96 protein-coding genes, 3 pseudogenes and 1 other annotated feature (2 of these 100 cut by a window edge) are annotated in these 115,343 nt (G+C 57.6%); of the genes and pseudogenes, 52 read left to right on the top strand and 47 right to left on the bottom strand.

What is annotated here, in order from left to right; all coding sequences use genetic code 11:
* The 5 genes and pseudogenes from ldtD to cmoM all read right to left on the bottom strand — a co-directional run.
* Positions 1–1,348: pseudogene (gene ldtD, locus FO014_RS01920) on the bottom strand (L,D-transpeptidase) (its annotated part extends 320 nt beyond the left edge of the window); the annotation flags it as partial.
* Positions 1,349–1,683: 335 nt separating this feature from the next.
* Complete coding sequence (gene mukB / locus FO014_RS01925) at positions 1,684–6,138, bottom strand: chromosome partition protein MukB (RefSeq protein WP_160027401.1); 4,455 nt, start codon at positions 6,136–6,138, stop codon at positions 1,684–1,686.
* Positions 6,135–6,863, bottom strand: coding sequence for a chromosome partition protein MukE (mukE, locus tag FO014_RS01930; RefSeq protein ID WP_105230532.1), 729 nt, complete (start codon positions 6,861–6,863; stop codon positions 6,135–6,137). Before mukE ends, mukB begins: the two co-directional genes overlap by 4 nt.
* Positions 6,844–8,166 carry a chromosome partition protein MukF gene (mukF, locus tag FO014_RS01935; protein ID WP_105230531.1) on the bottom strand — a complete coding sequence of 441 codons (1,323 nt, stop codon included), beginning with the start codon at positions 8,164–8,166 and terminating at the stop codon, positions 6,844–6,846. Before mukF ends, mukE begins: the two co-directional genes overlap by 20 nt.
* A complete protein-coding gene (cmoM, locus tag FO014_RS01940) occupies positions 8,163–8,948 on the bottom strand; it encodes a tRNA uridine 5-oxyacetic acid(34) methyltransferase CmoM (RefSeq protein ID WP_015671771.1) in 786 nt (261 codons plus the stop codon). The genes mukF and cmoM overlap by 4 nt, the downstream gene beginning before the upstream one ends.
* Before the next feature lie 151 nt (positions 8,949–9,099).
* Here cmoM and elyC point away from each other — a divergent pair, with 151 nt between their 5' ends.
* From elyC to FO014_RS01955, 3 genes are all read left to right on the top strand, one after another.
* Positions 9,100–9,870 (top strand): envelope biogenesis factor ElyC, encoded by a 771-nt coding sequence (gene elyC, locus FO014_RS01945; RefSeq protein ID WP_160027403.1) that lies wholly within the window; start codon positions 9,100–9,102, stop codon positions 9,868–9,870.
* Between the two features lie 101 nt (positions 9,871–9,971).
* Positions 9,972–11,003, top strand: a complete 1,032-nt coding sequence (locus FO014_RS01950) for a hypothetical protein (RefSeq protein WP_160027405.1) — start codon at positions 9,972–9,974, stop codon at positions 11,001–11,003.
* 4 nt (positions 11,004–11,007) lie between these two features.
* The gene (locus tag FO014_RS01955) at positions 11,008–11,424 is read left to right on the top strand and encodes a hypothetical protein (RefSeq protein ID WP_160027407.1); all 417 of its coding nucleotides are present in this window, start codon (positions 11,008–11,010) and stop codon (positions 11,422–11,424) included.
* Between the two features lie 157 nt (positions 11,425–11,581).
* Here FO014_RS01955 and kdsB read toward each other — a convergent pair whose 3' ends face one another.
* The 5 genes from kdsB to cspE form a co-directional block, all read right to left on the bottom strand.
* Positions 11,582–12,331: a 3-deoxy-manno-octulosonate cytidylyltransferase gene (gene kdsB, locus FO014_RS01960; protein WP_160027409.1), complete on the bottom strand. Its 750-nt coding sequence runs from the start codon at positions 12,329–12,331 to the stop codon at positions 11,582–11,584.
* Positions 12,328–12,510, bottom strand: coding sequence for a Trm112 family protein (locus tag FO014_RS01965; RefSeq protein WP_105230528.1), 183 nt, complete (start codon positions 12,508–12,510; stop codon positions 12,328–12,330). Before FO014_RS01965 ends, kdsB begins: the two co-directional genes overlap by 4 nt.
* 305 nt (positions 12,511–12,815) lie before the next feature.
* Positions 12,816–14,042: a winged helix-turn-helix domain-containing protein gene (locus tag FO014_RS01970; protein WP_160027411.1), complete on the bottom strand. Its 1,227-nt coding sequence runs from the start codon at positions 14,040–14,042 to the stop codon at positions 12,816–12,818.
* A gap of 224 nt (positions 14,043–14,266) precedes the next feature.
* Entirely contained in the window at positions 14,267–14,488 is a 222-nt protein-coding gene (locus FO014_RS01975) for a cold-shock protein (RefSeq protein WP_160027413.1), read from the bottom strand.
* A gap of 220 nt (positions 14,489–14,708) precedes the next feature.
* Complete coding sequence (gene cspE / locus FO014_RS01980) at positions 14,709–14,918, bottom strand: transcription antiterminator/RNA stability regulator CspE (RefSeq protein WP_015671765.1); 210 nt, start codon at positions 14,916–14,918, stop codon at positions 14,709–14,711.
* A gap of 541 nt (positions 14,919–15,459) precedes the next feature.
* Between cspE and hglS the strand changes: the two genes are divergently transcribed.
* Complete coding sequence (gene hglS, locus FO014_RS01985; protein ID WP_160027415.1) at positions 15,460–16,866, top strand: 2-oxoadipate dioxygenase/decarboxylase HglS; 1,407 nt, start codon at positions 15,460–15,462, stop codon at positions 16,864–16,866.
* Position 16,867: 1 nt separating this feature from the next.
* Here hglS and lpxK read toward each other — a convergent pair whose 3' ends face one another.
* From lpxK to FO014_RS02035, 10 genes are all read right to left on the bottom strand, one after another.
* Positions 16,868–17,848, bottom strand: a complete 981-nt coding sequence (lpxK, locus tag FO014_RS01990) for a tetraacyldisaccharide 4'-kinase (RefSeq protein ID WP_160027417.1) — start codon at positions 17,846–17,848, stop codon at positions 16,868–16,870.
* Entirely contained in the window at positions 17,848–19,596 is a 1,749-nt protein-coding gene (gene msbA, locus FO014_RS01995) for a lipid A ABC transporter ATP-binding protein/permease MsbA (protein WP_160027419.1), read from the bottom strand. Before msbA ends, lpxK begins: the two co-directional genes overlap by 1 nt.
* Positions 19,597–19,631: 35 nt before the next feature.
* Complete coding sequence (locus tag FO014_RS02000; RefSeq protein WP_246168061.1) at positions 19,632–21,854, bottom strand: ComEC family protein; 2,223 nt, start codon at positions 21,852–21,854, stop codon at positions 19,632–19,634.
* Positions 21,855–22,175: 321 nt separating this feature from the next.
* On the bottom strand, positions 22,176–22,460 hold the full coding sequence (gene ihfB / locus FO014_RS02005) for an integration host factor subunit beta (RefSeq protein WP_015671760.1): 285 nt from the start codon (positions 22,458–22,460) through the stop codon (positions 22,176–22,178).
* A gap of 63 nt (positions 22,461–22,523) precedes the next feature.
* On the bottom strand, positions 22,524–24,197 hold the full coding sequence (rpsA, locus tag FO014_RS02010) for a 30S ribosomal protein S1 (RefSeq protein ID WP_041411759.1): 1,674 nt from the start codon (positions 24,195–24,197) through the stop codon (positions 22,524–22,526).
* A gap of 193 nt (positions 24,198–24,390) precedes the next feature.
* Positions 24,391–25,080 (bottom strand): (d)CMP kinase, encoded by a 690-nt coding sequence (gene cmk / locus FO014_RS02015; protein ID WP_105230522.1) that lies wholly within the window; start codon positions 25,078–25,080, stop codon positions 24,391–24,393.
* Between the two features lie 265 nt (positions 25,081–25,345).
* Positions 25,346–26,632, bottom strand: coding sequence for a 3-phosphoshikimate 1-carboxyvinyltransferase (gene aroA / locus FO014_RS02020; RefSeq protein WP_160027421.1), 1,287 nt, complete (start codon positions 26,630–26,632; stop codon positions 25,346–25,348).
* Positions 26,633–26,741: 109 nt separating this feature from the next.
* Positions 26,742–27,827, bottom strand: a complete 1,086-nt coding sequence (serC, locus tag FO014_RS02025; protein ID WP_160027423.1) for a 3-phosphoserine/phosphohydroxythreonine transaminase — start codon at positions 27,825–27,827, stop codon at positions 26,742–26,744.
* Positions 27,828–28,169: 342 nt separating this feature from the next.
* Complete coding sequence (gene ansB / locus FO014_RS02030; protein WP_160027425.1) at positions 28,170–29,216, bottom strand: L-asparaginase 2; 1,047 nt, start codon at positions 29,214–29,216, stop codon at positions 28,170–28,172.
* A gap of 240 nt (positions 29,217–29,456) precedes the next feature.
* On the bottom strand, positions 29,457–31,874 hold the full coding sequence (locus FO014_RS02035) for a membrane-bound PQQ-dependent dehydrogenase, glucose/quinate/shikimate family (RefSeq protein WP_197951694.1): 2,418 nt from the start codon (positions 31,872–31,874) through the stop codon (positions 29,457–29,459).
* A gap of 549 nt (positions 31,875–32,423) precedes the next feature.
* Between FO014_RS02035 and ycaO the strand changes: the two genes are divergently transcribed.
* From ycaO to pflA, 4 genes are all read left to right on the top strand, one after another.
* Positions 32,424–34,187: a 30S ribosomal protein S12 methylthiotransferase accessory factor YcaO gene (gene ycaO, locus FO014_RS02040; protein ID WP_160027427.1), complete on the top strand. Its 1,764-nt coding sequence runs from the start codon at positions 32,424–32,426 to the stop codon at positions 34,185–34,187.
* Between the two features lie 422 nt (positions 34,188–34,609).
* Positions 34,610–35,467 carry a formate transporter FocA gene (gene focA / locus FO014_RS02045; protein ID WP_160027429.1) on the top strand — a complete coding sequence of 286 codons (858 nt, stop codon included), beginning with the start codon at positions 34,610–34,612 and terminating at the stop codon, positions 35,465–35,467.
* Between the two features lie 51 nt (positions 35,468–35,518).
* Positions 35,519–37,801: a formate C-acetyltransferase gene (gene pflB / locus FO014_RS02050; RefSeq protein ID WP_160027431.1), complete on the top strand. Its 2,283-nt coding sequence runs from the start codon at positions 35,519–35,521 to the stop codon at positions 37,799–37,801.
* 285 nt (positions 37,802–38,086) lie between these two features.
* Complete coding sequence (gene pflA / locus FO014_RS02055) at positions 38,087–38,827, top strand: pyruvate formate lyase 1-activating protein (RefSeq protein ID WP_105230515.1); 741 nt, start codon at positions 38,087–38,089, stop codon at positions 38,825–38,827.
* A 51-nt stretch (positions 38,828–38,878) separates the two neighbouring features.
* Here the strand turns inward: pflA and FO014_RS02060 are convergent, their stop codons facing one another.
* From FO014_RS02060 to lrp, 7 genes are all read right to left on the bottom strand, one after another.
* Positions 38,879–40,030: an MFS transporter gene (locus FO014_RS02060; RefSeq protein WP_160027433.1), complete on the bottom strand. Its 1,152-nt coding sequence runs from the start codon at positions 40,028–40,030 to the stop codon at positions 38,879–38,881.
* A 294-nt stretch (positions 40,031–40,324) separates the two neighbouring features.
* Positions 40,325–40,741 carry an NUDIX hydrolase gene (locus FO014_RS02065; RefSeq protein ID WP_111737403.1) on the bottom strand — a complete coding sequence of 139 codons (417 nt, stop codon included), beginning with the start codon at positions 40,739–40,741 and terminating at the stop codon, positions 40,325–40,327.
* Between the two features lie 276 nt (positions 40,742–41,017).
* On the bottom strand, positions 41,018–42,310 hold the full coding sequence (gene serS, locus FO014_RS02070) for a serine--tRNA ligase (RefSeq protein WP_105230512.1): 1,293 nt from the start codon (positions 42,308–42,310) through the stop codon (positions 41,018–41,020).
* 109 nt (positions 42,311–42,419) lie between these two features.
* Positions 42,420–43,706 (bottom strand): replication-associated recombination protein A, encoded by a 1,287-nt coding sequence (locus tag FO014_RS02075; RefSeq protein WP_158684859.1) that lies wholly within the window; start codon positions 43,704–43,706, stop codon positions 42,420–42,422.
* A gap of 67 nt (positions 43,707–43,773) precedes the next feature.
* Positions 43,774–44,385, bottom strand: a complete 612-nt coding sequence (lolA, locus tag FO014_RS02080; RefSeq protein ID WP_015671745.1) for an outer membrane lipoprotein periplasmic chaperone LolA — start codon at positions 44,383–44,385, stop codon at positions 43,774–43,776.
* Positions 44,386–44,570: 185 nt separating this feature from the next.
* Complete coding sequence (locus tag FO014_RS02085) at positions 44,571–48,209, bottom strand: DNA translocase FtsK 4TM domain-containing protein (RefSeq protein WP_160027435.1); 3,639 nt, start codon at positions 48,207–48,209, stop codon at positions 44,571–44,573.
* Between the two features lie 120 nt (positions 48,210–48,329).
* Positions 48,330–48,824: a leucine-responsive transcriptional regulator Lrp gene (gene lrp, locus FO014_RS02090; RefSeq protein WP_004928318.1), complete on the bottom strand. Its 495-nt coding sequence runs from the start codon at positions 48,822–48,824 to the stop codon at positions 48,330–48,332.
* Between the two features lie 660 nt (positions 48,825–49,484).
* Here lrp and trxB point away from each other — a divergent pair.
* The 5 genes and pseudogenes from trxB (at position 49,485) to infA (ending at position 55,219) form a co-directional block, all read left to right on the top strand.
* On the top strand, positions 49,485–50,456 hold the full coding sequence (gene trxB / locus FO014_RS02095) for a thioredoxin-disulfide reductase (protein WP_105230509.1): 972 nt from the start codon (positions 49,485–49,487) through the stop codon (positions 50,454–50,456).
* Between the two features lie 187 nt (positions 50,457–50,643).
* Positions 50,644–52,410 (top strand): heme ABC transporter permease/ATP-binding protein CydD, encoded by a 1,767-nt coding sequence (gene cydD / locus FO014_RS02100; protein ID WP_160027437.1) that lies wholly within the window; start codon positions 50,644–50,646, stop codon positions 52,408–52,410.
* A 2-nt stretch (positions 52,411–52,412) separates the two neighbouring features.
* A pseudogene (cydC, locus tag FO014_RS02105) lies at positions 52,413–54,150 on the top strand (heme ABC transporter ATP-binding protein/permease CydC).
* Between the two features lie 19 nt (positions 54,151–54,169).
* On the top strand, positions 54,170–54,874 hold the full coding sequence (gene aat / locus FO014_RS02110) for a leucyl/phenylalanyl-tRNA--protein transferase (RefSeq protein ID WP_160027441.1): 705 nt from the start codon (positions 54,170–54,172) through the stop codon (positions 54,872–54,874).
* Positions 54,875–55,000: 126 nt separating this feature from the next.
* Positions 55,001–55,219, top strand: coding sequence for a translation initiation factor IF-1 (gene infA / locus FO014_RS02115; protein ID WP_002211347.1), 219 nt, complete (start codon positions 55,001–55,003; stop codon positions 55,217–55,219).
* 213 nt (positions 55,220–55,432) lie between these two features.
* Here the strand turns inward: infA and clpA are convergent, their stop codons facing one another.
* Positions 55,433–57,712, bottom strand: coding sequence for an ATP-dependent Clp protease ATP-binding subunit ClpA (gene clpA / locus FO014_RS02120; protein WP_105230505.1), 2,280 nt, complete (start codon positions 57,710–57,712; stop codon positions 55,433–55,435).
* 27 nt (positions 57,713–57,739) lie between these two features.
* Positions 57,740–58,060, bottom strand: coding sequence for an ATP-dependent Clp protease adapter ClpS (gene clpS / locus FO014_RS02125; RefSeq protein WP_105230504.1), 321 nt, complete (start codon positions 58,058–58,060; stop codon positions 57,740–57,742).
* A 335-nt stretch (positions 58,061–58,395) separates the two neighbouring features.
* Here clpS and cspD point away from each other — a divergent pair, with 335 nt between their 5' ends.
* Positions 58,396–58,617, top strand: a complete 222-nt coding sequence (cspD, locus tag FO014_RS02130; RefSeq protein ID WP_015671737.1) for a cold shock-like protein CspD — start codon at positions 58,396–58,398, stop codon at positions 58,615–58,617.
* A 77-nt stretch (positions 58,618–58,694) separates the two neighbouring features.
* Here the strand turns inward: cspD and macB are convergent, their stop codons facing one another.
* The 3 genes from macB to FO014_RS02145 form a co-directional block, all read right to left on the bottom strand.
* The gene (gene macB / locus FO014_RS02135) at positions 58,695–60,641 is read right to left on the bottom strand and encodes a macrolide ABC transporter ATP-binding protein/permease MacB (protein WP_105230503.1); all 1,947 of its coding nucleotides are present in this window, start codon (positions 60,639–60,641) and stop codon (positions 58,695–58,697) included.
* Entirely contained in the window at positions 60,641–61,753 is a 1,113-nt protein-coding gene (macA, locus tag FO014_RS02140) for a macrolide transporter subunit MacA (RefSeq protein ID WP_160027443.1), read from the bottom strand. Before macA ends, macB begins: the two co-directional genes overlap by 1 nt.
* Positions 61,754–61,974: 221 nt before the next feature.
* Complete coding sequence (locus FO014_RS02145) at positions 61,975–63,963, bottom strand: tail fiber/spike domain-containing protein (RefSeq protein WP_238404524.1); 1,989 nt, start codon at positions 63,961–63,963, stop codon at positions 61,975–61,977.
* Positions 63,964–63,986: 23 nt separating this feature from the next.
* Here FO014_RS02145 and FO014_RS02150 point away from each other — a divergent pair, with 23 nt between their 5' ends.
* On the top strand, positions 63,987–64,937 hold the full coding sequence (locus FO014_RS02150; protein WP_160027445.1) for a VirK/YbjX family protein: 951 nt from the start codon (positions 63,987–63,989) through the stop codon (positions 64,935–64,937).
* A 21-nt stretch (positions 64,938–64,958) separates the two neighbouring features.
* On the opposite strand, the gene FO014_RS02155 is transcribed toward FO014_RS02150, so the two are convergent.
* Positions 64,959–66,617, bottom strand: a complete 1,659-nt coding sequence (locus FO014_RS02155; RefSeq protein WP_111737409.1) for an ATP-dependent endonuclease — start codon at positions 66,615–66,617, stop codon at positions 64,959–64,961.
* Positions 66,618–66,804: 187 nt separating this feature from the next.
* Between FO014_RS02155 and FO014_RS02160 the strand changes: the two genes are divergently transcribed.
* The 5 genes from FO014_RS02160 to ltaE all read left to right on the top strand — a co-directional run bounded on the left by FO014_RS02160 (position 66,805) and on the right by ltaE (position 73,516).
* Positions 66,805–67,701 (top strand): LysO family transporter, encoded by an 897-nt coding sequence (locus tag FO014_RS02160; protein WP_160027447.1) that lies wholly within the window; start codon positions 66,805–66,807, stop codon positions 67,699–67,701.
* 162 nt (positions 67,702–67,863) lie between these two features.
* Positions 67,864–69,513, top strand: coding sequence for a hydroxylamine reductase (hcp, locus tag FO014_RS02165; protein ID WP_160027449.1), 1,650 nt, complete (start codon positions 67,864–67,866; stop codon positions 69,511–69,513).
* Between the two features lie 54 nt (positions 69,514–69,567).
* Positions 69,568–70,572, top strand: coding sequence for an NADH oxidoreductase (gene hcr / locus FO014_RS02170; RefSeq protein ID WP_160027451.1), 1,005 nt, complete (start codon positions 69,568–69,570; stop codon positions 70,570–70,572).
* Between the two features lie 148 nt (positions 70,573–70,720).
* Positions 70,721–72,442 carry a ubiquinone-dependent pyruvate dehydrogenase gene (gene poxB / locus FO014_RS02175; protein ID WP_160027453.1) on the top strand — a complete coding sequence of 574 codons (1,722 nt, stop codon included), beginning with the start codon at positions 70,721–70,723 and terminating at the stop codon, positions 72,440–72,442.
* A gap of 57 nt (positions 72,443–72,499) precedes the next feature.
* Positions 72,500–73,516 (top strand): low-specificity L-threonine aldolase, encoded by a 1,017-nt coding sequence (gene ltaE, locus FO014_RS02180; RefSeq protein ID WP_160027455.1) that lies wholly within the window; start codon positions 72,500–72,502, stop codon positions 73,514–73,516.
* A gap of 20 nt (positions 73,517–73,536) precedes the next feature.
* On the opposite strand, the gene FO014_RS02185 is transcribed toward ltaE, so the two are convergent.
* The gene (locus FO014_RS02185; RefSeq protein WP_160027457.1) at positions 73,537–73,881 is read right to left on the bottom strand and encodes a DUF1294 domain-containing protein; all 345 of its coding nucleotides are present in this window, start codon (positions 73,879–73,881) and stop codon (positions 73,537–73,539) included.
* A gap of 166 nt (positions 73,882–74,047) precedes the next feature.
* Here FO014_RS02185 and FO014_RS02190 point away from each other — a divergent pair, with 166 nt between their 5' ends.
* Together FO014_RS02190 and FO014_RS02195 are read left to right on the top strand one after the other, a co-directional pair.
* Positions 74,048–75,487 (top strand): DUF2867 domain-containing protein, encoded by a 1,440-nt coding sequence (locus FO014_RS02190; protein ID WP_160027459.1) that lies wholly within the window; start codon positions 74,048–74,050, stop codon positions 75,485–75,487.
* 155 nt (positions 75,488–75,642) lie between these two features.
* On the top strand, positions 75,643–76,653 hold the full coding sequence (locus tag FO014_RS02195) for an NAD-dependent epimerase/dehydratase family protein (protein WP_160027461.1): 1,011 nt from the start codon (positions 75,643–75,645) through the stop codon (positions 76,651–76,653).
* Here FO014_RS02195 and FO014_RS02200 read toward each other — a convergent pair.
* Together FO014_RS02200 and FO014_RS02205 are read right to left on the bottom strand one after the other, a co-directional pair.
* The gene (locus tag FO014_RS02200; RefSeq protein WP_160027463.1) at positions 76,648–77,478 is read right to left on the bottom strand and encodes an N-acetylmuramoyl-L-alanine amidase; all 831 of its coding nucleotides are present in this window, start codon (positions 77,476–77,478) and stop codon (positions 76,648–76,650) included. The two genes, FO014_RS02195 and FO014_RS02200, sit on opposite strands and share 6 nt — an antisense overlap.
* A gap of 53 nt (positions 77,479–77,531) precedes the next feature.
* Complete coding sequence (locus FO014_RS02205) at positions 77,532–77,855, bottom strand: heavy metal-binding domain-containing protein (RefSeq protein WP_105230491.1); 324 nt, start codon at positions 77,853–77,855, stop codon at positions 77,532–77,534.
* Between the two features lie 250 nt (positions 77,856–78,105).
* Here FO014_RS02205 and FO014_RS02210 point away from each other — a divergent pair, with 250 nt between their 5' ends.
* The 6 genes from FO014_RS02210 (at position 78,106) to FO014_RS02235 (ending at position 82,736) form a co-directional block, all read left to right on the top strand.
* Positions 78,106–78,654 (top strand): lipoprotein, encoded by a 549-nt coding sequence (locus tag FO014_RS02210; RefSeq protein WP_105230490.1) that lies wholly within the window; start codon positions 78,106–78,108, stop codon positions 78,652–78,654.
* Between the two features lie 256 nt (positions 78,655–78,910).
* Positions 78,911–79,639 carry an arginine ABC transporter ATP-binding protein ArtP gene (gene artP / locus FO014_RS02215; protein WP_160031330.1) on the top strand — a complete coding sequence of 243 codons (729 nt, stop codon included), beginning with the start codon at positions 78,911–78,913 and terminating at the stop codon, positions 79,637–79,639.
* A gap of 36 nt (positions 79,640–79,675) precedes the next feature.
* Positions 79,676–80,407 carry an arginine ABC transporter substrate-binding protein gene (artJ, locus tag FO014_RS02220; RefSeq protein WP_105230489.1) on the top strand — a complete coding sequence of 244 codons (732 nt, stop codon included), beginning with the start codon at positions 79,676–79,678 and terminating at the stop codon, positions 80,405–80,407.
* A 9-nt stretch (positions 80,408–80,416) separates the two neighbouring features.
* Positions 80,417–81,133, top strand: coding sequence for an arginine ABC transporter permease ArtQ (artQ, locus tag FO014_RS02225; protein WP_160027465.1), 717 nt, complete (start codon positions 80,417–80,419; stop codon positions 81,131–81,133).
* Positions 81,133–81,801: an arginine ABC transporter permease ArtM gene (gene artM, locus FO014_RS02230; RefSeq protein WP_105230487.1), complete on the top strand. Its 669-nt coding sequence runs from the start codon at positions 81,133–81,135 to the stop codon at positions 81,799–81,801. Before artQ ends, artM begins: the two co-directional genes overlap by 1 nt.
* Before the next feature lie 200 nt (positions 81,802–82,001).
* Entirely contained in the window at positions 82,002–82,736 is a 735-nt protein-coding gene (locus tag FO014_RS02235; protein ID WP_111737414.1) for an arginine ABC transporter substrate-binding protein, read from the top strand.
* A 40-nt stretch (positions 82,737–82,776) separates the two neighbouring features.
* Here FO014_RS02235 and rlmC read toward each other — a convergent pair whose 3' ends face one another.
* The 5 genes from rlmC to FO014_RS02260 form a co-directional block, all read right to left on the bottom strand.
* Positions 82,777–83,907 carry a 23S rRNA (uracil(747)-C(5))-methyltransferase RlmC gene (gene rlmC / locus FO014_RS02240; protein WP_160027467.1) on the bottom strand — a complete coding sequence of 377 codons (1,131 nt, stop codon included), beginning with the start codon at positions 83,905–83,907 and terminating at the stop codon, positions 82,777–82,779.
* A 97-nt stretch (positions 83,908–84,004) separates the two neighbouring features.
* A complete protein-coding gene (locus FO014_RS02245; protein ID WP_160027469.1) occupies positions 84,005–84,484 on the bottom strand; it encodes a YbjO family protein in 480 nt (159 codons plus the stop codon).
* A gap of 219 nt (positions 84,485–84,703) precedes the next feature.
* Positions 84,704–85,189 (bottom strand): type III secretion system chaperone family protein, encoded by a 486-nt coding sequence (locus FO014_RS02250; RefSeq protein ID WP_111737417.1) that lies wholly within the window; start codon positions 85,187–85,189, stop codon positions 84,704–84,706.
* Positions 85,190–85,332: 143 nt separating this feature from the next.
* Positions 85,333–86,250 carry a 30S ribosomal protein S6--L-glutamate ligase gene (gene rimK / locus FO014_RS02255; protein WP_160027471.1) on the bottom strand — a complete coding sequence of 306 codons (918 nt, stop codon included), beginning with the start codon at positions 86,248–86,250 and terminating at the stop codon, positions 85,333–85,335.
* Positions 86,251–86,282: 32 nt separating this feature from the next.
* Positions 86,283–86,582 carry a YbjC family protein gene (locus FO014_RS02260; RefSeq protein ID WP_105230481.1) on the bottom strand — a complete coding sequence of 100 codons (300 nt, stop codon included), beginning with the start codon at positions 86,580–86,582 and terminating at the stop codon, positions 86,283–86,285.
* Positions 86,583–86,812: 230 nt separating this feature from the next.
* Here FO014_RS02260 and FO014_RS02265 point away from each other — a divergent pair, with 230 nt between their 5' ends.
* Entirely contained in the window at positions 86,813–87,076 is a 264-nt protein-coding gene (locus FO014_RS02265) for a GrxA family glutaredoxin (protein ID WP_105230480.1), read from the top strand.
* A gap of 27 nt (positions 87,077–87,103) precedes the next feature.
* Here FO014_RS02265 and FO014_RS02270 read toward each other — a convergent pair whose 3' ends face one another.
* Positions 87,104–87,493 (bottom strand): inner membrane protein YbjM, encoded by a 390-nt coding sequence (locus tag FO014_RS02270; protein WP_105230479.1) that lies wholly within the window; start codon positions 87,491–87,493, stop codon positions 87,104–87,106.
* Between the two features lie 167 nt (positions 87,494–87,660).
* On the opposite strand from FO014_RS02270, the gene FO014_RS24155 reads away from it, so the two are divergent.
* A complete protein-coding gene (locus FO014_RS24155; RefSeq protein ID WP_255414271.1) occupies positions 87,661–87,789 on the top strand; it encodes a hypothetical protein in 129 nt (42 codons plus the stop codon).
* Positions 87,790–87,799: 10 nt separating this feature from the next.
* The gene (locus FO014_RS02275; protein WP_160027473.1) at positions 87,800–89,488 is read left to right on the top strand and encodes an aspartate:alanine antiporter; all 1,689 of its coding nucleotides are present in this window, start codon (positions 87,800–87,802) and stop codon (positions 89,486–89,488) included.
* A 344-nt stretch (positions 89,489–89,832) separates the two neighbouring features.
* On the opposite strand, the gene FO014_RS02280 is transcribed toward FO014_RS02275, so the two are convergent.
* Positions 89,833–90,273 carry a hypothetical protein gene (locus FO014_RS02280; RefSeq protein WP_160027475.1) on the bottom strand — a complete coding sequence of 147 codons (441 nt, stop codon included), beginning with the start codon at positions 90,271–90,273 and terminating at the stop codon, positions 89,833–89,835.
* A 313-nt stretch (positions 90,274–90,586) separates the two neighbouring features.
* On the opposite strand from FO014_RS02280, the gene FO014_RS02285 reads away from it, so the two are divergent.
* The 4 genes from FO014_RS02285 to idi all read left to right on the top strand — a co-directional run bounded on the left by FO014_RS02285 (position 90,587) and on the right by idi (position 93,787).
* Positions 90,587–90,967, top strand: coding sequence for a DUF4354 family protein (locus FO014_RS02285; RefSeq protein WP_160027477.1), 381 nt, complete (start codon positions 90,587–90,589; stop codon positions 90,965–90,967).
* 219 nt (positions 90,968–91,186) lie between these two features.
* Positions 91,187–92,092: a UbiA family prenyltransferase gene (locus FO014_RS02290; protein WP_160027479.1), complete on the top strand. Its 906-nt coding sequence runs from the start codon at positions 91,187–91,189 to the stop codon at positions 92,090–92,092.
* 217 nt (positions 92,093–92,309) lie between these two features.
* The gene (locus tag FO014_RS02295) at positions 92,310–93,218 is read left to right on the top strand and encodes a UbiA family prenyltransferase (protein WP_160027481.1); all 909 of its coding nucleotides are present in this window, start codon (positions 92,310–92,312) and stop codon (positions 93,216–93,218) included.
* Between the two features lie 23 nt (positions 93,219–93,241).
* Positions 93,242–93,787 carry an isopentenyl-diphosphate Delta-isomerase gene (gene idi / locus FO014_RS02300; protein WP_160027483.1) on the top strand — a complete coding sequence of 182 codons (546 nt, stop codon included), beginning with the start codon at positions 93,242–93,244 and terminating at the stop codon, positions 93,785–93,787.
* Between the two features lie 81 nt (positions 93,788–93,868).
* Here the strand turns inward: idi and eco are convergent, their stop codons facing one another.
* Positions 93,869–94,378: a serine protease inhibitor ecotin gene (gene eco, locus FO014_RS02305; RefSeq protein ID WP_160027485.1), complete on the bottom strand. Its 510-nt coding sequence runs from the start codon at positions 94,376–94,378 to the stop codon at positions 93,869–93,871.
* A 351-nt stretch (positions 94,379–94,729) separates the two neighbouring features.
* Between eco and FO014_RS02310 the strand changes: the two are divergent.
* The 6 genes and pseudogenes from FO014_RS02310 to FO014_RS02335 all read left to right on the top strand — a co-directional run bounded on the left by FO014_RS02310 (position 94,730) and on the right by FO014_RS02335 (position 101,237).
* A pseudogene (locus FO014_RS02310) lies at positions 94,730–95,161 on the top strand (phosphatase PAP2 family protein).
* Positions 95,162–95,166: 5 nt separating this feature from the next.
* Positions 95,167–95,772, top strand: coding sequence for an undecaprenyl-diphosphate phosphatase (gene ybjG / locus FO014_RS02315; RefSeq protein WP_160027487.1), 606 nt, complete (start codon positions 95,167–95,169; stop codon positions 95,770–95,772).
* Positions 95,773–95,957: 185 nt separating this feature from the next.
* Positions 95,958–96,638: a deoxyribose-phosphate aldolase gene (gene deoC, locus FO014_RS02320; RefSeq protein WP_105230468.1), complete on the top strand. Its 681-nt coding sequence runs from the start codon at positions 95,958–95,960 to the stop codon at positions 96,636–96,638.
* Positions 96,639–96,785: 147 nt separating this feature from the next.
* Positions 96,786–97,550, top strand: a complete 765-nt coding sequence (gene deoR / locus FO014_RS02325) for a DNA-binding transcriptional repressor DeoR (RefSeq protein ID WP_160027489.1) — start codon at positions 96,786–96,788, stop codon at positions 97,548–97,550.
* A gap of 931 nt (positions 97,551–98,481) precedes the next feature.
* Positions 98,482–99,780, top strand: coding sequence for an HAAAP family serine/threonine permease (locus FO014_RS02330; RefSeq protein WP_160027491.1), 1,299 nt, complete (start codon positions 98,482–98,484; stop codon positions 99,778–99,780).
* An 89-nt stretch (positions 99,781–99,869) separates the two neighbouring features.
* Positions 99,870–101,237, top strand: a complete 1,368-nt coding sequence (locus FO014_RS02335) for an L-serine ammonia-lyase (RefSeq protein ID WP_160027493.1) — start codon at positions 99,870–99,872, stop codon at positions 101,235–101,237.
* Positions 101,238–101,283: 46 nt separating this feature from the next.
* Here the strand turns inward: FO014_RS02335 and FO014_RS02340 are convergent, their stop codons facing one another.
* A complete protein-coding gene (locus FO014_RS02340; RefSeq protein ID WP_201282910.1) occupies positions 101,284–102,489 on the bottom strand; it encodes a serine hydrolase in 1,206 nt (401 codons plus the stop codon).
* Positions 102,490–102,941: 452 nt separating this feature from the next.
* On the opposite strand from FO014_RS02340, the gene FO014_RS02345 reads away from it, so the two are divergent.
* The 4 genes from FO014_RS02345 (at position 102,942) to FO014_RS02360 (ending at position 106,984) form a co-directional block, all read left to right on the top strand.
* Positions 102,942–104,309 (top strand): pyridoxal-phosphate dependent enzyme, encoded by a 1,368-nt coding sequence (locus tag FO014_RS02345; RefSeq protein WP_160027497.1) that lies wholly within the window; start codon positions 102,942–102,944, stop codon positions 104,307–104,309.
* Positions 104,310–104,323: 14 nt separating this feature from the next.
* The gene (locus FO014_RS02350; RefSeq protein ID WP_160027499.1) at positions 104,324–105,469 is read left to right on the top strand and encodes a trans-sulfuration enzyme family protein; all 1,146 of its coding nucleotides are present in this window, start codon (positions 104,324–104,326) and stop codon (positions 105,467–105,469) included.
* Positions 105,470–105,627: 158 nt separating this feature from the next.
* Positions 105,628–106,284, top strand: a complete 657-nt coding sequence (locus FO014_RS02355) for an HAD family hydrolase (protein ID WP_160027501.1) — start codon at positions 105,628–105,630, stop codon at positions 106,282–106,284.
* A gap of 79 nt (positions 106,285–106,363) precedes the next feature.
* Positions 106,364–106,984: a glutathione S-transferase family protein gene (locus FO014_RS02360; RefSeq protein ID WP_160027503.1), complete on the top strand. Its 621-nt coding sequence runs from the start codon at positions 106,364–106,366 to the stop codon at positions 106,982–106,984.
* Here FO014_RS02360 and FO014_RS02365 read toward each other — a convergent pair.
* Positions 106,976–108,082: a PQQ-dependent sugar dehydrogenase gene (locus FO014_RS02365; protein WP_160031331.1), complete on the bottom strand. Its 1,107-nt coding sequence runs from the start codon at positions 108,080–108,082 to the stop codon at positions 106,976–106,978. The two genes, FO014_RS02360 and FO014_RS02365, sit on opposite strands and share 9 nt — an antisense overlap.
* 129 nt (positions 108,083–108,211) lie before the next feature.
* Here FO014_RS02365 and FO014_RS02370 point away from each other — a divergent pair, with 129 nt between their 5' ends.
* The 3 genes from FO014_RS02370 to rimO all read left to right on the top strand — a co-directional run bounded on the left by FO014_RS02370 (position 108,212) and on the right by rimO (position 111,239).
* Positions 108,212–108,631, top strand: coding sequence for a GNAT family N-acetyltransferase (locus FO014_RS02370; RefSeq protein WP_160027505.1), 420 nt, complete (start codon positions 108,212–108,214; stop codon positions 108,629–108,631).
* 10 nt (positions 108,632–108,641) lie between these two features.
* The gene (locus FO014_RS02375; protein WP_160027507.1) at positions 108,642–109,628 is read left to right on the top strand and encodes a magnesium and cobalt transport protein CorA; all 987 of its coding nucleotides are present in this window, start codon (positions 108,642–108,644) and stop codon (positions 109,626–109,628) included.
* Positions 109,629–109,910: 282 nt separating this feature from the next.
* Positions 109,911–111,239 (top strand): 30S ribosomal protein S12 methylthiotransferase RimO, encoded by a 1,329-nt coding sequence (rimO, locus tag FO014_RS02380; protein WP_160027509.1) that lies wholly within the window; start codon positions 109,911–109,913, stop codon positions 111,237–111,239.
* Between the two features lie 47 nt (positions 111,240–111,286).
* Here the strand turns inward: rimO and FO014_RS02385 are convergent, their stop codons facing one another.
* Entirely contained in the window at positions 111,287–112,111 is an 825-nt protein-coding gene (locus FO014_RS02385) for an SDR family oxidoreductase (protein WP_160027511.1), read from the bottom strand.
* 228 nt (positions 112,112–112,339) lie between these two features.
* On the opposite strand from FO014_RS02385, the gene hisL reads away from it, so the two are divergent.
* The 4 genes from hisL to hisC form a co-directional block, all read left to right on the top strand.
* Entirely contained in the window at positions 112,340–112,387 is a 48-nt protein-coding gene (hisL, locus tag FO014_RS02390) for a his operon leader peptide (protein WP_101495319.1), read from the top strand.
* Positions 112,363–112,489 (top strand) — a sequence feature (His leader region). (Overlaps the previous gene by 25 nt.)
* A gap of 69 nt (positions 112,490–112,558) precedes the next feature.
* Complete coding sequence (gene hisG / locus FO014_RS02395) at positions 112,559–113,458, top strand: ATP phosphoribosyltransferase (protein ID WP_105230452.1); 900 nt, start codon at positions 112,559–112,561, stop codon at positions 113,456–113,458.
* Between the two features lie 4 nt (positions 113,459–113,462).
* Positions 113,463–114,770 carry a histidinol dehydrogenase gene (hisD, locus tag FO014_RS02400; protein WP_160027513.1) on the top strand — a complete coding sequence of 436 codons (1,308 nt, stop codon included), beginning with the start codon at positions 113,463–113,465 and terminating at the stop codon, positions 114,768–114,770.
* Positions 114,767–115,343 carry the 5' portion of a histidinol-phosphate transaminase gene (gene hisC / locus FO014_RS02405; RefSeq protein WP_160027515.1) on the top strand. Its footprint extends 512 nt past the window's final position, so the window shows 577 of its 1,089 coding nt (coding positions 1–577); its start codon is at positions 114,767–114,769; its stop codon lies beyond the right edge, outside the window. The genes hisD and hisC overlap by 4 nt, the downstream gene beginning before the upstream one ends.

Consider the following 115,343-nt stretch of genomic DNA (forward strand, 5'->3'; position numbering starts at 1 on the left):
GCAGATAAATAGCATCCGAACTTGGCATATTAAATTTGTAACGCCCCAGCGAGTTAGTGGCGCCCGGCGCCTGACGAATACGATACGGGAAATTGCGGGCGGAGATCGAGCTCCAGTCAATCGTTGACGGATCAATCACCTGCGCATCGTTGCTCCAGCCGGACAGCAGCGTATAACCGTGTTTCTGGAAGTAATTAATATCACGCATCGCCTTCGGCACAATATCTTCACGCACCAGAGTCGTCGGCACATTCCACGGCGGGTTGACCACCACGTTATTCAGCGCGCTGCTCATCAACGGGGTTTTACGGCTTGGGCGGCCGACAATCACCCGCGACGAAAGAACTTCACTACCGTCACGATAATAAACCAGCGAGTAGTTGGGAATATTGACCATAATACCGTTGTTCACCCGCCCCGGCAGAATACGCAAGCGCTGAATATTCAGCGCCAGCAGTGCGGCGCGAGTCTGCGGCGACACATTCAGCCATTCACGCGTACGCACGCCGATCAGGCCGTCCGCACTCAGCCCCTGCCATTTCTGGAAGCGTTTGACGCCTTCAACCAGATCGTCGCTGTACAGGCTGTCGCCGCTGGCAGCGGACTGCAGCATGCCGCCTTCCTCCGAGGTCACCGCCGCAGCACGGTTCTCGCGCAGCTTTTCTTCATCAACCGACTGGTCATCATCCACCACCGGCGCGGTGCTATTCACCATCGACAGCTCCTGACTCTGCGCTATGTTGCCGTCAGTTGCGGACAACATGCCGGTGCGCTGCAGAATTTCACGCAGCGCGGGGATGTCGCTGCTGGTTTGCCCTGGACGCAGCGTCGGGCCGCTGGCCAGATGCGGCCAAGGACGGCTGTCGGTCAACAGGTCGCGCAGCGCCTGATGCATCTTCGCGTATTGCGGGTGCTGCGGCGCCAGCGATTCAATATAGGGCAACGTTTTACTCTGACGTACCGCCAGCTGCCACTGGTTAATTACGGTTGTCGGCGGCGTCGCCAACTTATAAGGAATATTGCTGTATAACCAATTATTGCCATTGGCGCCGATAGAAGAAATAAACTGCAGGTAGCCAAGCATCGCATCCGACAGCACGATATCACGCCCCATGTCGCTGATCGCCGGATCGGTCAGCTGCTTCACCCATTGATTAAACTGCGGCTGAATGCCGGAAATCGCCAGCTCGGCCAGTTGCTGCTGGAACTGCTGCACCGTTTCACGGTCCTGCCACATCGGCTGCATCCGGTTGGCCGCGTACAGCGGGGCCAGCGCGGCAAGGTAGTGCGGCGTAACACCACGCGGCAGCGCCGACATCAGCTCTGCACGGCTTTGCGCCACCGTCGTGGCTGAGGAGCCAGTGGACAATCCGGACGTCGTTGCCCATGCAGGTAACGACGCGGCAAGACCACATGCGATAGCGCAGCTCAGCGCCAGACGTCGAACCCTGTTACTTTCTTTAAGCAACATCCCTTGCCCCCTCTCTGCTCACAAAAAATACGACAAAAATTACTGATTAATTTAAGTATATACCTAAAATAAATGGAGTTGCACTCAGCCGACAAAAGCGCCCGCCGGATGCGGCCGATCCCAGCGTGCCAATGCTGGCAACCGCACTATCATCCATAGCCCATAAAAAATAGCCACCCTGGGGCGGCTATTTTCAGATTTTTAGGAGAGTTTTAAACCTGCGGCGTCTCTGCCGGGCTGGCGCCCAACGCCGGCGGCTCATTGGCAAAACCGCGCAGTCCCACCACGTGCACATGCTCCTGATTCTGGAACACTTTACGCACCAGTTTATAGGTGGTGCCTTTTTCCGGGCTGATATTCTCCGGCGCCGCGATGATCAACTGCATTTCCAGACGGTCGCACAGCTCAAACAGGGTAGCGATGGATTTGGCATCCAGACGCGCCGCTTCATCGAGGAACAACAGGCGGCACGGAGAAATATCCTTGCCGCGCAGGCGACGGGATTCTTCCTCCCAGCTCTGCACCACCATCACCAGAATCGACATACCGGTACCGATCGCCTCGCCGGTCGACAACGCGCCGCTTTCCGCACGCAGCCAGCCGTCAGAGCCGCGGAAGACTTCCACCTCCAGCTCCAGGTAATTACGGTAATCCAGCAGCTCTTCGCCAATGGTCTGCGGCGTGCGCTGTCCCATATCGATCTGCGGATTCAGGCGCTGATACAGTTTAGCCAGCGCTTCGGAGAAGCTCAGGCGGTTGCTGTTGAACAGATCCTGATGCTGCTCCTGCTGTTCGGACAGCACGTCCAGCAGCGTCGCATGCGCTTCACGCACGTTGACGTTCAGACGCACGCTCTTCACCTGGCCGAAGGAAACGGCCTGCAGCCCCTGGTTCAGCATGCGGATACGGTTCTGCTCACGCTGAATGGTTTTGCGGATGATATTCGCCACGCTTTTGGAACTGATCGCCAGTTTTTGCTCGCGGCTGGTCAGCTCCTCGGTCAGACGACTCAGCTCGATCTCCATCTGTTCAATGGCTTCAATCGGGTCGTCGGTGCGGATAATATCCTGACGGATACGCTCGCGCAGGTGCTGATACACCGCGATATAGAACTGGATTTTGCGTTCCGGCCGCTTCGGATCTTCCGACAGACGCAGCACGTCGCGCAGATGTTCGTTATCCGCCACCGCCAGACGCAGCGCACCCAGTGCCTTATCCGACATTGAGCGCAGCTCGTCGCCGTCCATATAGGCCAGCTCACGACGGTGCAGGCGACGCTCCACACCATTATCTTTCACCATGCGCATCACCGCGCACCAGCCCGCCTTGGCGGTCACCACCTGCTCACGCAGCTGATGATAGTCGCGCTCCAGCTTGCGCAGTTTTTTCTGCAGGCTGTCCATTTCCGCTTCGCAGAAGGTCAGCTGTTTCTCCAGCTGATTACGGCGCGCGCGGTTGTTGCTCAGTGCCGCATGCAGCTCGTCGCGGCGCTGACGCGCGCGCGCTTCGGCGTTGGCATCGGCCTGTACGCCGATATCCACCAGCTCCTGACTCAGCTCTTTGAGCATATCGCGCTTGGCTTCATAAGAGCTTTTCAGCGATGCCAATACCTGGCTGTACTGCGTAAACTGGCTCTGATACTGGCGCAGCTGCTCGCGGGCGCTGCTGCGCTCCGCTTCCGCCTGCTCCAGGCGATGGCGCAGTTTATCGTTGAGATCGTTATTGGCGTTTTGCATACCGGCCGAGTCGGTATAGCTGAAGTGCGCGCGGCGCTGCACCACTTCAATCAGCGCGAACGCCTGCTGCTTCGCCTGGCGCTGGGTATTCTGCGCCTGCTGATAATCCTGCTGCAGCTGTTCATGCTGCTCCGGATCGTTTTGCAGCACGGACACCAGCGGCTCCAGTTTATTCAGGGCAACGCCGTGCTGCTGCAGGTAGCGCGCAGCCTCCTGCGCCTCGTCCAGCTCGTCCTGAATTTCTTCCACCCGGTCCTGCAAGGTGTCATCGTTCAGCAGCGAAACCAGCGGCGTCAGGCGATGCAACGCAGAAAGCCCCTCTTTCGCCTGCTCGTACTGCTGACGCTGCTGCTGATTCTGCGCTTCATGGTTGTTCAGCGCACGTTCGATCTCCGTGCGACGACCGTTCAGCGTACGGATTTCCGCTTCCGGATCGGTATCAAAGGCGACGCCCAGATGACTGCCGATAAAGCGGCTGAACGCCTGATGAGAGCGCTGGATTTTCTGTACGTCGAACGACAGCGTCGCGTAGCGCTCCGCCAGCGTTTCACGTTCGGCATGCAAGACTTCCAGACGTTTTTCACGCGCGGCGCGGCCAAACAGCGGCACTTCCGGGAAGCGGGAATAGCGCCACTGACGGTCGGCGATTTTCACCACCACCGCTTTGTCTTGTTCTTCAACGGCGAAGACGCTGTCATCGAACGACTGCGGATCCCCTTCGATCAGGTAGAGATCTTCCGGGCAGTCTTCCAGACCTTCCAGCATTTCGCGCACCAGCGACAGGTCCGGCACCACGATGGCGTGGCGGGACGGGCCATACAGCGCGGAGAAGTAAGGCGCATCGTCGATGGTGACATCGTCGTAAATTTCCGACAGCAGTACGCCGCCGAAACGTTCTGCCAGCGTCACCAGACGCTGATCTTCCGCGCCGCTCGGCTGGCTAAGACGTTCAATCTGCGCGTCGACTTCGCGTTTGCGGGCTGCTACTTCGTCGCGTTCAACCGTGGTTTCACGCTCACGCTCCAGCAGCTGCTGCATATATTCGGTAACCTGCTGGCTGCTTTCCAGCGGTTCGCCGCTTTGTTCACTCAGTTGGCTGAGCGCGTCCTGCGCCGTCAGCCACACCGGCGCGCGGGCGGTCAGTTCGCGGATACGCTGCTGGAGATGCTCCAGCTCCTGCCGCATTTCCATCCGCCGTTCGCCGGCTTCGCTGACGTTCTGCGACAGCGACTCCAGCCGCTCTTCCAGCTCTTGTTGCAGCGCATCGAGGTCGTCTGCCTGATAGTCCTGGCCATGACGTTTACAGAATTCCTGCAGCAGACGCTCGGCGTCCTGCTGAGAGCGCAGACGCTGCTCCAGCTCGCTCAGACGCATACGCAGCGGCTGCACGCGCTCCGCCTGGTGCTGCTGCGACGGCCAGTCGCGCAGCACTTCGCGCGCGGTCTGCCAGGCATCGCTACGGCTGACTTCACCGGCAATTTTACACACCAGCTGGTAAGCCTGTTCAAAGCGGCCGTGCGCGGCATCGGCCACGCTCAGCTTCTGTTCCAACATCAACAGCGCTTCGGTGGCTTCCTGCTCGCGCGCCTGGAAGGTTTCCAGCCACTGTTCGGCATTGTCCGCGCTCAGCTCCGGCAGCTGGCACAGAGAACGCGCGCGCTCCAGCGCCTGCAGCGCCTGCTGATACTGAATGGCGCGGGTCTGCTGCACGTCGAGCGCCTGCTGGTAATCGGCCAGCTGACTTTTCAGCTCATCCACTTCCAGCTCGGCCGCCTCGGCGCGCGCGCTGTACTCTTCCTGCTGTTCGCCGGCTTCGGCCACCACTTCATTCTGTTCTTCCAGCCGGTAGGTCAGCTCTTCCAGATCGGCTTCATAACGCTCGATCTTCTCCTGCTGACGCATCGCGGTCTGCACCAGGTTCAGGTGATCGCTGGCCGCCTGATAATCAGTTTCCAGATCGGACTCCGCACCGCTCTGCTCCGCCAGCTCACGCGCCATCTCTATGTGGCGGTACTGCTCCGCCGCCAGCTGTTTCCGGCTGCCGAACAGGTCGTTGCGCAGCACCAGCGTGCTGTCCAGATGGATACGCCGCTCGTTGGCATGGCGCATATAGTCCGCCGCCACGTAGGACGTCGCTTCAGAAATCAGGTGTTTGAACAGGTCGCGGTCGGACTGGGTGACGCGGATCGCTTCCAGCGTCATGCGGTTCTCCCGCAGCGCGGCCTCCATATCCTGGAACGCCTTGCGCACGCCGCTGTTTTCCGGCAGCAGATAGTCGCGCAGCGAGCGGGTAATGGCGCTGGAAATACCGCCGTATAGCGAGGCCTCGATCAAACGATAGAATTTGCTGCGATCGGCGGAAGAGCGCAGGCGTTTTGGGATAATCCCCAGATCAAACATCAAAGAGTGATAATCAGTGATGGAGTTGAACTGCTTGAACTGCACCCCTTCAATCTCTTCCAGCCGCTCTTTCAGCTCCGGCAGCGACAGCACGCGCGCCTGGCGCTCGCCGACCGTCTGCGTCAGAATTTCCGTCGGCTGCACCGAGGTCGGCAGCCCCTGAATGGTGAACGGCTTGATATCGACCTTACGGTCACGGCCGGCAACCTGCTGCAGACGCACGCCGACCACCACGCGCTGATGGCGCGAGTTGACCACGTCGAGCGTCGAGTAACACACCCCGGCGCGCAGCTTGCCGTGCAGACCTTTATCGCGCGAGCCGCTGGTCGCGCCGGCTTCGGTGGTGTTACGGAAATGCAGCAGCGTCAGATCGGGGATCAGCGCGGTGACGAAGGCCGCCATGGTGGTGGATTTCCCCGCCCCGTTACCGCCGGACAGCGTGGTGACCAGCTCATCCAAATCAAAGGTGCGGGCAAAGAAGCCGTTCCAGTTAACCAGCGTTAGCGAGCGAAATTTACCGCGTTCAATCATTCCTGTTCATCCTCTGCGCTATCCGGCGTGTTATCTGCCGTTTGCTCTTCGCCTTCTTGCTCATCATTCAACAACAGGCTGTTTTCAATCGGCATGGCCTCGCCGTCGCGGATCATACGCAGCTGTGCTTCACGCGGGTCGTCACCGCTGCGCACATCTGCGCCGAAGCGGAATACCGCCTCGGTGATGCGGAATTTACTGCTGTCGCCGCCCATAAAATAGACCATGCCCAGACGGCGCAGACGGTTCAAGGAAGTGCGCACCTTTTCGTGCAGCTTCTGCCGGTCAAGGTCAGAGCCGGTGGAGCGCTGGTTGACGAACTTCAGCAGCTTGTTTTCATCCGCCAGGCTCAGCAGCTCGTCGTACAGCTCCTGATGGCTGAAAATGCCTTCGTGCGCCAGACGTTCCGGGCTCAGATAGAGGTAACAGAGAATTTTACCGACCATCATATCCAGCTCGGACAGCACCGAACGCGGGATCAGCGTCGTGGAACGCGGGCGCAGATAGAAAAAGCCTTCCGGCGCACGCAGCAGCTCGACGCTGTAGCGCGCGTAGAACTCTTCCAGTTCGTCCTGAAAATCCATCAGAAACGCGTGGTTGTCCAGCTCGTCAATGCCGATATGGCGCCCTGCGCGCAGTTGACTGTCCAGCGCCGGAAACAGCGGGTTGGACAATGCCTTCGCCAGTTTTACTGGCATAATGTGTTCAATATTTGTCGATGACATGGGCCTGTACCTTGGCTCCGTAATCATTGATTACCTGCCACTCGGCCGGTAACCCTGAAAAATCAGCTTCAGCCACACCAAGGCGCACCGCCTGGTCGACCACTAAACGCGCCACGTCGAAGTGACGGGCGCGCGGATATTGCGCCAGATAATCGCGCATGACCGCCCCTAAATTGAGCGGCAACTGTTGTTCCTGATAAACCTTCAGCGCCTGTTCGATCATCGCCGCCAGCTGTTCGCGGATTTCGCTGAACTCTTCATATTCCAGATCCGGCGGCAGTTCCCCGGTCACCTCATCGCTGCGCAGCGCCAGTTCTTCATCGCGCATATCCAGCAGGCGATCGGCGCTGGCGTGAGTCAGCGCCCACGGGTTGTCGAAATAGTTTTGCACCGACTGGCGCAGACGCTGCGCAAACACACGGTTTTTATCCATGTCGATCGCGGTACGGATGAATTTGTGCACGTGGCGGTCATAACCGATCCACAGGTCGATCGCCTGCTGCCCCCAACTGACGATGCGATCCAGTTTGCTTTGCAGGTCAAACACCAGTTTGTCGACAAAGGCCAGTTCGGCATCGCCCAACGTGGATTCCTGAATACGCAGCAGATTCGCCTGCAGCTTGTCGCCGGCGGCTTCCAACGTATCCTGCAGTTCACGCAGGGTACCGGAGGTTTCCGACAGCAGCATCTCACAGCTGGAGATCGCGGCGCGCCAGTCCTGGTTCAGCAGTGCGGCGATATCTTCTTTCACCCCCTGCTGCTGCTCATCCATCACGCGCTGGGTCATATCGATGCTGTCGAAGATCTCCGCCACCGAATACTTCAGCGGCGCAAAGACGTTGCGATGCCAGTGGAAATCATCGCCGCCCTCTTCGGCGGCGTCCGCCGCGCGTTTCAATTCCTGCGCGACGATCGACAGCTGCATCGACAGGCGCAGCGTTGAGAATTCACGCTGACGAATATAATAGTCGGTAATGCCGATGCCCAGCGGCGTCAGACGGTAAATGGCATTGCCGTCCGCCAGTTCGCTGGTAAAACGGTTCAACAGGCGCTGGCGCACCATGTCGTTAATCGCATTATTGGCGCGGATCGCCACCGTTTCATGCGTCTGTTCGAAACCCTTGCTGACATGGCGAAATGCATCAACCAGCTCACCTTCGCTCATCTCGCCGTCCAGCCGCTCGCCGTTTAACGTGGCGATCGCAAGCAGAAACGCAAGACGCTCCGTAGGGAGCGAAATAGAGAAATCATTTTTCCGTGCCCAGGCGACCAGTTCGGGTACAGTCTGGGAAAATTCACTCATAGTTCGTCCTTCAGGTTTGGTTTATGCGCCATGACGTGAATATAGCGCCCCAAACTCACGTACGGCTCCTGCCGACAATAGTGCTGTTCAAGCGCCAATAACTCTTCAAATTTTTGTGTCTGCAGTTGCCTGCTTTGCAGGTAATCATGAAACACGCGCACGCCGGTTTTACCGCTGATGCGCATGCCCAGCTGTTCCAGCCAGCCATAGACCAACGGCGGACTATGCGGGTATTGCGGCGACAGCGAACGCTTACGGCGCCGTCTCACTTCGGGATTGACCAATTGAAAATTACCCAATACCACGTTACGCATCAACAAGCCGTTGGCGTTAAAAAACATCAGCGACAGCGCGCCGCCGGGCCGCAGACAATCATACAACGCCTGCAATGCCGCCTGCGGTTCTGCGATCCATTCAAGCACAGCATGGAACAATATCAGATCGACCGGCTGTTCCAAATGCTGACCGATCTCCTGAGCCGAACTTTGTATAAATTGCATGTTCTGGCTCACACCTTTCTGCTGCGCCAACTGCGCGGCGCGTTGGATCATCTCACCAGAAAGATCGCACAACAACACCTGATGTCCTAATTCCGCCAGCTGGCAGGCCATATGGCCTTCGCCGCCGCCGGCATCAAGTATACGCAATGGACGCTGCGGCAGTTGCGCCAGCAGCGTATTCAGATCCTGCCAAACTACCGCCTGGCGGATTTTGCCTTTCGTGGTGCCGTAAATATTACGCGCAAACTTTTCCGCAATATCGTCAAAATTGCGATCCTGCATTGGACTACGGCTCCGTTGATCTTATCCTGCCAGGGGGCAACACGCTCCCCACCAAACCTGCTATTTTGGCACAGACTGGCATAGAATAAATCTTCTTACGGCCGGAATGTGCCCGGATGTCGTTTTTTCGCCCAAAAGGACCGGATTTTTAATGCTGTTCAACCTGAAAAAGTTTATTGGCGGCATCATGATGCCGCTGCCCGCCCTGCTGTTACTGATGGCGCTGGCGCTGTTGCTGCTGTGGTTCACCCGCTGGCAGAAAAGCGGGAAAGTAATTCTCAGCCTGAGCTGGCTGTTTTTACTGCTTTTCAGCCTGCAGCCGGTCGCCGATCGGCTGCTGCGGCCGATTGAATCCACCTACGCCACCTATCGCGGTCATGATCCGGTCAATTATATCGTGGTTTTAGGCGGGGGTTACACTTTCAATCCGGACTGGGCGCCCAGCTCAAACCTGATCGGCAACAGCCTGCCGCGGGTTACCGAAGGCGTACGGCAGTATCTTGCACATCCCGGCGCGAAAATGGTGTTTACCGGCGCGCGCGGCGCCAATACCTTGAGCAATGCGGAAACCGCGGCGCGGGTGGCGGAAAGCCTGGGCGTGCCGCGCCGCGATATCGTGGTGCTGGATCGCCCGGTGGATACCGAGCAAGAGGCGGCGCAGGTCGCCAAACTGATTGGCCGGCAGCCGTTTCTGCTGGTGACCTCTGCCAACCATCTGCCGCGCGCCATGCGCTTTTTCGAGGCGCAGGGGCTGCGGCCAATTCCGGCGCCGGCCAACCAACTGGCCATCACTTCACCGCTGAATATCTGGGATCGGGTACTGCCTTCCGCCATGTTCCTCAGCCATAGCGAACGCGCCTGGTACGAAACCCTGGGCAGTTTGTGGCAGCGGTTGAAGGGGGATAGCGTGAAGGTTAAGTAAAAAACCGGGAAATTAACCATAGCTCCAGCTACCATAATGACATATCTCGACCGACCTGGAACTGATAACCTATTAACATGATCGACATGGAAGGACAGAACATGAACAACTCAATTGAGCCTGGTTATTGCATAGCAACTACCCCCGGAACTCTATCAATGCAGGCGCAGCAGCTTTTTAGACGCAAAGATACCGATGGGGCACGTTACTTTTTGCAGCTGAATGCAGATACACCATATGTATTACCGGGACAAATAATGATTGTAGCTGACCCGTCCAACTCGAATCAAAACGCTAAGCTTCATCATTTACGTCGTGCAAAGAATAAAGTCAACCACACAATGAAGTTTATTGATGGTGACCTTGCTTTATTTATGGTGAATAATCACGACAGTATTAATAGCATTCTGAATCTTTCATCAAAAGGTATTGAATACACATCTGAAGTTGGGTCTAAATATTTTAAGCAGATCGGCAACATCTTACAGCAAATAGAAAGTCTGTATCAGAGCGAGTTTACTCATACCGGTAAACTCGCCAGCCCTCAATTTTATGCTCGTCGAACAGCGCTACTTGCCGAACTAAAAATGCTAATTAAACGTCCTATTTTAAACACATTAGTTCCCAAAACACTAAAAATGAAACCCTACCTGAAAATGACTCAGGCGTTAGGGCTCTCAACTCGCTCAATCATTCATCAATGGTCTACTGCTGGAGCTGCGGGAGCCATTAAAGGTTACGCTGAGCGTCTTGAGGCATCGGTAAAGGCAGTGAAATTTTTTAAATCTGGTGGATATGTGACCCTGGCTTTAGGGGGAATGATGACTACGAATGATGTCATCCTTGCTTGTTCAACTGGTCGTGAACATGAATGTAGAAGGGCTGCGTTAACCAATTATATGAGTTTTGCCGGAGCTACCATCTTATCAGGAGTTTCTGCTTCCAAAGGCGTGTTGGTGGCTGAATCAATTTGTTTGGGGGCCGGTATAGCATCAGGAGGTTTAGGTTTTGCTGTTTGTGCCGCTGGTGGAGCACTCGCCGGTGGCGCCATCGGTGGCGCCGGTGGGGAGATTATTGGTACAAAAATGGGGGAAGCAACAAATACCCTTATAGGCCGAATTTTGGTGGACTAAAGAGATGATATATGATTTTGTAACTGTACTATTTGTCGTATCAGGCCTTGCCCTTTTCACTACCGTTTTTTGTGGTGCTATTTATTATTTATTTATAAGAGAAAAATATAACGCGCTACTACAACACTATGCTTCACGTAACTTTCAAGAACCTTTAAGCTCATCTTGGTTTAGACAGTTCGGGCTTTTAGGTGTATATGGAACATGTGGGTATTTTCGCAAGCTATTAAAAGGTAAAAAAATACCTATTGGCCATAAAAAATATCTTGATAATGGCCCCTATCAATTTGCCAAATCTCTGGATAAAAGTGAGTACGCTTGGTTTTATAAACTGATGCTATTCACGAAACTCGTTGATATATTCATTATCATTTGGTTAATTAGTTTTTCCCTAACAGAATTATTATCCCCGCTTGGTTAATCAGGCTATTGCACCGATCTGAGCTGGCTGTCGTTGCCTCACATCGCAGACAGTCCAGAATCAATCTGTTCATAAGCCTTCTGAACACTGATTAATAAAAGTGAAACGGATGAATACGCTTACCGGCACGAGACGTGCCGGTAAGCCATAAGAAAACTTAAGCGTTAAGGCTGTCGCGCACGCGCTGCAAGTCTTCTGCGGTATCTACGCCGACGCTCGGGATGGCCTTTGCCACCGCGACGTGAATCTTTTCGCCGTACCACAGCACCCGCAGCTGCTCCAGCAGCTCGATTTTTTCCAGCGGGCTTGGCGCCCAGCTGACATAGCGGCGGACAAAACCGGCGCGGTAGGCATAAATACCGAGATGACGCAGCAGGTTATCGCCAATCGCGCTTTTAGACTGCGCAAAACGCTCACGATCCCAAGGGATGGTGGCGCGGGAGAAATAGAGCGCGTAGCCCTCGGCATCCATCACCACTTTCACCGCATTCGGATTAAACGCCTCTTCCGCCGTTTCAATCGGCGCGGCCAGCGTGGCCATACCGGCGCTGCTCGCCGCCAGATTTTCCGCCACCTGACGAATAATCACCGGCGGCACCAGCGGCTCATCCCCCTGCACATTGACGATGATCTGGTCATCGGCAAAACCGTAATGCTCGATCACTTCGGCCAGACGCTCGGTGCCGGACTCATGATCTTCGCGGGTCATGCACACCTCGCCGCCGGCGGCCTCGACCGCACGGGCTACGTCGGGATGATCGGTGGCGACAATCACCCGCTCGGCACCGGATTCACGCGCGCGCTCCATCACATGCACCACCATCGGCTTCCCGTGGATATCCGCCAGCGGTTTACCCGGCAGGCGAGTCGATGCATAACGAGCCGGAATTATTGCGATGAAACTCATGCTTGCTTCTCATCCGGCGACAGCGTGCGCGCTTCGTTTTCGAGCAGCACCGGAATACCATCGCGTAACGGGTATGCCAAGCCGTCCAGCTTGCAGACCAATTCCTGATTTTCTTTATTAAAGTACAGTTTTCCGTTGCAGACCGGGCAAGCAACGATTTCAAGCAAACGGTGATCCATGCTTCCTCCATGGGGAGAGATATGACTGTGGGGAATGTGCGTGAGAATAACATAACGCGCCAGCGCAGGTTAATCATTGCTGGTTTTACTGCTGTGCTTTTCGCCAAAATGGCGTGGGGGTTGTGTTGCCCGCCAAGCAGGCGTAATATTTGTGATGTAAGTCACACAATTATGCAAACACCTGCCAATGATGAAACGTATCAATAAAATTATCGCCCTGTTCGCTAACTTCAGCGCCTAAGGGGCCAAGCCTGTAACGAACGGCGATGTCACTCGTTTTACCCCCCCAGAAACAACGCCGTTCGTTATCCCACTTGCCAAATCTCACCATACTGTTCACGCAATGCTCCCGGCACCGCCCTCAGTCTGACTCGCCCGGCACCGTGCCACTTCGCCATACGGCTAATGCCCTGAAACAGATCCTGGCAGCGCTGCTTACCCATACGAACACCGGTCTCCAGATGGAAACTGATCACCTCAAATTCCCCGGCTCGCCGATGCATTTTCGCATCGATGCGCCCAATCAATTCGCCGCGATTGAGCACCGGTAACGTAAAGTAGCCATACTGCCGCTTTCCTTTCGGCGTATAGCATTCCAGTCGATAGTCGAAATTAAACAATTCCAGCGCCCGGCGGCGATCCCACACCACGGGATCAAACGGCGAAAGCAGCGTGGTGACCCGTGAGCGCAGCTTGTTCTGCTCGGCCAGCGGCAGCGCCTCAGCCAGTGAATGGTGCAGATAAAAATCGCCCGACAGCTGTGCAACCTTTATCGGCAGGATCTCGCCCTGCAGCTGCAGCTGCTGGAGTAGTTTTTTAGGCGCAACGCGCTTCAGGCGATAATAGTCAGCCAGCCACTCCGCTTTAAAAATCCCCAGATAGCGACAGGTACGCGCCAACATCACCCGGCGCGCCTCTTCTTCGGACAATGCCTGTCTGGCATCATCCCAGTCCGGCAACAGGCGTTCGGTCAAGTCATAAACCCGATGAAAATTGCGTCGCTCGGCCACCATCAGCTTGCCGGCGGTAAACAACGTTTCAAGATGACGCTTCTCCGGTTTCCACTCCCACCAACCATTGCCGCCCTTCTTTTCCGCGTTAAAATCCGCCGAGCGCAGCGGCCCGTTTGCAGCGATATGGCTCAACACATCGTTAATCGCGTCCTGATGCTTTTCCGCCCATTCCTGCGAGTATTTCCATCCCATCCCCTGCGGGTTCAGCATGCGATGACGCAATAAGGCGAAATCTTCAATCGGCAGAAAACAGGCTTCATGCGCCCAGTACTCAAAGAGCTGTCGGCCGGCCAGCGCCTGCTCCAGCCACTGTGGCGCATAATCCCCCAGCCGACTGAATAACACCAGGTAAGGGCTGCGGGCAACGACGCTGATAGTATCAATTTGCAGTAGCCCCATGCGTTGAATGGCTGCGACCACATCTTCTGGCCCGGCTTTGCGTTTCGCCGGCGTCAACAACCCCTGAGCGGCCAGATGCAGCGCACGGGCTGCGGCCAGTGAAATAACCGGAACAGACATACGGATATCCAGGTGATTAATCAATCGCTTGAGAATAGTGGAAGTTTGCTCATTTTTCTTTAGCGTTGTGCATCAGGGAGAGCGAAAATGTCAGGTCTAAGCGGCTGCTTGCCAATGATCATGGCAATGGTGAAAGGCCTATGATGGAATGAGGAAGAATTTGACGTTTTCTTCGCCAGTGCGAGGGGGTGGCGGCACCGGCACTGGCGAGGAAGGAGAATGCCTTAGAACGCGATAACGTCCGCGGCGGACAGCCCGTGGGAGCTGCGGCAGATCGAGAACTCGACGTTCTGACCTTCATTTAATGACTTGTTTTTCGTATTGGCGATAGCGCGACGGTTCACATAAATTTCATCGCTGCCGTCAACCGGTAAAATCATACCGTAGCCTGCGGCTTGGTCATACCATTTTACACGGCCCATTTTTAACATTGTATTTTTAAACATAATAATTTCCTTTCTTTCGGGCATCCGTAACAACGCTATTTGTTATTATTGTCTGGATGCTAACCGCCCATCCTAAAGTTTTTCGTAACAAACCTCTCATGAGCAACAAATAAAAAACCCGCACAACGGCGGGCTTATTGAACTTAATATCTTCCGCATGACTCGGCAAGCGCCTCATCAAGGTTGTATTAAGATCTCTATACGCTATTTCCTGTAAAACTTACAGAGCAACAACGTTGGCGGCAGCCGGCCCGCGCGGGCTGTCTTCAATGGTATACTCAACGCGCTGGCCTTCAGCCAGGGTCTTGAAACCATCGGTCATGATTGCGGAGAAGTGTACGAATACATCTTTGCCGCCGTCTTGCTGCTCAATGAAACCAAAACCTTTACTCTCATTGAACCACTTAACCTGACCGGTCTTCTTAGACATTACATTTACCTTTTAAATATTTACAAAACCTGCCATAAGGCAATTTTGGCCATTGCAGAAACATTACTTATGGGAGGTACTTAGAAGGTTCGTCTTTGAAGCGGAATCGAATGATAACGTTTATGGAGGAACTGCTTAGTAAACTGATTACCTAAACTTCTAAATCTTGTCTCGTACATAAATAGGTCTGAATCACAGGCCGAATTCATTTACTCATAAAACCCCAGATTACACAAGGGGGTTTTCACACTATTTTTATCCCTTCGTGTCATTTAATTTTATACCCATGATTAGTATCGAATTATTTTTTGCAAAGTACGGTAAAGAAAACCCGCCTCGCCGTTTTCTTGATGCTTGAATGGCGCTCCAGATGCTGCAAATGAGAGCTAACGCATAAAAATCTAATATGGTTACGCAACATATAACAAATCCATAACCCGATGACTAAACTTGGAGTGATAACAAGGTGAACGGCATGATCGGCAGCACTTTCACCGGAACCGTCATTTTTCAGATAAAACTGAACAAAGGAGCGATGCGCATGACTGCCCAGCAGTTCGTTTCACCCAATGAAATCCGCAGCCGGTTCTCTCTGGCGATGTCGGAAATGTATCAAAAAGAGGTGCCGCTGTATGGTGAGCTGTTAGCCTTGGTGGCCGAGACCAACCGCCAGGTACTGAGCAGCAACAGCGAATTGGCACATCAGTTACAAATCACCGGTGAAATAGAGCGCTTGGCCATGGAGCGTCATGGCGCCATCCGCGTCGGCACGGCTGAAGAACTGACGACATTGCGCCGGCTGTTTAACGTGATGGGCATGTCGCCCGTTGGTTATTACGATCTGGCGCCGGCGGGCGTGCCGGTACACTCCACCGCCTTTCGCGCCGTTCACGAACAGGATCTTCAGGCCAGCCCTTTCCGCGTATTCACCTCATTATTACGTCTGGAGCTGATTGAGCAGCCTGAACTGCGTGCGCTGGCGCAACGCCTGCTGGAACGCCGCCATATTTTCACCAGCCGAGCGCTGGCGCTGATCGAGCAACATGAAAACCAGGGCGGATTGACCGCTGGGCAGGCAGACGAATTTGTTGAACAAGCGCTGGAAACCTTCCGCTGGCACAGCCAGGCTACCGTCAGCGCCGCCGAATACCAACAGCTACACGATCAACACCGGCTGATTGCCGATGTGGTGGCCTTTAAAGGGCCGCACATTAACCATCTGACGCCGCGCACGCTGGATATTGATGCGGCGCAGAGCACCATGCCGCAACGGGGGATCACGCCTAAAGCCGTTATCGAGGGCCCTCCTCGTCGCCGCTGCCCGATTCTGCTGCGGCAAACCAGCTTTAAAGCACTGGTGGAACAGGTCGCTTTTGTTGAAAGCGACGGCGCCTCCGTAATGGGACAGCACACGGCGCGCTTTGGCGAGATAGAGCAACGCGGCGTCGCACTGACGCCCGAAGGCCGCGCTCTGTATGATCGCCTGCTGCAGGCAACCAACGATGCGCTGCAGGCCACGCCAAGCGAAGGCAATGCGGCGCGTTATTACCAACTGTTGCAGGCAAACTTCCAATCATTCCCGGATGACTACCCGGCGCTGCGCGAGCAACGCCTGGCCTGGTTCCGCTACTTCCCTACCGAACTGGGGCTGGCGGCGAAAGATCGTCTGGATGAAAGCTGGACGCTGGAGCGGTTAATCGCTGAGGATTACATCCGCTTCCAACCGCTGGTGTATGAAGATTTTCTGCCGGTCAGCGCCGCCGGCATTTTCCAGTCAAATCTGGGAGACAACGCGCAGGCGCATTACAACGCTACCTCCAGCCGCGGCGTTTTTGAACAGGCGCTCGGCACGAAAGTGGTGGATGAACTGGCGCTGTACCGGCAGACGCAGCAGCGTTCGCTGCAGGCCTGCGCGCAAGCGCTGGGGCTTGGCGCGCTGGAGACCTGATTTACGTCTTCAGATGGGATTCGATACGTTGCAGCAATGATGCTGCCTGTTCGGCGGGAAAAACGGCGTCAACCGGTAAATACCACCAGTTATCCTGAGCAAAGGCGCGGCATTTAACCGCGTCTTTTTCCGTCATCAACAGCGTCTGTCCCGGTGAGGTCAACGCTTGCAGTTGCTCTTCGCTATAGTCCTGATGATCGGCGAACGCCACTTCTTGCGCGACGTTAACGCCCAGCTTTTCCAGCGTAGCGAAAAAGCGCGGCGGGTGACCAATGCCGGCCATCGCGACAGACTGCGGCAGTTGCACCGCTGGCAACCGCTCGCCAGTGGCGATATTCACCGCATCACGCGCCTGCAGTTTCATGGCGATCTCACCCGGCTGCGCCACCCCGCCGTTGGTAATGCAGGCATCAACGCTGCGCAAACGATCGGCGCGCTCGCGCATCGGCCCGGCAGGCAACCACCAGCCGTTGCCAAAACGCCGCACGCCGTCAATCACCACCAGCTCAACATCGCGCTGCAGCGCATAATGCTGCAGACCGTCATCGGTAATCACCAGATCAAGATCGTGCTGCGCCAACAGCGCCTGCACGGCTTCCGTACGCTTGGGCGATACCGCCACCGGAGCCGCGGTGCGCTGATAGATCAGCACCGGCTCGTCCCCGGCCTGCCGGGTCGTCGTCTGTGCATTCAGCACCAGCGGATAAACCGCCGATTTACCGCCATAGCCGCGGGAAACCACGCCAACCCGGTAACCACGCTGCTGCAGCTGTTCAACCAGCCAGATAACCGTTGGCGTTTTGCCATTGCCGCCGGCGGTCAGGTTACCCACCACCACCACAGGCACCGGCGCGCGCCAGCTTTTACGCCAGCCGAGCCTGTAGCTCAGCCGAATAAGCCCGCTCACCAGGCCATACAGCCAGGAGAGCGGTAACAGCAGCAGGTAGAGCAGCGAACTGCCGGACCAGATACGTTCGATCATTATTCACCAAACTGCATGCGGTGCAGCTGTGCGTAAACACCCTGCTTCGCGAGCAAATCAGCGTGCTCGCCACGCTCGACGATACGGCCGTCCTCAACCACCAAAATCTCATCCGCTTTTTCAATGGTGGACAGGCGGTGGGCGATAACCAGCGAGGTGCGGTTCTTCTGCAGTTCGTCCAGCGCCGCCTGAATCGCACGTTCGGATTCCGTATCCAGCGCAGAGGTAGCTTCATCCAGGATCAGTATCGGGCAATCGCGCAGCAGAGCGCGGGCGATGGCGATACGCTGGCGCTGACCGCCGGAAAGCATCACGCCGTTTTCGCCGATCACCGTATCCAGACCCTGATCCATTTTCTCGATAAAGTCCATGGCGTAAGCCATTCGCGCCGCTTTCTCAATATCTTCACGGCTATAACGGTCTTCACGCGCATAGGCGATATTATTGGCGATGGTATCGTTAAACAGATGGACGTTCTGCGACACCAGAGCCACTTGATCGCGCAGCGACGCCAGCGTGTATTCACGCAAATCGTGCCCATCCATCAGGATCTCGCCCTGCTGAATGTCATAGAAGCGGGTCAGCAGATTGGCAATCGTCGATTTACCCGAGCCGGAACGTCCGACCAAGGCGACCGTTTTGCCTTCCTCAATCGTCAGGTTGATATCACGCAGCGCCGGCGTATCTTTCCCCGGGTAGTAGAAAGTGACATTATGCAGCTCGACATCCCCTTTGGCGCGCTTGATTTCGCGCGTGCCGGTATCTTTTTCCTGTTCCATATCCAGAATGGAGAACAGCGTCTGGCAGGCCGCCATACCGCGCTGGAACTGAGCATTGACGTTGGTCAACGATTTCAGCGGACGCATCAGTGCAATCATGGAGGAGAACACCACGGTAATGGTACCCGCCGTCAGGGTCGCCATCACGCTAGGGAAGCTGGCGGCGAACAAGACAAAGGCCAGCGCCAGCGAGGCTATCAGCTGAATAATCGGGTCGGAAATTGATGAGGCGGAAACCAGTTTCATCCCCTGCTGGCGCATACGGTTACTGACCGTGTTAAAACGTTCGGTCTCCACCTGCTGGCCGCCGAAAATCAGAACTTCCTTATGCCCTTTCAGCATCTGCTCGGCGCTGGTGGTCACCTGCCCCATCGTATTTTGCATGCTTTTACTGATATTACGGAAACGCTTGGAGACCATGCGGATAGCGATAGAAACAATCGGCGCCAGTACGATCAAGATAAGCGACAGCTGCCAGCTGTAGTAGAACATCATGATAAACAGGCCGATGATTGAAGCGCCTTCACGCACCACGGTCACCAGCGCACCGGAAGATGATGAGGCTACCTGTTCGGAATCATAAGTAATACGCGACAACAATGTACCGGTAGACTGCTGATCAAAGAAGGATACCGGCATACGCATCATATGACCAAACAGCCGCCGGCGCATATGCATCACAACCATCCCAGATACCCAGGAAATACAATAACTTGAAATGAAGCTGGTTACGCCGCGCATCAACATCAGCCCGATCACGGCCAGCGGCATCCACACCAGAACGCTGCTGTCTGCTTTACCAAAGCCGTCATCCAGCAGAGGTTTGAGCAAGGATAACATCAGGGTGTCGCCCGCAGCGTTCAAAACCAGCGCAATAGCAGCGACAATCAATCCTGCTTTGAAAGGGGTGATCATCGGCCACAGGCGACGGAATGTCTGCCAGGTCGAGAGATCTTTATCATTCATCATGCAAATACCAGCATCGGAAGAAATAGCGGCCCATTTTACTCATTATCCCCCCTTTCTCCAAACCGCTGATGGTACCAACGGGGCATTAATTGCTCACGAAAGCCTTTAATTTGCCAATCATTGTCGAAAAACAGCACGCTCAACTGCCCGGAGCGTGAAGTGTCATGCCATGCAATGCGATAGGAACGGTAACGCCCGACGATTTTTTCCGCAGGCAGGCGCCACTGATTGTAGCGGGAAGCTGAGGCTAACGCCGCGGACGGCGCCACCGCCCGCAGAAATGGCGGCGTAGATGAGGTCTTGCTGCCATGGTGCGGCACCTGTAACAAGGTGGACGGTAATTCGGCGCGCTGTTTCAGCAATGCCGACTCCCCTCGGGCTTCCAGATCGCCGGTTAACAGCAGGCTGAATCTTCCATCATCGACGCGAATCGTACAGGAATCATCATTGCCCACATGTTTCAGGCGCTGCGGAGGCCACAACACGCGAAAATTAAGCCCGCGCCATTGCCACTGCCGTCCCTGCACACAGGCATAATGACCAGCGGCATGCAAAGGAGAATACACCGCCGCTTTCGGAAAGGCCCGTTGCACCGCACTCAGTCCGCCCATATGGTCCTGATGACTGTGGCTGATAATAATTTTCTCCAGCTCAATACCGCGCCAATGCAAATAGGGCAGAATCTCCCGCTCGGCCATACTGCCGCTTGCCCAGCGATCGCCGGTATCATACATCACCGCTTTGCCGTCACGTTCGATCACCACCGCCAGGCCATGCCCCACATCCATCATATCGACACGCCAACGATAATCCGGCTGGCGCTCACGCCACGTCAGGCAACAGAGCAATACGGCGATACAGCCGCCGGGGGAACTCGACCAGCTGCGTAGACGCCAGCCGAGCACGCTTAACCAACCCAGCGCACTGAACGGCAGCAGCGCACTGCCTACGCGCAGCCACCCCTGCTCCAGCCATGGCAACGGCCAGATGGCCCATGTCAGCGACAGATCGGCCCAGCGCCAGAACCAACCCGCCGCGGCGCTCCCGGCCCCGGCGATAATAGCAAACAGAATCATGGGGACACTGAGCAACGATACAATCGGCACCGCCCAGAGGTTAGCCGGCAATGACGTCCAGGTCACGCCGTGGAACAACCCGAACTGCATCGGCATCAGTAACAATGTCATACCGAGTTGGATATGCAGCCAACGCAGCGGTGCCCAATACCAGCCTGCGCGAAACCGAGACGGCAGCGCCGCCCATTCAAACCAGAAGATCAGTGCCGCCACCGCCAGTACCGACAGCCAAAAGCTGTCGGACAATATTGCTAACGGATCGCTCAACAGAATCAGGCAAACGCACCATAGCCAAATTTGCCATGGGGTGCAGCAGATGCCCCGTAAACGCACCAGCGTCCAGAGCGTCAGCGCGAGCAGCGCACGCACCGCCGGCGGCTGAGCGCCTGCCAGCCATACGTATCCCAGCGCCGCCAGCACGCTACCGACCAGAGGCAAGCGATAGCCAATCCAGCCGACCGGCAACGCGAGCTGCATCAACCGCAGCAGGCACCACGCCAGCACGGCCGCCAGTGAAATATGCAGACCAGAAATCGCCATTAAATGCGCGATACCCGTTTTCAGAAACAGGTTCCGTTCCGTCTGGCTCAGCAGAGCGCGTTCGCCAAACGCCAGCGCCAGTAAAGTACTCTGATGATAGAATCCTTCTGTACGCCGCTGCGCAGCGCTGACAATACGCTGGCGCCAGCCGCACCGCGCATCCATCACCTTAGCGGACTGTATGTAACCACTTAATGGCTGACGACGCGCCATCGCCCAACGCTGGCTGTCAAAACCACCTTGATTCAAGCGGCTGTGTACCGGACGTAAACGCGCTTTAAGTTGCCAGCGTTGCCCGGCACACCACGGCGCATATTTCCAGTAAGCGCTGAATGACAACGCCGGAAACAGCCAGCGGCCATTAACCTGTTCAATACGGAACAGCACCTTTCCCGGCTCGTGGTCAGCCAGCGCGACGCTGGCAACGCTGACCGTCAGATTAAGCGGCTTACCGCTTAGCACAGAGATCTGGCGCGTAAGCTGCTGCGCACTGCCGCAGGCCAACATAAACCCGCACAGCAGCCAGGCGGCATACTGGCAATATGCCGATGGCGTTTGTCGCCAGCAGTACACCATCACCAACGCCAGGCCCGCAATCAGCAACGGTGCCGGCAACTGCGGCAAAAACAGCAGCGGCGCCATCCCCAGCACCAGAGCAATGGCAGCAATATCTACGGAAATTTTGATAATGCTCTCCCGGTAAACACATCATGATTGCAGGGAGAGTACGTTGATACTTCGTCGGTTATCGGCCAAAAAACGAGTAACGGAATACACAGCGCAGGCTTAATTTCTGGTGAACAAGCCTTACGTTAAGCATGCGCGGCAATGCGCAAAATCAGGAGGTAACCACGGGAGAAGCTGACGGTATATCGTCTGTCATCAGCCCGCGTTAGAGGCAAAAAAAAACGGCGCCAGCAGGCACCGTTTTATCTTCTTTACAAGCAATAACGCTATGGGCTATTAGCCATAGATATTGGCGCGATCGCGCAACTCTTTACCCGGTTTAAAGTGAGGAACGTACTTGCCGTCCAGCTCAACCTTATCGCCGGTTTTTGGGTTACGACCAACGCGCGGGGCACGGTAGTGAAGAGAAAAACTGCCGAATCCGCGGATCTCGATGCGCTCGCCATCAGCCAATGTCGCAGCCATATGTTCTAGCATCTCTTTCACTGCATCCTCAACGGCCTTCGCCGGGATATGAGATTGCTGGCCAGCAAGTCTTTCAATAAGTTCAGACTTGGTCATAGTTCCTCCAAGCTTTGCAGCTAAACTACCGTATCGGGGGCGGGAAACACCGCCCCCCCGTCATTACTCGCCTTTAGCCGCTTTGAAAGCTTCAGCCATTGCGTTAGAGAAGTTGCCTTCTTCCTGTTTGTTGTTAACAGTCGCGATAGCATCTTTCTCGTCAGCTTCGTCCTTAGCACGTACGGACAGGCTTACAACGCGGTTCTTACGGTCAACGCCGGTGAATTTAGCTTCAACGTCGTCGCCTACGTTCAGAACCAGAGTTGCATCTTCAACGCGGTCGCGAGAGGCTTCAGATGCACGCAGGTAACCTTCTACGCCGCCTGCTAATTCAACTGTAGCACCTTTAGCGTCAACTGCGGTGACTTTACCAGTAACAATAGCACCTTTCTTGTTCATAGACAGGTAGTTATTGAACGGGTCTTCAGCCAGCTGCTTAACGCCCAGGGAGATACGCTCGCGCTCTGCGTCAACCTGCAGAACAACCGCTGCGATTTCGTCGCCTTTCTTGTATTCACGTACTGCTTCTTCGCCTGCAACGTTCCAGGAGATGTCAGACAGGTGAACCAGGCCGTCGATGCCGCCGTCCAGGCCGATGAAGATACCGAAGTCAGTGATAGACTTGATTTTACCTTCAACACGGTCGCCCTTGTTGTGGGTTTCCGCGAACTGCTGCCATGGGTTGGATTTGCACTGCTTCAGGCCCAGGGAGATACGACGACGTTCTTCATCGATGTCCAGAACCATAACTTCCACAACGTCGCCCACGTTAACCACTTTGGACGGATGGATGTTTTTGTTGGTCCAATCCATTTCAGAAACGTGTACCAGACCTTCAACGCCTTCTTCGATTTCTACGAAGCAGCCGTAATCAGTCAGGTTGGTGACACGACCAGTCAGCTTGGTGCCTTCTGGGTAACGTTTCGCGATAGCAACCCATGGATCTTCGCCCAGCTGTTTCAGGCCCAGGGAAACACGAGTACGCTCGCGGTCGAACTTCAGTACCTTAACGGTGATTTCATCACCCACGTTGACGATTTCGCTTGGGTGCTTAACGCGTTTCCAAGCCATGTCAGTGATGTGCAGCAGGCCGTCAACGCCGCCCAGATCAACGAATGCACCGTAGTCAGTGAGGTTCTTAACGATACCTTTAACTTCCATGCCTTCCTGCAGGTTTTCCAGCAGTTGATCGCGCTCTGCGCTGTTCTCGGATTCGATGACCGCACGGCGAGAAACAACAACGTTGTTGCGCTTCTGATCCAGCTTGATCACTTTGAATTCAAGCTCTTTGCCTTCCAGGTGCAGCGTATCGCGTACTGGACGCACGTCAACCAGGGAGCCTGGCAGGAACGCGCGGATGCCGTTCAGCTCAACAGTGAAACCACCTTTAACTTTGCCGTTGATAACACCGGTCACAGTTTCAGCGTCTTCGTAAGCTTTTTCCAGCGTGATCCAAGCTTCGTGACGTTTAGCTTTCTCACGGGACAGCAGGGTTTCACCGAAGCCGTCTTCTACTGCATCCAGAGCAACGTCAACTTCGTCACCAACCTGGATTTCCAGTTCGCCCTGGGCGTTTTTGAATTGCTCTGCCGGGATGGCGGACTCAGATTTCAGACCGGCGTCAACCAGTACTACGTCTTTGTCGATAGCAACAACAACGCCGCGCACGATGGAACCTGGGCGGGTTTCGATTGATTTCAGGGATTCTTCAAAAAGTTGAGCGAAAGATTCAGTCATGTTGATAATCTTCAGGGTTCTTTGATTTAACGTCCATTTAGCGTCCCGCCGAATGGGGTTGTTTAACATACCCCGCCATTGGCTCCATGCCGACAGGGTTATAAGGTTACAGGGGTAAAATTTTACCCGATATATCATGATACTGCTATGTCAATCAGATGACAAATTTGCAAATAACGCTACGTCGCCGCGCTTATTGCTGCGGCAACGCCAGTGTTTCCTGCGCATATGTCAGCGCCTGCCGGATAACGTCGTCGATCGACATGCTGGTCGAGTCCAGCACCAGAGCGTCAGAAGCCGGCACCAGCGGCGCTATCGGCCGATTACGGTCACGGTCATCCCGTTCCTTTATCTCGGCTAAAAGACGTTCAAAGTTAACATTAAAGCCCTTCGCCTGCAACTGAAGCATACGGCGATGCGCGCGCTCTTCCGAGCTGGCGTCGAGGAAAATTTTAACTGGCGCATCGGGGAAAACCACCGTACCCATGTCGCGACCGTCGGCGATCAGGCCCGGCGCTTCGCGAAACGCGCGCTGCCGACGCAGCAGCGCCTCGCGCACCCGCGGGAATGCCGCCGCCTGAGAGGCCGTATTGCCAACGGTTTCGGTGCGGATTTCATTACTGACGTCCTCACCTTCCAAAATCACCTGCAGCTTGCCGTTCTCCGCGACAAACCGGACGTCAAGATGTGCGGCCAGCGGAACCAGCGCCTCCTCTGACGTGATATCAACCTGATGATGCAGCGCAGCCAGGGCCAGCACGCGATAAATCGCGCCGGAATCCAGCAGGCGCCAGCCAAGCGATTCGGCCAGTGCCTGGCACAGCGTGCCCTTGCCTGCGCCGCTTGGTCCATCAACGGTAATCACCGGGGCTGTAGCCGTCATGTTGCGTTCTCCTTCGGGTAAAAAACCTCGCAGAGTCCGAGCCGCCGCCACTGCTGTAACACTGACCGGCGCCGGACCAACCTGCTACCCAGCCCAGTCGGGGCGGGTTCGGTGGCGTATTATACGCTGCAACGGCCTGAACTGTTACCCTGCAGGCGCCCGGTTGCCGAAAATAAGGCCACCAATGGGCAAAAAGTATAGAAGAAACGCCGGGCTTCGCCGCCGTAAAATACAAGAAAGGCCCCGAACGGGGCCTTGATAAGGATTATGCCGGCTGGCTGATGCCCGCCAGTCGCTCGAAATAATCGGGGAAGGTTTTCGCGGTACATTTCGGATCGAGAATGGTCACCGGGGTATCCGACAGCGCCACCAGGGAAAAGCACATCGCCATGCGGTGATCGTTATACGTGCCGATCTCGGCGAACTGCAGTTTGGCCGGCGGCACGACGTGGATATAGTCTTCGCCTTCATCAACCGTCGCGCCGACTTTGCGCAGTTCGGTGGCCATCGCCGCCAGGCGATCGGTTTCCTTCACCCGCCAGTTATAGATATTGCGGAGGGTGGTCGGGCCGTCGGCAAACAGCGCGGCGGTCGCAATGGTCATCGCCGCATCCGGGATATGGTTCATGTCCATATCAATGCCTTTCAGCTCGCCGCGACGACACTCAATGTAATCGTCCGCCCAGGTGATATGCGCGCCCATTTTTTCCAGCACGTCGGCAAATTTGGTATCGCCCTGCACGCTGTTGCGGCCAATCCCGGTCACGCGCACCGTACCGCCCTTGATCGCCGCCGCCGCCAGGAAATAGGACGCCGAAGAAGCATCGCCTTCCACCAGGTAGTCCCCCGGCGAACGGTAGGTCTGGCCCCCGGCGATACGGAACACACGGTAGTTGTCATGGCTGACGTCGACCCCGAAGGTTTTCATCAGGTGCAGCGTAATATCGATATACGGCTTGGAGACCAGGTCGCCTTTAATATGGATATGGGTATCCTGCTGCGCCAGCGGCGCGGTCATCAGCAGCGCGGTCAGAAACTGACTGGATACGCTGCCGTCAACGGTGACATCGCCGCCACGGAAGCCGCCGCGCAGGCGCACCGGCGGATAATCGGTCTGCTCCAGATAATCAATCTGCGCGCCGCCCTGGCGCAGGGCATCCACCAGATGGCCGATCGGCCGCTCTTTCATCCGCGGTTCGCCCGTCAGCACCACGTCCCCGGCGGCCAAACACAGCGCGGCGGCCAGCGGACGCATGGCGGTGCCGGCATTACCGAGGAACAGCTCCAGCGGCTGTGCAGCCTGCAGCGGCCCGGCAACGCCGGTAACCGTGCATTCAGTGCGATCGGCAGAGAGCTGATAGCTGACCCCCAGCGCCTGCAGCGCGTTCAGCATATGCCGCACATCGTCGCTATCGAGCAGGTTGGTCAAACGGGTCGTACCCTGCGCCACTGCCGCCAGCAGCAGAGCCCGATTGGATACGCTCTTGGAGCCGGGTAAGTTGACGGTGCCATTGACCAGGGCAACCGGTTGTAACGTCAGGGAATCCACCATGTGAAAAAATACTCTCCAAATCTGATAAACGAAACGGCTCCGGTAATAATGCCGGAGCCGCTTGCATGCAACAACAGCCAATGTTCCCGTCATCGACGGGAAACGGCAATTAACCGTGGCGACGCTCGAAGTCTGCCATAAAATCGGTCAATGTCTGTACGCCGGCCAGCGGCATCGCATTGTAGATAGAGGCGCGCATGCCGCCTACCACGCGGTGCCCCTTCAGCGCCTGCAGGCCAAGGGCCTCGGCTTCGCTGAGGAACACGCTGTCCAGCGCGCCGTCGGCCAGCTGGAACGGCACGTTCATCCAGGAACGGTTGGACGGCGCCACCCGGCTGCGGTAGAAGTCGGAATTATCAATCGCGGCGTACAGCAGCTCGGCCTTGGCCTGGTTGCGTTTTTGCATTTCGATCAGGCCGCCCTGCTCTTTCAGCCATTTAAACACCAGACCGGACAGATACCAGGCAAACGTCGGCGGAGTATTGAACATCGAGCCGTTCTCGGCCAGCACGGTGTAGTCCAGAATGGACGGCACTTCACGCCGCGCTTTGCCCAGCAGGTCTTCACGCACGATAACCAGCGTCAAACCCGCCGGGCCGATGTTTTTTTGCGCGCCGGCATAGATAACGCCGAAGCGGCTGACGTCCAGCGGGCGGGAAAGAATGGTGGAGGAATAGTCGCCGATCACCACTTTGTCACCGAAGTCCGGCGTTTCATCGATGGCGATGCCGTCGATGGTTTCATTCGGGCAGTAATGCACATAGGCCGCATCGTCGCTCAGTTGCCATTCGCTCATCGGCAAAATAGCGGACAGGCCGTCGACCTCGGTCTTCACATCAATAGCATTCGGCGTGCAATATTTCCGTGCTTCTTTAATCGCGCTCTGCGCCCAGTAGCCGCCGTCGATATAGTCGGCGCTGGCGTTGTCGCCCAGCAGGTTCAGCGGCAGCGCGGCAAACTGTGCGCGGGCGCCGCCGTGGCAAAACAGTACCTTGTAGTTCGAGGGGATTTTCAGCAGATCGCGCAGATCCTGTTCGGATTGCTCGGCAACCGCAATAAACTCCTTACTGCGGTGACTGATTTCCATCACCGATGTTCCGAGGCCGTGCCAGTTACAGAGTTCCTGTTCCGCGCGACGCAAAACTTCCACCGGCAGCATTGCCGGGCCAGAACTAAAATTATAAACCTGAGTCATTTCCCCTCACCACATTCACTTATTTCGCCAAATTTGCCTGGCTGACTGAATACGCCCGACGCCGGATAAGTGTGACATCCAGCACATCGGTTTTATCACTCGCGCCCCCCGGCTGCAACGCTTATTCATCCACGAAAAGAAAACGCCCAGCGCCCTTCTCAGCGATGTCACCCTGTGAACCACTTTTTTTATACCAAAAATCAATGATGGCGGCTAATTCAGCGGGTTATCACAGATTTTTGTGCTGCATTTTCGCGTAAGGCTGGCTCATTTATTATCCGTCCGCCACGCTCGCCGAAGCGGCGAAAAAAGGGCCGGCGCGGCCCTTTTACATCACGGCTGTCAATATTGGTTAAACATCTGCTGAATCTGCGCCGCATCCCGGGTTTGCGTCAGCGCCAGTTGCAACAAAATACGCGCTTTCTGCGGGTTCAGGGTGCCGGCGGCGACAAACCCGTATTTGGCGTCGTCAATTTCCGCATCCTCCGTGGTGGCGCCTGTCGGCACGCGGGAGGAGCGAACGACGGCCACGCCCTGATGCGCCGCGGTCGCCAGCGTATCAAACAGCGTTTTATAAAGGTTGCCGTTGCCGACGCCGGCGCTGACGATGCCCTGATAGCCGTCATCAATCAGCGCCTTGGCCGGCGCATCCGACGCGTTGGCATAGCTGTAGACAATACCCACTTTCGGCAGGCTATCCAGTTTACTGACGTCAAACGGCGTAGCGCGGGTATGTTTGCGCTGCGGCGTACGTTGGTAGTCTATCTTACCGTTGTGAATGAACCCCAACGGGCCGTAGTTTGGCGACTGGAAGGTCTGTACCGCCGTGGTGCTGGTTTTGGTGACGTCGCGCGCATCCAGCACGCTGTCATTCATCGCCACCAGCACCCCGCGCCCGACCGACTGCTTGTCCGCCGCGGTCACCACCGCATTGTAAAGGTTGAACGGCCCGTCGGCGCTCATCGCCGTCGCCGGACGCATGGCGCCGACCATCACCACCGGTTTGTCGCACTTCACCGTCAGATCGAGAAAATAGGCGGTTTCTTCCAGCGTGTCGGTGCCGTGGGTAATCACAAAACCATCGGTTTTAGCGCAGTCGGCATTGATTTTCTTCGCCAGCTTCAGCCAGACCTCATCGTTCATATCCTGCGAACCGATATTAACGATCTGTTCCCCCTGAACGTTTGCCACCTCTTTCAGCTGCGGCACGGCATTGACCAGCGCCTCTACGCCCAGTTGGCCCGCCTGATAATTGGATTTGGTTGCCGATTCGCCGCCGCCGGCGATGGTGCCGCCGGTCGCCAGAATAGTGACCGTCGGCAGCGCCAGCGCCGAACCGCTGACTCCAGCCAGCAGAAGCGCCAAAAGACTACGTTTGAACGTTTTCATTACATCCCCCGAATTAATTAACCCGCTGAATTATCGCCTTTATCATAATAAAAACCGTGATAGATACGGCGCTTTATAAGACATGATCCTGATCCAGCGGCAAGTTTAGTTGACCAGAATGACATGATGGATGGACGGGCGTACGGCGTGGGGAAAGACAGGAAGGAGATGCGGCTTGACGGCCAGATAAACGAAAAAAACCGCCAAACGCAGACGCGTTCGGCGGTTGCTGACAGGCGATTAATGCTGCGGCAAGGCGTAGGCAATGATGTAATCGCCCACGTCCGGCGAGTGGCTGCTGCCCCCGGCGGAAATCACCACATACTGCTTACCGGTTTTCGGTGACTGGTAAATCAGCGGCGCGGCGACGGCGCCGACCGGCAGACGCGCTTTCCACAGTTCCTTACCGGTTGCCGAATCCAGTGCGCGCAGATAGTAATCCTGCGTGCCGGCAAAGAACACCAGGCCGGAAGCGGTGGCGGTCGGGCCGCCCAGGGTTGGCATCCCCAGCGGGATCGGCATATGGGTTTTCATGCCCAGCGGCCCGGTATCCTGCACCGAGCCCATCGGTACCTGCCATACCAGCTTTTTGCTGTGCAAATCGATGGCGGTCATGGTGCCGAACGGCGGCGTATTACACGGCACGCCCAGCGCCGACTGCAGGATATCGATACGTACGCCGCCGTAAGGCCCGGCGATCTGCGGACGCACCGTCCCCATAAAACCGGGGACTTCGTCGGTGGAGATTTTATATTTCGCAACGTCCTCTTTTCTGACCAGCGACATACGCAATGGCATACGCATATCGTTGACAAACATCAGCCCGCTACGCTCATCAATTGAGATACCTCCCCAGTTCATTCCGCCGAGCAGGCTTGGCCACTCGATATACGGCTTCTCCGACGGCGGCGTGTACATGCCATGATAGGCCGACTCTTTAAAGCTGACGCGGCACAACAACTGGTCAAAGGACGAGACGCCCCACATCGATTTTTCCGTCAGCGGCTCGACGCCGATTTGCGGCATGCCGACCGAGAAAGGCTGCGTGGCAGACAGTCGTTCTCCTTCCGCCACACCTTCCTGCGACACGGCCCGCTCTTCCACCTGCGTAACCGGTTTGCCGGTACGGCGATCCAGCACAAAGATCTGGCCGGTTTTGGTGGTCTGAATCAGCGCGGGAATGGTTTCCCCCTGCTCATTCTTCACATCAAACAGCACCGGCTGCGACGGTAAATCGTAGTCCCAGACATCATGATGAACGGTCTGGTAAACCCATTTGGTCTGACCGGTGCTGGCATCGACCGCCACGATGGCCGAACCGTATTTCTCTTTCGCTTCGTTACGATCGCCGCCCCAGTAATCCGGCGGGCCGTTGCCGGTCGGCAGATAGACCAGGTTCAGCGCTTTATCGAAACTTGGGATCGTCCAGACGTTCGGCGTTTCCAGCGTATAGGCGCGCCCTTTCACCGGATCGGTGACATTTTCCGGCTGGCCGACGTCCCAGGCCCAGGCCACGTCGCCGGTACGCACGTCAAACGCGCGCACCACGCCGGAAGGCTCGCCGTGCACAATATCACGCACCCAGCCGCCGATAATGGCGATATGCCCCATCACCACCGGCGCCGCCGTCGGGTGATAGCGTTTGCTGTTTTCGGTATCGCCCATGCCTTGCTTCAGGTCGACGCTGCCGTTATCGCCAAATCCCGGGCACAGTTCGCCGGTACGGGCATTCAGCGCCATAAAACGTGCGTCAACGGTGGAAACCAGGATACGCTGCGGACACTGCTGCAACGCTGGCGTGCTCTTTTCGCTCGCGCTCAGGCTGTCGTCTTTATTAGCGTCGTAATAGCCGACGCCGCGGCAGGTGACATGCTCCGCCGTTTTTGCCTGCGGGTCGAATTTCCACAGCGCTTTACCGCTGTCCGCGTCCAGCGCGGTGATCAGGTTTTCCGGCGTACAGGAATAAAGCACATTGCCCACCTGCAGCGGTGTATTTTCATCCACGCCGATGCCGCTGCCGGTGGTACGACGACCGGTGTGGTAAACCCAGGCAACGTCGAGATCTTTAACGTTTTCCGGCGTGATTTGCGTATACGGCGCAAAACGCGTGCCGGACGCGCTACGCCCGAAGAATTCCCAATCATCCTCACCCGTTGCCGGCTTGGCCTGCGCGTCAGGCTTGCTCAGCGTCACGTCGTTGCGGATAACATTATGCGGATAAAACGCCGCCACCAACGTCGCCAGCAGCACCACAAAAATGCCCAGGCCACCCCAGTTCGCCAGACGGCGTCGGCCGTTGCCGGTTTGCGGCAGCGTCGGGATGAGCCACAGGCTCAGCATCAATAACAGCGCCGGTACCACCAGCCGCGGCACCAGGCCCCAATAGCTGAACTGTACTTCATACAGCGCCCAACAGAGCGTCAGGAAGAAGGTGATGAGGGAGAGCCAGAAGGTATGTTTACTGCGGACGAGAAAACAAACGGCGATAATCAGATAGGCCAGGCCGCCAAGCAGGTAATACGCACTACCGCCTAACGAAACCAGTTTTCCTCCCCAGATAACAAAAAACAGACCGATACAAAAACTGAGTATGACAAAAAGCAGGCGATAAGCGGTAAAGAACCAGCGCTTACCGGTGCTCTGCTGTGGAGCGTGCATTTTTCTTTCCTTTTACCAACATCGAATAACCGTCAATTTCGCTCACAATGTTATGAGAAAATTAACATTCACGGCGCACACCGTGAGATATTTGTAATACAATTATACATAGTTGTTATTTTTGTGTACATTTATTTGTATTACAAATAAAACACAACAAACCAGACAGTTAGCGTATCCCCCTATCATTTAGCACTCTCAACCACGTTGCGCGCACGATGACACGCCAGGAAAAACCGCTCCGCCAGGCAAGTCCACACTTCCCCTGCGGCGCTGACGAAAAAAATGCCCGGCCAGTGGTTATAAATTCAATAACATAGAAATATTGCCGCGACTGAGCCTACCCTTTGCTGCCCGACGTATGAGAAGATAACGCCTTATGAGCCAAGGCGCCGGCGTGTGCGCCGCCTTGCCTCCACCTCGCACGCTGCTGCACGGATGCGAGTCTCGGAAAACACTGACACCTGGCACCTCTCTGCTTGTTCATTACCGGCAAAACAGAGAAATGGTTAAGATCACCTGCTATCTCCAAACATTTAAGTGAAGACAATGACGCAAACTTTTATCCCCGGTAAAGACGCCGCGCTGGAAGATTCCATCAGCCGTTTCCAACAGAAACTGAGCGATCTGGGTTTCAATATTGAAGAAGCCTCCTGGCTCAACCCGGTGCCGCACGTCTGGTCAGTGCACATCCGCGACCGCGACTGCCCGCTGTGCTTCACCAACGGCAAAGGCGCCAGCAAAAAAGCGGCGCTGGCTTCGGCGCTGGGCGAATACTTCGAACGTCTGTCGACCAACTATTTCTTTGCCGACTTCTACCTGGGCAAACAGATCGCCAACGGCGATTTCGTCCACTATCCGAACGAAAAATGGTTCCCGATCCCGGCGGACGACTCGCTGCCGGCGGGTATCCTCGATCCGCGCCTGCACGCCTTCTACGATCCGGAACAGGAACTGAGCGCCAGCGATCTGATCGATCTGCAGTCCGGCAACGGTGAACGCGGCATCTGCGCCCTGCCGTTTACCCGTCAGTCCGATCAGGAAACGGTTTATATTCCGATGAACATTATCGGCAACCTGTACGTGTCCAACGGCATGTCCGCCGGCAACACCGCAAACGAAGCGCGCGTACAGGGGCTGTCTGAAGTGTTTGAGCGCTATGTGAAGAACCGCATCATCGCCGAATCCATCAGCCTGCCGGAAATTCCGGCCGAGGTGCTGAACCGCTACCCTGGCGTGGTTGAGGCCATCGCCAAGCTGGAAGAGGAAGGCTTCCCGATCCTTTCCTATGATGCTTCGCTGGGCGGCAAGTACCCGGTAATCTGCGTAGTGCTGTTCAACCCGGCCAACGGCACCTGTTTCGCCTCCTTCGGCGCCCACCCGGACTTCGGCGTCGCGCTGGAGCGTACGGTGACCGAACTGCTGCAGGGCCGCAGCCTGAAAGATCTGGACGTGTTCACCGCGCCAACCTTTGATGATGAAGAAGTGGCGGAACATGCCAACCTGGAAACCCACTTTATCGATTCCAGCGGCCTGATCTCCTGGGATATGTTCAAACAGGACGCCGACTACCCGTTCGCCGACTGGAGCTTCAGCGGCAGCACGCAGGAAGAGTTCGCCACGCTGATGGCCATCTTCCAGCAGGAAGACGCCGAAGTGTACATCGCCGATTACGAGCACCTTGGCGTTTACGCCTGCCGCATCATCGTGCCGGGCATGTCCGATATCTACCCGGCGGAAGATCTGCTGCTGGCCAACAACAGCATGGGCGCTCATCTGCGCGACACCCTGCTGGCGCTGCCTGACAGCGACTGGCAGCCGGAAGAATATCTGGCGCTGCTGCAGCAGTTGGATGACGAAGGGCTGGACGATTTCACCCGCGTACGCGAACTGCTGGGCATTGCCTCCGGCAAAGACAACGCCTGGCACAGCCTGCGCGTCGGCGAACTGAAATCCATGCTGGCGCTGGCCGGCGGCGATATGGAGCAAGCGCTGATCTGGGCGGAATGGACGCAGGAGTTCAACGCCTCGGTATTTACGCCGCAGCGCAGCAACTATTATCGCTGCCTGCAAACGCTGCTGCTGCTCGCGCAGGAGCCGGAGCGCGACCCGGCTCAGTACCACAGCGCGTTCGTCAAAATGTACGGCCAGGACGCCGTGGAAGCCGCCTCCGCCGCCATGAGCGGTGAAGAGCGCTTCAACGGGCTGTTCGCCATCGACAGCGATCTGCAGGCGCTGCCGGCGCATCAGGCGCTGCTGGCGGCCTATGAGAAGCTGCAGCAGGCCAAGCGTCGCCACTGGGCAAACGCCTAACGCCTAAGCCGGGTGGCATCATCGCTGCCGCCCGGCTATTTTCCCCTCTCGCCCTCGATTTTTAACCTGAACAACGCCATGCATTTTTCTGCGTAAACCGCCATAAAACATCACGACGATGGATTTGTTGCGTGAAGGTGAAATAATAATTAACACCCATTTCTTAAATATGCATTTAGTCCCTATTTAATGAAATTATTTAACCGGCAGATAACCAGCCAAAGACGCCGATTAAAAAATAACTGCAAAACTTAAAAAATATTTTTTATAAAAAATTCAATAAATTAACCACAAAAACCACGTAAATAATACGCCTTTATGCCGTTTTACTTCGGCGCCTCATGATCCAAATCAACTTTTACCCCATACCGCTTTGCTAGTATCTCATGGTGTTGTTATAACCCTTTTGAGCGAGAACTGGCGTGAAAGCTGACAACCCTTTTGATTTGCTGTTACCTGCCGCGATGGCGAAAGTCGCCGAAGATGCCGGCATCTATAAAGCGACCAAACATCCGCTAAAAACGTTTTATTTAGCGATCACCGCCGGCGTTTTCATCTCTATCGCATTCGTGTTCTACATCACCGCCACCACCGGCACCGCCGACATCCCGTTCGGCCTGGCCAAATTGGTCGGCGGCATCTGTTTCTCACTGGGGTTGATGCTGGTTGTCGTCTGCGGCGCGGATCTGTTCACGTCCACCGTGCTCATCGTTATCGCCAAGGCCAGCGGCCGCATCACCTGGCGTCAATTGGCGGTCAATTGGCTTAACGTCTATATTGGTAACCTGATCGGCGCACTGTTCTTCGTCGCCCTGATCTGGTTCTCCGGCGAATATATGACGGCCAACGGCCTGTGGGGGCTGAACGTGTTGCAAACCGCCGACCACAAGCTGCACCACACATTTATCGAGGCCGTCTGCCTCGGCATTCTGGCTAACCTGATGGTCTGCCTGGCGGTATGGATGAGCTACTCCGGCCGCAGCCTGATGGATAAAATGTTCGCCATGGTTCTGCCGGTCGCCATGTTCGTCGCCAGCGGTTTTGAACACAGCATCGCCAATATGTTTATGATCCCTATGGGTATTGTGGTTAAACACTTCGCCACGCCGGAATTCTGGCAAGCCATAGGGACCGCACCCGAGCATTTTGCTCATCTGACCGTAAGCAACTTTATCTTCGACAACCTGATTCCCGTCACCCTCGGCAACATCATCGGCGGCGGTCTGCTGGTTGGTTTGACTTACTGGGTAATTTATCTGCGTGGCGACAAGCAGCCTTAAGCCGCATCGCCACGTCGGATCCGAACTCCACAATTAGAAGGTAGGTGTAACATGACCGAACTTAACGAGAAATTAGCCCAAGCCTGGGAAGGTTTCAGCAACGGTGACTGGCAGAACGAAGTCAACGTCCGTGACTTCATCCAGAAAAACTACACGCCGTATGAAGGCGATGAGTCCTTCCTGGCCGGCGCTACGCAGGCGACTACCACGCTGTGGGACAAGGTCATGGAAGGGATCAAACTGGAAAACCGCACCCACGCGCCGGTTGATTTCGACACCGACGTCGCCTCCACGATTACCTCTCATGACGCCGGCTACATCAGCAAAGAGCTGGAAACCATCGTCGGCCTGCAGACCGAAGCGCCATTGAAACGCGCGCTGATCCCGTTCGGCGGCATCAAAATGGTTGAAGGCTCCTGTAAGGTCTACGGCCGCGAGCTGGATCCGCAGCTGAAAAAAGTCTTTACCGAATACCGTAAAACCCACAACCAGGGCGTGTTCGACGTCTACACCAAAGATATCCTGAAGTGCCGTAAATCCGGCGTGCTGACCGGTCTGCCAGACGCCTACGGCCGTGGCCGCATTATCGGCGACTACCGCCGCGTGGCGCTGTACGGCATCGACTTCCTGATGGCGGACAAATTAAACCAGTTCAACTCCCTGCAGGATAAACTGGAAAACGGCGAAGACCTGGAAATGACCATCCAGCTGCGCGAAGAGATCTCTGATCAGCACCGTGCGCTGGGCCAGATTAAAGAGATGGCCGCCAAATACGGTTACGACATCTCCGCGCCGGCGAAAAACGCTCAGGAAGCGGTTCAGTGGACCTACTTCGGCTATCTGGCCGCGGTGAAATCGCAAAACGGCGCCGCCATGTCCTTCGGCCGCGTATCCACTTTCCTGGATGTATACATTGAACGCGACATCAAGGCCGGCAAGCTGACTGAAGAGCAGTCACAGGAGCTGATCGACCACCTGGTAATGAAACTGCGCATGGTGCGTTTCCTGCGTACCCCTGAGTATGATGAACTGTTCTCCGGCGACCCAATCTGGGCCACCGAGTCTCTGGCCGGTATGGGCGTCGACGGCCGTACGCTGGTGACCAAAAACAGCTTCCGTTTCCTGAACACCCTGTACACCATGGGGCCGTCTCCGGAACCGAACATGACCATTCTGTGGTCGGAAAAACTGCCGCTCAACTTCAAGAAGTTCGCGGCGAAAGTGTCTATCGACACCTCTTCCGTACAGTATGAAAACGATGACCTGATGCGTCCTGACTTCAACAGCGATGACTATGCCATTGCCTGCTGCGTCAGCCCGATGGTGGTCGGTAAGCAAATGCAGTTCTTCGGCGCACGCGCCAACCTGGCGAAAACCATGCTGTACGCCATCAACGGCGGCGTTGACGAAAAACTGAAAATGCAGGTCGGCCCGAAAGAAGCGCCGATGATGGACGAAGTGCTGGACTATGACAAAGTCATGGCTCGCATGGACCACTTTATGGACTGGCTGGCGAAACAGTACGTCACTGCGCTGAACATCATTCACTACATGCATGACAAGTACAGCTATGAAGCGGCGCTGATGGCCCTGCACGACCGTGACGTGTATCGCACCATGGCCTGCGGCATCGCCGGTCTGTCCGTCGCGGCCGACTCCCTGTCCGCCATCAAGTACGCGAAAGTCTCCACTATCCGCGACGAAGACGGCCTGGCGGTAGACTTCAAGATTGAAGGGGAATATCCGCAGTTCGGCAACAACGATCCGCGCGTTGATGACATTGCCTGCGATCTGGTGGAACGTTTCATGAAGAAAATTCAGAAACTGCGCACCTACCGCAATGCGGTGCCAACCCAGTCCGTGCTGACCATCACCTCCAACGTGGTGTACGGCAAGAAAACCGGTAATACGCCAGACGGTCGTCGCGCCGGTGCACCATTCGGTCCGGGCGCCAACCCAATGCACGGCCGCGATCAGAAAGGCGCCGTTGCCTCTCTGACCTCGGTGGCGAAACTGCCGTTCGCCTATGCGAAAGACGGTATTTCCTATACCTTCTCCATCGTGCCGAACGCACTGGGTAAAGATGACGACGTGCGTAAAACCAACCTGGCGGGCCTGATGGACGGCTATTTCCACCATGAGGCCGCTATCGAGGGCGGTCAGCACCTGAACGTGAACGTGATGAACCGCGAAATGCTGCTGGACGCGATGGATAATCCTGAGAAATATCCTCAGCTGACCATCCGCGTATCCGGTTATGCGGTGCGTTTCAACTCGCTGACCAAAGAGCAGCAGCAGGACGTTATCACCCGTACCTTCACGCAAACCATGTAATTCCTTGCCAATGCCGGGCTGCAAGGCCCGGCCGGCACAGGCAACCGGGGCCGGGATAACCGGCCCTTTTAACATGCAATACTCCTGACTCCCGCGAGTCTGTTTTGCCAGGTATCTATACTCAGTGGACATCCGGCAAAACAGTGATCCGGCAAACGGCCGGTCAACAGGCATCTCTCCCCTCCGGCAGCCGGGCTTTTCCGCTGCTGCATCGCTGATACCTGACCAACGGCCGTACGCCTATTTTTAGACTGCGCTTGACAGTCAATATTGGAGAAACCCGCAATGTCAGTAACTGGCCGTATCCACTCTTTCGAATCCTGCGGCACCGTTGACGGCCCAGGCATTCGCTTTATTGTCTTTTTCCAGGGCTGCCTGATGCGCTGCCTGTACTGCCATAACCGCGATACCTGGGATACGCACGGCGGCAAAGAAGTGACCGTGGAAGAGCTGATGAGGGACGCCGTCGCCTACCGCCACTTTATGAACGCTTCCGGCGGCGGCGTAACGGCCTCCGGCGGCGAGGCGATTCTGCAGGCTGAATTCGTCCGCGACTGGTTCCGCGCCTGTCATCAGGAAGGTATCAACACCTGTCTGGATACCAACGGCTTCGTGCGCCGTTACGATCCGGTGATCGACGAGCTGCTGGACGTTACCGATCTGGTGATGCTCGACCTAAAACAGATGAATGACGATATTCACCAGAATCTGGTGGGGGTCTCCAACCACCGCACGCTGGAATTCGCCCGCTATCTGGCGAAGCGCAACCAGCGCACCTGGATCCGCTATGTGGTAGTGCCGGGCTGGTCAGATGACGATAAGTCCGCCCACCTGTTGGGCGAGTTCACCAAGGATATGACGAATATCGAAAAGATTGAGCTGCTGCCCTATCACGAACTGGGCAAGCATAAATGGATCGCCATGGGCGAAGAGTACAAGCTGGACGGCGTGCATCCGCCTAAGGCCGAGACCATGGATCGGGTCAAAGGCATTCTGGAAGGCTACGGCCACAAAGTGATCTATTAATTACGCAGTACAGCATAAAAAAACCCGGCGCACCTGGCCGGGTTTTCGCTATCAGGCCGCAGCAAACGGCGTGTGATGATGGTCCGGCTTCTGTTTCTTCAACAGCATCACCAGATAAACCAGCGCCACCGCGGCGATCATCACAAACAGCAGCTGATCGGAGTAATTCTGCATCAGCATCGCCGTCATCGACGGGCCAAGCAGGCTGCCAATGGTATAGCTCATTAACAGCGCCTGATTCATCGCCACCAGCTCATGAGACTGCACCTTTTCGCACGCCCAGGACATCGCCACCGGATACAGCGTAAAGCCGGCACAGCCCAGAATAAACAGCGAAGGCGCCATCGCGTAGCCCACCAGCATCGCCATGCTGGCGATAATCACCACAAATACCTGAACGCGCAGTACCAGCAGACGGCCGTAGCGGTCGGCCATTTTACCAACCGGCCATTGGCCGATAATGCCGGAGCTAACCAGCAGCGCCATCCAGTAGCCAACATCCGCATCGCTGAAGCCCTGATGAGACAGGTAAAGTGGCATCAGGCCATACAGCGAGCCAAGTACAATACCGGAAATCACGCAGCCGTTAATTCCCAGGCGCGCGCTGCGGCGCTTCAGCATCGGCAATACCGCCGCCTGCTGCGGCTCATCATCGGCGCGATTTACCCGGGCAAACAACATCGGCAACATGGCGGTAATGACAATCGCTGTCACCCATGGCAACACGTTCAGCAACTCGGAAGAGACCATGCCAAGCAGCAGTTGGCCGATCACCGTACCGAGGTAATACACCGTCATATAGGCCGCCAGCAGCTGACCACGGTTGGACTGAGTGCCGCTGCGCAGCAGCGCGCTCTCAACGATCACCCAAATCCAGGCGCAGCCGATACCGGCAAAGAAACGCCACCCCAACCAGCTCCAGAAGTCGAGCGACAGCGCCATGCCGGCCGTCGCGACGGCAAACAACAGGCAGGAGAAATGGTAGCTGCGGGTAAAGCCAATGCGCTTAATCAGCTTACCGGCCAGCATGGTACCGACCAGGTTGCCGGTAAAATAAGAAGAACCGATCATCCCCACTTGCCAGGTTGACAGTTGAGCATGGGTTAACCAAAGAGGGACTAACGTATTCAGTACGGCAATAGAAACCGTGAGCAACAACAAGCCGCAGAGCAAGAGAAGCACTGGGCGGGAGTATGCGTACATAGTGAACTTGAGACCGAGCAAGCTAATGAGAGTGCGCGCATCATGCCACTGGCGATAAAAAAGTCAATCAGCAGTTAGCGTTCGACCGCACGATTTGTTTTCAGCTACGGCCTGTTGCCTGAAATCAGCGGCAAGAAGTGGTGAAACACGGTTAACCAAGCGGGTTACTCTTAGATGTAAATACGTTTCGCCACTCCCTGATGCCGAGCGAAAAAGTGACGGCTTACGCCGCCACATGGCGTGCTTATCGCTATCACATACGCCATAGATTAGACCAACGCAGAAGAAATAAAGTCAGTCAATCAACTGCATGTCTTTTAACGCATTCAACACCTGTACCGAGACGACAGAGCAACGATGCCGATCCGCATACGTGAGCCAGGCGATCTCTTCAATCTCGGCGTTAGCCTTAAGCTCACCGCTAAAGTCAGCGGTAAAACAGCGTATATTCACCACCACACCTTCCGCCTTACCGTCGGCCTGCCCTTTGAACTCCCCGAGCAAAACGATACTGTCATTAATTAAATCAACAGAGAGCTCTTCATTAATTTCTCTGACCAGCGCCGCCTGGTCACTTTCTCCGGCTTCCCGCTTACCGCCGGGAATATAAAAAGCAGCTTTGTTATATGACCGCGCCATCAGAATTTTTTTATTCTGGATATAAACCCAACCCAGTTTATCAATATTCTTGGCTGCAACATTGTTATTCATTTTTCAGACCTCCCAATCCAGATCAGATACATGTTCAAACGACGCCGGTGGCCCAGGGCAGAGAACGCAGACGGTACTAGGCACGATATGCATCACGATGGTAACGTCAACAGAGGCAAGAGCTGCAGAAATACCGTACACGGTGGAGACAAACGCATAATGGTCCGTTTATTCGCTAACAAGGGTTCATGCCCGAAGACATGAACCCTTGTTAAATAGGCCGGTTAAGCAAAACATCAGCGCCGAATATTATCCTCAGCGCTTTCAATTCCGCTATCAGCCGATAAATTCCAGACCGCCCATATACGGACGCAGCACTTCCGGCACCTGAATACGGCCGTCTGCCTGCTGGTAGTTTTCCAGTACGGCAACCAGCGTACGGCCAACCGCCAGACCTGAACCGTTCAGCGTGTGCACCAGACGTGGTTTTTTCTCGGTCTTGCTGCGGCTACGCGCCTGCATACGCCGTGCCTGGAAATCCCACATGTTGGAACATGAGGAGATTTCGCGGTAGGTGTCCTGTGCCGGCAACCACACTTCCAGATCGTAGGTCTTACAGGCGCCGAAGCCCATATCACCGGTACACAGCAGCACTTTACGGTATGGCAGGTTCAGCAGCTGCAGCACTTTCTCCGCATGGCCGGTCAGTTCTTCCAGCGCATTCATGGAGTCTTCCGGACGTACGACCTGTACCATCTCAACCTTGTCGAACTGGTGCATACGGATCAGGCCACGCGTATCACGGCCGTAAGAACCCGCTTCGGCGCGGAAACACGGCGTATGCGCGGTCATTTTCAGCGGCAGCGCTTCCTCTTCCAGAATCTCATCGCGAACCAGGTTGGTCAGCGGCACTTCCGCCGTTGGGATCAGCGCATAGTTGCTGCTGTCGGACTCTTCTTCCAGCGGTTTGGTGTGGAACAGATCGTCACCGAATTTTGGCAGCTGGCCGGTACCGTACAGCGTTGCGTGGTTAACCAGGTAAGGGACGTAGGTCTCCAGGTAACCGTGCTGCTCGGTATGCAGATCCAGCATAAACTGCGCCAGGGCGCGGTGCATGCGGGCAATCTGCCCTTTCATCACCACAAAGCGGGAGCCGGTCAGTTTTACCGCGGAGGCAAAGTCCAGCCCGCCGGCCATTTCACCCAGGTCAACGTGGTCGCGCACCGGGAAATCATAAGCGCGTGGTTCACCCCAGCGGCTGATTTCCTGGTTTTCACTGTCGTCTTTGCCATTAGGCACAGAGTCGTCCGGCAGGTTCGGCAGCGTCAGCGCGTAATCGCGAATGTCGTTCTGCAGCTTGTCCAGCTCCGCCTTGGCGGCGTCCAGCTTGTCACCCAACTCGCTTACTTCGCGACGCAGCGGCTCGATATCTTCCCCACGCGCTTTCGCTGCGCCGATGGATTTCGATCGGGAGTTACGTTCTGCCTGCAGCGCTTCTGTTTCTACCTGCAAAACCTTGCGGCGCTCTTCCTGAGAACGCAGCAAATCCAGATCGAGTTTAAAACCACGGCGAGCCAGTTTTTCGGCGACTGCGTCTAGCTCATTACGCAGCAGATTGGGATCGAGCATGCTAATCCTGTGCTTGTTGTTATTGAAAGAAAATTTGTTGTCTTATACGGCGGATTGAGTGCCGTATAAAAGGAAAGTGATACCCGCTAACCTTACCGCAACGGCAACGCTAGCGGTAGCGTTTTGTCGGGCTATTTTGATCCTGCTCCGCAAGCCACGCCAACTTTTCACCAATTTTACCTTCCAGCCCGCGACGGGTCGGCTGGTAGTAGCGCGTATTGGCCATTTGCGGCGGGAAGTAGTCCTCGCCGGCGGCGTAGGCGTTGGGCTCATCGTGTGCGTAACGGTACTCCGCGCCCAACCCCATCTCTTTCATCAGTTTGGTCGGTGCGTTGCGTAAATGTTCCGGCACATCATAATCTGCCATCTCTTTCGCATCGCGCATCGCGGCTTTAAAGGCGGTGTACACCGCATTGCTTTTCGGCGCGCAGGCCAGGTAGACAATCGCCTGGGCGATGGCGCGCTCGCCTTCCGCCGGCCCGACGCGGGTAAAACAGTCCCAGGCGGCAATCGCCACCTGCATGCCGCGCGGATCGGCATTGCCGACGTCTTCCGAGGCGATCGCCAGCAAACGGCGCGCCACATACAGCGGATCGCCGCCGGCGGTAATAATACGAGCATACCAGTAAAGCGCCGCATCCGGCGCCGAACCGCGCACCGACTTATGCAGTGCGGAGATCAGGTCATAAAAACGGTCGCCCTTATTATCAAAGCGCGCGCTGCGTTCACCGGAAACCTCTTTCAGCAGCTCAGGGGTGAGTACCCGCACGCCCTTGGCATTGAGTTCCGCCATATCAGCCATCATTTCCAGGCTGTTCAGCGCCCGCCGGGCATCCCCGCTGACCAATTCAGACAGCATATGTCGCGTATCGTCCGGCAGCTCGATATTCTGGCCGCCAAAGCCACGCTCTTTATCGTTCATTGCCTGATCCAGCACCTGGCCGATATCGTCAGCGGTCAGCGCCTTGAGCAGATACACGCGCGCACGCGACAGCAGCGCCGAGTTCAGTTCAAACGAAGGGTTTTCGGTGGTTGCGCCGATAAAGGTGATGGTACCGTCTTCAATATGCGGCAGAAACGCATCCTGCTGACTCTTGTTGAAGCGGTGCACCTCATCGACAAACAAAATGGTGCGACGGCCGGCATCACGGTTTTGCCGCGCGCGCTCAATTGCCTCGCGGATCTCTTTAATGCCGGACGTCACGGCGGAAATACGCTCGACATCGGCCTGCCCGTAGCGGCCGATCAACTCTGCCAGCGTCGTTTTTCCCGTTCCCGGCGGCCCCCACAAAATCATCGAGTGCAGCTGCCCCGCTTCGATGGCGCGTGGCAGCGGCTTACCCGGCGCCAGCAGATGCTGCTGGCCGATATACTGCGCCAGCGTGGTTGGCCGCATACGTGCGGCCAGAGGCTGGAATTCATTTTGGGAAAAATCGAGCGACAAATTATTACTCACGCATACCTCACTGCCGCTGGTCGTCCAGCGTCACCCCCTTCGGCGGGGTAAATTTAAACTTGCCGGCGTCAACCGCGGTATTTTGCTGGCTTTTCAGCGTATAGGCGCTGCGCTGGCCATCCTGCTCTACGGCGGCGAAGCTGTTGATGGTGCCGCTGTTGGTCACGGAGATCGCAAACTGCTTCAGATTGCCGCTGCTGCTTTTCGGCGTCAGTTCGAAATCATCGCCTTTCTGCTTAATGTTGTACTGCTTCCAGTCGCTTGGATTGTTGCGAGTGATCAACATAAACGGCGTATTGCCGGTGGCGCTCTTCAGCCAGGTTGCCGTTACCTGCTCAACAAACGGATTATAGAACCACAGCGTTTCGCCATCGGACACCAGCACGCTTTCATCAGGCGAGGTCATATGCCAGTTAAACAGATTAGGGCGCTTGACCCACAGTTCGCCTTCCCCCTGCTGCACGGCGGAACCGTCGCCGCCGGTGACGGTCTGGCTGAAGCTGGCGTGGAAGCTATTCACTTTCGCCAGACGGCTCTGCAGATCGTGCGCCGCATCGGCCAGTACGGAGGTGGAAGCAAATCCAGAAAGCAGGCAACAAGCAACTAACAGTTTTTTCATTATTCCAGATACCTTTTCAAATGCATTGACCGCCAAACGGCGTCATCAGGAAAACAGATCGCGCCCCCACTTTACCGTAAGCCGGCGGCGGGCTGAACGCGCAATATTCCGAGAACAGACGGGTTTACCCTTCTTTGCACAAGGGCCGCAAAGCGGCCCTTGAATTTCTCAATGTATTCCGACGGTCATTCGTGCCGCGGCGGAGCCAGCACCTCACGGTTGCCGTTATGCCCCTGCTCGCTGACGATCCCCTGCGCTTCCATCTGCTCGATGATGCGCGCCGCGCGGTTGTAGCCGATGCGGAACTGACGCTGTACGCCGGAAATTGAGGCGCGGCGCTTATCCACCACGAACTCGACCGCCTGATCGAACAGCGGATCCAGCTCTTCGTCACCGTCAAGACCGCCGCCGCCTTCGCCATCGTCGCCGCCGCTGATAATACCTTCCTTATATTGCGGCCGCTCACGCGCTTTCCAATCCTTGACCACCGCATGCACTTCCTGATCGCGCACAAAGGCGCCGTGCACACGCACCGGAATCGACGAGTTCGGCGCCAGGTACAGCATATCGCCCATCCCCAGCAGCGACTCCGCGCCGCCCTGATCGAGAATGGTGCGGGAGTCGATCTTGCTCGATACGGTAAAGGCGATACGCGTCGGGATGTTGGCCTTGATCAGGCCGGTGATCACATCCACCGACGGACGCTGAGTCGCCAGAACCAGGTGAATCCCCGCCGCACGCGCTTTCTGCGCCAGTCGGGCGATCAGTTCTTCGACCTTTTTACCGACGGTCATAATCAGGTCGGCAAACTCGTCGACCATCACCACGATATACGGCTCTTTCTCCAGTACCGGCGGCGTAATATCCATGCTGTCCGTTGGTTTCCAGAACGGATCCGGAATCGGACGTCCCATGGCTTCCGCCTGGTCGACGCGCTCGTTATAACCGGCAATGTTACGTACGCCCAGCGCGGACATCAGCTTATAGCGACGCTCCATTTCCGCTACGCACCAGCGCAACGCATTGGCCGCATCTTTCATGTCGGTCACCACGTCGGTCAACAGGTGCGGAATACCTTCGTAAACCGACAGCTCCAGCATTTTCGGATCGATCATGATAAAGCGTACGTCTTTCGGCGTGGCTTTATACAAAATGCTCAGAATCATGGCGTTAACGCCGACCGACTTACCGGAACCGGTGGTACCGGCCACCAGCAGGTGCGGCATTTTGCCCAGATCGGCCACCACCGGCTCGCCGGAGATATCCTTGCCCAGTACGATGGACAGCGGCGACGGGTTATCGCGGAATGCCGGGCAGTCCAGCACTTCACGCAGATAAACCGTCTGCCGCTTGGCATTCGGCAGTTCCAGACCGACATACGGCTTGCCCGGAATGACTTCCACCACGCGCACCGCCGGCGTTGACAGCGAACGCGCCAGGTCACGCGACAGGTTGGAAATACGCGCGGCCTTCACGCCCGGCGCCAGATCCAGTTCAAAACGGGTGATTACCGGCCCCGGCAGAATATCCACCACCTCGGCCTTCACGCGGTAATCCGCCAGGCTGGCTTCCACCAAACGCGCCTTCTGTTCCAGCGCGAACGTATCCACCGGCTCAATATCTTTCGGCGCTTCGGTCAGCAGTTCCAGCGTCGGCAGCGGCGTGGTCGGTTTCTCCAGCGGCTGATCGTTACGCATCAGGAACGGGTGAATCAGGCTGTCCATTGCCGGCTGCTGCGGCGCGGCCGGTTGAGCCGATTGCTGCTGCGGCTGCTGATACGGTTGCTGAGCTTGCTGCTGACCGTGATAAGGCTGCTGCTGACCCTGAGATTCCGGCGCCTGAGGCTGTTGATAAGCCTGCTGCTGAGTCTGGTAGGGCTGCTCATGCGGCGGCTGCGCCACGCTGCCGTCATACGGCGACGGCGCGGCGGGCTCTTCATGCGGCGACAGGGTGAACAGCGGCTCATCAGGGCCGTTATCCACCAGATCATTGACCGGCGAGAAGCTGAAGGCGTTGTTGGTTTCTACCGGCTGCGGGGTAACCGGCGCTTCCGGCTGCGGAGCCGCACCGTAGCGCGCCTGCTGCTGCTCGGCGAACGCCTTGCGCAATGCCTCTTCCTGCAGAGCATCCTCGTCATCAGCGGCGTTCGCGACAGGATCGACATGGTCATGCTGATAATCCGCGCCGTAACGCTGGTTCTGCTGTGCGGCGAACGCCTGACGCAGCGCTTCTTCCTGCATCGCCTCGTCATCCTGAGGGTTCACGGCGGCGTTATTCGGCGCAGGTTCTGCAGTCTGCTTGCGCTGCTCCTGTTCTGCCATCCGCTGCGAAGGCAGTTTGATACCGTAAGAAGCCAGCTCGCGACGCGTCGGGATACGCACCGGATTAGGGCGCGGCAGCTCAGGGCCAATACCCTGTTTTACCTGGGTATTGCCTTCACTGGTGGCGCTGAACGCCGGCATAAACGTATTAGCCGCGGCGGCGGCTGCTGCCGCAGCAGCGGCGGCATCCATTGCAGGTTTGGCAGCGGCGACGGATGATGAAGCCCCGTCAGTCACGTCCGGAACTGCATTATTGTGCCCGCTCTCTGCCGACGCCGCCGAGAAATCAAACGGCGAGGCGGCAGGCTGCTGAGGCGCCGTTGCCCGGTTCCAGTCCCCCAGACGCGGCTCATCATCGCCCTGCTGAACCTCTGCCGGACGCGGGGTTTTCGGCACCGGCGTCTCTTCAGGAATTTCAAACGAGTACAGCGGCGGCGCGTTATCTTCCGGCTGCGCACTCATCGGATGCTGATTCACGGAGGCCGGCGCGGCTGGCGCCGTCGTCACCGCAGGCGCAGCTGCCGGCGTCGCCGGAGCCACTGGAGCCACTGGAGCCGCAGTCTCTGAGGAAGTAGCAGCGGCCGGTGCGGCCGGCGAAATCTCTTCAGACGCCGGCGCAGCAGCGTTGGTCGCCGCGTTAGCCACGTCCGCGACCTCATCGTCGTCATTAGCTCGCAGGCCGCTGAGCAGCGGATCCGCCGTTTCATCGGCATCGGCAGACGGCTGAGCGCTCTCTTTTACGGAAGGCGCGCTGAACAGCACGTCATCGGCATCGGCCGTATGCGCGGCAGCTGCTGCGCTGGCGGCGGCCGCTGCGCCCTTGCCGTCGTTTTCCGGCGTTTCGGCGTACAAGTCGTCTTCATCGTCACGATAGCGATCGTCACGGCGCGAACGGTTGGTCATAAAGGTGGCGATGCCCAATACGGCCCCGCCGATCTTCTCGGCAATCACCAGCCATGACCAGCCGGTAAATAGCGTCAGGCCCGCGGCCCACACGCACAGCAGCGCCAGCGTCGCGCCGATGCCGTTGAACCACGGCAGCATCGCGTTGCTCAGCAGGCTGCCGATCACGCCGCCGGAGGCAAAGTAATAGAGATCGTCGACATTCAGCGCCGCCAGCCCGCACGAGGTGAGCACCAGCGCCAGCGTGCCGATCAGGCGCAGTGAAAGCGCAAAATAGTCAATATAGTCGCGGGTATCGCGCTGCCGGTAGGCAACCCAGCACAAGATCAGCGCGATCGGCGGGATCGCGTAAGCGAGCACCCCGAAGGTGAAGAACAGCGTATCGGCCAGCCAGGCGCCCACGCCGCCGCCAAGATTATGAATCGGCTCATGCCACGCCGTCTGCGACCAGCTGGGATCAGACGGGTTGAAGCTGACCAGCGCAGCCATGAGGTAAACGGCAAAAATCGCCACCACGATCAACGCAGCTTCCAGCAACCGACGGCCACTGCTGAGTTTCTTCAAGGTAACTTCTTTATCTTCTGTGTATTCCTGGCTCAAGAAAGGCTCTCCAGGTTCCTGTTAGCGGATAGAGTAACAGCGCCGAGTTGTTTCCCCGGCGCCAAAACTGTATGAATAAACAGGAGTGTAACGAATTTAATCAGGTTTTGCACCTGCACCTTACCGTGTTTTGATAACCAGACGGTTACTCTGTTTCACTTCTTCCATCACCACGTAGGTGCGGGTGTCGTTGACCCCCGGCAAACGCAGTAAGGTTTCGCCAAGCAGCTTACGGTAAGCTGACATATCCGGCACGCGGGTTTTCAACAGATAGTCGAAATCACCGGACACCAGATGACACTCCTGAATCTCTTCAAGCTTCTGTACTGCCGAGTTAAATTGCTCGAACACATCTGGCGCGCCGCGGTTCAGCGTGATTTCCACGAAAACCAGCAGTGATGCATCCAGATAGTGCGGGTTCAGCAATGCAGTATAGCCATGAATGAACCCCTGACGCTCAAGACGACGTACGCGTTCCAAGCATGGCGTTGGGGATAACCCCACGCGCTTAGAAAGCTCAACGTTCGAAATACGCCCATCCTTCTGTAACTCATTGAGGATGTTGCGGTCGATACGGTCAAGATCTTTACCCGGGCGTTTCTTATTGTCTGCCATTATTATTGTCTCTCTTATTTCTTCCTTACACTTGCCAAACCCTAGCCAACGTCACTGTGTAGGGACTTGTTTCAAGCGAAGACCCGATTTTTGTTATATGCAGTCGATTGCGCAGAGCAATCTGCCGCACACAATGCTTCTTCACTATCCTCTTTTGCCGCGTCACAGCCTGTCTGTCAAACTCTGCGCGCGGCGATAAAACGATCTTCATCGTTAAGAAAGAAGCGCGCCTGTTTAAGGCGCAATCCCCCCTGCCCTGCCCAGCGCCCGCCTGATGATGAAAAGGCGAACGATCGGCTGTTGCTGCGGGGATAATTTCTTCTTCCTCTGATGTTTTCGCAAATGCGCAGCGGATTGTCAAAGTAAAAGAAGCAAAATCAGAAGAACGTACCGTCGAGAAAAGCGTTAACCCCTTTTTTAGTTATGAACCGCTGGGTTAAAAAGCGCCGCCATCGCGGCATGACGCAGAGAAAAGCACCGTTTTTAGCCCTCGTGGGCCAGAGTGCAGTAATGACACCGGTGTTTTTTACCTCGATATTAGAATTAATAGTCCGCAACTATCAGACAAATCGATAACAACCGTTACAGGTGCTTTTTTTACTTCACTATTTTCCCTACAATCGATGCCATTGTCCGCCATCGTGGGAAAAGAGGTTATTCATGGGCACGGCTAAACATAGCAAGTTATTGATTCTGGGCTCCGGCCCGGCGGGCTACACCGCAGCGGTGTACGCCGCGCGTGCAAACCTGCAGCCGGTGTTGATTACCGGCGTAGAGCAAGGCGGTCAGTTGACCACCACGACCGACGTGGAGAACTGGCCGGGCGACGCCAACGACCTGACCGGCCCGGCGCTGATGGAACGTATGCGCGAGCATGCGGAAAAATTCCAGACCGAGATCGTCTTCGACCATATCAACGGCGTTGATTTGCAACAGCGTCCGTTCCGCCTGACCGGCGACAGCGGCGAGTACACCTGCGACGCGCTGATTATTGCTACCGGCGCCTCCGCACGCTATCTGGGTCTGCCAAGCGAAGAAGCCTTCAAGGGCAAAGGCGTTTCCGCCTGCGCAACCTGTGACGGCTTCTTCTACCGCAACCAGAAAGTCGCCGTGGTCGGCGGCGGCAACACCGCCGTTGAAGAAGCGCTGTATCTGTCCAACATCGCCGCGGAAGTGCATCTGATCCACCGCCGCGACAGCTTCCGTTCAGAGAAAATTCTGATCGACCGGCTGATGGAGAAAGTGAAAAACGGCAACATCGTGCTGCATACCGATCATCAGCTCGACGAAGTGCTGGGTGATGAAATGGGCGTTACCGCCGTACGCATCCGCAGCACCAAGCAGGAAAACGAAACGCAGGAGCTGGCCGTTGCCGGCGTATTTATCGCCATCGGCCACAGCCCGAACACCGCCATCTTCGGCGATCAGCTGGCGCTGGAAAACGGTTATATCAAGGTGCAGTCCGGTATTCACGGCAATGCGACCCAGACCAGCATTCCGGGCGTGTTCGCCGCCGGCGACGTGATGGACCATATCTATCGCCAGGCGATTACCTCTGCCGGCACCGGCTGTATGGCGGCGCTGGATGCCGAGCGTTATCTCGACGGCATCGCACAGGCGGAAGTCTGCTGATCCCAGCCAAACATGACCTAACTTGACAAATAAGGCGGCCAAAAGGCCGCCTTATTTCTTTTCAGCCTGCACGGTGACGAGGTAACATTGAGCTTCACTTGTGTCCTTCAACGTTGAAGAAAACACTTTTTTAACAGCATGTTAACCTGGCCTGTACCAACAGGCGTCGGCGACGCAGATACTCCCAATGAAAAAAACCAGACAGCACCAGTTGACCCAATGGCTTAAAACGCAAAGCACGCTGGCCAAGCGGTGGTTGCGCCTTTCCATGCTGCTGGGGTTGTGCAGCGGCCTGTTAATCGTAGCGCAGGCCTGGCTGCTGGCTTCACTGCTCCATGCCTTAATCATCGACCATACGCCCCGCGAACAGCTGACCTCATCATTTATCTGGCTGGCCGCCGCTTTTGTCCTGCGCGCGCTGCTCAGCTGGCTGCGGGAACGGGTGGGTTTTATTGGCGGCCAGGTGCTGCGGCGGGAAATACGCCGGCAGGTGCTGGACAAACTGCAACAGCTTGGCCCGGCCTGGGTGCAGGGTAAACCGGCCGGCAGTTGGGCGACGATAATCGTCGAACAGATTGAAGATATGCAGGATTATTACTCGCGCTACCTGCCGCAAATGTATCTGGCGGTGTTTATCCCGCTGCTGATCCTGATCGCCGTTTTTCCGATTAACTGGGCCGCCGGGCTGATCCTGCTGGCGACCGCGCCGTTAATCCCGCTGTTTATGGCGCTGGTCGGCATGGGCGCCGCCGATGCCAACCGCCGTAACTTTGTCGCGCTAGCGCGCTTGAGCGGCAGCTTCCTTGACCGGCTGCGCGGGCTGGACACCCTGCGCCTGTTCCACCGCGGGCAGGCGGAAACCGCGCAGATCGCCCGCTCCTCCGAAGACTTCCGCCGCCGCACCATGGAAGTGCTGCGCATGGCGTTTCTCTCCTCTGCGGTACTGGAATTTTTCGCCTCCCTGTCAATCGCCGTGGTCGCAGTCTATTTTGGCTTCTCTTATCTGGGGGATCTGAACTTCGGCAGTTACGGCCTCGGCGTGACGCTGTTTTCCGGCTTTTTGGTGCTGGTGCTCGCGCCGGAATTTTTCCAGCCGCTGCGCGATCTGGGCGCGTTTTACCACGCCAAGGCGCAGGCGGTCGGCGCCGCAGAGGCGTTGGAAACCTTCCTCAATGCAGAAGGCGAACAGATCGGTCAGGGCACACTGACGCTGGACGATGCAATCCCGCTCACGCTGGCCGCCGATCGGTTGGAAATTCTGTCGCCGCAGGGCGTCGTACTGGCAGGGCCGCTGACCTTCACCCTGCCCGCCAATCAGCGCATCGCGCTGGTAGGCCTCAGCGGCGCGGGCAAAAGTTCGTTGCTGAATTTGCTGCTGGGGTTCCTGCCCTACCGCGGCTCCCTGACGGTAAACGGCAACGAACTGCGCGAACTGAACGCTGAAAACTGGCGGCAACAGCTGGGCTGGGTCGGGCAAAACCCGCATCTGCCGGCGCAAACGCTGCGCGACAATATTCTGCTCGGCAATCCGCAGGCCGATGAACCGCAATTACTGCAGGCGGTGGAACAGGCTTACGTCAGCGAGTTCTTGCCGCAGTTGCCACAGGGGCTGCAGACGGAGCTTGGCGACAGCGCCGCCCGCCTATCGGTCGGCCAGGCGCAGCGGGTGGCCGTCGCCCGCGCGTTAATCAGCCCGCGTCGGCTGCTGCTGCTGGATGAGCCGGCCGCCAGCCTGGACGCCCACAGCGAGCGTCTGGTGATGCAGGCGCTGGATGCCGCGTCACGGCGCCAAACTACCCTGCTGGTCACCCACCAGCTGGAAGATACCGAGGATTTCGACCAGATTTGGGTCATGGATAACGGAAAGATCGTTCAACAGGGCGACTACGCCAGCCTGAGCGCCCAGCCGGGGCTGTTCGCCACCTTAATCGCACACCGCAGCGGGGAGCTATAATCATGCGCGTTTTACTGCCGTTTCTGGCGCTATACCGCCGCCATGGGTTCCTGATTGCGCTGGGCATCGTGCTGGCGATTATCACTCTGCTGGCCAGCATCGGCCTGCTGACCCTGTCCGGCTGGTTCCTCGCCGCCTCGTCGCTGGCCGGGCTGGCGGGACTGCTCACCTTTAACTATATGCTGCCTGCCGCCGGCGTACGCGGCGCGGCGATCTTCCGCACCGCCGGCCGCTACGCCGAGCGCGTGGTCAGCCACGACGCCACCTTCCGGGTGCTGGCGCACCTGCGGGTCTTCACCTTCAGCAAGATTCTGCCGCTATCGCCCGGCGGCATCGCCCGCTTCCGTCAGGCCGAGGTGTTAAACCGGCTGGTGGCCGACGTTGATACGCTGGACCATCTGTACCTGCGGGTAATGTCACCGCTGATCAGCGCGGCCGTGGTGATCGTGGTCGTCACCTTTGGCCTGAGCTTTGTCGACCAGACGCTGGCGCTGATCCTCGGCGGCATTCTGCTGTTATTGCTGCTGCTGGTGCCGCCGCTGTTTTACTCCGCCGGCAAACCGATCGGCAGCGAACTGACCGTCCTGCGCAGCCAATACCGCACCGGGCTGACCGCCTGGCTGCAGGGCCAGGCCGAGCTGGTGGTGTTCGGCGCCGTAAACGATTTCCGCCACGCGCTCGATCAGGTTGAACAGCGCTGGCAGCGCCGCCAGTGGCAACAGGCGTCATTAGGCGGTATGGCGCAGGCGCTGATGATTTTAGCCGGCGGACTGACGGTGACGCTGCTGCTCTGGCTGACCGCCGCCGGCGTCGGCGGCAATAGCCAGCCCGGAGCGTTGATCGCGCTGTTCGTATTCGCCGGACTGGCCTCGTTTGAAGCGCTGATGCCGGTTGCCGCCGCTTTTCAGCATCTCGGCCAGGTGATCGCCTCCGCCACCCGGGTAAAACAGCTGATCGAACAGCAGCCCACCGTCGATTTCCCCGTAGCCGGCCCTGCAACAGCGGCCAGCGCGACGCTGCAGCTGCGCCACATTGATTTTACCTATCCGGGGCAACCGCAGCCGGTACTGCAGAATGTTGAACTGGAGGTCGCCGCCGGGGAGCATATCGCCCTGCTGGGACGCACCGGCTGCGGCAAGTCCACGCTGCTGCAGCTGCTGACGCGTGCCTGGGACGCCGACGGCGGCGATATTCTGCTCAACGGCCAGCCGTTAGCCCGCTACGATGAAAGTACGCTGCGCGCCATGACCACGGTGGTGAGCCAGCGGGTGCATGTCTTCAGCGACACGCTGCGTGAAAACCTGCGGCTGGCGGCGCCGGAGGCGGACGACGAAACTCTGCAACAGGCGCTGAGCCAGGTCGGGCTGGACAAACTGCTGGAAAACGAAGGGCTGAACGCCTGGCTCAGCGAAGGCGGCCGTCAGCTGTCCGGCGGTGAACAGCGGCGTCTGGGCATCGCCCGCGCGCTGTTGCATTCAGCACCGCTGTGGCTGCTGGATGAACCAACCGAAGGGCTGGACGCTGAGACCGAACAACAGATTCTGGCGCTGCTGCGTCAGCACTGTCAGGGCAAAACGCTGATCCTGGTGACCCACCGCCTGTACGGCCTGGAGCATATGGACCGCATCTGCGTGATGGACGGCGGCCGTATCGTCGAACAAGGCGATCACGCCACGCTACTGCGCCAGCGCGGGCGGCTATGCCCAGTTCCGCCAACGTATCAGCAACGTCTCGCTGTAACGCGACGCTAAGAGGTGATATGCGCATAGTGAAACTGTCGCCGCACTCCGTCGCCTTCCCTTCAGCGGAGGGCGCGCTGCGCGATCCTAACGGCCTGCTGGCGATTGGCGGCGATCTGAGCGCGCCACGCCTGCTGGCCGCTTACCAGCGCGGCATTTTCCCCTGGTATTCGCCGGGCGAGGCGATCTTGTGGTGGTCGCCGGATCCGCGCGCGGTGTTATACCCGGCCGAGCGCCATATCAGCCGCAGCTTCAAACGCTTCCTGCGCGCCAACCCGTTCCGCATTACGCTGAACCATGACTTCGCCGCGGTGATTGCCGCCTGCGCCGAACGGCCGCAGGACGGCACCTGGATCGGCCCGGAGGTACAGCGCGCCTATCTGCATCTGCACCGTCTGGGCTACGCCCATTCGGTCGAGGTTTGGCAAGATGACGCACTGGTCGGCGGCATGTATGGCGTCGCTCAGGGCGCGCTGTTCTGCGGCGAGTCAATGTTCAGCCGCGTCACCAACGCCTCAAAATGCGCGCTGATGGCGTTTTGCCGTCATTTTGCCGCTTTTGGCGGGGAATTGATTGACTGTCAGGTGTTGAACGCGCACACTGCCTCGCTTGGCGCGAGGGAAATTTCCCGGCGCAGTTTTTTACAGCAGCTCAGCGAGCTTCAGCGCCGACCGTTGGCGGCAGAGTGCTGGGCGGCGCAAGTGATACCCCCACAGCAGGTTTAACCGTCCTCACCGACAAACTAATTTGCGGAAACGGTGCATTGTTCACCGACACATCTTTACATAATGTGGGTTTTTCGGCATTATCTTGCCGGTTAAAAACTAAGGTAGTTACACCTAGAGGATTCGATGGCCAAAGAAGACAATATTGAAATGCAAGGCACCGTTCTTGATACGCTGCCGAACACCATGTTCCGCGTTGAATTGGAAAACGGGCACGTGGTTACCGCTCATATCTCCGGTAAAATGCGTAAAAACTATATCCGCATCCTGACGGGCGACAAAGTCACTGTAGAGCTGACCCCGTACGACCTGAGCAAAGGCCGCATTGTCTTCCGTAGCCGTTAATCGGCTGACCGGTCGCCAGTCCGTGGCGACGCTGAGGATGTAAATCCCGCCCTGAGCCCTTTCCGTTTACCCCCGCCGCAGCGTTCAGCACTGAGTTGCAAGTGCGTAGGTAAACTGAGAGGGCTCACTCATATTCATTGCGCGCAGTCCGGCGCATAAAAAAGCGATGCCGAAGCATCGCTTTTTTTATTACCGCATCATACCGTTGCCGGATTAATGCACGCCTTCATCCGCTTTACGCTTCTGGGCGCTGAGGAAGTGATAGGTCAGCTGCTGGGTATCCGGATCCAGCTCAACCTTCACTGAACCACCATCCACCAGAGAACCGAACAGCAGCTCATTCGCCAGCGGTTTCTTCAGGTTTTCCTGCATCACGCGCGCCATCGGACGCGCGCCCATCGCACGGTCATAGCCTTTCACCGACAGCCAGTCGCGCGCTTCATCGCTGACCTCCAGCGAAACGCCTTTGGCGTCCAGCTGCGCCTGCAGTTCGACAATAAACTTGTCGACCACCTGCTGGATCACCGCCGTTGACAGATGGTTGAACCAGATAATGTTGTCCAGACGGTTACGGAATTCCGGCGTAAACACTTTCTTGATCTCTTCCATCGCATCGGTGCTGTTGTCCTGCTCAATCAGGCCAATGGATTTACGTTCCGTCTCGCGCACCCCGGCGTTGGTGGTCATCACCAGGATCACGTTGCGGAAGTCGGCCTTACGACCGTTGTTATCGGTCAGCGTACCGTTATCCATCACCTGCAGCAGCAGGTTGAACACGTCCGGGTGTGCCTTCTCGATCTCATCGAGCAGCACCACTGCATGCGGATGCTTAATCACCGCATCGGTCAGCAGGCCGCCCTGATCGTAGCCGACATAGCCCGGAGGCGCGCCAATCAGGCGGCTGACGGTATGACGTTCCATATACTCGGACATATCAAAGCGCAGCAGCTCGATATCCAGCGCCTTCGCCAGCTGTACCGTCACCTCGGTTTTACCGACGCCGGTCGGGCCGGCGAACAGGAAGGAACCGACGGGCTTACGCTCATGCCCCAGACCGGCGCGGCTCATTTTGATCGCTTCGGTCAGCGCTTCGATAGCCGGATCCTGACCGAACACCAGCATCTTCAGGCGGTCGCCCAGGTTTTTCAGCACGTCGCGGTCGCTCGCCGAGACGGTTTTCTCCGGAATGCGCGCAATGCGCGCCACCACGGATTCAATATCCGCCACGTTGACGGTTTTCTTGCGCTTGCTGACCGGCATCAGACGGCTGCGCGCGCCGGCTTCATCAATCACGTCGATCGCCTTGTCCGGCAGATGACGGTCGTTGATGTATTTCACCGACAGCTCCACCGCCGCACGCACCGCTTTGGCGGTATAGCGCACATCGTGATGCGCTTCGTATTTGGTTTTCAGACCGTTGATAATCTGCACGGTCTCTTCCGGCGTCGGTTCGGTAATATCGATCTTCTGGAAGCGCCGCGCCAGCGCGCGATCCTTCTCAAAGATATTGCTGAACTCCTGATAGGTGGTGGATCCGATCACCCGGATCTTGCCGCTCGACAGCAGCGGTTTGATCAGGTTGGCGGCATCCACCTGCCCGCCGGAGGCTGCACCGGCGCCGATGATGGTGTGGATCTCATCGATAAACAGGATGCTGTTCTGATCCTGCTCCAGCTGTTTGAGCAGCGCCTTGAAGCGCTTCTCGAAGTCGCCGCGGTATTTGGTGCCCGCCAGCAGCGAGCCGATATCCAGTGAATACAGGGTGCAGTCCGCCATCACTTCCGGCACGTCGCCCTGAACGATACGCCACGCCAGCCCTTCGGCAATCGCGGTTTTACCCACGCCCGACTCCCCCACCAGCAGCGGGTTGTTCTTGCGGCGGCGGCACAGTACCTGAATCGCGCGTTCCAGTTCGCGGTCGCGGCCGACCAGCGGATCGATGCCGCCTACCCGAGCCAGCTGATTGAGGTTGGTGGTGAAGTTTTCCATACGGTCTTCCCCTCCGGACTGCTCTTCGTTGATCGGGTTCTCCGCGTTGTTCGGCGCCTGGCCCGGCTCGTCTTTACGCGTACCGTGCGAAATAAAGTTCACCACGTCCAGACGGCTGACGTCATGCTTGCGCAGCAGATAGGCCGCCTGCGACTCCTGTTCGCTGAAAATCGCCACCAGCACGTTGGCGCCGGATACTTCACTACGGCCGGAGGATTGCACATGGAATACCGCACGCTGCAGCACGCGCTGGAAGCTGAGCGTCGGCTGGGTGTCGCGCTCTTCTTCGCTGGCCGGCAGCGTCGGCGTGGTTTGTTCGATAAAGGCTTCCAGCTCCTGGCGCAACGCCGCCAGATCCACCGTACATGCCTCAAGCGCTTCTCGCGCGGCAGGGTTGCTCAGTAACGCCAGCAACAGGTGCTCCACGGTCATAAACTCGTGTCTGTGCTCACGCGCTCTGGCGAAAGCCATGTTGAGACTGAGTTCCAGTTCTTGATTGAGCATAAGCACCTCCCCAATAGATTGCCTTAATCAGGCTTTTTCCAGCGTACAAAGCAACGGATGCTCGTTCTCCCTCGCGTAACGGTTCACATGAGCGACCTTGGTCTCCGCCACCTCGGCGGTAAACACACCGCAGATCGCCTTGCCTTGATAGTGCACCGTAAGCATCAGTTGCGTTGCGCGTTCAATATCATAAGAAAAGAACTTTTGCAGAACGTCAATCACAAATTCCATCGGAGTGTAATCGTCGTTGTTAAGTATAACTTTATACATTGACGGCGGTTTTACCGCATCGATTTGTTTTTCTTCGGCCAAGTGTTCAAAATTCAGCCAATCGTTGCTATTGCCCATCGCTGCTCATCTTCTCTTGTCTACCCCAAGATATGGGGGCGCATTCAGGTTATTCAAACGGGGATCTCTACTATTTTATCATCTTCGCCCTCTCTTCGCCGCAGGGAAAGCGCCGATAAAAACGGCGGCGATCGACGTCGATTGCATGGCAATAGCGTTACCTGCTTCAAACTTTGAGGAACTGCCGCCCCCTGTCAAAAGCCGATCGCTTGACGTGATGATCAGATGTTCTAGAGTGTAATTTCGTGAGCTGCTGGTCTTTTAACCACTTTTTGGCTCATCTGAAAATCAGTTATTCATCTCACTTAAAATAGCGTTGCGAGGGATGTAGAAACATGGAGACGGGTACTGTTAAATGGTTCAATAACGCCAAAGGTTTCGGCTTTATCTGTCCGGAAGGCGGTGGCGAGGATATTTTCGCTCATTATTCGACGATCAAAATGGATGGTTACCGGACGCTGAAAGCCGGTCAACAGGTCAGATTCGACGTGCATCAAGGCCCGAAGGGCAACCACGCCAGCCTGATTGAGCCGCTGGAAAGCGAAGCGGTAACCTGAAGGCGGCGCACGCCGCCGCCCTACCAAAATGCCAGCCACATCGGTGACTGGCATTTTTCATCACCGCCGGACGGCCCTTATTCTCGCGCCAGCGCATCAATCGGGTTAAGACGGGCGGCATTGCGCGCCGGCAGATAGCCGAACACTACGCCGATACCGGTGGAACAGATAAACGCGCTGAGCAGCGCCGCCGGCGGGAAGCTTATCTGCCAGCCCGGCAATACCAGCTGCACCAGCAGGCCGATGGCGAACGACAGGCCGATGCCCAGCGCACCGCCCACCAGACACACCAGCACCGCTTCAATCAGAAACTGCTGCAGCACGTCGCCGGAACGCGCGCCGACTGCCATGCGGATGCCGATTTCACGCGTACGCTCGGTGACCGACACCAGCATGATATTCATCACCCCGATACCGCCGACCACCAGCGAAATCACCGCCACCAACGTCAGGAACAGCTGCAGGGTGCGGGTGGTTTTCTCTGCGGTCTGCACCAGGCTGTCCATGTTGTAGGTAAAGAAGTCTTTCTTGCCGTGGCGCAGCGTCAGCAGGCGCGTCAGCTGCTGCTCCGCCTCCTGGCTGTTGTAGCCGTCGCGGATGCGTACGGTGATCGAATCAAAATAGGCATTGCCCATCAGCCGGTTGGCCATGGTGCTGTACGGCACCCAGACGCTCAGGGTTTTGCTGCTGCCGAACATCGACTGCTTCTCCTGGGCGACGCCCACCACCGTTGCCGGCATATTGCCGACCAGAATCACCTCGCCGACCACCTCTTTCTGATGCGGGAACAGACGGCGCTTGGTATTGGCGTCGATCACCACCACCTGCGCCTGCGACTGCACCTGCAGCTGGTCGATGCCGCTCCCCTGGTTGAATGTCATACCGTAGACGCGGAAAAACTGTTCGCTGATGCCGGTCACATTCGCCGCCGCATCCACATTGCCCATGCGCAGCCGCATGCTGCTGCCGATGGTCGGTGACAGCGCGCCGACGTACGGCTGTTCACGCAGCGCATCGAGATCGTCATACTTCAACGACTGGCGATAGGCCGGATCGTCATCGCCAAAATCTTTGCCCGGATAGATATCGACCGTATTAGTGCCGATCGATTTGATATCCGCCAGCACCATCTGTTTGGCAGCGTCGCCGATCACCAGAATGGAGACCACCGAGGCGATGCCGATGATAATCCCCAGCATGGTCAGCATGGTGCGCATTTTATTCGCCGCCATCGCACGCCAGGCCATCACCAGCGCTTCGCGAAAACGTCCGCTCGCCTGCTGCCAGGAGGGCGCCGGCGTCGCCAGATCCAATGACTTGGCCTGCGGATTCGGCATGCCTGCCGGCCGGGAGTCGTTAATGATCTCGCCGTCGCGAATTTCAATGATCCGCTCCGCCTGCTGCGCCACCGTCGGATCGTGCGTGACGATAATCACCGTATGCCCCTGCTCGCGCAGCTGCTTGAGGATCGCCATCACCTCTTCGCCGGAGTGGCTGTCCAGCGCCCCGGTCGGCTCATCCGCCAAAATCACCTGGCCGCCGTTCATCAGCGCCCGGGCGATACTGACGCGCTGCTGCTGCCCGCCGGACAGCTGGCTCGGCTGGTACGCGACGCGCTCCCCCAATCCCAGCCGCTGCAACAGCGCCGTGGCGCGTTCGCGCCGTGCCGCTTTGCCCAGCCCGGCATACACCGCCGGCACCTCGACATTGTGCGAGGCGCTCAGATGCGGCAGCAGATGGTAGCGCTGGAAGATAAAGCCGAAATGTTCACGCCGCAGCGCCGCCAAGGCATCACCGTTCAACGTGGCCACATCCTGCCCCGCCACGCGGTACGTGCCGGCGCTCGGCTTATCGAGACAGCCGAGAATGTTCATCAGCGTCGATTTGCCGGAGCCGGAAGCGCCGATAATCGCCACCATTTCGCCGGCGTCGATGCTCAGCGTCACGTTCTTCAGCACCTCGACGGTCTGTTCGCCAGACTGATAGCTGCGGCAGATACCGCTCAGCTCAAGCAGCGTTGCCATCAGTTGGCCTCCGCGCCGCCGCGGTTAACGATAACCTCGTCGCCGACCCCAAGCCCTTTGATAATCTGCACGTCTATATTATTACGCATGCCGATGGTCACTTCGCGCTTCTCTTCCTTGCCCTGCTTCAGCACCGCCACATAATAGCGGTTATCGGCAATTTGCTCGCCCAGCGCCGCCAGCGGGATCGCCATCGCCTGGCTGATGCCGCCCAACTGAATGTGCACCTGTGCGGTCATCTGCAGACGCAACAGCCCCTGCGGGTTCGGCACCTCAAAACGGGCATAGTAGAAGATGGCGTTGTTGACCTTCTCCGGCGTCGGCTGAATGTCTTTCAGCACACCGTCAAAGCGTTTGTTCGGGTCGCCCAACACGGTAAACCAGGCCTTTTGCCCCGGCTTCAGGTGAATAACGTCGGCTTCGGACACCTGCGCCTTCACCAGCATGGTGCTGAGATCGGCCAGCGTCAGAATGTTCGGCGCCTGCTGCGCCGCAATCACCGTTTGCCCCTGCAGGGTGGTGATCTGCACCACGTCACCGTCCATCGGCGCTTCGATGCGGGTGTAGGCCAGGTTGATTTTGGCCGTATCCAGGCTGGCCTGATTACGGGCGATTTGCGCCTTGATACTCTCCACCTGCGCCTTTTTCACCGCCAGTTCGCTGGTGTATTTATCCAAATCCTGACGCGATACCGCCTGCACACGCGACAGCGCGCGATTGCGCTGCAGGGTGACCGCCGCCAGATGCTGCTCGGCCTGCGCCTGCTGCAGCTGGGCATGCAGTTCGCGCAGCATCGCCTCGCTTTCGCGGATGCTGTTTTGCGCCTGCTGCGGATCGATCACCCCCAGCAGCTGGCCCTTCTTCACTTTATCGCCAATTTCAACCGTCAGGCTTTCCAACTGGCCGCTGACCTGCGCGCCGACGTCAACTTTGCGTACCGCATCCAGCTGACCGGTCGCCAGTACGTTTTGCTGCAGGTCGCGCTTGGCCACCTTCACCGTTTTATAGTCCACCGCTGCCGGCTGACGGAAAAACCAGAATGCCGCCACGGCGATAACCACCAGTCCCACGATGACGATCGTCCTGCGTCGTAGACGTCCCATAAACTTCATAAAGTGGTATATCCTTTTGTTTTTACCGGAGATGATCGCGCATTGTGAACGCTTCAGCGGACAAATTCCCACGATCCCGGTATTTCATCCCGCCGTTACGCGCGCTCTTTAGTCAATTAACGCGCACTATAACCGATTATCCGCGATCAAATCACATATTCCCGACGCGAAAAAAAGACGGCCGGGATCGCTCCCGGCCGTGATTCAGTGCGATAAACGTCTTATTTTCGCGTAAAAGTAAAATAGAGGGGGAAGGTATGCGGCGAATCTTGCTGCGCTCGCAGAACCATAGGCGCATCCTTGTCACCATAGATAAGTTTTAATCGGGCACTGTCTTTGATCGTACTGTCAAAAATCTCCAAACCTGCTGACGACACCGCCACCTTAAAGCTTGAACAGACGCCACTTAGGTTGGTGGGGCCAAACACCTGAACTTCATAGATATCTTTTACCCCAGGCGCATTGTTGATGCCAATATATTTAAATGTTCGAATGGTGCGAGCCTGGCCCGGCGCAAACGTGGCGGCAAAGTCCGTACCATAAGCCCGATAATTACGCAGATATAAATCTTCACCCGGGGCTATAAATGCCGAGGTGCAATCAAACAGGTTTTTATTGAGGTAGCTGTCTCGCAACGTTAACGTAGTACCAGAATGCAGCCACTGTGCACCGTTCACCGAATTTGTCGCGACGCTATACGAGTTCTTATAATTAAGGGTGCAGCTATACAGCGAATGACCAACCAGGCCGCCGATATACCCGCAGTCAACATCAAGCCGGGCAAAAGGCGCGCCATAAAAGTCCAGGATAATATCAAAGTAGAAATTTTCACCCTGCTGCGCGGTACGCACTGCGGAAATAGCGCTGCGCCATGAGCCGGAAGTTAATGTATCACCCGCAGCGAAAGCACTTTTTCCACCGGAAACATCATTTTTTTCAATGATAAGCACCTTATAGACGCCGGCCGTTGGCACATAAAAAGCCAGAACCTCGCCCGTCGCCGTGCCGTTGGTAATCTCCGCACCGCGCGTCAGACCATTAAACGATTGACTGGATAACGTCACTTCACAGAGGAAACGCCCGTTGAAGTCCGCATCGCCAGAAATCTGGCCATATTGCGCCCCATTACGCCATAGCGAACCACCATAGCGCATCTGCGTAATAAACCCGACAGAAAGCTTGTGCCCTTCGGCAATGGGGTAATCACCGGATGTTCCCTTGGCAAAATAAGCTCCCATATTGCCTTGATACCAATAATCGCCGGTAATAAAGTTGGACGCCGACGCATGTATTTGCTGGCTGCAGTCATAAACAATATTACAGCCAATCGCCTTGCCAATATGGAGTCGTGAACCGCCGCATCCTTTCCCACGGATAGAAATACCATTGGCACGCGCCCTGCCATTTATAGAACCGATATGGATCTCAAGACCTACCATCGAGCCGCCTTCCTTGCCAATCATGATCAGCGGTGTAGCATTTTTCCAGTCCGTATAAGCCGGGAAGCTTGCATGCGCTTCCAGCGAGGCAAAACGCATTTCCAGGCCGTGAGTCCAGTTATCAATAATCAACGGCGACTTAAACGCCAACTGTTGGAACGACCACACTTTATTGAGATCATGATTGATGGCATAAGCCAATGCCGCCTGCGCCGCCTGCGTCCAGTCGCCATCGGCAGTGACCAGATGATAGAAATCTTCCACCAGCACCATATTATTAAGCTTGAACGACGACGCCATGCCGCTCACTTCGACCCAGGCGTCGGGGGCAAAACCGCCCGTTGCTTCCGGCGTTGTATTTGGAGCGACCACTTTCGGCAACGCGCCCCGCCATACAACATATCCCAACGTGCTTTCCAAATAGAGCGCCTGATTAGCGGACTCCAAGGTAAAGCCATTTTTAAAATAACCAACGGGAAGATATCCGCCGCGACGAATCGCGTCTTCACGACTTACCAGTGTTTGTTTCAGCTCTTTTGGCTCTGCCATATATTGTTCCTGTCTTACTGCGTTGAGTGAGATAACAATGTAAACAGACGCCGCAATATTTAATACAAAATGGAAACCTACCATTAACCACACAACAACATCGCATTCAGAGCCTTGGCACACAGCGATCGTTAAACCGCAGCTCAACATAATGAATATTCCTAATACCGCACCGGCAATATTGAACTGCCGTTTAGTCACCCCTTGATGAAATAGCGCCATTCAATATCGTCAAGGACTTCACCATGTCACAATTCAGCTTTCCGCTCGTTGTCAGCCAGCCGATGAACGGCCAACGGTTAATCACCGCCCTGCTAAGCGGCAGCATGGCGCCCGCCCAGTGCTGGCGAAAAACCTCGTTTCGCCTGAAGTTCCTCAGCCGTTCTCTGTTGAACTGGCAGACCACCAGCGGGCTGATGAACACGCTGGCGGACAACCCGCTGCTGGAAACCATCCTGCGCGCGCAACCCAACCTGCCGTGTAAACTGCACCGCCCGTATCTGGCAGCCAATATGAGCAAACTCGACGGCCTGTTTGCGCTGCGCGACCACTACGATCTGATTGCCCAGCGCATGCCGGGGAAAATGCTGCACGGGCACCTGGGCACACGGCCGCTGGTGTTAAGCCGCGCGACGGATAAAAACGGCGAGACGGTGACGCTGGAACTGGCGGCGATCGATAAGCTGAACAAGGAGGGAGAAACTACGCTGCTGCTGCGCAACGCCGCGGGCGTTATGCTGGCGGAAATCACCTTCACCCTGATGCATTTCCGGCAAAAGAGTACGCTGTTTATCGGCGGTCTGCAGGGGGCAAACGTTGACGTGCCGCACAGCGAGATTCAGCACGCGACTAAAGCCTGCCACGGCCTGTTCCCCAAACGGCTGGTGCTGGAAGGGGTGTGCCACCTGGCGCGCCATCTGGGGATTCAGCAAGTGGTGGCGGTCGGCAACGGCAGTCATATTTACCAGAACTGGCGCTATAAAAACAAAAAGCGCGACCTGCTGCATGCCGATTATGACCAGTTCTGGCTGTCGATGGCGGCCCGGCCGCTGCCCGGCGGCTACTTCCTGCTGCCGGAACGCATCGCCCGCAAACCGCTGGAGGAGGTCGCCAGCAAAAAACGCGCGGAATACCGCCGCCGCTATCAACTGCTGGACGCGTTGGAACAGGGGCTGGCCGCGCATTTTTCCCGGTGAGAGCATGGCTGGCGGCCGCGGCTAGTCGGCCCGGCCGCGCGCCAGCCAGATAACCCGTGAGAACATTTTTTTCAGCAGCGCCGGCACCGCGTCGGTGCCCCACTCGCCCGCCTGCATCGCCACTTCGATCGCCAGATCCGGCTTCGAGGCGCGGTGCACCGCTTTCAGGATCACCTTGCGCATCGGCATCTGAGCGTTAACCGGCACCGAGGCCACCCGGTGATACACCGGGCTGAATCCCTCTTTATACATAAAGTGTTCCATGTCCGCCGCCGGCAGCGCCGTCAGACGGTCACGTTCATTATCCTCATGATTGTCCAGCATGCTGCGCACGGTATTGGCGTACTTTTTGCCGGCCTCGTCGCCATCCACCAGCGCATGCCACTCAATCCCCATCCGCCGGGCAAACTTCAGCAGCGGTTTTAACCCGCACTGGGCAAATTCAATCACCCTGACGCCCTCGGCCTGAAAATTATGCCCGCACTGCCGCGCCAGCTCGTTCAGCAGCCATACTTCGGTCTCCCCTTCCACCAGCAGCCAGCAACGGGCGAACAGCGAAGAAGGACGGTTAAACCGGATATGGAAGGCGATACGCCGGCTGTCTTCCGGCCCGAGACCGCGTGACCCAAGGCGATAGGTCGCCACCCGGCCGGACTCGCGCACCAGCCGGCAGACGTGCACCACCGGCACCAGCGATACCAGTTCGCTGGAGTTGGTGGTAGTGATGCGCTGCAGCGGCAGCTGATTCAGCAATCCCCAGGCGACCGACAGCATAATCGGATGCAGGCGGGTTTCCGGATCCTCCACCAGCAGCAGCGGGCGCGCATGAGGTTCCAGCTTCACATTCCCCTTGGCCTGCAGCAGCGTCGAGAACATGCCCAGCAAAATCAGCCGCATGCTGCGGCTGTTCGGCTCGGCCACCATGCGGTTGATATTATCGAGCGAACGCCACGCCTGCTGCTCCTGCTGCCGGCGCTGTCGTCGCGGCCCGGCGACGTGTGAACCCTGCTCGGAAAAATAGTGCTCCAGCAGTTGCTGCATCGCCGCCAGCCCCTGACGCAGCTCGCCATTGGTCAGTTTCTGCGGGTTGCGCACCAGTTCACGCGTCAGTTGGTCAAGCTGCTGCGCCAGCGCCTCATTATCGGCAGGCAACCGATCGCCGAGCGAGCTGGGGCGTAAACGCCGGATAAAGCGCGCATCGCGCAGCCGCAGCACCGGGTGAATACGAATAATGCTGCGCACCAGCCGGTCGATATGATGCAGCAACAGCGGGTTGCCGTCGGCATCCAGAAAGCTGCGCCAGGTACACACCGTGTCATCATCGGTCATCTCCCCTTCGCAGCGATAATGGATGCGGCTCAGGCCATCCTCCGCCTTGACCCACAGCGGCGATAGATGGCGATAGCGCGGCAGATGGGCATGCCCGATGTCCTTCTCACAGAACGTAAAAATGATCTGCAGGTAGCGCTCCTTGGCCGCTTCATCACCGGGCGGGAAGTGGAAGTCATGCGTTTCGAAGCGGTACAGCGTCTCTTCCGGCGCCAGCAGCAGCGTCAGCGCATCCAACAGGCTGGATTTACCCCAGGCGTTTTCTCCGAGCAGCAGCGTGTTGTCATCCAGCGTCAGCGACAGCCGATTAATGCCACGGAAACCTACAATCTCAATGCGTTCTAAGTACATCTGTCGCCTCCCGTGCGAACCTTCGCCACTCTCTGTCGAATGACGACTCTGAGCATGGTCAACAATCCCCCCGCAGGTCAAGCAAACGCGCGTAAATCTGCTACTTTACTCTGAAGAGGGTTTTGATTAGCCTGTTGCGGTCGCACGGCACTTGCCGTGGCGATTTGAGCAAGGAAATTTTGTCGTCATGTATTCAGGACTGTTGATCATTCTGGTGCCGCTGATCGCCGGCTACCTTATCCCGCTGCACAGCCATCGCCTTATCCAGAGCATCAACCGTCTGCTCAGCCGGATGGTGTACGTTATTCTGTTTTTAATGGGCATCAGTCTGGCGTTTCTGGAAAACCTCAGCAGTAATCTGCTGCTGATCTTCCAATACACCGCCGCGTTTTTCCTCTGCATCTTCCTCGCCAACGCGTTGGTGCTTTACCTACTGGAGCGCAAACTGCCGTGGCGCAGCACGCATAAACAGGAGAAGCTGCCCTCACGCCTGCATATGGCGTTAGAGTCGCTGCAACTGTGCGGCGTAGTACTGATTGGCTTCCTGCTCGGCCTGACGCAGTGGCCCTGGCTGCACTACGCCACCGCCGGCAGCGAGTACGCGCTGATTTTCCTGCTGTTTCTGGTGGGGATTCAGCTGCGCAACAGCGGTATGACGCTGCGGCAGATCATTGTTAACCGCCGCGGCATGCTGGTCGGCGTGGTCGTGGCCATCAGCGCGCTGGCCGGCGGTGCGCTGGCGGCCTGGCTGCTGGGGGTGCCGGTGAAAGCCGGGTTGGCAGTGGCCTCCGGCTTTGGCTGGTATTCGCTGTCCGCCATTTTGATCAGCGACGCCTACGGCCCGGTACTCGGCAGCACCGCCTTCTTTAACGATCTGCTGCGCGAACTGGTGGCAATTATGCTGATCCCCACGCTTATCCGCCGCAGCCGCTCGACGGCGCTGGGCCTGTGCGGCGCCACCTCGATGGATTTCACCCTGCCGGTGCTGCAGCGCAGCGGCGGCCTGGAGATAGTACCGCCGGCCATCGTCCACGGCTTCCTGCTGAGCCTGATGGCGCCGGTACTGATCGCCCTGTTCTCCTAACCGTTTCCGGGGGCATTTCCCCCGGAATCGTTCTCATCCGCACGCGATTTTGCGTTAAATCAAACTTACGTCACTTTTCCGACAAAACGCTTTTGCCCCGGCAGTTGCCGATCTATGCTCCAAAACAAGCATTTTAAATGCAACTTTAAAAAGGACGCGATTATGTTTTGTGTGCAATGTGAACAAACCATCCGAACCCCGGCCGGCAACGGCTGCGCCTATGCGCAGGGCATGTGCGGCAAAACCGCCGAAACCTCCGATCTGCAGGATCTGCTGGTCGCCGCGCTGCAGGGCCTGTCCGCCTGGGCGCTGCAGGCGCGCGCGCTGGGCATTATCGACCACCAGATCGACAGCTTCGCCCCGCGCGCTTTCTTTTCCACACTGACCAACGTCAACTTCGACTCGGCGCGCATTATCGGCTACGCGCGGGAGACCATCGCGCTGCGCGATACGCTGGCGGCGCGCTGCCGTCTGCTGGAACCGTCGGTCACGGTCGACCATCCGCTGGCGGCGCTGCAGCTGGCCGGCGATGATATCGACAGCCTGCTGCAACAGGCGGCGCAGTTTGCTCTCGATCAGGATAAGGTCGAGGTGGGGGACGACGTGCACGGCCTGCGTATGCTGTGCCTGTACGGGCTCAAAGGCGCTGCAGCCTATATGGAGCACGCCCACGTTCTCGGCCAGTACGATGACGCGATCTATGCCCAGTACCACGGACTGATGGCCTGGTTGGGCACCCAACCGCGCGATGTCGACACCCTGCTGAGCAATGCCATGGCCATCGGCCACATGAACTTCGGCGTGATGGCGATCCTCGACCGAGGGGAAACCGACGCGTATGGCGATCCGCAGCCCACCTCGGTCAACGTGCGTCCGGTGGCCGGTAAAGCAATTTTGATTTCCGGCCATGATTTGAAAGACTTACGCATGCTGCTGGAACAGACCGAAGGCCAGGGGGTCAACGTCTATACCCACGGCGAAATGCTGCCGGCGCACGGCTATCCGGAACTGAAAAAATTCAAACATCTGGTCGGCAACTACGGCAGCGGCTGGCAAAACCAGCAGGTGGAGTTCGCCAAATTCCCCGGCCCGATCGTCATGACCTCCAACTGTATTATCGACCCGAACGTCGGCCATTACGGCGACCGTATCTGGACCCGCAGCATCGTCGGCTGGCCGGGCGTCCATCACCTGGACGGCGATGACTTTTCCGCCATCATCCGCCAGGCGCAGAGCATGGCCGGCTTCCCCTACAGCGAGATAGAGCACCTGATCACCGTGGGCTTCGGCCGCCAGACGTTGCTCAACGCCGCCGATACGGTGATCGACCTGGTCAGCCGCAAAAAACTGCGTCATGTGTTTCTGGTCGGCGGCTGCGACGGCAGCCGCGGTGAACGCAGTTACTACACCGACTTCGCCCGCGCGGTGCCGCAGGACTGCCTGATTATGACGCTGGCATGCGGCAAATACCGCTTTAACAAACTGGATTTCGGCACGCTGGAAGGCCTGCCGCGCCTGCTGGACGTCGGCCAGTGTAATGACGCCTATTCAGCGATTATGCTGGCGGTAAAACTGGCTGAGAAACTAGGCTGCGGCGTCAACGATCTACCGCTCAGCCTGGTGCTGTCGTGGTTTGAGCAAAAAGCGATCGTCATCCTGCTGACGCTGCTGGCGCTGGGGGTGAAAAACATCTATACCGGCCCGACCGCGCCGGGCTTCCTGACCGACAACCTGATGGCGATCCTCAACGATAAATTCGGTATGCGTCCGATCACCACCGTCCAACAGGATCTGCAGGCCATTCTGGGCTGATTCCGTCATTTTTGCGGGGCGGCAAAATACGCCCCGTCCGCAGTGAGGTGCCTTATGACCCAACCCCATCCTTTGTGTCCGAACCGCATGCAGGTGCATTCCATCCGGCAGGAAACCGCCGACGTCTGGACGCTGAACCTGATCTGCCACGATTTTTACCCTTATCAGCCCGGTCAGTTCGCGCTGGTAAGCATCCGCAACAGCGAAGATACCCTGCGCGCCTATACCCTCTCTTCCTCACCGGGGCTCAGCCCGTTCCTCAGCATCAGCGTCCGCTGCCTGCCGGACGGCGTCGGCTCGCGCTGGCTGACGCAGGAAGTACGCCCCGGCAATACCCTGTGGCTGTCCGACGCGCAGGGCGAGTTCAGCTGCGTGCAGCACCCCGCCGAACGCTATTTAATGCTGGCCGCCGGCTGCGGCGTCACGCCGATTATCTCGATGTGCCGCTGGCTGGCGGCGAACCGCCCGGCGTGCGATGTGCAGGTGATCTTCAGCGTCCGCAGCCCGGAGGCGGTGATCTTCGCCGAACAGTGGCGACAGCTGTGCGCCGCACACCCGTCGCTGAAACTGACGCTGATGGTCGAACACCGTGCGCAGCCCGGTTTTCTCAGCGGACGCATCAGCGACGCGGTACTGCGGCAGCACGTACCAGATATCGCCGAACGCCGGGTGATGACCTGCGGCCCGGTCCCCTATATGGCGCAGGTTGAACAGCTGTGCCTGGCGCTGGGCGTACCGCCCGCACGCCTGCATAAAGAGCAGTTTCACACGCCGGCGGAAAACGCCGGGCAAGCGGACAATACGCTGGCGCTGCGCATCGGCCGGCCGCTGCGTGAGTTCCGCGTACCGGTCGGCAGCACGCTGCTGGCGGCGCTGGAATCCCATCGGTTGCCGGTAACCGCCGCCTGCCGTGCCGGCGTCTGCGGCTCCTGCAAAACCCGCGTGCTCGACGGCGACTACACCACCAGCAGCACCATGACGCTGACGCCGGAAGAGATCGCCCAGGGTTACGTACTGGCCTGCAGCTGCCAACTGCACGGCGACGTCACCCTCGCCTGATCCCGCGCCCCGTTTTTCGCGGGGCACTTATTGGCGAAAACTATTCCTCATCCCGTTCTATTTTAATCCCCGAAGCTTGCTAAGCTGAGAAGACCTTTTATATCCCCGCCGTTAAACGCCGGGGATACCACCATCACTGGGGGGAACCATGAAGCAAACCGTAGCGACATTGATTGCCAAAACCCTGGACCAGGCGGGCATCAAACGCATTTGGGGCGTCACCGGCGACTCGCTGAACGGCCTGAGCGACAGCCTGCACCGCATGGGAACGATTGAATGGCTGGGCACTCGCCACGAGGAAGTGGCCGCCTTCGCCGCCGGCGCAGAGGCGCAGCTGACCGGCCAGCTGGCGGTGTGCGCCGGCTCCTGCGGGCCGGGCAACCTGCATCTGATCAACGGCTTGTTCGACTGCCACCGCAATCACGTGCCGGTTCTGGCGATCGCCGCCCATATTCCTTCCAGCGAGATCGGTAGCGGCTACTTCCAGGAAACCCATCCGCAGGAGCTGTTCCGCGAGTGCAGCCACTACTGTGAGCTGGTCTCCAACCCGGAACAGCTGCCGCGCGTGCTGGAGATTGCCATGCGCAAGGCGATCCTTAACCGTGGCGTATCGGTGGTGGTTCTGCCCGGCGACGTGGCGCTGCGCATGGCGCCGGAAGACGCCGAGGTGGTCTGGCAGACCCCGGCGCTGCCGCTGGTGCAGCCGCCGATGAGCGAGCTTAACCGGCTGGCGGAAACGCTGAACGGAGCGAAAAATATTACCCTGATGTGCGGCAGCGGCTGCGCCGGCGCCCATGATGAAGTGGTGAAACTGGCCGAACTGCTGCAGGCGCCGATCGTGCATGCGCTACGCGGCAAAGAGCATATTGAGTGGGACAACCCGTACAGCGTCGGCATGACCGGTCTGATCGGTTTCTCCTCCGGCTATCACGCCATGATGAATGCCGACACGCTGGTGCTGCTCGGCACCCAGTTCCCCTACCGTGCCTTTTATCCCACCAACGCCACGATCATTCAGGTGGATATCAACCCCGGCAGCATCGGCGCGCACTGCCCGGTAAATATGGCGCTAGTGGGCGATATAAAAACCACCCTTTCCGCCCTGTTGCCGCAGTTGGAGGCCAAGAACGACGCCAAATTCCTGAATAAGGCGCTGGAGCACTACCGCACCGCGCGTCAGGATCTCGACAGCCTGGCAACCTGCAACGATAGTCAGCCAATTCACCCGCAGTATCTGGCGCAGCAAATCAGCCGCCATGCCGACGACGACGCCATTTTCACCTGTGACGTCGGCACGCCTACCGTTTGGGCGGCCCGCTACCTGCAGATGAACGGTAAACGCCGGTTGCTTGGTTCGTTTAACCACGGCTCCATGGCCAACGCGATGCCGCAGGCCATCGGCGCTCAGGCCACCGCGCCGGATAAACAGGTGGTGGCGCTGTGCGGTGACGGCGGCTTTACCATGCTGATGGGCGACTTCTTATCGCTGGCGCAGCTGCAGCTGCCGGTCAAAGTGGTGGTGTTCAATAACAGCGTACTGGGATTTGTGGCGATGGAGATGAAAGCCGGCGGCTACCTGACCGACGGCACCGATCTGCATAACCCTGATTTTGCCGCCATCGCCAACGCGGCCGGCATTAAAGGCTTCCGGGTTGAAAAAGCCTCAGAGCTGGATGGCGCTCTGCAGGAGATGCTGGCGCACCCCGGTCCGGCGCTGCTGGACGTGGTGACCGCCAAACAGGAGCTGGCGATGCCGCCGCAGATCAAATTCGAACAGGCCAAAGGGTTCAGCCTGTATATGCTGCGCGCCATCATTAACGGCCGCGGCGACGAAGTGGTCGAACTGGCCAAAACCAACTGGCGGCGTTAATCCGCCCTGTCGGCGACGCAGCCTGCTGCGTCGCCCTTCACCATTGCAAGGATACTCATGCTGATCGATCTCCGCAGCGATACCGTCACGCAACCCACGCCCGCCATGCGCCAGGCGATGGCCAGTGCCGAAGTCGGCGACGACGTTTACGGCGATGACCCCACGGTCAACGCGCTACAACATGAAGCGGCGCGGCTGGCCGGCAAAGAGGCGGCGCTGTTTTTACCCAGCGGCACCCAGGCCAATCTGGTGGCGCTGCTCAGCCACTGCCAGCGCGGCGATGAATACCTCGTCGGCCAGCAGGCGCATAACTACAAATATGAAGCCGGCGGCGCGGCGGTGCTGGGCGGCATTCAGCCGCAGCCGATCGAAGCCGACGACGACGGCACGCTGCCGCTGGACAACGTTGCCGCCGCCATCAAACCCGACGATATTCACTTTGCCCGCAGCCGGCTGCTCAGCCTGGAGAACACCATCAGCGGTAAGGTACTGCCGCTCGCCTATCTGGAACAGGCGTGGCAGTTCAGCCGCGAGCGGCGGCTGGCGCTGCATATCGACGGCGCGCGCATTTTCAACGCCGCGGTGGCGCTCAACGTGCCGCTGCACAAGATTGTGCAATACTGCGATACCTTCACCCTCTGCCTGTCCAAAGGCCTCGGCGCGCCGGTGGGATCGCTGCTGTGCGGCAGCGCCGAATTTATTCAGCGCGCCATTCGCTGGCGCAAAATGACCGGCGGCGGCCTGCGTCAGGCCGGCATTCTGGCGGCGGCGGGCCGCTATGCGTTAGAAAATAACGTCGCCCGGCTGCAGGAGGATCACGACAACGCCCGCTGGCTGGAACAGCAGCTGCGCGATCTCGGGCTCACGATCGTCGAACCGGGCGCCCAGACCAACATACTGTATATCCGTCAGTCCGCCGAACAGGCGGCGCAGCTCGGCCCGTGGATGCGCGAGCGCGGCGTGCTGATCGGCAGCGGGCCGCTGACGCGTCTTGTCACCCACCTCGATGTCAGCCGGCAGGATCTGCAGCAAATGGTCGAGCTATGGCGCGAGTTTTTACAACGGCACGGCTGAGGCGAGTTTCTCCTCGCGGGTTAGAGGAAGCGGCCGTATACGGCGTACCACACCGCGCCGCACGCCGCCACGTTGAGCAGGACGCTGACGATAAACCAGGTTTTAAACGGCTGTTTCTGCGTCTTGTGCCGGAACAGCCGCTGGCCGCACAGCGCCCCCGGCCAGCCGCCGATCAAGCCAAACGTCAGCAGCGTGATTTCCGGCACCCGTTGCCAGGCTTTGATCGCCGCCAGCTTATCGGCGCCATACAGCGCCAGCGTCAGCCCATTCAGCAGCAACAACCCCGCCCACCAGGGATGCGGAAGAAATGCGCTAACCGCCAGGGTTAACGCCAACAAACCATAACACACCGCATTAAGCCGCATGATTCACTCCTGCTAAAGCAACGGCGCGTAGTGTGACGCCTGCGACGGGTCGTTGCAATACGCCATTTATCCCTACAAAAAGTGCATTTATAGCCCAATTTTGGCATGCTATAACCTACAGCATTCAGGATACCGTTCCCTACTTTCACTGCATAAGGTCGTGCTGATGAGCCATCAACGTATTCTGGTCCTTGGCGCCAGCGGTTATATCGGGCAGAACCTGATCCCCCACCTGACGGCGCAGGGGCATGAGGTTATTGCCGCCGCCCGTCGTCTTGAATGGCTGCAGGCGCAAAACTGGCCGCATGTGCACTGCCAGTACGTCGACGTCTGTCAGCCGGACACGCTGCCGCCGGCGCTGTGGCAGATCGATACGCTCTACTATCTGGTTCACGGCATGGGCGACGGCCGCGACTTTATTGAAAAAGAGCGCCAGGCGGCGCAGAACCTGCGTGACGCCCTGCGCCAGTCCGGCGTCAGGCAAGTGATCTTCCTGGGTGCGCTGCAGCCGCAGAAGGACAGCTCGCCGCACCTGATCGCCCGCCGTCTTACCGGAGAAATTCTGCGCCAGAGCGGCATTCCGGTCACTGAACTGCGCGCCGGCATTATCGTCGGGCCGGGTTCAGCGGCGTTCGAAGTGATGCGCGACATGGTCTATAACCTGCCGCTGCTGACGCCGCCGCGCTGGGTGCGTTCAAAGTCTTCCCCGATAGCCCTGCCGAACCTGCTGACCTATCTGAGTGAACTGCTGCGGCACCCGGCCGACGATCACCGCACTTTCGACGCGGCGGGGCCGGAATACATCAGCTATCAGACCATGCTCAAACGTTTTATTGCCATCAGCGGCCGCAGACGCTGGCTGATCCCGATCCCGCTGCCGACGCGCCTTATCTCGGTCTGGTTCATCAGCCTGATCACCTCGGTGCCCACCTCGATCGCCCGCGCGCTGATCCAGGGGCTAAAGCACGATCTGCCCGCCGACGGCCGGCCGCTGCAGGCATTGATCCCACAGCCGCTGCAAACCTTTGATGAAGCGGTGAAAGAGACCCTGCAGCGCGAAGCGGAAATAACAGACAGCGCCGACTGGGGCTACGATCCGGCCGCGCGGGCGCGCTGGCGGCCGGGGTACGGCTTTTACCCGAAACAGGCCGGCCATACGCTGGAGACGCAGGCCTCGGCGGCCGCCCTTTGGCAGGTGGTGCAGCAGCTGGGCGGCAAAGAGGGCTACTTCTACGCCAACCCGCTCTGGCAAATCCGCGCGCGCATGGACGACCTGCTCGGCAACGGAGTGATCTATGGCCGCCCGCCGCGCCGGACGCTGCAGCTCGGCGATATGATTGACGGCTGGAAGGTGATCGCTCTGCAGCCGGAACGCCAGCTCTCCCTGCTGTTCGGCATGAAGGCGCCCGGCCTTGGCCGGCTGACGTTCAGCATCAGGGATTACGGTAACCGCCGCACCCTCGACGTGCGCGCCTGGTGGCACCCGGCCGGCTTTAGCGGCTTGCTTTACTGGTTCGCCATGATGCCGGCCCACCTGTTTATTTTCCGTGGCATGGCCAAACGGATCGTCCGGCTGGCGGAGCAGGAAGACCACAATTTGCCGTAACGTTGTTCATTTGTCGATCGACCGCACAGTTTACCGCGGTGGATCGTCCCTTTCCGATTGCATAGCGCCCAAAATCACGAAAGAATGGCACCTTATTTGCTGGGAAACGGCAATACGCCGCCAGCGCTTTGTTTTTTGGCGAGAAAGAGTGTGTTATGAAGGTATTGGTCACCGGTGCAAGCAGTGGATTAGGCCGTAACGCCGTTGAATATCTGCGTCGCCAGGGCATACAAGTGTGTGCCACCGGCCACAACCGGGCCATGGGTCGCCTGTTGGAAAAAATGGGCGCCGAATTCATTCAGGCCGACCTCACCAACCTGGTTTCCTCACAGGCGAAGGCGATGCTGGCGGATGTGGACGTGCTGTGGCACTGCTCCAGCTTCACCTCCCCCTGGGGCACCGAAGAGGCCTTTGAGCTGGCCAACGTGCGCGCCACCCGCCGTCTGGGCGAATGGGCGGCGGCATACGGCGTCTCGCAATTTATCCATATCTCTTCACCGGCGATCTACTTCGACTACCACCACCACCGCGATATCCCGGAAGATTTCCGCCCGGTGCGCTACGCCAATGAGTTCGCCCGCAGCAAGGCGGCCGGTGAGCAGGTCATCCAGCGGCTGGCGCTCGCCAACCCGCAGACCCACTTCACCATTTTACGCCCTCAGGGGCTGTTCGGGCCGCACGATAACGTGATGCTGCCGCGCCTGCTGCATATGATCAAGCACTACGGCAATCTGCTGCTGCCGCGCGGCGGTGCGGCGATGGTGGATATGACCTATCTGGAAAACGCAGTGCACGCCATGTGGCTGGCGACCATGAAGCAGGATACACCGTCCGGCCGCGCCTATAACATCACCAACCAGCAGCCGCAGCCGCTGCGCAATGTGGTGCAGCTGTTGATCGACGAGTTGGGCATGAAGTGCCGCATTCGTTCCGTCCCCTACGCCATGCTCGATATGATGGCGCGCGGTATGGAAAAGCTCGGCAGCAAGAGCGAAAAAGAGCCGGTACTCACCCACTACGGCGTCGCCAAGCTCAACTTCGACCTGACGCTGGACACCAGCCGCGCGCAGCAGGAACTGGATTATCGGCCGGTGGTGTCGCTGGAAGAAGGCGTAATGCGCACCGCGCGCTGGCTGAAAGAGCACGGCAAGCTGCACGGCCTATAAGCCGTGGTATTTATGCAGTAACGCGTCGATAATCGCCTCGCTTTCCGCATCCGGCTCGCCACGGTAATCGGCGGGCCGAAAATGCATTTGGAATGCCGCCAGCACCCTTTTCTGTTGCCGCTCATCCCACTGCGGGTCAATACCGTAGCCATAGCGCGCCAGCTTATCGAGCAACGCCGACAGCGCCACCGGCGCATGGGGATCGCGCCCCGCCAGATAACGCTGCACATCCGTCTGCTCCGGCCAGGCGCCGATGCCGGCTTCCGCCAGAGTTTTCCAGGGGAACAACGGGCCGGGATCCTGCTTGCGCTGCGGCGCAATATCGCTGTGGCCGACGACATCCACCGGCTGAATATCGTAGCGGCGAATAATATCGCGGCTTAAGGGGATCAGCAGCGCAATCTGTTCGGCGCTGTAAGGCTGCCAGCGGGTGAATAACATGCTGCGGCTGAAGCCGCGGTTGACGATCTCAATGCCGATCGAGGTGTCATTCAGCTGGGTACGGCCGCGCCAGCTGCTGGCTCCGGCGTGCCAGGCGCGCATCGACTCCGGCACCAGCTGATAAACCGTCGGCCTGGCGTACTCGCGCCGCGGATGGGCCGGCAGCAAGTAGTGGGCGCTGACGTGCTCGTCGGTCAGCGTCTTCAGCGAGGTATGGAGATCTTCCGCCGTATAGTGCATCACCAGAAAACGAATGCGCTGGTCGGCGCCCTGCGCCTGGTGCAACGTTTCCAGCTGATAGTCGCCGCGGTCGACGGTGGTGCCCGGCCCTGAAGCCTGGCAGCCCGCCAGCAGCACCGCGACGATCCCTATCCATCTAGCCATGCTTCACTCCTTGTGGCACGCAAAGCCCGGCGCACGCGCCGGGCTGACAGATCTTAACGGCTGATTTTTACCGCCGTGCCGCTGACGCTGACCATCAACATGCTGCTGTCCTTACCCACCGTTTCATAGTCGATGTCCACCCCGACCACCGCATTGGCGCCCAGCTCCTTTGCCTGCTCCTCCAGTTCTTTAAACGCGATCTGGCGCGCCTTACGCAGCTCTTTTTCATAAGCGCCGGAACGGCCGCCGACGATATCACGCACGCCGGCGAAAAAGTCACGGAAAATGTTGGCGCCCAAAATCGCCTCACCGGTGACGACGCCGCAGTATTCGGTAATGGTGAACCCTTCCAGGGTCGGGGTAGTAGAAATTTGCATCAAAAACTCCTTGCTTGATTCATGGTCGTGCTCGCCAGGATAATAGGCGCAGTCTGCCGTTACCGGGAAAAACCGGACAACCCAGTGTAACTCACGCGGATACAGCTTCAAGCCTGCAAAAAATATGACCGCCGGTTTTACAGTATGTTCTGAAAGCGGATGGCACAGAGTACGAATGCAAGGCTGAAAAACGCATTTATACTGTAAGCTATTGCTCTTCATGGTAGAGACTTTCACATAAGGTAGTGAGATGAAAACAAAAACGATTGCGGCTGTTTTACCTTTAGCACTGGCGCTGAGCGCCTGTACCACCGTAGAACCGGCTTATAAGGACATCGGCGCGCGCAGCGGCGCATGCATTGAAGGCGGCCCGGACAGCGTGGCGCAGAAATTTTACGATCTGCGTCTGGAACAGGGCAGTACCACACTGCCGGACAGCAACCGCCTGGCGCAACTGCAGCCTTACCTGAGCCAGCCTCTGTATCAGGAACTGCTGGGCGCTAACCAGAAAGCGGCGCCGCAGACCGGCGCTGGCGCACTGTTCACCGGCAATGCCGAAGGCGCCACCAGCGCCAGCGTAGCCAGCGCGTCTTCCATCCCGAATACCGACGCCAAGAACATCCCGCTGCGCGTACAGCTGAGCTATAAGAAAGATGGCGACAGCAGCGCCAAAGAGTGGCAGAACGAGGTGCTGATGGTGCGCGAAGGCACCTGCTGGGTGGTGGATGATATCCGCTACCTGAACGTGCCGCAGCACGCCGCCAGCGGCACGCTGCGCCAGGTGCTGGAACACGACTGATTGCTCTCCCCGGCCGGCGCCGCGTCGCCGGCCGATTAACCACCTTGATTTCGCTCATTTTTTGAGCGAACACATCAAATTCGCTAGCCACTTCACACACTGCGCGACAAACCGCCCCTTCCCGCTTGCACTGCGGTATGTTGTGCTATTCTTTTACTATCCCGCCGTACATTAATAAATTTTAACTCACAATGATTGCATAAGTATTCTGTGGAAGTTAACATTTGCGGCATCAATGTCTATTCAATTCCAGCGCATGAGTATTCAACTAAAAAATATAAATTGCTTTTACGGCGCACACCAGGCGCTGTTTGACATCACGCTGGATTGCCCAGCAGGGGAAACCTTAGTGCTGCTTGGCCCAAGCGGCGCGGGGAAAAGTTCATTGCTGCGGGTGTTGAACCTGTTGGAAATGCCGCGTTCCGGCCAGTTGCAGATCGCCGGCAACCAGTTTGACTTTAAGCAGTCGCCGGGCGAAAAAGCCATCCGCGAACTGCGCCAAAACGTCGGCATGGTATTCCAGCAGTACAACCTGTGGCCTCACCTGACCGTAGTGCAAAACCTGATAGAAGCGCCGTGCCGCGTGCTGGGCCTGAGCAAGGCGCAGGCGATGGCGCGTGCCGACAAACTGCTCAAGCGTCTGCGCCTGAGCGATTTTGCCGATCGCTTTCCGCTGCATCTGTCCGGCGGCCAGCAACAGCGCGTCGCCATTGCCCGCGCGCTGATGATGGAGCCGCAGGTTCTGCTGTTTGATGAGCCGACCGCCGCACTGGATCCGGAAATCACCGCGCAGATCGTCAGTATTATTCGCGAGCTGGCCGGCACCGGCATTACCCAGGTGATCGTCACCCACGAGGTAGAAGTGGCGCGCAAGACCGCCAGCCGCGTGGTGTACATGGAAAACGGCCGCATCGTGGAACAGGGTGACGCCAGCCGCTTCGCGCAGCCGCAAACCAGCGAATTCGCCAGTTATTTATCACACTAATTTTTCTACACCAGACCAGTTTTAGGGGAGTTTGCGATGAAAAAACTAATAATCGCCGCCGTATTGGCCGGCATCAGCGTTTCCGCCTCTGCCGCCGACAAGATTCGTTTCGCGACCGAAGCCTCCTACCCACCGTTTGAGTTTATCGGTGCCGACAACAAAATTCAGGGCTTCGACGTTGATCTGGCCAACGCGCTGTGCAAAGAGATGCAGGCGGAGTGCTCCTTCAGCAATCAGGCGTTCGACAGCCTGATCCCGGGCCTGAAGTTCAAACGCTTTGACGCGGTAATGGCCGGTATGGATATCACGCCGGAGCGTGAAAAACAGGTGCTGTTCACCAAACCTTACTACGACAACTCCGCCCTGTTTATCGCGCAGAAAGGTAAAGTGGCCGATGTCGCCGCGCTGAAAGGCAAACGCGTCGGCGTGCAAAACGGCACCACGCACCAGAAATACCTGACGGATCAGCACAGCGACATCACCACCGTACCGTACGACAGCTACCAGAATGCGGTGCTCGATCTGAAAAACGGCCGTATCGACGCCGTGTTCGGCGATACCGCCGTGGTTAACGAATGGCTGAAGCAGAACGCCCAACTGGCCGCGGTGGGCGACAAGGTGACGGATAAAAACTATTTCGGCACCGGTCTGGGCATCGCCGTACGCCAGAAAAACAGCGATCTGCAGGGCAAGTTCAACGCCGCCCTGGATAAAATCAAACAGGATGGGACCTATGAAACCATCTACAAAAAATGGTTCCAGCAGTAATCGATCCCAATGAATGAAATTCAACCTTTAGCAACCGCCGCCGGGATGACCGTCGGCCTTGCCGTTTGCGCGCTGGCGCTCGGGCTGATCCTGGCGATGCTGTTCGCCATGTGGGAGTCCGCGCACTGGAAGCTTGTCAGCTGGCTCGGCACCGCCTGGGTCACGCTGCTGCGCGGCCTGCCGGAAATTCTGGTGGTGCTGTTTATCTACTTCGGCTCCTCACAGCTGCTGCTGACGCTGTCTGACGGGTTTGAGCTGAACTTCGGCCTGTTTTCCGTGCCGGTACAGGTCGACATTGAAAGTTTCGAAGTCAGCCCGTTCCTGTGCGGGGTGATCGCATTGGCGCTGCTGTATTCGGCCTATGCCTCGCAGACGCTGCGCGGCGCACTGAAAGCGGTGCCGCAGGGGCAGTGGGAGTCCGGCCAGGCGCTCGGACTCGGCAAGGCGGCAATCTTCTTCCGGCTGATTATGCCGCAGATGTGGCGCCATGCGCTGCCCGGCCTCGGCAACCAGTGGCTGGTGCTGCTGAAGGATACCGCGCTGGTGTCGTTAATCAGCGTGAACGACCTGATGCTGCAGACCAAAAGCATCGCCACCCGCACGCAGGAGCCGTTCACCTGGTACGTGATCGCCGCCGCCATCTATCTGCTGGTCACCCTGTTGAGCCAGTTTATTCTCAAGCGGATCGAACTGCGCACCACACGTTTTGAGCGGGGGCCGGTCTGATGCTGGAATACTTACCGGAAATCATCAAGGGCCTGCACACCAGCCTGACGCTGACGCTGGCGGCGCTGCTGGTCGCGCTGGTGCTGTCGCTGATCCTGACGGCGATCCTGACGCTGAAAACGCCGCTGCTGTCGTCGCTGGTGAAGATCTACATTACGCTGTTCACCGGTACGCCGCTGCTGGTGCAGATCTTCCTGATCTACTACGGGCCAGGGCAGTTCCCGGCGATCCGCGACTATCCGTGGCTGTGGAATCTGCTGTCGCAGCCCTGGCTGTGCGCCATGATTGCGCTGGCGCTGAACAGCGCCGCCTACACCACGCAGCTGTTTTACGGCGCGGTGCGGGCTATTCCCGCCGGCCAGTGGCAGTCTTGTGAAGCGTTGGGCATGTCGCGCCGACAGTCGATGCGCATTCTGCTGCCGTTCGCCTTTAAGCGCGCCCTCTCCTCCTACTCCAACGAAGTGGTGCTGGTGTTTAAAAGCACCTCGCTGGCCTACACCATCACGCTGATGGAAGTGATGGGTTACAGCCAACTGATGTACGGCCGCACCTATGACGTGATGGTCTTCGGCGCCGCCGGCCTGGTTTACCTGGTGGTCAACGGCCTGCTGACGCTGTTGATGCGTCTGGTTGAACGCCGCGCGCTGGCCTTTGAACGCCGCAACTAAGCCCGCTTACCCAGCCCTGCCGCCGTGCAGGGCTGTCTTCCCGCCCCGCCAATCACAATTTTTACTCATTTTTATTGCATATTAATTCACTCAATGGCATGGTTATCGCCAGCACCGTCAACGCCCCTCCTCGGGATATTGTCAGAAAAATCAAGCGATGGCGGCGATAATAAAATCAATGTTCAGACAGGAGTTTCCGCATGAAAAAATTACTGCTTGCCGCCGCCGTACTGGCCGGTGTGACCTTCAGCGCTCAGGCGGCCGACACCATCCGTTTCGCCTCCTCCGCTACCTATCCGCCGTTTGAGTCATTAGACGCCAATAACCAAATCGTCGGCTTTGATATCGATCTGGCGAAAGCGTTATGCAAACAGATGCAGGCGGAATGCACCTTCACCAATCAGGCCTTCGACAGCCTGATCGCCGCGCTGAAGTTCAAAAAATTCGATGCGGTGATCTCCGGGATGGACATCACGCCGGAGCGCAGCAAGCAGGTGAGCTTTACCCAGCCGTACTACGCCAACTCGGCGATTGTGATCGCGCAGAAAGGCAAGTACACCTCGCTGGCTGAACTGAAGGGGAAAAAGGTCGGGATGGAAAACGGCACCACCCACCAGAAATATATGCAGGATAAGCACCCGGAGATTAACACCGTCTCTTACGACAGCTACCAGAACGCCATTCTGGAGCTGAAAAACGGCCGTATTGACGGCGTCTTCGGCGATACCGCGGTGGTGAATGAGTGGCTGAAAAACAGCCCGCAGCTGGCGCCGGTCGGCGAGCATATCACCGATGCGCAATACTTCGGCACCGGCCTGGGGATTGCGGTGCGTCCGAATAACAAGGCGCTGCTGGACAAGCTGAACGCGGCGCTGACGGCGATCAAGGCCGACGGCACCTATCAGGCCATCAGCGACAAATGGTTCCCGCAGTAAGCGCAAGTACCGCCCTTCTCAGCCCGCTTCGCCGGGCTGATTACTTCTCCCGCACCAGCAGCGTCAGCACCTCGTAGTGCGCGGTATGCGGGAACATATCGAACAGCTGCACCCGTTCAACCCGATACCCCGGCAGCTGCGCCATATCCTGCGCCATGCTTTGTGCATTGCAGCTGGAATAGAGCAGATAGTCCGGCGCCATCCGCTGCAGGTAATCGCACAGTTCCTTGCCAATGCCGCGTCGCGGCGGATTCACCACCACCAGCTGCGGCACGTCTCCTTCCGCCGTGGCGAAACGGGTGGAGTCCAGCGCCTGGAAATCAACCCGCTGCAGTCCCAGCGTCGCCGCTGACTGGCGCGCACAGCGAATCGCCTCCGCGCTGATCTCAATCCCGGTCAGACGCGTTTCCGGCTGCGCGCAGTGTAAACCGAAGCCGCCGACGCCGCAGAACAGATCCCACATGCTGTCGATGCCCAGCTCACGCACCCAGTCGCGCGCCGTGGCATACAGCGACGCCGCCACCTGCGGATTGGTCTGGAAAAAGCCCTGCGGGCGGATATACAGCGGCACCTGGTTGAAGCACTCTTCCAACGCCTGTTGCTCGGTCAGGATGATTTCCCGATCGCCCTCCATAATCGCCATATGCACCGGCTGAATATTCACGGAAATCACCTGCAGCTGCGGCAGCTGTTGCTGCAGCCACGGCAGCGCGGCGCGCAGCTGCGCCAGTTTGCTCTCCGAACGCAGAACAAAACGCAGCATCACCCCGCCGTTACCGGTGCTTTCCGTCAGCAGCAGATATTTCAGCTCGCCGCGTTTGCGCGCCACGTTGTATGGCGTCAGCCCGGCGCGAGCGATAAAGGTTTTCAGCACGTTGAACATCGGCGCAAAACTGGCGGGATACAGCGGGCAGGCGCACAGATCGACCGGCGTACCGTCGCGGTGCAACATCCCCAGCAGCGGGCGCTCCACGCTGCCGCTGACCACCATTTTCGCCTTATTGCGGAATGCGCTCAGCGCGCCGGCAACCGGCGTCAGCCACTGCCTGACCTCGCGTTCGGCCAGCAGGGCCTGCAGATGCTGCTGTTTATCAGCCAACTGCTGCGGATAAGGCTTTTCCAGCCACTGACAGGAACGGCAACTGCCGGCCGTATACAATGCGCAATGCATAGATTAACCGTAGGGATCGACGAATAAAAAATAAGGGCGCAGAGTTTAGCACCCTACGCCCTTATCCCCAACCTTCTTGACGCTATCCGCGCGGCCCTCAGCGACGGGAAAAATAGCGGCGGCTGGCCGCCGGCAGGAACAGCAGACCGAGAATCACCACGTCGGGGATTTTTTCCAGAATCAGGGTGTGCATAATCTGGGTGTTGGTTTCGCCGTCCACGGTAAACACCTCGGGAAAGACGCTGCCGATGGTCGCCAACAGCAGATAGCCCACCACCAGCGCCTGACAGGCCACATAGCCCCAACGTCCGCCATTTTTACCGCGCATCACGGCAAAGCCACAGTAAATTTGCAGGCAGAGCATTACGATACCGGCCAGAAAAATCAGCGTAGAATCCCAGGCCTGCGCGCTGGTGCTGACAAATTCGCTCAGGCCGGACAGCCCCAGCTCCCCCAGCAGCAGCAGGATGCTAATACATTTAATCGCCACCATTGCCGTACCGGCGATCAATACCGCCACCGGCACATCCGTTTGCGCTCTCAGGGTTCCCTGCTTGCTTTTCAGCATCTCTGACATATCCGTATTCCGCGATGAAATATCAGTAATAATCGGTATAAGAGCCAGTTAATTCATTTGCAATGATAATTACAAAAAATAGCAGGTTTGACAGGATTCAGCTACGGCAGGCCAGGATAAAACGCACGATCGCGATTTCACGTGCGGATTGGCAATAGAGGGATAACGGGGAGGCGTCAACGCATCGCCGTACCGGGCGATGCGTCGTCAAAGACAGAATTAGTGCAGCATCGGCTGACGCATGGCGGCGGCCGGATTTTCTTCTTCCTCGCCCTCGCCCATAAACAGCAGATCGTTGGCGCGCGCCTCAAGAATCACCATCGAGACCTGCTCTTCGCCCTGCTGCATAAAATGCGCGAACTGTTCCAATGTAATGCCGACGGCCACGCTCAGCGACTGACAGACGATCAGCTTGGGCAGATTGTCGTCCTGAACGTCCACAAATGCTTTGATGGTCAGCGAACTGGCATTGATCTGGCTAAGGTCGGCGACCAGCGGGATCAGCGCGGTCGGCTTCACCTCCGCCAGCGCGGAGAACAGGATCACCCCGTCCACCAGATCGATCTTGGCGTCGAAAATGCCGTCAAAGTTCTGCATATGCGGCAAATGCAGCGCCTGACAGGAGTCGCATTCAAAAAATGAAATGCCCAACTGGTCCAGCCAACGTCGTAATAACGCCAAATCGGGGACGATGAGTGAATCCATAGGGTACCAGCCTCACAATATTCAAAAACGCGAAAGGCGCATAGCTTACGGAATATTCATCCATGATGCCACGATCAATCAGGCTTAATTCAATAAAGGCGCGCTTAGCCATGGAAAAAACACGGGTAAATAGCGCTAATCCCTTATTTTTTACTGGTTATGGGCGCCATTTCAGGGTAAACACCGCGTGCTGCACGCTGTTCAATATAGGCGATCATCATCTCGGCGATATCCAGCCCGGTGGCGGTTTCTATCCCCTCCAGTCCGGGTGAGGCATTCACCTCCATCACCAGCGGGCCGCGATCGGCACGCAAAATATCGACGCCGGCAATATCCAGCCCCAGCGTCGCCGCCGCCTTGATGGCAACTGTGCGCTCTTGCGCCGTAATGCTCACCTTGCGCGCCGTGCCGCCGCGATGCAGATTGGAACGGAACTCCCCCGCCTTGGCCTGACGTTCGATCGCCGCCACCACCTGTCCGCCGATCACCAGACAGCGAATATCCCGTCCCTGCGCCTCGCGCACGTACTCCTGCACCAGAATGTGCGCCTTCAGCCCGCGAAACGCATCAATCACGCTTTCCGCCGCCTGCCGCGTTTCCGCCAGCACCACGCCGATGCCCTGTGTACCTTCAACCAGTTTCACCACCAGCGGCGCGCCGCCGACCAGTTCGATCAGATCGCCGGTATCATCCGGCGAGTGGGCAAAGCCGGTAATCGGCAGATCGATCCCCTGACGCGCCAGCAACTGCAGGGAATGCAGCTTGTCGCGCGCCCGGGTAATCGCGGCGGACTCATTCAGCGAATAACAGCCCAGCAGTTCAAACTGCCGCAGCACGGCGCTGCCGTAAAAGGTAATGGCGGAGCCGATACGCGGAATGACCGCGTCATAGCACGCCAGTTGACGGCCGCGATAGTGGATGGTGGGCGCGGCCGGGTTGATATTCATATAGCAGGAGAGCGGGTCGATCACCTCAACGCGGTGCCCGCGCCGTTCCGCCACGGCGCGCAGGCGACGGCAGGAGTACAACGTGCTGTCACACGAAAGAATGACAATGTTCAATTTATCTCGTCACCCCAAATCGCCACCGACGCTTAATCGCGCGGATCGCGTTTCTGTTGCTGTTGCGGCGGCTTGCGCCGATCGTTTTCCGGCGGCAGTCCGCCGCGCATCAGCGGGCCGAACCCATGCGCCACGCGCCAGACCAGCAGGGCCGCCGCCGGCAGCATCAGCGCCACGCCGAGGAAAATCATCGCCACCGCAGCAGCCTGCGATGACAGCGCCCCCGGCAACTGAACATAGCCATGAATGCTCAGATAAGCCAGGATCAACAGCACGATCCCCAGCCCTTCCAGCACCAATATCGGGCGGGGTAACTCACCAAATGAACGCATGTTTTCATCTCCAGACATATTGCGCACAGTGTAGTGAATTCCTGCCGGTGAGGCCATCCGATAGGCGGCGTAAATCAGATTAACAGGCAAATCCTGCTTTTTTTTAGCAACGCCAACAGGCATAGTAGGCGCCATTGCACCTGAGTAATGCGTTGACTGAGGTCTTTTTCTGACCGACGGGATGTCGTTGCAATAGCGGTAAATTTTTGAATAACAACGAGGAGTATCTCATGTTTGCAGTAATCTTCGGGCGTCCTGGCTGTCCTTATTGTGTCCGTGCGAAAGAGTTGGCGGAAAAACTGACTGAAGAACGTGACGATTTCAACTTCCGTTATGTTGATATCCACGCGGAAGGCATCACCAAGGCCGATCTGGAAAAAACCGTCGGTAAGCCGGTAGAAACCGTGCCGCAGATCTTCCTGGATCAACAGCACATTGGCGGCTGCACCGAGTTTGAAGCATACGCGAAAGAAAACCTGAACCTGTTCCAGTAAGCGGTTCACCCCCTACATTAAGGCGCCTCAGGCGCCTTTTTTATTGCCGAGGGTTCTTTGCCGAAGCTGTAACATCTGGCGCAGGCTGCGGAAAAAGAGAAACAGCAGCGCACCGCACAGGCACCAGAATACCGAGCTGGTGGCGTAGGCCAACTCCTGCCAGAACGACTGGGTCGACATCAGCCAGAAGTGGCGCACCACCAGGCACAGCGGCAGCGCGCACAACGCGCCGAGCAGCGGACAGATCAGGCGTTTTTTACTGGCAAGATAACTGGCGATAAAGCCGGGAATGGTAAACAGCAACAGGCCGGTTTCGCCATGATGCGGCTGCTCCAGCGAATTATTCTGACCAAGAAAGATCAGGCAGAACAACAAAAAACAGCTGCTGAACCCGCCCCAATACCGATAGCTAACCATCCTGCTCCTCCCAGAAATGCAACAACGAGCGCCATATCACGACGACGCACGCGAATCACGGCGGCCTGAGCCGACAAATTTTCCTTGGTAAAAAGAGAGTTAAATGCAAAAGGCAGCGTTCATTTTCAGCTTAATGCTGGCTGTCCTGCGTCAGAGAGACTAGAATAATGCCGCTGATCGAGGAAGCGATGCACCTTTCGCGGGTTGGCGATGGGTATCGTTTTTATCCAACTATTTATATGGCTGAATTTATCTTTTATAGCCAGCCATATCAAGCACTTACTGGTAAACAATAAGTTACATCCTGTGAACATAAACGTCGCTAGTTTGTTAAACGGCAACTACATCCTGTTGCTGTTTGTGGTACTCGCCCTGGGGCTCTGCCTCGGAAAACTTCGCCTTGGCTCCGTGCAACTCGGCAGTTCCATTGGCGTTTTAGTCGTCTCCCTGCTGCTTGGCCAGCACAACTTCGCCATTAACACCGAAGCGCTCAGCCTGGGCTTTATGCTGTTTATCTTCTGCGTCGGCGTCGAAGCCGGGCCGAATTTTTTCTCGATTTTCTTCCGCGACGGCAAAAATTACCTGATGCTGGCGCTGGTGATGGTCGGTACGGCGATGGTGATGGCCGTCGGCCTCGGCAAGCTGTTCCACTGGGACATCGGCCTGACCGCCGGTATGCTGGCCGGCTCCATGACCTCGACACCGGTGCTGGTCGGCGCCGGCGATACGCTGCGCAATACCATTACCAACGGACCGGCGCTGCTGTCCGCACAGGATCATCTTAGCCTGGGCTATGCGTTAACCTATCTTATTGGTCTGGTTAGCCTGATTTTCGGCGCGCGCTATCTGCCCAAGCTGCAGCACCAGGATTTGCCGACCTCGGCGCAGCAAATCGCCCGCGAACGCGGCCTGGATACCGACAGCCAGCGTAAAGTCTACCTGCCGGTCATCCGCGCCTACCGCGTCGGCCCGGAGCTGGTGGCCTGGGCAGACGGCAAAAATCTGCGCGAACTGGGCATTTACCGTCAGACCGGCTGCTATATCGAACGCATCCGCCGCAACGGCATTCTCGCCAACCCGGATGGTGACGCCGTGCTGCAGGTCGGCGACGAAATATCGCTGGTGGGCTACCCGGACGCGCATGCGCGCCTGGATCCCAGCTTCCGTAACGGCAAGGAAGTGTTCGACCGCGATCTGCTCGACATGCGCATCGTCACCGAAGAGATCGTGGTAAAAAACAGCAATGCGGTCGGCAAGCGTTTAAGCCAGCTGAAGCTGACCGACCACGGTTGCTTCCTGAACCGGGTGATTCGCAGTCAGATTGAAATGCCGATTGATGACAGCATCGTGCTGAATAAAGGCGACGTGCTGCAGGTCAGCGGCGACGCGCGCCGGGTGAAAAGCGTGGCGGAGAAGATCGGCTTTATCTCCATCCACAGCCAGGTGACCGATCTGCTGGCCTTCTGCGCCTTCTTTATTATCGGCCTGCTGATTGGTCAGATCACCATCCAGTTCAGCAATTTCTCGTTCGGCATCGGCAACGCCGCCGGGCTGCTGATGTCGGGCATCATGCTCGGCTTCCTGCGTGCCAACCACCCGACCTTCGGCTATATCCCGCAGGGGGCGCTGAATATGGTGAAAGAGTTCGGCCTGATGGTGTTTATGGCCGGCGTAGGCCTGAGCGCCGGCGCCGGTATCGGCCACAGCCTGGGCGCCGTGGGCTGGCAAATGCTGGTCGCCGGCCTGCTCGTCAGCCTGGTGCCGGTGGTGCTCTGCTTCCTGTTCGGCGCCTACGTGTTGCGCATGAACCGCGCCCTGCTGTTCGGTGCAATTATGGGCGCGCGCACCTGCGCCCCGGCGATGGATATCATCAGCGACACCGCCCGCAGCAACATCCCCGCTCTCGGCTACGCCGGCACCTATGCCATTGCTAACGTATTGTTAACGCTGGCAGGTTCGCTGATTGTGGTGCTATGGCCGGGGATACTGAGCTGACGGCGCGGGCGCAGAGGAAATTTAGCGGCGAAATATTTTTGAAATTTTTATCATTCGGCAGAACTTTTCGATCGGGTGGTAGTCTTAATTAGTGCCACTGCTTTTCTTTGATGTCCCCATTTTGTGGAGCCCGATAATCCCGCCTTTTTAGGTTCAAGATTATCGGGTTTTTTGTTGCCTGAAAACCACCGGGAAAGCATTTTGCCTGGGAAACTCACTGGAAGGTCGGGAAAAATCTCGCTCCAGTTCAGGGGGAGAGCGATGCAACAGGCTGACGTCAGCACGTGCGATGGTGCTTTCGATCTCGCGCCCATGCAGCAGGAGACCGTAAAAGTTACGACCGGCTAACCAGGGAAAAAAGCGAACAGAAAACATAATACTGCGACCAGTATGATGATACTGAAGATCAGCCCGGCGCCGAACAATATCGCATGGAAGGCCAGCGTCCCCCCGCCAAAAAACAGCGCTCCGCCAACTCCCCAGCCGTTCTCTTTGCGAATCCCTCCGATAAAAGCAAGCACCAACGCAACGATCGCCAGACCGATAGTCGCGCTATTCAGTATGTTATCTATATCGATAGTTCGTTTCTCTGTCACCGGCGGTTCCTGACCTTTCAGGCCGGCTAAAATGCCGTTTTTGATAGATGACACTTTCTCCGCCACGCTGACTTCCAGCGGCGGCTTGGTCGCTAACGGATAATTGAAATGAAACAGGCTAATAAGCAAGGCCAGCGCGCCAAGCAGCATGCCGTATATGCTGATTTGATATTTATGTGTTTTGCTCATGCCACATACCATTTTTTTATGTTTTATTAAGATGCGCGTCAATGCGCGATCGGCCCGTGCCGGATAGTTCCAACAGTGCGATAGCCGCCATTCCATCGGCATAATCATTACGCCGCAGGATCATACCATAGGATGCTCCGCTCTCCATGCAACGGGCTTACTACCAGCCCTGCCCCGCAGAGGGTTATGCCAGTGTGTAATGTACAAACATTCCCCCTTTACCCACGGTTTAACCCAGACCGGATATTATTAAGAAACGTATCCTGCATACGTAGTGTGTGACTGAGACATAAATCAACATAAAGGACTAGCTATGAAAATTTCTACCATGGTTGCATCTCTCGCCCTGGCCGGCTTCTGTTTCGCGGCAAACGCGGCTACCCCTGGGAATATTGCGGTATATGCGACAGAGAAGTCGACCGGCTCCATATCCATTGGCGGCAAAGACGCCTACACCAAAACCTTTGACGTCGCCCTGGCCAAATTGCCCGGGGACGATATCGATTTATCAACACTTTGCCTGAAGGCCTACTCGCCGGATAACAAGGCCTTCAAGCTCGATACGGTTGATGAGGCATTAACCACCGGCACCTTGAAGGACGGCAAGCTGGTGAAGGGCATCGCCGTATTTGCCGCTGACAACGCCGCGGTCTACAACGCAGCCCTGGTAAAAATTACCGACGATTGTCAATAATCCGCTCAAGCAGCCTTGCATGGCTGCTTTTCCCTTTCCTTCCCGTAGTTTTTTCGGTCTTCTTACCGCCACAAGCCAAATAATAAGCAGATTCATTATCCCGTCCCGGGATAGCTTGACACATAAATATTACTCACCTAAAACTGTGATAAATTTTATGTTAACAAGATGAGAGTCGCGCTATGGGCCATGCGTCTATCGCTCCGCCGGGGATGCAATATGGCTGAAGATATCAGCATCCAAAAACGTCGCGGGGTGATGTTTGAATTGTGGCTGTCCTGGCGCTTTGTCAAAAACAATATCTGGGCGGGTGCCGTGGCGCCGACACTGTTTACTCTGGCGCTCTGTGCAGCCAAAGGTCTGCCCGGTATGGAAATCGCCATCAGCACCCTGGCATCATTTTTTTATGCCTATCTTCATCTCTACGTCTTTGATATCAACAGCCAGATATTTGGCATTGAAGAAGATAAAATCAATAAGCCGGATCGCCCGCTGGCGGCAAAAATCATTACGCTGGCGTCGGCGAAAATCAGGGCTGTCATTTTCACACTGTTGTTTTTTGCCTACGGCATCTGCCTCGGCGCCATTGGCTGGACCCTGCTCTGGGTACTGTTCGTCCTGCTGTACAGCTATACACCGTGGAGCAATAACTGGCTGCTGAAAAATCTCTTTGTCGCGCTGGGCATACTGACGCTGCTGCCGGTCGCCGCCCACAACGCCAGCGTACCGTTCATAGAAGTTGCTCACTGGCTACTGTCGCTGCTGGTGATGACCAGCTATATGATCACTACGCAGGATCTCCGCGATGTAAAAGGTGATGCACGCATCGGCAGGAAGACTTTTCCCTTGGTTTACGGCATGCGTACGGCCAAGATCGCCCTGTCGCTGGCTTACCTGCTCTCTATCGTTATCGCCCACTATACGCTGTTTACCCCAGGTGAAAACGGCAGCAGCGGCGCGCTGTTGCTCTTCGAGAGCGGATCCGCGTTAATTTTATTATGTGTCGCAGCGCGGTTGTGCAAACAAAACGCCGACTGCCGCTATGACCATTTTACCTACCGCCTGTGGGAATATTGGTACACGCTGGTGTGTATTTCCATGTTTGTCTTTTATATCAGCCGGTAGCCAGCAATCGCACTGCTCAAGACTCCCCCTTCCACCCAGCGCACAGGTTCCCCGGTATCATTTTCATTTCAGTTCAAATAATAAGCTGATTTATTATCTTGATTCGGGATAGCTTGACACATAAACATTTCTAAACTAAATGTTTTATCATCCGCATTTCCGCCATGAGAGCCCCCCGCTATGCACCGCACGCCTGCCGCTTTGCCAAGGATGCAGCATGATTGAAAATGTCAGCATCCAAAAACGCCGGGATGCGGCGTTTGAGCTGTGGTTATCCTGGCGTTTTGTCAGGAACAACGTCTGGATCGGCATTATCGCGCCAACGTTATTTACGCTGTCGCTCTGCCTCGCCCGGGGGATGGGAACGCAGGCAATAATATCCAGTATTCTGGCTACCTTTATTTATGCTTATTTTCATATCTATATCGCCGATATCAACAGCCAGATATTTGGTATTGAAGAAGACAAAATCAATAAGCCGGACCGTCCGCTGGCGGCTCAGGTCATTACGCTGAAGTCGGCTAAAATCCGCGCCGTCGTTCTCGCCCTGCTGTTTTTCGCCTATGGCCTTTACCTCGGCGTGATTGGCTGGGTGCTGTTCTGGATACTGTGCTCACTGGTATACAGCTATACGCCGTGGAGCAATAACTGGCTGTTGAAGAACGTCTTTGTTTCGCTGGGCATATTGACGCAGCTGCCGGTCGCCGCTCACAACGCCGGCGTGCCGTTCAGGGAGATTGCCGACTGGCTGCTGCCGCTGTTGCTGATGACCAGCTATATGATCACCACGCAGGATTTCAGGGACATTAAAGGCGACGCGCGCATCGGCAGAAAAACTTTTCCGCTGGTGTACGGCATGCGCAAGGGAAAAATAATCATTGCCGTCGCCTATCTGCTTTCCATCGTTATTGCCCACTACACGCTGTTTATGCCCGGTGAACAGAGCGGCAACGCTAGCGCCCTGCCCCTGTTTGAGATAGGATCCGCGCTTATTTTATTGTTCGTCTCAGCGCGTCTTTGCAAAAGAGATGCCGACAGCCGCTATGACCATTTCACCTACCGACTGTGGGAATACTGGTACACCCTGGTGTGTGTTTCCATTATTGCCGTTTATATCAGCCGTTAACCGAGCACACCATGGAGAACGCCATGCCTGAACCTCATGAGCAGGTTATTTTGCTGGATGAGCATTTCCATCAGAGTGGGACAATGGATAAAGCCGTGGTGCATAGCAATCAGACGCCTCTGCACTTGGCCTTTTCCTGCTATGTGTTTAACCGCAAAGGGGAACTGCTGATTACCCGGCGGGCGCTTAACAAAACCGCCTGGCCCGGCGTCTGGAGCAACTCGTTTTGCGGCCATCCGCAGCCCGGTGAAAGCCAAAGCGATGCAATAGCGCGTCGCGCCGCCTTCGAACTGGGCCTGACCATCAGCCCGCCGGAACTGGTGGTTCCCCACTTCCAGTACTGCGTCACCGATGCCTCCGGCGTGATGGAAAATGAATTTTGCCCAATCTACGTCGCGCACAGCGATGCGCAGCCGCAGCCTAATCCGCTTGAAGTGATGGAGTATGTCTGGGTCGGTATCGAACAGGTGATAGACGCCATTAACGCCGTTCCTCAGGTGTTTTCCCCGTGGATGGCGCTACAGCTACAGCAGCCGGAACTGCTGAAAAGAATCGGCGCGTTAGCCTGATATGCATCGGTAGGAAACGGAGACGGGAACAAGGCCCGCCTCACATTCAGCTGGCGCGTTACATACGCGCCGGCAAGGCAGTTACTTCTTCACCGCGTCGCTGACCGCATCCTCAGCCTTCCAGACACGATACTTCACTTGCGCGTCCTGCGGCACATAGACCACGATCGGCAGACGGCTGTTGTAACGCTGCATGGCGGCATCGCCCAGATTTGCCGTCACGAAGGCTTCATGCTTGGTGTTGTCCGGGCAGGCCATCATGGTACTCATCGGGCCGGAGAGTTTATCCAGCACCAGGTAGTCGTAGCCCCAGCCGGACAAGGTTTTGCTTTCCAGCTTGCCGCCCAGCCCATGGTGGTTGCAGTCAACCTGCAGCGTTTTACCGATCAGCAACTCAACCTTATAGTTTTCTTCATGCTCCTGTTTCGGCAGGTAAATCACCTGACGCGTCATGCCTTTTTCCGCCTGCGGGTAAGGGGCAATCTTTTCCAGCGGCTGCTGGCGGATGTCGCCCTTTTCAGTCGCGTTGGTCGCCGCACCGGCAGAAGCAGCCATCATCATGCCGGCTACTAGCAAGGAGATCTTTTTCATGTTCTTTCCCTATGATTCATACTGAAAACCAGACATAAACTAATACACTATACCAACTCTTTCCAATGGTTTAATCTTCTTTACATTGAGACATTAAAAGGAACAACCACTGGAACAAGAGAAAATAGCAGAACAAAAACAATTCACATGAGCAATGTATTGCCGCACTAAGGTTTCCTTAAGCTGGAAAATTTATCGCTGGCAGGCTGATGACCAACGGCGAGCTGGCGCACACACCTCGAAACCCCATCCCGACGTTTATTAAATCAACCCTCAACGGCCAAACACTTTAAGAATGGCTCTATTTACTCCTTGGCGCCATCCTTTTACCGTTGACAAGTTTTTGGCTTAATAGTCAGTGGGTTGCTATTTTTGTGGCTGTCGCGTAGCAAAGCGCTGGACTGAGCATCAGTAATATGTGGTTCGACAGCGCCAGCGGGTATTTCCCCTGGCAGCATAACGTCAGGCTGGATGCGATCAACCACCGGCCCTTGAAGATCGGCGTGATCGCCGCCTCGGTGCTGCCGCTGCTTCCCCGGCGGGCACGCCTCCAGCGGCTTTGCGGTGATGGCGCGGTTCTTTCTGTTTTATCCCCGGCGACCAAAAGTGGCTTATGCCTGCTGGGGTGCCGGCATCACCCCGGGGCTGCTGATGGACTTTGGTCAGGTGATACGCGGCGCACACTTTTTTTCCCATAACCTGTGAGCAGGTTGGTGGGTTTGGTTCAGCCAATTGGCTGTTTATTGGTGGGTTAGCGGCGTTATTCGCCGCAAGACGAGGTAAATATCATGGAGCAGTTGAACTATCTTCTTTTCGCCTGGATTAACGCAACCCCGGCCTCGCCCGAATGGTCGATCGACTTCGCCACCTTCCTGGCGCGTGATGTGATCGCCATCGTTCCGCTATTGATTGTCGGCCTGTGGTTCTGGGGGCCGAAAGACGCGCTGGTTTCACAGCGTGAAGTGGTGGCAAAAACCACCATAGCGCTGGCATTCGCCATCCTGACCTCCGCCGCCATCGGTATGCTGCTGCCGCACGAACGCCCCTTCGTCGCCGGCATCGGCTACACCTTCCTGCATCATGCGCCGGACAGCTCCTTCCCCAGCGATCACGGTACCGCCATATTCACCTTTGCCATGGCATTTTTATGCTGGCACCGGCTGTGGTCCGGCATTGTGCTGATGGTTATCGCCGTCGCCATCGCCTGGTCGCGGGTTTTCCTTGGCGTACACTGGCCGCTGGATATGGTAGGTGGTTTCCTGCTTGGCATGGTGGGCTGCCTGGTGGCGCAGCTGGTGTGGAACCTGTTCGGCAGCGCGATCGCCGCCCGGCTGGAGCGCCTGTACCGTTTCCTGTTCGCCTTCCCTATCCGTAAAGGCTGGATCAAAGAGTAATCCCGTGCGGGGCCGTTGGCCCCGCCGTTATATCCCCCTGCCGGTTTATTCCCTTCAGCACTGCTATGTTATTTAAATAACAAAATACCGCTAAAAACGTGGTAAAAACTCGAATTTCGGCTATAATTACGGGCAAATAATGTTATTATTATAACATTCAGTACTAACCATTCAGAGGAAGCGCAATGACTAGCGAAAACATTGATTACGCCAGCTACATCGACCATACCCTGCTGGCGATGGACGCCACCGAGCAGCAAATCAGCAAACTGTGTGAAGAAGCGCAGCAGCACAATTTCTACGCGGTATGCGTGAACTCCGGTTACGTCCCGCTGGTTGCACAGTTACTGCAGGAAAGCACGGTGAAAGTCTGCTCGGTTATCGGTTTTCCGCTGGGCGCCGGCCTGACCGTCACCAAGGCCTTTGAAGCGAAAGCGGCGATTGCCGCCGGCGCGCAGGAAATCGATATGGTCATCAACGTCGGCTGGCTGAAAAGCGGCATGCTGGAGGATGTCAAAGCCGATATCGCCGCCGTGCGTGAGGTTTGCGCGGCTATCCCATTGAAGGTAATATTGGAAACCTGCCTGCTCAGCGACGCGCAAATCGTGCAAGTGTGTGAAATGTGTCGTGAACTTGACGTCGCCTTTGTCAAAACCTCAACCGGCTTCAGCACCGGCGGCGCTCGTGAAGAGCACGTTAAACTGATGCGCGCTACCGTGGGCAGCGAAATGGGCGTGAAAGCCTCCGGCGCAGTACGCGACCGCGCGACCGCCAAAACGATGATTGAAGCCGGCGCCACGCGTATCGGCACCAGTTCCGGCGTAGCCATCGTATCCGGCGAGCAGGCCGCCGCCGGCAGCTACTGATAGCAACGCCCCCGGCATACTTGCAGTGACCGGGCGCATTTGTTGACTGATGCGGGGTAATGCGTAGTACGCACTGCTCCGCATTGTTGTATCTGGCCCTGGGCCGCCACGGATATCTCTTTATCTCTAAACCGACGGGAGCAACGAATGGAAACGCGGCGCGAAGAACGCATCAATCGATTAGTCCAGGTGTTAAAGCGTTCTGACAAAATCCACTTGAAAGAAGCCGCCGCGCTGCTGGGGGTGTCGGAAATGACCATCCGCCGCGATCTCAGCGCCGAGCCTGCGGCGGTGGTGTTGCTGGGCGGCTACGTGGTGACCGACCCGCGCAACAACGGCGTGACCCATTACTTTGTTTCCGACCAAAAAGCCAAGCAGGTGAGCGAGAAACGGCGCATCGGCCTGCTGGCCGCCCCGCTGATCGCAGAGAATGATACGGTGTTCTTTGATTGCGGCACCACCACGCCAGCGATTATCGACGCCATTGCCGACGACCTGCCCTTCACCGGCGTCTGCCACTCGCTCAATACCTTTCTGGCCCTGCAGGATAAACCGCAGTGCAAGGTGATCCTATGCGGCGGTGAATTCAAGCCGAATAACTATATCTTCAGCAGTATCGGCCAGCGCAACGAAATGGACAGCATCTGTCCCAACATCGCTTTTATTTCCGCCGCAGGCCTCAGCCTACAGCAAGGCGCCAGCTGCTTTAACTTTGACGAGCTGGATATGAAGCACCGGGCGCTGGCGACGGCGCAGCGCAAGGTGCTGGTGGCCGACCACAGTAAATTCGGCAAGGTGAAGCCGGCCTGCATCGGCCCGCTGACCCTGTTTGATCATGTCATCACCGACCAGCGCCCCGACGGCGAATTCAGCGATTTCTTCAATCAGCACGCCATCACCCTGCGCTACTGAGCCATTCAGACCGCTGAGCACGGCTCAGCGGTTCTCTCGTACAAATTATCCGCAATTAAATTACCAATAATCTCATCCGGCTCTGACAATAAGTTAATAAATTGCAACCGGTAACGGGAGTTATTATTTTTTTCTACGCGGAATAACGGCGAAATAGTGAAGCGCAGCATAAGCGTCCGGCAGGTTTTTAGCACATCGCCCCCCATCATTGTTGATTAAAATAACGCCACCGCATCATCTATCGCGGATAAAACAGCCATGGGCGCACGTTTATATGGTGAATGATTAAGCGTTACCCGGCGTTAATAAATCATTTCACCAGGTAGGGTGCATCCGCACAAAAAACCATTAAAACACTGGATAATCATTCGGTTAATAAAAAACCACGTTACACGACGATGTGATCGTCATCACTAAACCCGCTTATTCATCGTTTTTAGCTAGATCCTCGCCACTGCTTAAAATATATTGCTCACCTTCTGTACACAGGCAGCGTTTTATCCGGCCAAGCAGGCAAAAACCCAGATAACGCATGCAGTAATAAAAAAACACAATAAAGCATAATGCTTCACGCAGATGAACATTTAATAAATAAAATTTTAACAAAGTGGGTATTTGCCGCATATATATCGCATTTGAGAGCGTGATCACGGTTGTTTATGCTGGAAATCGCTATCTTTCTGCCATCAAAAACGGGAGACAAGAATCTTCCGAGTTAATACTCTATTTTCCGCCTAACCTGGGCGGCATGATTTTTAGTGTTAGTTCATCGCCACGATAATTAGCACAATAAACAACCAGGGGGAGGTTCCTTTATCCCCGCAAGAAACGCCTGATTTAACCGGCAGCCGCTGACTGATTTACGGCTTTCGGCTTTAACGTAAATTTTTGACTTTGCTTTTAAATTAACGTGTTCACTTCGGAGATATTTATGGACACTACACAGACCGGCACGATTGTCTCGGCAGCATCGGGTTCCAGCAGTACCTGGCGTAAAAGCGATACCATGTGGATGTTGGGCCTGTACGGCACCGCCATCGGCGCAGGCGTGCTGTTCCTGCCCATCAACGCCGGGATCGGCGGCTTAATCCCGCTGATTATCATGGCCATCATCGCCTTCCCGATGACGTTCTTCGCCCACCGCGGCCTGTGCCGTTTTGTCCTGTCCGGCAAAAATCCGGGCGAAGATATCACCGAGGTGGTGGAAGAGCACTTCGGCATCAGCGCCGGTAAGCTGATTACCCTGCTCTACTTCTTCGCCATCTACCCTATCCTGCTGGTTTACAGCGTCGCCATCACCAACACCGTCGACAGTTTCATTACCCATCAGTTGGGCTTGACCTCGCCGCCGCGCGCCATTTTGTCACTGATTCTGATCGTCGGCCTGATGACTATCGTGCGTTTTGGTGAGCAGGCCATCGTCAAAACCATGAGTATTCTGGTATTCCCGTTTGTTGCCGTGCTGATGCTGCTGGCGCTGTACCTGATCCCTAACTGGACCGGCGCTATCTTCGAAAACGTCTCCCTGTCAGGCGCCGGCACCGGAATGGGCCACGGCCTGATGATGACGCTGTGGCTGGCAATCCCGGTGATGGTGTTCTCCTTTAACCACTCACCGATTATTTCCGCCTTTGCCGTGGCGAAACGCGAAGAGTACGGTGCGGACGCCGAGAAAAAATGCTCACGCATTCTGGCCTACGCACACATCATGATGGTGCTGACCGTGATGTTCTTCGTGTTCAGCTGCGTACTCAGCCTGTCGCCGGCCGACCTGGCGGAAGCCAAGGCGCAGAACATCTCTATTCTGTCGTACCTGGCCAACCACTTTAACAACCCGATGATTGAATACATCGCGCCGGTTATCGCCTTTGTCGCCATCACCAAATCGTTCCTGGGCCACTACCTCGGCGCACGTGAAGGTTTCAACGGCATCGTCAGCAAGTCGCTGAAAACCCGTGGCAAAACCATCAGCAGCGGAAAACTGAATCGCATCACCGCCATCTTTATGCTGGTCACCACCTGGATTGTCGCCACGCTGAACCCAAGCATTCTGGGCATGATCGAAACCCTGGGCGGCCCGATTATCGCGATGCTGCTGTTCCTGATGCCGATGTACGCCATCCGTAAAGTACCGGCGATGCGTAAATACGCCGGCCATATCAGCAACGCCTTCGTGGTGCTGATGGGCCTGATCGCCATGTCGGCCATCCTGTACTCTCTGTTTAGCTAAATACACTCCCGCCGGCGCGCCATGCGCCGGCTTGCACCACCCCCTTATTCTGTATTTACCGCCTGACACCTGAAGAAGGAGGCGAGACTATGGTCAGCGTTTTCGATATTTTCAAAATCGGTATCGGTCCATCCAGTTCCCACACCGTCGGCCCGATGAAAGCCGGCAAGCAGTTTATCGACGATCTTATCGCTCATCAGCAGCTGATGGACGCCACCCGTCTGGTGGTGGACGTTTACGGCTCGCTGTCCCTGACCGGTAAGGGGCACCACACCGATCTGGCGATTATCATGGGGCTGGCGGGCAATTTACCGCATGACGTCGATATCGACGCCATCCCTGGTTTTATCCGCCAGGTGGAACAAACCGGCCGCCTGGCGCTGGCGAACGGCTGCCACGAGGTGGATTTCCCGCTGGCGACCAGCATGAACTTCCACCGCGACAACCTGCCGCTACACGAAAACGGCATGCGCATCCGCGCTTTCGACGGCGAGCGGCTGCTGCATGACAAAACCTACTATTCCATCGGCGGCGGTTTTATTGTCGATGAAGCGCATTTCGGCCAGCCCTCTGCCGAGGCGCAGCCGCTGCCCTATCCGTTCCGCTCCGCGCAGGATCTGCAGCAGCACTGTAAAGACACCGGCCTGTCGCTGTCTGGACTGGTAATGCAAAACGAGCTGGCGCTGCGCGACAGGGAAGAGATTGAGACCCACTTTGCCGCCATCTGGCAGGTGATGCGCACCGGTATCGAACGCGGGATGAATACTGAAGGTTTGCTGCCCGGCCCGATGAAAATACCACGCCGCGCCGCCGCCCTGCGCCGCATATTGGTGACCGGCGACAAGAACAACACCGACCCGATGAACGTGGTGGACTGGCTCAATATGTTCGCCTTTGCGGTCAACGAAGAGAATGCCGCCGGCGGGCGGGTGGTGACCGCCCCCACCAACGGCGCCTGCGGGATTATTCCGGCGGTGCTGGCCTATTACGATAAATTTATCCGGCCGGTTAATACCAATTCCTATAGCCGCTTCTTCCTCGTTGCCGGCGCGATCGGCGCGCTCTACAAAATGAACGCCTCAATTTCCGGCGCGGAAGTCGGCTGCCAGGGCGAGGTCGGCGTCGCCTGCTCGATGGCCGCCGCCGGGCTGGCGGAGCTGATGGGCGGCAGCCCGGCGCAGGTGTGTATTGCGGCGGAGATCGCCATGGAACATCATCTGGGGCTGACCTGCGATCCGTTGGCCGGTCAGGTGCAGGTGCCCTGTATCGAACGCAACGCCATCTCCGCCGTGAAGGCGGTCAATGCCGCACGGATGGCGCTGCGCCGCACCAGCGAGCCGCGAGTGTGCCTGGATAAGGTGATTGAAACCATGTATGAAACCGGCAAGGACATGAACGCCAAGTACCGCGAAACCTCACAGGGCGGGCTGGCAATCAAGGTGGTGGCCTGTAATTGATCGCAAAGGGCGCGTCATGCGCCCTTTTTTATTTCCCCGTTAGCGGTCAGCCGAAAATGCTGCCGAACCACTGGGTCACTTTCATCATCACCATATCCCAGATGCGGCTGAAGAAGTTGCCCTCTTTCACCTCCTCCATCACCACCAGCGGGCGCTGATCGACGGTCTTACCGTCCAGTTGGAAGTCAATGGTGCCCACCACCTGATTCTTCGCCAGCGGCGCTTCCAGCGTGGCGGAATTCAGCTTATAGCTGGCCTTCAGGTTTTTCATCTGCCCTTTAGGAATGGTGATCGCCGCGTCTTTCGCCACGCCCAGCGGCACTTCGCTCTGCTTGCCGTACCAGACGCGCTGGGTGATAAACGGTTTATCCGCCTTGATTGGCGTTACGGTTTCAAAGAAACGGAAGCCCCAGGTCAGCAGCTTCTCGCTCTCGCCGAAACGCACGCGGTCACTCGGCGCGCCCAGCACCACAGAAATCAACCGCATCGGCCCTTCGGCCGCCGACGCCACCAGATTATGGCCGGCGCCGCTGGTATAGCCGGTTTTGATGCCGTCCACCTTCAGGTTGGAGCTCCACAGCAGGCGGTTGCGGTTTACCTGACGGATTTTATTGAAGGTGAACTCTTTTTCTTTATGCAGCGCGTACTCATCCGGCACATCGCGGATCAGCGCCTGGCTCAGCAGCGCCATATCGCGGGCGGTGCTGTATTGCCCTTCCGCATCCAGGCCGTGCACCGTCAGGAAGTGGGTATTTTTCAGCCCGAGGTGTTTGACGTAGTTGTTCATCAGCCCGACAAACGCATCTTGGCTGCCGGCCACGTAATCCGCCAGCGCAATGCTGGCATCGTTGCCCGACTGGATCACGATACCTTTGTTCAGCTCCATCACCGGCACCTGATCGCCCGGTTTGATAAACATCAGGGAAGAGCCGCGCAGCGTCGGGTTGCCGGTCGCCCAGGCGTCTTTACCGACGGTAACCGAATCGGTCGGCTTGATTTTGCCGGCCTTGATCGCCTGGCCGATCACATAGCTGGACATGATTTTGGTCAGGCTGGCCGGATCGAGCCGGGTATCCGGGTTACCTTCCGCCAGAATGGTGCCACTGTTGTAATCCATCAGAATAAACGCCTTGGCGTCCACTTTCGGAGCCGTCGGCGGTGTGGCGGCCTGCACGGCCGGCGTTGCCAATAACAGGAAGCCGACGCCGAAGGTCAGCTTTTTCATCGGGGAAACTAAGTGTGTTTTCATCATGTCTTCGCCAGAGTGTCCATTCAATTTATTGAAATCGCGTTACCGTTCAAACTCGTTACGTCAGCCAAATCAGCGAGAAGTCCCGGGCTTCCGCGCCCTGCCGCGTGCCCCCCTGCTACGGGTCATGTCCGGCCAAGGCTTTGCTAAGAGTTTATTAGATTCGTCTTATTTTTGCAGGGATTAGCATGAAATTTCAGCATTTTTACATAACTGTACGCTTTCGCGCGCAAATTGTCGAAAAAGCCATCCGGGCGAGGTTTCTGTATCCCACTAAATCCCACTGACGGCTACACGGCCAAGCATCCAAACATCTTTATATCTAAACATCCAAAAGTTGAATTAATATATTCTAAAATGACATATGTAGCAGTTATTTGTTCTTTTAACCGGGCAAACAGGCAGAGCTATCATCCAAATAACGGCGAATAACGCGCATTATTCTGGAGGGAAACATGGCCATCGCACAATCGGCGCTCGCGACGATCGGTAATACGCCAATGCTGGAGCTGACGCACTTTGATACCGGCCCCTGCCGGTTGTTTATCAAACTGGAGAACCAAAACCCCGGCGGATCTATCAAAGATCGCGTCGCGCTGTCGATGATCGAACAGGCCGAACGCGGCGGGAAACTGCAGCCCGGCGGCACCATTATTGAAGCCACCGCCGGCAATACCGGATTGGGGCTGGCGCTGGTCGCCGCGCTGAAGGGCTACCGCCTGACGCTGGTGGTGCCGGATAAAATGAGCCGCGAGAAAATCTTCCACCTGCGCGCGCTGGGGGCCAACGTGGTGCTGACCCGCTCCGACGTCGGCAAAGGGCACCCGGCCTATTACCAGGATTACGCCCAACGCCTGGCGGACGACACGCCGGGCGCCTTATATATCGACCAGTTTAACAACCCGGCCAACCCGGCGGCACACACCGCCACCACCGCGCCGGAACTGTGGCGGCAGATGGATCACGACGTTGACGCCATCGTGGTCGGCGTCGGTTCAGGCGGCACCCTGAGCGGGCTGAGCCGCTACTTTGCCGAGGTTTCCCCCGCCACCCGTTTTGTGCTGGCGGATCCCGCCGGCTCCATTCTGGCGGACTATCTCGACAGCGGAAATGTGACGGAGGCCGGCAGTTGGCTGGTGGAAGGCATCGGCGAAGACTTTGTGCCGCCGCTCAGCGACTTTCGTCAGGTGGCGGCCGCCTACCGCATCGACGATCGGGAAGCCTTCACCACCGCACGCCAGCTGCTGCAGAGCGAAGGCATACTGGCCGGCTCATCCACCGGCACCTTGCTGGCCGCCGCGCTGCGCTACTGCCGGGCGCAGACCGAGCCGCTGCGCGTGGCAACGTTCGTCTGCGACAGCGGCAATAAATACCTGTCCAAAATGTTCAACGACCGCTGGATGCAGGAGCAGGGGCTACTGGCCACCTCCCAGTTTGGCGATCTGCGCGATCTGATCGCTTACCGCCACGATGAAAACGCCGCGGTAACCGCCGCGCCGGACGATACGCTGGCGGTGGTGCACGCCCGTATGCGTCTGTACGACATCTCTCAACTGCCGGTGTTGGACAACGATCGGCTGGTCGGCCTGATCGATGAGTGGGATCTGCTGCATACCCTGCAGGCCGACGCCGGCAACTTTCGTCTGCCGGCCAGACAGGCCATGACCCGTCAGGTGCAGACGCTGCAGAAAGACGCCGACCCGCAGGCGCTGCTGGCGACCTTCAACCACGGCCACGTGGCGGTCATTCTCGACGGCGAGCGCTTCCTCGGCCTTATCACCCGCACCGACGTTCTGAACGCCTGGCGCCAAAAACTCCGTTAATCAAGGACTCTGTTATGACCAAGTTTGCCACCCAGACCGTACATGCCGGCTATACGCCGGACGCCACCGGCGCGGTGATGCCGGCCATTTACGCCACCTCCACCTATGCCCAGCCGGCGCCGGGCGAGCATACCGGCTATGAATATTCGCGCAGCGGCAACCCGACCCGCAGCGCGCTGGAAAGTGCGATTGTCGAGCTGGAAAACGGCAGCCGCGGCTACGCCTTCGCCTCCGGGCTGGCCGCCTGTTCCACGGTGCTGGAGCTGCTGGATCAGGGCAGCCATCTGGTGGCGGTCGACGACCTGTACGGCGGCACCTACCGCCTGCTGGAAAAAGTGCGCAGCCGCACGGCCGGACTGCGCGTCACCTATGTCGCTCCGGGTGACACGACGGCGCTGGAGCAGGCGATCGAAGCCGACACCAAAATGATCTGGGTGGAGACCCCGACCAACCCGCTGCTGAAGCTGGCCGATCTGGCGGCCATCGCCGCGATCGCCAAGCGGCACCGTCTGATCAGCGTGGCGGACAACACCTTCGCCTCGCCGTATCTGCAGCGCCCGCTGGAGCTGGGGTTCGACGTGGTGGTGCACTCCGCCACCAAGTACCTGAACGGCCACTCCGATGTGGTGGCCGGCCTGGCGGTGGTCGGCGATAACCCGCAGTTGGCGGAGCAGCTCGGTTTTTTGCAAAACGCGGTGGGCGGTATCCTCGACCCGTTCAGCAGCTTCCTCACCCTGCGCGGCATCCGCACCCTGGCGCTGCGGATGGATCGCCACAGCGCCAGCGCGCTGCGCATCGCCCAATGGCTGGAACAGCAGCCGCAGGTGGAAAACGTCTACTATCCGGGCTTAACCAGCCATCCGCAGCACGCGCTGGCCGGCCGGCAGATGCGCCAATTTGGCGGCATGATTTCACTGCGGCTGCGCGGCGATGATGACTACGCGCGACGGGTCATCCAGCGGCTGACCCTGTTTACGCTGGCGGAAAGCCTGGGCGGCGTGGAAAGCCTGATCGGCCAGCCCGCCAGTATGACGCACGCCTCCATTCCGCTGGAACAGCGGCTGAAGACCGGCATCACGCCGCAGCTGCTGCGCTTGTCGGTCGGCATTGAAGACGCCGAAGATCTGATTGCCGATCTGCAGCAGGCGCTGGCGGAATAAACTTTTTACTTTACCCTCCCCACGCTCCCCGGCCGCCCGGCCGGGGACATCGGCCGTCATATCAGCGTCATCAATATTCCTTAAGCTCGGCGCAATTTTATCGTCAGCGGCGAATCCGCTATCCTTAAGCGCACTGCCACCCGACCGGAGAAAAACCGATGGATTTAGCCCTGTTCGACCTGGATGAAACCCTGATTAATGAAGACAGCGCCAGCCTGTGGATCCGCTGGCTGGTTTCCCAGGGGTTTGCGCCGGATGAGCTGGCCACGCAGGAACAGCAACTGATGCAGCACTATTATCAGGGCAAACTGTCGATGGAGCAGTATATGCAGGCCACGCTGTCGCCGCTGGCCGGGCGCAGCGTCCAGACCGTCGCCGGCTGGGTGGCGCGCTACATCCGCCGTGATATTCTGCCGCGCGTCTACCCCGCGGCGCATGAGCGTCTGCAGTGGCACCGCAGCCGCGGCGACCACATCCTGGTAATCTCCGCCACCGGCGAGCATTTGGTGGCCCCCATCGCCGAACAGCTGGGCGCCGACGGCGCGCTGGCGATCGGCGTTGAGGTGGACGACGGCCGCTTTACCGGCCGCACCTACGGCACCATGACCTATCAGCAGGGCAAAGTGATCCGCCTCGAAGCGTGGCTGGCGCAGCATCCGCAGCGGCATTTCGGGCAGCTGTACGCCTACAGCGACTCGCTGAACGACCGGCCGATGCTGGAATATGCCGACCATGCGGCGGTGATTAACCCCGACGCCGAGTTACAGGCGCTGGCGCAGCAAAACGGCTGGGAAATCTGCCGCTGGACGCGCTGACATAAACTCCGGGTGACAAATGCCAGATTGTGGCGTAGGAATAAAGCACGCAATCACACCGTCTATCTGGAGGCATAGCATGCTGACTATCTGGGGCCGAGAGAATTCCAACAACGTGCGCAAAGTGCGCTGGTGCGCCGCCGAGCTGGGGCTAAGCTACCAGCATATCAACGCCGGCGGCGCCTACGGCAAAGTGAATGAGCAGCAGTACCGCGCGCTCAACCCGAACGGCCTGGTGCCGCTGCTGCAGGACGATGACTTTGTGCTGTGGGAATCCAACACCATCGTGCGCTATCTGGCGGCGAAATACGGCGACGCGCCCTTTTACCCGCAGGATTTGCAACAGCGCGCGGCAGCGGAGAAATGGATGGACTGGAACACCGCCAGCGTGACCGAACCGTTCCGCACGGTATTTTGGGGATTGGTGCGCACCCTGCCGGAACAGCGCGATATGCTGAAGATTGAGGCGGCGATCGGCGCGCTGGAAAAATGCTTTGATATCGTCGAACAGGAACTGGGACGGCAGCCCTATCTCTCCGGCGAAGCGTTCGGCATCGGCGATATTCCGCTCGGCAGCTTTATTTACGCCTGGTTCGAAATGCCGATCGAGCGGCAAGCGCGCCCCAATATGGAGCGCTGGTACCAACAGCTCTGCACCCGTCCGGCCTACCGCAGCGGCGTTATGACGCCGTTAACCTGACGGGCCTTCCCCTACGCGCAGCAGTTTGCCGTTGCTTTCATCGGTTAACAGATACAGATAACCGTCCGGCCCGCTGCGCACCTCACGGATCCGCTCGCCACGATCCTCCAGCAGCCGCTCTTCCGCCACGATTTTATTGTCCACCAGCGTCAGTCGGATCAGCGCCTTCTGCGCCAGCGCGCCGATAAACAGCGAATGCTGCCAACCGCCAAAGCGCGGGTTATCATAAAACGCCATGCCGCTGATGCCCGGCGACACCTGCCAGTAGTGCGCCGGCGCCTGCGTTCCCGCCGCATATTGCCCCTTGGCCTCCGGAATCGGCTGCCCGGAGTAATTGATGCCATAGGTGGCGAGCGGCCAGCCGTAATTTTTCCCCGGCTGCAGAATATTGATCTCATCGCCGCCGCGCGGGCCGTGTTCATGTTCCCACAGCGCGCCGTTCCACGGATTGATCGCCAGCCCCTGCGGGTTGCGTATGCCGTACGCCCAAATCTCCGCCTTTTTACCCTGCTGGCCGGCAAACGGGTTGCCCGGTGCAGGCTTGCCCTCGGCGGTCAGCCGCACTACCTTGCCCTGCAGCTTGTCGAGATCCTGCGCCGTCGGCCGCTGGTTGTTTTCCCCCAGCGCGACAAACAGCATCCCTTGACGGTCAAATACCATCTTGCCGCCGAAATGGTTGCCCACCGACAGCTTCGGCTGCTGGCGGAAGATGACGCGGAAATCCTCAAGCCGGCGCTTATCGTCGCTCAGCCGGCCGTAGCCCACCGCGGTGCCGGCTTTACCGTCGTCCCCGGCTTCGGCAAAGCTGAGATACACCCGCCGGCTGCTGGCAAAGTCCGGCGCCAGCACTACATCCAGCAGGCCGCCCTGTCCCTGCGCGTAGACCTGCGGTATGCCGTCAATCGGCGCCGACAGCCCTTTGTCCTGTTGCCACAGGCGTAAACGGCCGGGCCGCTCGGTAATCAGCATCCCCTGCTGGGCGGGCAAAAACGCCAGCGACCACGGGTACTCCAGCCGCTCCTGCAGTTGGGTTACTTCCGGCGCGGCCTGCACGCCGCCGCTCAGCAGCAGGCCGGTCAGTAATGTCGTTCGGGTCATTCGAAACATGCATCCCCCTTATTTATCAGCGCCTTTTCAGTGTAGCCCAGCCTACCCGCGCTGCCGCCGACCGGCCGTTTATCTTTGGCTTTATCTGTGCTTAAGTTAAGAAAAGCACAAGGAGCGATCATGAATATCACCGTAACAGAAACCATGAGTGACGAGACGCTGGACGCCGTGCGCCAGGGGCTGATGGCGTACAACCGGCCGTTTATCGATACCAGTCTGCGCAAGCCGCTCAGCGTTTACGCCAAAGACGATGACGGCCAGGTGGTGGCCGGCCTGACCGCCGTCACCTGGGGCAACTGGCTGAGTATCGACTGGCTGTGGGTGGCGGAATCTCAGCGCGGCAGCGGCCTGGGGCGCCAGGTGATGCTGGCGGCCGAACTGCAGGCGATGATGCGCGGCTGCCGCTATGCCCGCGTGGATACCTTCAGTTTTCAGGCGCGGCCGTTTTACCAGAAGCTGGGCTATCAGGTGCAGATGACATTGGAAAACTATCCGCTGGAGCACCAGTGCTATTTTCTGACTAAAACGCTGATTGATTAACGGGTGGCAAATGGACAGCAAAACCATGGTGGTCAACAGCGTCGCCTATAGGGCGGGCAAGCGTTTGAACGACGTCACCATTGACGATATCAGTGAGGTGGTCAAGCAGCCGGACACCTTTGTCTGGCTGGGGCTATGGCAGCCCGAAGACGCTTTTATGCGTAAAATTCAGCAGGAGTTCGGCCTGCACGATCTGGCGATTGAAGACGCGCTCTGTGCCCATCAGCGGCCGAAAATCGAAGCCTACGGCGACTCGCTGTTTATCGTGGTGAAAACCGCGCAGATGGCCGGCGAAGAGGAAGACGTGGAGTACGGTGAAACGCACTTTTTCGTCGGTAAAAATTTCCTGATCACCGTACGCCACGGCGCGTCGGTCAGCTACGCGCCGATCCGCGCCAAGGCGGAGGAGAACCCCAAACAGCTGTGCCACGGCCCCGGCTTTGCGCTGTACGCCGTGCTGGATTTTATCGTCGACAATTACCGGTTGATCGTTGCGCGCTTTGAAACGCTGATCGAAACGCTGGAGGCCAGCATGTTTAACGCCGAGTTCGATCAGACCGCGATTGAAAATGTCTACGGCCTGCGGCGTCACCTGCTGGCGCTGCGCAACGCCGCCCAGCCGATGGACGAAATCTGCAGCCAGCTTATCCGGCTGCACGAAGACGTGATCCCGAAGGAGCTGCGCGCTTACGTGCGCGACGTACAGGACCATGCGCGCCAGGTGGTCAGCACTATCGACGATATGCGTGAAATGCTGACCAACGCCATGCACGTCAATCTGGCGCTGGTGACGGTAAAACAAAACGAGGTGGTGAAAAAGCTGGCCGGCTGGGGGGCGATTCTGGCCATCCCGACGGTGATTTTCAGCCTATACGGCATGAACTTCGCCGATATGCCGGAGCTGAAGTTCCCCTGGGCTTACCACGCGACGCTGGCGGTCACCGTCGGCGGCTGCGCGCTGATGTACCAGAAGCTGAGGCGCGCCGGCTGGCTGTAAGTCCTCTGAAAAATGAAGGCGTCAGGACGATGCCCCATCATGTTGCGATTAGCAGCATCGGGTGTCTCCGGAACGGTCATCATCGACGGGGGATAATCCATTCTCCGCCATCAGGCGTTCGCCGGTTTATTAGGCTGTCACGGCCCTATGGATATTCGCTCAGCTAGGAATTTTCTCTAAGCCTGACGCCCACTTAGCCCACTGCAGATAGAACTGGAGCTTTATTTTTAACCTGGTGTAAAATCCCGCAACCTAACCATAATAACGATTTATTTTTGACCTATGAGCAATGTAGCAAGCAAGCCGCCTAAAGTTGGATTTCTTTCGTTAGGTTGCCCAAAAAACCTGGTGGATTCGGAACGGATCCTCACTGAACTGCGTAACGAAGGCTATCAGGTGGTGCCGCGTTACGATGACGCCGAACTGGTGATCGTCAATACCTGCGGTTTTATCGACAGCGCGGTGCAAGAATCGCTGGAAGCCATCGGCGAAGCACTGCATGAGAACGGCAAGGTGATCGTCACCGGCTGCCTCGGCGCCAAAGAAGACCAAATCCGCGAAGTGCATCCCAAAGTGCTGGAAATTACCGGGCCGCACAGCTACGAACAGGTTTTGTCGCACGTTCATCACTATGTGCCGAAGCCGGCGCATAACCCGTTCATCAGCCTGATCCCGGCGCAGGGCGTCAAGCTGACGCCGAAGCACTACGCCTACCTGAAAATCTCCGAAGGCTGCAACCACCGCTGCACCTTCTGCATTATTCCGTCGATGCGCGGCGATCTCGACAGTCGTCCTATCGGCTCGGTGCTGGATGAAGCTAAACGCCTGGTGGAGTCCGGCGTCAAAGAGCTGCTGGTGATCTCCCAGGACACCTCGGCCTACGGCGCGGACGTCAAACAGCGCACCGGCTTCTGGAACGGCCAGCCGGTCAAAACCAGCATGGTCAGCCTGTGCGAACAGCTGGCCGGCCTCGGCGTCTGGGTGCGTCTGCACTATGTCTACCCGTACCCGCACGTGGACGAGGTGATCCCGCTGATGGCTGCCGGCAAGATCCTGCCGTATCTGGATATTCCCCTGCAGCACGCCAGCCCGAAAATCCTCAGGCTGATGAAGCGGCCGGGCGCGGTCGAACGCACGCTGGAGCGCATCAAACGCTGGCGTGAGATCTGCCCGGAACTGACGCTGCGCTCCACCTTTATCGTCGGCTTTCCGGGGGAAAGCGAAGAGGACTTCCAGCTGCTGCTCGACTTCCTGCAGCAGGCCAGGCTGGACCGCGTCGGCTGCTTCAAGTACAGCCCAGTGGAAGGCGCCGCGGCCAATGAACTGGCGGACCCGGTGCCGGAAGAGGTCAAAGAGGCGCGCTACCACCGCTTTATGCGGCTGCAGCAGCAGATATCGGCGCAGCGCCTGCAGGAAAAAGTGGGCCGCGAACTGCTGGTGCTGATCGATAAGATCGACGCGGAAGGTGCGATTGGCCGCAGTATGGCCGATGCGCCGGAGATCGACGGCGTGGTGTACCTGAACGGCGAAACCGACGTGAATGTGGGCGATATCGTCAAGGTGAAAATCGACCACGCCGACGAATATGATCTGTGGGGCAACCGCGTCTGAATGCGCTTTGGCGCTGCCGAAAGACCTGCAGCGCCAAAGCAGCACGCTTAGCTGACCGGCATCCGCGCCGGATCCGGGTGCTGATAAACAAACCCCAGTTCCCGGCAAATCCGGCTGCCGTCCACCAGCCGCGCCGGCTGCTCCGCTTCTGCCGCGAACTGCGGCGGCGTAAGCTGTAATTGCGCCGCCAGCTGCGGATAGAACTCGCGTTTCTGCGGGTGGCGCGGCGCGCACAGGTTATAAATATGCCCGCCCTGCGGCAACGCCAGCAGCAGCTGAATAGCGGCAATCACATCATCCTGATGCACCAGATTGACCCCCTGCGAACCGCCTTTCACTTCCACTTTACCGGCCAGAAAACGGCCCGGATGGCGCTCGGCGCCCACCAGCCCGGCCAGGCGCATAATGTCCACCGAGGTATTGGGCAACTCATGCAGCCAGCGCTCCAGCTCCGCCAGCACGCGACCCGAAGGGCTTATCGGATTGACGGGCGAATCCTCACTCAGCATGCCGGCGGCGTCGCCGTACACCGAGGTTGAGCTGGTGAAAATAATCCGCGACACGCCGTAGGCCATCGCACTGTCCACCAGCATGCGCACCGCGTTGAAGTAGTTTTCACTGCCTTCGACGGTGCGGCGCGCCGGCAGCGTGATCACCAGCGCATCGACCTGCAGCAGCGCATCCAGGTCGTCCGGCTCGCATTCCAATTCCGGCGTCAGCGCCAGCGGATAGCATTCAATACCGCTCATACGCGCGGCTTCCACGCCGTCCGGGGTGGTTTTACTGCCCACCACCTCAAACCCGCGGCTTATCAATGACAGTGCCAACGGCATGCCCAGCCAGCCAAGGCCAACAATGGCGACTTTTTTCATCTCTTCCTCTCCTGAAGATTACGGCGCACTTCGGTTATCAAGGCTACGCCAGTCGCGGCAGCGTGGCAATCTGCGCCCTGTCGGGTTAGGTCAACCGGCGTTTAGCTAATAACTGAACCTGTTTCAATAAATTAAATTTATGACCGTAAAAAAGGGTTGCGCTCTCCATAACCTATAGTTTAGGTTAATTAGCAATTCAGTCATTCATGACCTAACACGAGATTACACATGACGCGCATTCAGTTCAGCCACCATCATCACCATCATCCTGACTAGTCTTTCAGGCGATGAGTGCTGGGAGACGGTTTTTAAATCTTCCAGCGGCGCGCAGATTGTAAGAGAGAGCCCTCGGAAGATTTCTTCCGAGGGTTTTTTTTTGCCCCCGGACAGACAGAAAAGTATTTTTTACAATAAATTCATAAAATTACAGATTAAACAGAGGTTACCATGCTGGACAAAACACGCTTACGAATCGCCATGCAGAAGTCGGGCCGCCTGAGCGACGAGTCGCAGGAGCTGCTGGCGCGCTGCGGGATTAAAATCAACCTGCAGCAGCAACGCCTGATCGCCTTCGCGGAAAACATGCCGATCGATATTCTGCGGGTGCGTGATGACGATATTCCCGGCCTGGTGATGGACGGCGTGGTTGACCTCGGCATCATCGGCGAAAACGTACTGGAAGAAGAGCTGCTGACCCGCCGCGCACAGGGCGAAGACCCACGTTATACCACCCTGCGCCGTCTGGATTTCGGCGGTTGTCGCCTGTCGCTGGCCGCTCCGCTCGATACCGACTACACCGGCCCGCAAAGCCTGCAAGACGCCCGCATCGCCACCTCTTACCCGCACCTGCTGAAACAGTACCTCGACAAACAGGGCGTACGCTTTAAATCCTGCCTGCTGAACGGTTCGGTGGAAGTCGCGCCGCGCGCCGGCCTGGCGGACGCCATCTGCGATCTGGTGTCGACCGGCGCCACGCTGGAAGCCAACGGCCTGCGCGAGGTCGAAGTCATCTACCGCTCCAAGGCCTGCCTGATTCAGCGCGACGGCGACATGCCGGCCGCCAAGCAGCAGTTGATCGACCGCCTGATGACCCGTATTCAGGGCGTGATCCAGGCGCGGGAATCCAAATACATCATGCTGCACGCGCCAAGCGAACGTCTGGAAGAGATCGTCGCACTGCTGCCGGGCGCCGAGCGCCCGACCATTCTGCCGCTGGCCGGCGCGCAGAACCGCGTGGCGATGCACATGGTCAGCAGCGAGACCCTGTTCTGGGAAACCATGGAGAAGCTGAAGGCGCTCGGCGCCAGCTCGATTCTGGTGCTGCCAATCGAAAAGATGATGGAGTAACGCCATGGCTGACTTCAATACCCCGATCAACTGGGCCGACTGCAGCGCCGAACAGCGCGATGCCCTGCTGATGCGTCCGGCGATTTCCGCCTCGGACAGCATCAGCGCCACGGTGCGCGGCATCCTCGACAATGTAAAAAGCAACGGCGACCGCGCCCTGCGTGAGTACAGCGCCAAGTTTGACAGCGTCGAGGTCGACGCCCTGCGCGTCACGCCGCAGCAGATTGCCGCAGCCGCCGCCCGGTTAGACGATGATATCAAGCAGGCGATGGCCGTTGCCGTCGGCAACGTGACCACCTTCCACAACGCGCAGCAACTGCCGCCGGTCGATGTTGAAACCCAGCCGGGCGTGCGCTGCCAGCAGGTGACGCGGCCGATTGATTCGGTCGGCCTCTATATCCCCGGCGGCTCCGCGCCGCTGTTTTCTACCGTGCTGATGCTGGCGACCCCGGCGCACATCGCCGGCTGCCGCCGCGTGGTGCTGTGCTCGCCGCCGCCGATCGCCGATGAGATTCTGTATGCGGCGCAGCTGTGCGGCGTGCAGGAAGTGTTTCAGGTCGGCGGCGCGCAGGCGATTGCCGCCATGGCGTTCGGCACCGAGTCCGTACCGCAGGTCGATAAAATCTTCGGGCCGGGCAACGCCTTCGTCACCGAAGCCAAACGCCAGATCAGCCAGCGTCTCGACGGCGCGGCGATCGATATGCCGGCCGGTCCGTCAGAAGTGCTGGTGATTGCCGACGGCGGCGCCACGCCGGCGTTTGTCGCCTCCGATCTGCTGTCGCAGGCGGAGCACGGCCCGGATTCGCAGGTGATTCTGCTGACGCCGGACGCCGCGATGGCGCAGGCGGTGGCGGAAGCGGTGGAACAGCAGCTGGCGGCGCTGCCGCGTGCGGAAACCGCCCGTCAGGCGCTCGCCGCCAGCCGTCTGATCGTGACGCGCGATCTGGCCGAATGCGTCAGCATCAGCAACCGCTACGGCCCGGAGCACCTGATAATTCAGACGCGCAACGCGCGCGACCTGGTCGACAACATCACCAGCGCCGGCTCGGTGTTTCTCGGCGACTGGTCGCCGGAATCTGCCGGCGACTACGCCTCCGGCACCAACCACGTGCTGCCGACCTACGGTTACACTGCCACCTGCTCCAGCCTGGGGCTGGCGGATTTCCAAAAGCGCATGACGGTGCAGGAACTGACGCCGCAGGGCTTTATGAATCTGGCGGCCACCATTGAGCGGCTGGCCGCCGCCGAACAGCTAATTGCCCACAAAAACGCCGTGACCCTGCGCGTCGCCGCGCTGAAGGAGCAAGCATGAGCATTGAAAATCTGGCGCGCCAGAACGTGCGCGATCTGACGCCCTACCAGTCGGCGCGCCGCCTCGGCGGCAGCGGCGACGTGTGGCTCAACGCCAATGAGTATCCGCTGGCGCCCGACTTTCAGCCGGCAGCCGCAAACCTGAACCGCTACCCGGAGTGTCAGCCGGCGCAGGTGATCGCCCGTTACGCCGAGTATGCCGGCGTCAACCCGGATCAAGTGCTGGTCAGCCGCGGTGCGGATGAGAGTATCGAACTGCTGATTCGCGCCTTCTGCGAACCGGGGAAAGACGCCGTTTTATATTGCCCGCCGACCTACGGCATGTACGGCGTCAGCGCCGAAACCTTCGGCGTCGAGCGCCGTACCGTACAAGCCACGGCAGCGTGGCAGCTCGATCTGCCGGCGATTGCCGCCAGCCTTGACGGCGTCAAACTGATTTATGTCTGCAGCCCGAACAACCCGACCGGCAACCTGCTGGACCCGGATTCGCTGCGCGCGCTGCTGGAGATGGCCAAAGGCAAAGCCATTGTGGCGGTTGACGAAGCCTATATCGAGTTTTGCCCGCAGGCCAGCG

Source organism: Serratia rhizosphaerae (assembly GCF_009817885.1).
In the GTDB taxonomy this organism is placed as follows: domain Bacteria; phylum Pseudomonadota; class Gammaproteobacteria; order Enterobacterales; family Enterobacteriaceae; genus Serratia_B; species Serratia_B rhizosphaerae.

Excerpts from the sequence above, each read along its gene's own strand:
- mukB (WP_160027401.1), bottom strand. The coding sequence starts at position 6,138 with ATGATTGAACGCGGTAAATTTCGCTCGCTAACGCTGGTTAACTGGAAC.
- mukE (WP_105230532.1), bottom strand. The coding sequence starts at position 6,863 with ATGTCATCGACAAATATTGAACACATTATGCCAGTAAAACTGGCGAAG.
- mukF (WP_105230531.1), bottom strand. The coding sequence starts at position 8,166 with ATGAGTGAATTTTCCCAGACTGTACCCGAACTGGTCGCCTGGGCACGG.
- cmoM (WP_015671771.1), bottom strand. The coding sequence starts at position 8,948 with ATGCAGGATCGCAATTTTGACGATATTGCGGAAAAGTTTGCGCGTAAT.
- elyC (WP_160027403.1), top strand. The coding sequence starts at position 9,100 with ATGCTGTTCAACCTGAAAAAGTTTATTGGCGGCATCATGATGCCGCTG.
- FO014_RS01950 (WP_160027405.1), top strand. The coding sequence starts at position 9,972 with ATGAACAACTCAATTGAGCCTGGTTATTGCATAGCAACTACCCCCGGA.
- FO014_RS01955 (WP_160027407.1), top strand. The coding sequence starts at position 11,008 with ATGATATATGATTTTGTAACTGTACTATTTGTCGTATCAGGCCTTGCC.
- kdsB (WP_160027409.1), bottom strand. The coding sequence starts at position 12,331 with ATGAGTTTCATCGCAATAATTCCGGCTCGTTATGCATCGACTCGCCTG.
- FO014_RS01965 (WP_105230528.1), bottom strand. The coding sequence starts at position 12,510 with ATGGATCACCGTTTGCTTGAAATCGTTGCTTGCCCGGTCTGCAACGGA.
- FO014_RS01970 (WP_160027411.1), bottom strand. The coding sequence starts at position 14,042 with ATGTCTGTTCCGGTTATTTCACTGGCCGCAGCCCGTGCGCTGCATCTG.
- FO014_RS01975 (WP_160027413.1), bottom strand. The coding sequence starts at position 14,488 with ATGTTTAAAAATACAATGTTAAAAATGGGCCGTGTAAAATGGTATGAC.
- cspE (WP_015671765.1), bottom strand. The coding sequence starts at position 14,918 with ATGTCTAAGAAGACCGGTCAGGTTAAGTGGTTCAATGAGAGTAAAGGT.
- hglS (WP_160027415.1), top strand. The coding sequence starts at position 15,460 with ATGACTGCCCAGCAGTTCGTTTCACCCAATGAAATCCGCAGCCGGTTC.
- lpxK (WP_160027417.1), bottom strand. The coding sequence starts at position 17,848 with ATGATCGAACGTATCTGGTCCGGCAGTTCGCTGCTCTACCTGCTGCTG.
- msbA (WP_160027419.1), bottom strand. The coding sequence starts at position 19,596 with ATGATGAATGATAAAGATCTCTCGACCTGGCAGACATTCCGTCGCCTG.
- FO014_RS02000 (WP_246168061.1), bottom strand. The coding sequence starts at position 21,854 with ATGGCGCCGCTGCTGTTTTTGCCGCAGTTGCCGGCACCGTTGCTGATT.
- ihfB (WP_015671760.1), bottom strand. The coding sequence starts at position 22,460 with ATGACCAAGTCTGAACTTATTGAAAGACTTGCTGGCCAGCAATCTCAT.
- rpsA (WP_041411759.1), bottom strand. The coding sequence starts at position 24,197 with ATGACTGAATCTTTCGCTCAACTTTTTGAAGAATCCCTGAAATCAATC.
- cmk (WP_105230522.1), bottom strand. The coding sequence starts at position 25,080 with ATGACGGCTACAGCCCCGGTGATTACCGTTGATGGACCAAGCGGCGCA.
- aroA (WP_160027421.1), bottom strand. The coding sequence starts at position 26,632 with ATGGTGGATTCCCTGACGTTACAACCGGTTGCCCTGGTCAATGGCACC.
- serC (WP_160027423.1), bottom strand. The coding sequence starts at position 27,827 with ATGACTCAGGTTTATAATTTTAGTTCTGGCCCGGCAATGCTGCCGGTG.
- ansB (WP_160027425.1), bottom strand. The coding sequence starts at position 29,216 with ATGAAAACGTTCAAACGTAGTCTTTTGGCGCTTCTGCTGGCTGGAGTC.
- FO014_RS02035 (WP_197951694.1), bottom strand. The coding sequence starts at position 31,874 with ATGCACGCTCCACAGCAGAGCACCGGTAAGCGCTGGTTCTTTACCGCT.
- ycaO (WP_160027427.1), top strand. The coding sequence starts at position 32,424 with ATGACGCAAACTTTTATCCCCGGTAAAGACGCCGCGCTGGAAGATTCC.
- pflB (WP_160027431.1), top strand. The coding sequence starts at position 35,519 with ATGACCGAACTTAACGAGAAATTAGCCCAAGCCTGGGAAGGTTTCAGC.
- pflA (WP_105230515.1), top strand. The coding sequence starts at position 38,087 with ATGTCAGTAACTGGCCGTATCCACTCTTTCGAATCCTGCGGCACCGTT.
- FO014_RS02060 (WP_160027433.1), bottom strand. The coding sequence starts at position 40,030 with ATGTACGCATACTCCCGCCCAGTGCTTCTCTTGCTCTGCGGCTTGTTG.
- FO014_RS02065 (WP_111737403.1), bottom strand. The coding sequence starts at position 40,741 with ATGAATAACAATGTTGCAGCCAAGAATATTGATAAACTGGGTTGGGTT.
- serS (WP_105230512.1), bottom strand. The coding sequence starts at position 42,310 with ATGCTCGATCCCAATCTGCTGCGTAATGAGCTAGACGCAGTCGCCGAA.
- FO014_RS02075 (WP_158684859.1), bottom strand. The coding sequence starts at position 43,706 with ATGCGGCCAACCACGCTGGCGCAGTATATCGGCCAGCAGCATCTGCTG.
- lolA (WP_015671745.1), bottom strand. The coding sequence starts at position 44,385 with ATGAAAAAACTGTTAGTTGCTTGTTGCCTGCTTTCTGGATTTGCTTCC.
- lrp (WP_004928318.1), bottom strand. The coding sequence starts at position 48,824 with ATGGCAGACAATAAGAAACGCCCGGGTAAAGATCTTGACCGTATCGAC.
- trxB (WP_105230509.1), top strand. The coding sequence starts at position 49,485 with ATGGGCACGGCTAAACATAGCAAGTTATTGATTCTGGGCTCCGGCCCG.
- cydD (WP_160027437.1), top strand. The coding sequence starts at position 50,644 with ATGAAAAAAACCAGACAGCACCAGTTGACCCAATGGCTTAAAACGCAA.
- aat (WP_160027441.1), top strand. The coding sequence starts at position 54,170 with ATGCGCATAGTGAAACTGTCGCCGCACTCCGTCGCCTTCCCTTCAGCG.
- infA (WP_002211347.1), top strand. The coding sequence starts at position 55,001 with ATGGCCAAAGAAGACAATATTGAAATGCAAGGCACCGTTCTTGATACG.
- clpA (WP_105230505.1), bottom strand. The coding sequence starts at position 57,712 with ATGCTCAATCAAGAACTGGAACTCAGTCTCAACATGGCTTTCGCCAGA.
- clpS (WP_105230504.1), bottom strand. The coding sequence starts at position 58,060 with ATGGGCAATAGCAACGATTGGCTGAATTTTGAACACTTGGCCGAAGAA.
- cspD (WP_015671737.1), top strand. The coding sequence starts at position 58,396 with ATGGAGACGGGTACTGTTAAATGGTTCAATAACGCCAAAGGTTTCGGC.
- macB (WP_105230503.1), bottom strand. The coding sequence starts at position 60,641 with ATGGCAACGCTGCTTGAGCTGAGCGGTATCTGCCGCAGCTATCAGTCT.
- macA (WP_160027443.1), bottom strand. The coding sequence starts at position 61,753 with ATGAAGTTTATGGGACGTCTACGACGCAGGACGATCGTCATCGTGGGA.
- FO014_RS02145 (WP_238404524.1), bottom strand. The coding sequence starts at position 63,963 with ATGGCGCTATTTCATCAAGGGGTGACTAAACGGCAGTTCAATATTGCC.
- FO014_RS02150 (WP_160027445.1), top strand. The coding sequence starts at position 63,987 with ATGTCACAATTCAGCTTTCCGCTCGTTGTCAGCCAGCCGATGAACGGC.
- FO014_RS02155 (WP_111737409.1), bottom strand. The coding sequence starts at position 66,617 with ATGTACTTAGAACGCATTGAGATTGTAGGTTTCCGTGGCATTAATCGG.
- FO014_RS02160 (WP_160027447.1), top strand. The coding sequence starts at position 66,805 with ATGTATTCAGGACTGTTGATCATTCTGGTGCCGCTGATCGCCGGCTAC.
- hcp (WP_160027449.1), top strand. The coding sequence starts at position 67,864 with ATGTTTTGTGTGCAATGTGAACAAACCATCCGAACCCCGGCCGGCAAC.
- hcr (WP_160027451.1), top strand. The coding sequence starts at position 69,568 with ATGACCCAACCCCATCCTTTGTGTCCGAACCGCATGCAGGTGCATTCC.
- poxB (WP_160027453.1), top strand. The coding sequence starts at position 70,721 with ATGAAGCAAACCGTAGCGACATTGATTGCCAAAACCCTGGACCAGGCG.
- ltaE (WP_160027455.1), top strand. The coding sequence starts at position 72,500 with ATGCTGATCGATCTCCGCAGCGATACCGTCACGCAACCCACGCCCGCC.
- FO014_RS02185 (WP_160027457.1), bottom strand. The coding sequence starts at position 73,881 with ATGCGGCTTAATGCGGTGTGTTATGGTTTGTTGGCGTTAACCCTGGCG.
- FO014_RS02190 (WP_160027459.1), top strand. The coding sequence starts at position 74,048 with ATGAGCCATCAACGTATTCTGGTCCTTGGCGCCAGCGGTTATATCGGG.
- FO014_RS02195 (WP_160027461.1), top strand. The coding sequence starts at position 75,643 with ATGAAGGTATTGGTCACCGGTGCAAGCAGTGGATTAGGCCGTAACGCC.
- FO014_RS02200 (WP_160027463.1), bottom strand. The coding sequence starts at position 77,478 with ATGGCTAGATGGATAGGGATCGTCGCGGTGCTGCTGGCGGGCTGCCAG.
- FO014_RS02205 (WP_105230491.1), bottom strand. The coding sequence starts at position 77,855 with ATGCAAATTTCTACTACCCCGACCCTGGAAGGGTTCACCATTACCGAA.
- FO014_RS02210 (WP_105230490.1), top strand. The coding sequence starts at position 78,106 with ATGAAAACAAAAACGATTGCGGCTGTTTTACCTTTAGCACTGGCGCTG.
- artP (WP_160031330.1), top strand. The coding sequence starts at position 78,911 with ATGAGTATTCAACTAAAAAATATAAATTGCTTTTACGGCGCACACCAG.
- artJ (WP_105230489.1), top strand. The coding sequence starts at position 79,676 with ATGAAAAAACTAATAATCGCCGCCGTATTGGCCGGCATCAGCGTTTCC.
- artQ (WP_160027465.1), top strand. The coding sequence starts at position 80,417 with ATGAATGAAATTCAACCTTTAGCAACCGCCGCCGGGATGACCGTCGGC.
- artM (WP_105230487.1), top strand. The coding sequence starts at position 81,133 with ATGCTGGAATACTTACCGGAAATCATCAAGGGCCTGCACACCAGCCTG.
- FO014_RS02235 (WP_111737414.1), top strand. The coding sequence starts at position 82,002 with ATGAAAAAATTACTGCTTGCCGCCGCCGTACTGGCCGGTGTGACCTTC.
- rlmC (WP_160027467.1), bottom strand. The coding sequence starts at position 83,907 with ATGCATTGCGCATTGTATACGGCCGGCAGTTGCCGTTCCTGTCAGTGG.
- FO014_RS02245 (WP_160027469.1), bottom strand. The coding sequence starts at position 84,484 with ATGTCAGAGATGCTGAAAAGCAAGCAGGGAACCCTGAGAGCGCAAACG.
- FO014_RS02250 (WP_111737417.1), bottom strand. The coding sequence starts at position 85,189 with ATGGATTCACTCATCGTCCCCGATTTGGCGTTATTACGACGTTGGCTG.
- FO014_RS02260 (WP_105230481.1), bottom strand. The coding sequence starts at position 86,582 with ATGCGTTCATTTGGTGAGTTACCCCGCCCGATATTGGTGCTGGAAGGG.
- FO014_RS02265 (WP_105230480.1), top strand. The coding sequence starts at position 86,813 with ATGTTTGCAGTAATCTTCGGGCGTCCTGGCTGTCCTTATTGTGTCCGT.
- FO014_RS02270 (WP_105230479.1), bottom strand. The coding sequence starts at position 87,493 with ATGGTTAGCTATCGGTATTGGGGCGGGTTCAGCAGCTGTTTTTTGTTG.
- FO014_RS24155 (WP_255414271.1), top strand. The coding sequence starts at position 87,661 with ATGCCGCTGATCGAGGAAGCGATGCACCTTTCGCGGGTTGGCGATGGG.
- FO014_RS02280 (WP_160027475.1), bottom strand. The coding sequence starts at position 90,273 with ATGAGCAAAACACATAAATATCAAATCAGCATATACGGCATGCTGCTT.
- FO014_RS02285 (WP_160027477.1), top strand. The coding sequence starts at position 90,587 with ATGAAAATTTCTACCATGGTTGCATCTCTCGCCCTGGCCGGCTTCTGT.
- FO014_RS02290 (WP_160027479.1), top strand. The coding sequence starts at position 91,187 with ATGGCTGAAGATATCAGCATCCAAAAACGTCGCGGGGTGATGTTTGAA.
- FO014_RS02295 (WP_160027481.1), top strand. The coding sequence starts at position 92,310 with ATGATTGAAAATGTCAGCATCCAAAAACGCCGGGATGCGGCGTTTGAG.
- idi (WP_160027483.1), top strand. The coding sequence starts at position 93,242 with ATGCCTGAACCTCATGAGCAGGTTATTTTGCTGGATGAGCATTTCCAT.
- eco (WP_160027485.1), bottom strand. The coding sequence starts at position 94,378 with ATGAAAAAGATCTCCTTGCTAGTAGCCGGCATGATGATGGCTGCTTCT.
- ybjG (WP_160027487.1), top strand. The coding sequence starts at position 95,167 with ATGGAGCAGTTGAACTATCTTCTTTTCGCCTGGATTAACGCAACCCCG.
- deoC (WP_105230468.1), top strand. The coding sequence starts at position 95,958 with ATGACTAGCGAAAACATTGATTACGCCAGCTACATCGACCATACCCTG.
- deoR (WP_160027489.1), top strand. The coding sequence starts at position 96,786 with ATGGAAACGCGGCGCGAAGAACGCATCAATCGATTAGTCCAGGTGTTA.
- FO014_RS02330 (WP_160027491.1), top strand. The coding sequence starts at position 98,482 with ATGGACACTACACAGACCGGCACGATTGTCTCGGCAGCATCGGGTTCC.
- FO014_RS02335 (WP_160027493.1), top strand. The coding sequence starts at position 99,870 with ATGGTCAGCGTTTTCGATATTTTCAAAATCGGTATCGGTCCATCCAGT.
- FO014_RS02340 (WP_201282910.1), bottom strand. The coding sequence starts at position 102,489 with ATGATGAAAACACACTTAGTTTCCCCGATGAAAAAGCTGACCTTCGGC.
- FO014_RS02345 (WP_160027497.1), top strand. The coding sequence starts at position 102,942 with ATGGCCATCGCACAATCGGCGCTCGCGACGATCGGTAATACGCCAATG.
- FO014_RS02350 (WP_160027499.1), top strand. The coding sequence starts at position 104,324 with ATGACCAAGTTTGCCACCCAGACCGTACATGCCGGCTATACGCCGGAC.
- FO014_RS02355 (WP_160027501.1), top strand. The coding sequence starts at position 105,628 with ATGGATTTAGCCCTGTTCGACCTGGATGAAACCCTGATTAATGAAGAC.
- FO014_RS02360 (WP_160027503.1), top strand. The coding sequence starts at position 106,364 with ATGCTGACTATCTGGGGCCGAGAGAATTCCAACAACGTGCGCAAAGTG.
- FO014_RS02365 (WP_160031331.1), bottom strand. The coding sequence starts at position 108,082 with ATGACCCGAACGACATTACTGACCGGCCTGCTGCTGAGCGGCGGCGTG.
- FO014_RS02370 (WP_160027505.1), top strand. The coding sequence starts at position 108,212 with ATGAATATCACCGTAACAGAAACCATGAGTGACGAGACGCTGGACGCC.
- FO014_RS02375 (WP_160027507.1), top strand. The coding sequence starts at position 108,642 with ATGGACAGCAAAACCATGGTGGTCAACAGCGTCGCCTATAGGGCGGGC.
- rimO (WP_160027509.1), top strand. The coding sequence starts at position 109,911 with ATGAGCAATGTAGCAAGCAAGCCGCCTAAAGTTGGATTTCTTTCGTTA.
- FO014_RS02385 (WP_160027511.1), bottom strand. The coding sequence starts at position 112,111 with ATGAAAAAAGTCGCCATTGTTGGCCTTGGCTGGCTGGGCATGCCGTTG.
- hisG (WP_105230452.1), top strand. The coding sequence starts at position 112,559 with ATGCTGGACAAAACACGCTTACGAATCGCCATGCAGAAGTCGGGCCGC.
- hisD (WP_160027513.1), top strand. The coding sequence starts at position 113,463 with ATGGCTGACTTCAATACCCCGATCAACTGGGCCGACTGCAGCGCCGAA.